Here is a 113376-nt window from a genome sequence, read left to right as displayed (position 1 = left end):
TCCTCGCCCTGCCCGAGCGCGACCGGCTGCAGCTGCTGCTCGAGTTCTCCCGCGAGCTGCCGGGCCTGCCCCCGCGGTACGAGAGCGCGCCCGGCCTGCTCGAGGCGGTCGAGGAGTGCCAGTCCCCCGTGCGCGCGTTCGCGGAGGTCGACGGCGACGTCGTGCACTTCTACGCGACCGCCCCGCAGGAGGCGCCCACCACGCGCGGGTTCGCGTCGATCCTGGCCCAGGGGCTGTCCGGCCTCTCGGCCCAGCAGGTGCTGGACGTGCCCGACGACTTCCCGCTGATGATCGGGCTCACCCGCGCGGTCAGCCCGCTGCGGCTCAACGGCATGGCGGGCATGCTCACCCGCGCCAAGCGGCAGGTGCGCGAGCAGCTCGCCGCCGCCTGACGCACCCGCCGACGCGGGCTTCGGGCCCGTCAGAAGTCGAACAGGTCCCCGAGGAACGAGTCCTTCTTCTTGCGCTTGCGGTAGCGGGGGTCGTACCCGCGGTCGTCGTAGCGCTTGTCGTCGTACCGCTTGTCGTCGTACCTCGCGTCGTCATGGCGACGGTCGTCGTAGCGCTTGTCGTCGTAGCGACGCTCGTCGTACGACGCCGGGTAGGGCGGCCCCGGGGAGGCCGGCGCGGGCGGCACGGGCCCGCGCGCCTCGGCGGCGATCTCCGACTCGAGGGACCGTTCGATGATCTTGTCGAGCTCACCCCGGTCGAGCCACACGCCCCGGCACTGCGGGCAGTAGTCGATCTCGATGCCCTTGCGCTCGGACATCACGAGGACGGACTGGTCGTGGGGGCACTGCATGATGCGCTGCTCCTTCGTCGGCTGGTGGGGTCAACGGGTCGGACCGGCGCGAGGTTCCCTCCGTGTGCGAGAGTGTGCGCATGACGGTGCTCGTGGCCTACAACCCGTCGCCCCACGGTGAGGCGGCCGTCCGGACGGCGATCGCGGAGGCGACCCGCCGCGGGCTGCCGCTGCACGTGGTCCATCTCGCCCGGTCGGACGACCCCGTCGACGGCGACCCCCTCGACGGCATCCTTGCCGAGGCGGGCGAGAGCGTCGAGGTCCTGCCGGTCACCCGCCGGCCCTCCGGCACCGAGCCCGCGGACGCGATCCTCGACGCCGCCGAGGCGTCCGGCGCGACGCTCGTCGTCCTCGGCTCCCGCAAGCGCTCCACCGCGGGCACCTTCCTCGTCGGGACGACGACACAGCGGGTGCTGCTCGACTCCCCCGTCCCGGTGCTCGTCGTCAAGGACGCCTACGACTCCTGACCGGCTGCGACGCGTCGGGCCCTCGCCCGACCGGCGACACGCGCCGTCGTCCCCCGACGGATGACGACGGCAACGGGTTGGTGCGCGGCGTGGTTTCCTTCGCTGACTTCATCGCCGCAGCCAGCTCCTTCGTCTGGGGCCCCTTCCTGCTGATCCCGCTGCTGCTGGGCACGGGCCTGTACCTCACGATCCGGCTCAAGGGGCTGCAGTTCCGCAAGCTCGGACCCGCACTGCGCCTCGGGCTGCTCCAGCGCAAGGAGGCCTCGGCGGGCGACGGCGACGGCGAGGGCGACATCTCGCACTACCAGGCGCTGACCACCGCGCTCGCCGCCACGGTCGGCGTCGGCAACATCGCCGGCGTCGCGACCGCCATCGGCATCGGCGGCCCCGGCGCCCTGTTCTGGATGTGGGTCACCGGCCTCCTGGGCATGGCCTCCAAGTACTCGGAGGCGTTCCTCGGCTCGAAGTTCCGCGTCGTCGACGAGAAGGGCGAGCAGCGCGGCGGGCCCCAGGAGTACCTCAAGCGGGGCATCCGCGGGCCCCTGGGCAAGATCCTCGCCGTCGCGTTCGCCGTCTTCGCTGCGCTCGCCGCGTTCGGCATCGGCAACATGACGCAGACCAACACGATCGCGCAGTCCCTCGACGACACGTTCGGCGTCCCGCCGCTGGCGACGGGCATCGTCATCGTGCTCTTCGTGGGCGTCGTCCTCATCGGCGGCATCAAGCGGATCGGCGCGGTCACCGCGTCGTTCGTGCCGACGATGATCCTCTTCTACATCCTGGCCGGGCTCCTGGTGCTCGGCGCGAACGTCACCGCCATCCCCGACGCCTTCGCACTCGTGTTCACCGACGCGTTCACGGGCACCGCGGCCACGGGCGGCTTCGTCGGCTCGACCGTCGCCCTCGCGCTGCAGTACGGCGTCGCGCGCGGCCTGTTCTCCAACGAGTCGGGCCTGGGCTCGGCCGCGATCGTCGCTGCCGCGGCGAAGACGCACCACCCGGTGCGCCAGGGCCTGGTGTCCATGACGCAGACCTTCATCGACACGATCATCGTCGTGTCGTTCACCGGCCTGGTCATCATCACGTCCGGCGCGTGGACGTCGGGCGAGGAGGGTGCGGCGATGACGTCGACGGCGATGTCGTCCGGCCCGCTCGCGCAGTTCGGCGGCGCCGTGGTCGCGATCGCCGTCGTGTTCTTCGCGCTCTCCACGGTGATCGGGTGGGCGTACTACGGCGAGCGGTGCGCCACCTCGCTCTTCGGCATCAGGGTGTCGCTGCCGTACCGCGCGATCTTCACGCTCGTGTGCCTCGTGGGCGCGGTCTGGGAGCTGGACCTCGTGTGGGGCGTGGCCGACGTCCTCAACGGACTCATGGCGCTGCCGAACCTCGTCGGGCTGCTCCTGCTGTCCGGGCTCATCGCGCGGGAGACGAAGGCCTACCTCGCGAAGGACCCCGACCTCACCGACCCGCCGGCAGCGCTCGAGGACTTCGCACCGGTTCGATGAGGTCGTCGCCCGGCACGACGAACGGGCGCAGGTCGCCGCGGGCGGCGTCGACCCGCTCGACGGGGACGCGCTCCACTCCCCCGGCCTCGGTGATCCACCAGCCGAGGTTGGGGGCGAGGGCGGCGTAGCCGTCGCGCAGGACGTGCCGCAGCACGGTGTCCGCGAGGCGCACGCCGTCGCGCCACGCCCCGACGACCTCCGCCGTCACGACGTCGTGGCCCGTGGCGCCGGCCGTGAGCTCCGCCGGGGACGACGGCACCGGCAGCGCGAGGACCCGCAGGCCGCGGCGGAACACGAGGCGGCCGTCGACCGTCGCGTAGCGCGGCCGCACGCGGGTGGCCACGTTGAGGATGCGGAACGGCCACGGCGGAGCCTGGTCCAGGACCAGGGCGGCGCGCGGGGTGAGCTGACGCGCGAGACGGTGCTCGTCGAACTGCACGCCCACGGCGCGCATCTCGGCGGCCATCCACTGCAGCGCGAGGTCGGACAGGCCGCAGCGCGAGCCGCCGCCGCCGACGTCGCCGTGGGTGCCGGGGAACCACACCTGCTCCACGCGGCCTGGCGGGTCGTCGTCGGGCACGGTCCACAGGCACGGCGCGAAGGTCAGACGACGCTCGTCGATCGCGAGCGCCTGCCGGGCGGTCTGCACGGCGGGCGCGAGGGAGACGTCGTGGAAGCGGTTCTTGCGACGGGAGGGGCCCGGGACCCCGAGCGCGCCGACCGTGTCGAAGACGCCCAGGAAGCGGACCGGGACCTCGATCCCGTGCTCCGCGCGGAACGCCTTCTTCTCCGCCCGGACCTCGTCGACCTGCCGCAGCACGGCCTCCGCCCGCCGGCGGCGCCACGATCCGGGCCTGGTGCGGGCCACGGTGCGTTGCGCCCGCGCGACACGGCGCGCCGTCGGCGGCTTGAGGCGGTAGACGCGCTCCGCCTCGCACAGCAGCCCGGCGTCCTGGGCGTCCACGGTCAGCAGGCCCACCTGCGACAGCATCCCCACGACGCTGCGCGCCGTGTACGCCCCGCGGGAGTAGCCGAGGACGACGATCTCGTCACCGGGCTCGTAGTTCATGGCCAGGAACCGGTAGCCGTCCACCACGTTGCGGGTGAACCCGTAGCCGAACGCGCCGCCCAGCAGCTGGTCGACCAGGTAGCCGCGGGCGCCGACGCCCGCCACGTAGCCGACGATCTGCTCGACGTCCGGATCAGCGCTCCCTCCGGAGCGCAGCACGGACCGCGCGAGCTTCTCGATGTTGGACACCTGCGGGTTCACCGCGTGGCTCCACGTCCCGTCGCAGCACAGCACCAGTCGCTTCATCGTCGTCCCCTCCATGTACCTCGGAGGGTGGCGGGGCGACGCTGATACGCCGAGCGTTCACGTCGTCGTGCGACGTCCGTCCACCGACGGCGTCGTGGGCGGCGTCATGAAAGGGGTCAGACGACGACGCGGATGACGGCGCTGTGGTCCAGCTCGGCGTCGCCGCGCTCGACCATCCGCTGGTACCGGTCGCGGGCGACCGCCGTCAGGGTCGTGTCGACACCGAGCCGCTGCCCGACCGCGAGGCCGAACTCGAGGTCCTTGAGCTGGGTGCGGCACGCTGCGCCGTCCGCGTAGTCGCCCGAGAGGTAGCGCCGCGACTTGTCGGTGAGCACCTGCGAGCCGGCCAGCCCGGCGCCCAGCACCTCGAGGACCGTGGCGAGGTCCAGGCCGCCGGCCTGTGCGATGGCGACCGCCTCGGCCAGGGCGTTGAGCGTGCCGCCCACGACGATCTGGTTGCACGTCTTGGTGAGCGACCCCGCGCCCACCGGACCGAGGTGGCGGACGGTCGAGCCCATCGCCTCCAGCACGGGCCGGACGGCGGCCAGGTCGTGGTCCGCGCCGCCCGCCATGATGCTCAGGCTGCCCGCGACGGCGCCCTCGACGCCGCCGCTCACGGGCGCGTCCACCAGGCGGATGCCGTCCGCCGCGAGCTCCTCCGCCCACGCGGTGACCTCGACCGGGCTCACCGTGCTCATCACGACCAGCACCGGGTCGGTGGTCCCCGCTGCGCGCCAGCCCGCCCGCAGCCCGTCCGGGCGGTCGACGACGTCCCGCACCTGCGGCAGGTCCGGCAGCATCACCACGACCACCGGCCGCGCCGCGTCCGCCGGCGTCGCGGCGACCGTCGCGCGCGGCTCGCCCTCGGCGACCGCCTCCGCCCGCGCGGCGGTCCGGTTCCACAGCGCGACGTCGAACCCCGCCGCCAGCAGGTTCCGCGCCATCGGCGCCCCCATCGGCCCCGTGCCGACGAACCCGATCGACGTGCCCTGCATCCTTGCCCCCTTCGCCACGGTCGCCGGTGGTCACCACGACCCGGCACGCCCCAGGGTAGGTCGAACGAGCGCCGCCGCCCCGAGCTGTCCGGCTCGATTTCGGCTGGACCGAGGTCACTCAGGTGCGGGTATGCACCACGACGACCTCCCGCTCGCCGGCCGCACCGCGCTCGTCACCGGCGTCTCCCGGCGCAAGGGCATCGGCTACGCCGTCGCTCGCGAGCTCGCTGGGCTCGGGGCGAGCGTCTTCATCCACCACTTCGCCCCGCACGATGCTCACCAGCCCTGGGGCGGCGACGACCTCGACGAGGTGCGCGCCGGTGTACGCGGCGCGCTCCGCGGCTCGGCCCTGAGCGGCGATGCCGGCGCAGACCTTCGCGACCCCGAGCAGATCGACGCCCTCGTCGACGCCGCACGGGACCTGACCGGCACTCTCGACGTCCTCGTGTGCAACCACGCGCGTAGTGGCGGCGACGGGTCGGTCCTCGACATGTCTGCCGAGGTCCTCGACGCGTTCCGGGAGACGAACACCCGCTCGACCTTGTTCCTCACCCGACGGTTCGCGGCTGAGCACCGGAAGGACGCTCCCAGGGCTCGACCGGGGGAACGGGTGACCTGGACTGCGCCGTCGGACCCCCGCACCGCGCCCAAGGTCGTCTGGATGACCTCGGGCCAGCAACAGGGCGCGATGCGGGGTGAGGTGGCCTACGCCGCCTCCAAGGCTGCGCTCGCGGGCGTCACCGCTACCGTCGCTGCCGAACTGCAGGACCTGGGCATCGTCCTCAACACGGTCAACCCTGGCCCGGTCAACACCGGGTATCTGGACCCCGAGTCCACGGATCGTCCCCTCGAGGAGCTCGACGCGCTCCGTCGCGCCACGCCGTTCGGCCGCTGGGGCGAACCGACCGACCCTGCGGGCCTCATCGGCTGGCTCGTCTCCGCGCCCGGCTCGTGGGTCGTCGGACAGGTCCTGACGACCGACGGCGGTTTCGGCCTCCAGTAACGGCGCATCGGGCGGCCAGGGCTCAGCCCAGCCGCCGCAGGAACTCCCGGGTGCGCTGCTCCTGCGGGTCCCCGAGCACCTGCTCGGGCGTGCCCCGCTCGTGCACGCGCCCGGCGTGCAGGAAGACGACCTCGTCGGCGACCTCGCGCGCGAAGCCCATCTCGTGCGTGGCGACGAGCATCGTCGTCGGCCGCCCCGCCACGCCCTCGCTACGCAGGGACAGCAGGATTTCGAGCACCTCCCCCACCAGCTCGGGGTCGAGGGCGGACGTCACCTCGTCGAGCAGGAGCAGCTCGGGCCCGTTCACCAGCGCGCGGGCGATGGCGGCGCGCTGCTGCTGCCCGCCCGACAGCTGGTCGGGGTACGCGCGCGCCTTGTCCGCGAGGCCGACGCGCTCGAGCATCGCCAGCGCGGCCGCCTCGGCCTCGGCCCGCGGCACCTTGTGCACGACGCGCGGCGCCAGGGTCACGTTGTCGAGCACTCGCAGGTGCGGGAAGAGGTTGTACTGCTGGAACACCATCGCGAGGCGGGCGCGGACGGCGTCGGCGTCCACCCACGGGTCGGCGACGTCCTCGCCGTCGAGCAGCACCTGGCCGTCGTCGACCTCCTCGAGCAGGTCGACGACGCGCAGCAGCGTGGACTTGCCGGAGCCGGACGACCCGACCACGACGACGCACGACCCCTCGGCCACGTCGAGGTCGACGCCGTCGAGCACGACCTTGCGGTCGGCGCCGGTGCCGAAGGACTTGCGCACGTCGCGCAGCGCCAGGAGCGGCGCGCCCGGGGACGCGGTCATCGGATCGCCCCCGCGCCCGCGACGCCGCGCAGCTCGCCGCGCCAGCCCTGCCTCGCCGACCAGGCGTCGACCAGCCGGGTGAGCGGGATCGAGATCGCGATGAACAGCAGGCCCGCGACGACGTACGGCGTGAAGTTGTAGTCCCCGGTGGTGGCGATCTGGGCGGCGCGGATCGCGTCGACGGCGCCGAGGATGGAGATGAGGCCGGAGTCCTTCTGCAGCGACACGAGCATGCTGGCCACGGGCGCCGTGACGTTGCGGACCGCCTGCGGCAGCACGACGCGCCGCGCCGCCTGCCCGCGGGTCAGCCCCAGCGACCGGGCGGCGGCCACCTGCGACGGGTGCACCGCCTCGATGCCCGCCCGGAAGATCTCCGCGAGGTACGCCGTGTAGCAGACCACGATCGACAGGCCGCCGAGGAAGGCCGCGCTCACCGGCAGCCACGGCAGCCGCAGGGCGGGCAGGCCGAAGCCGACCAGCAGCAGCACGAGCAGCAGCGGCACGCCGCGGAACACGTCCACGTACCCGACGGCGAGGATCCGCAGCGGGAACAGCGCCGGCACCCGCGACGTCCGGACGACCGCGATCAGGAGTCCCACGACCAGCGCGACGACGCTCGCCACCACCCACACCCGCAGGTTGAGCCACAGCCCCGCCGCGACCTCGGGCAGCACCTCCCACGCCCGCTCCGGGGAGAAGAACGCCTCGCGCGCCCGCTCCCAGCCGGGCGCCGTCGTCACGACGTACACGACGGCCGCCACCACCAGCACGGTCGCGACGCCCGCCACCAGCAGGGCCCGGCGGTGCTGCGCCCGCCGGTACGCGGCGCGGGCGCGCGCCCGCTCCGACGGCTGCCAGCCGCCGGTCGGCGTCGTCGCGGGCCCGGTCACCGGTCGTTCACCGCGTCAGGACAGCTCGGTGATGTCGTCCGACTTGAGCCACGTGGTCCGCAGCTCGTCGAGCGTGCCGTTCTCCTCGAGCGTGTCGACGGCGGCCGAGACGCACGCGGTGAGCGACGAGCCCTTGTCGAGCACGAGACCCAGCTGCTCCGGCTGGCCCACGGGCGGCAGGGTGCCGATCACGTGCGTGTCGGGGAAGTAGACGGTCGACGCGGCGACGCCCTGGTCGACGTCCATCACCATGGCGTCGATGGTGCCCGAGCTCAGGGCGGTCATGCCGTCGCCGGCGGCGTTGAACGGTGTCACCTCGACGTCGTCGCCCCACGCGGCGTCGGCGACGGCGAGCGACGTCTGCGAGGCCGTGACGCCGATCTTCGCGCCCTCGAGGTCGGCCAGGCTCGCCGCGTCGGAGAACTCGCCCTCGTCGGCGACGATGACGCCCTGGCGGCTGGTCAGGTAGGGGCTGGAGAAGTCGACGGCGTTCTTGCGCTCGTCGGTGATCGTCGTCTGGTAGGCGGCGACGTCGAAGGTCTTCACGGCCGGGCTGATGATCTGCTCGAAGGTGACCGACGTCCACTCGACGTCGTCCTTCGCGAACCCGAGCTCGTCCGCGACGGCGTACACGAGCGCCGACTCGAAGCCCTCTCCGCTGCTGGGCTCGCCCACGTACCAGGGCTCGAAGGGGTCGCTGGCGCCCACGGTCAGCGTGCCGTCGGCGAGGGTCTGCATCCCCTCGGGCGTGCAGTCGGTCGCGCTGCCGGACGCCGCGGGCGCGCCGTCGCCGTCCTCCGACGACGAGCAGCCGGCGAACGCGAGCGTGGCGGCCGACGCGAGAGCGACCGCGAGGACAGGACGGGAGGTGCGCACGGTGGAGCCTTTCCGACGGGGGGACCGACGAGGACGGAGCGGGTCACGCCGCCGACGAGCCTATGCCGACCGCGGGTCCCTGCGGCATGGCGGTCGTCACAGAGGAACCTCGGCGCGGTTGTCGATCTTCCCCGGGTTGTCGAACTGCACGGTCCTCGCGCGTCATCCAGGTGTACGAGCAGGTGTACGACCCGCCACGAGGAAGGACGATGGGACCATGACCACGTACGTCGTACTGCTGCCCGGCGTCGAGGACGTCTGGGAGCGCGCGAGCGCCGAGGAGCGCGCCGCCGTCTACGCGAAGCACGAGGAGTTCGCCCGGCTGCTCGCCGAGCGCGGGCACCGCGTCACCGGGGGTGCCGAGCTCACGCACTCCCGCACCACCAAGCAGGTGCGCCGCGACGCCGCGGGCCGGGTCGTCGTCACCGACGGTCCGTTCGCCGAGACGGCGGAGCAGCTGTCCGGGTTCTACCTGGTCGAGTCGGACGACCTCGACGACCTGCTCCAGATCAGCGCCACCCTCGTCGGCTCGACCGGCGGCGGCGACGCCGACGGCGTCGTCGAGGTGCGCGCCGCCGTCGACCACGAGGAGGGGGACGCATGAAGGTCGTCGTCCTGCTCACGCAGCCGAACCACTACGAGATCTGGGGCGCCGCCGACGACGCGCACCGCGAGCGCTTCTACGCCCGGCTGGAGGCGTTCGACTCCGCCGTCGCGGAGCGGGGCGAGGTCCTCGCAGGCGAGGGCCTCGGCCACCCCGGCACCGCCCGCACGCTCGGCCCGGGGACGAACGGCGACCGCGCCGTCACCGACGGCCCGTACGCCGAGGCGGCCGAGCAGCTCGGCGGCTTCTACGTCGTCGACGTGCCCGACCTGGGCACGGCCCTCGAGCTCGCGCGGCTGCTCCCGGACGAGCTCACGGTCGAGCTGCGGCCGGCCGTGGCCGGGTAGGGCACCCGTGGAGGGACGCCCGTGACGGTCCTCGAGGACCTCATGCGCGACGAGTGGGGCCGGCTCCTGGCCCTGCTCGTCGCGCGGTACCGCCGCCTCGACCTGGCCGAGGACGGTCTCGCGGACGCGTTCGAGGCGGCGGCGCGCACCTGGCCGCGCGACGGCGTGCCGGCGAACGGCCCGGCCTGGCTCCTCACCGCCGCCCGGCGCCGCGTCCTCGACCGGCTCCGGTCGGAACAGGTGCTGGCGCGGTCGATGCCGCTCCTGGAGGTCGAGGCCGACCTGGCCGCCCGGGCGCAGCGGGTGATGGCGGACGCCGGTGAGCCTCTCACCGACGAGCGGCTCCGGCTGGTGCTGCTGTGCGCCCACCCGCGGCTGTCGCGCGAGGCGGCCGCGGCGCTCTCGCTGCGCCTCGTGCTCGGCGTGCCCACGGCCGACGTGGCCCGCCTGTTCCTCCAGTCCACGCCGACGATGGCGGCGCGGCTCACCCGGGCGCGCAAGAAGCTCGCGGGCGAACGGTTCGCGCTGCCGCCCGCCGACGAGGTCGCCGACCGCCTCGGCGTCGCGGCCGACGTCGCCTACCTCGCGTTCACGGCGGGCTACGCGCCCGCCAGCGGGGACGACGTCGTGCGGGCCGAGCTCGCCGGCGAGGCGGTGCGGCTCGTCCGCGTGCTGCGCGACGTCCGCCCCACCCTGGGCGGCGGGGAGGGTGACGCGGACGACGCCGTGGCGGCGCGCGACCTCGACGCGCTCCTCGCCCTGGTGCTGCTCCAGCACTCGCGCCGCGACGCCCGCGTGGACGACGGCGCCCTGGTGCTGCTGCCGGACCAGGACCGCGCCCGGTGGCACCAGGACGAGATCGCGGAGGCCCTCGAGCTGCTCACCCCGCTCGCCACCGCGCCCCCGACGCCGTACCTGCTGCAGGCCCTCGTGGCGGCCGAGCACGCGATCGCCCGCACCCCGGACGCGACCGCGTGGGACCGCATCCTCGCCCGCTACGACGAGCTCGTGACCCTGACCGACACCCCGGTGGTGCGCCTCAACCGCGCGGTCGCCGTGGCGGAGGTCTCCGGTCCGCGCGCCGGCCTCGACGCCCTCGCCGGGGTCGCGCTGCCCGGGCACCGGCTGCCTGCGCTGCGGGCGGAGCTGCTGCGGCGCGCGGGCGACCCCGACGACGCCCTGCGGGCCTACGACGCGGCGCTCGCCCTGTGCGGGCCGGGGCCCGAGCACGACCATCTGAGCCGCCGACGGGCCGAGCTCGCCTGACCGCCCGGGCGGCGGTCAGGGATGCACGTGCGCCTGGTGCCCCGTCTGCGCGGAGATGTCCTGCTCCGCCTGCTCGAGCAGCGCGTCCGCCAGGCGTCGCAGGGCCCGTGCCGCCGCGACCTCGTCCCCGATGACCGGGACCTGCAGGTCGCCCGGGTCCTTGCGCGCGTGCCCGACCCCGCGCAGCGAGCCCACGTCCGGGCCGGGCGTCAGCATCGCCTCCGCCGTCGTGCTCCCGGACGACTCCACGAGCGAGACCCGCACGTCCCACGTGAGGGCCCGGGCGGGCGACGGTCGCGGCGACCGTGCGTGCTCCGTCCCGCCGCCGTCGTGCTGCACGAGCGTGTCCGCGCCGGGGAAGACCAGCGTCTCCTCCCCCGTGTCCGACCAGCGCACCTGGTAGGGCGGCGACCCGTCCTCGTGCGGGCAGGCGATCACGACGCCGTCGCGCACCGCCCCGCCGACCACCCCGGACGCCACCACGATCCGGTCGCCCACCGTCGCTCTCATCGCCGCCTCCTCGCGTCGTCGGGTGCCCGCCGCCCCGTGCCGGCTCTTTCCATCATGCGCCCGGCGCGGGACGCTGGCACGGCGCGGTCAGTGCGAGCGCAGCGCCTTGACGAGCTCTGCCTTGCGCATCGACGAGCGCCCCTCGATGCCGATCTCCGACGCCCGCTTCCGCAGGTCGGCGACCGTCCAGTCGTCGTAGGAGCCGGACTCCCCGCCCTTGGCGCCGACCTTCTTGCGACCCCGCGCCGCGGCGGCGTTCGCGATCCGCGCGGACTTCTCCTTGCTGTTGCCCTCGTCGCGGAGCTCCTCGTAGAGCTCCTTGTCCTTGACGCTCGGCCCTGCATCTCGACGCGGCATGGTGGCTCCTCCCGATCCGGGCGCGCCCGCGCGCTGGCTTCACGCGGTGCCCACGCTCGAGACCTATCACTCACGGGCGGTGCCGGCACCCCGGCTACGACCCGGACCCGGACATGACGAAGGCCCCGACCGGATCCCGGTCGGGGCCTTCGTGGATGTCGACGACATCCCGTGGTAGCGGGGGCAGGATTTGAACCTGCGACCTCTGGGTTATGAGCCCAGCGAGCTACCGAGCTGCTCCACCCCGCGTCGACTCCCTGAACATTACGGCGTCACCGGACACGAATCAAATCGCATCGGGCGAATGGGACGGAGGTCACACCCACGTCCTCCCCCGACCAGCGCCGACGGCCGCGACGAAGGCCGCGACAAAGGCCCTGCCGACGACCCCGCGGACGACGACGGGGCCGCCGGCCCCGAAGGACCGACGACCCCGCGCCTCGCACCACCGGCCGGTCAGCCGGCGGACTCGATCTCCTTCTCCGCGGCGACGGCGTCCTCGATCGCCTTCTGGAGACGGTCCTGCGCCTCGCCGTACGCGGTGAAGTCGCCGGCCTTCAGCGCCTCGTCGCTGTCGGTCATCGCGTCGTTCGCCTCCTGGAGCGCGGAGTTCAGGCGCGACTGCGCGTCGCCCGACGGCGTGCTGCCGCCGCTCGGCTCCGTCGACGGCTCCGTGCTGGGCTCCGTGGACGGCTCGGTGCTGGGCTCCGTGGACGGCTCGGTCGCCCCGTCCTCGCCGTCGACCGGCGCGGTGGGCACCTCGGTCTCGGTCCCGCCGTCGGCGTCGCCGGCCGTCGCGCCCGAGTCGCCGCCGAAGACCTGATCCAGGGCCTCGTCGAGCGTCTCCGCGTACCCGGTCTGGTCGCCGAACGCGACCAGCACACGGCGCAGCAGCGGGTACGCCGTGCCACCGGCGGACTGGATGTACACCGGCTGCACGTAGAGCAGGCCACCGCCCACGGGCAGGGTCAGCTGGTTGCCGCGCACGACGTTCGACGAGCCGCGCTCGAGGATGTTCAGCTGCTCCGAGATCGTCGGGTTCGAGTCGAAGTTGTTCTGCACCTGGCCGGGGCCCGGCACCGTCGAGTCCCGGGGCAGCTCCAGCATCCGCAGCTTCCCGTAGCCCTCCGCCACCTCTCCCGCGGTGGACCCGGCGTCGCCGTCGGCGGCCAGGTACCCGGTGAGGATCTCGCGGTCGGTGTTACCACCCGGGATGAAGGTGCTGGTCAACGAGAACGCCGAGCTCTGCTGACCCGGCATCTGCAGCGACATGTAGTACGGAGGCTGCTTGGCCGCGTTCGAGCCGGTCGCCCCGCCGCTGGCCACCGGGTCCGCCGGGTTCGCCCAGAAGTCCTGGCCGGAGAAGAACTGTCCCGCGTCCTCGACGTGGTACTGGGTCAGCAGCGTGCGCTGGACCTTGAACATGTCCTCGGGGTAGCGGATGTGGCTCATGAGGTCGCCGGAGATCTCCGACATCGGCTTGACCGACGTCGGGAACACGTCGGACCAGGCCTTGAGGACCGGGTCCTGCGTGTCCCAGGCGTACAGGTCCACCGAGCCGTCGTAGGCGTCGACGGTCGCCTTCACCGAGTTGCGGATGTAGTTGACCTCCGGCGGCATCTCCACGGGCACGCCCTGCGCGGCGAGCGTCAGGGAGTCCGCCGTCGCCTCCTGCATGGGGCGGCTGGTCGAGTACGGGTACGCGTCCGACGTGGTGTACCCGTCGATGATCCACTTGACGCGCCCGTCGACGACCGCCGGGTACATGCCCTGGTCGAGGGTCAGCCACGGGGCGACCTTCTGCACGCGCGTCATCGGGTCACGGTCGTAGAGGATCTGCGACTCCTCGGTCACGCGGTCGGAGAACAGCATCTCCTGCGAGCCGAACTTCAGCGCGTACAGCAGCTTGCTGCCGAACGACCCGACCGACGGACCCGCCTCCACGTCCTGCGTCGGGAACGTCGTGTTGACCTGCTGGCCACCCTGCTCGTCGTCCGCCTGGTAGTCGAGCTCCCACGGCTTCGCGTCCTCCGGCGCGCCCACGATGGAGTACTCCGACGTGGACGGGCTGAAGTAGATGCGGGGCTCGTACCCCTTGTCGGTGAGCGCACCCTGCGTCGGGATGCCGCCCTCGTAGAAGGCGGGCTGTCCGTCCGGTCCGGGCTGGTTGCCGTACGCGGCGACGACGCCGTAGCCGTGGGTGAACACCGTGTGGTCGTTCACCCAGTTGCGCTGGCCGTCGCCCAGGCCGTCGAGGTTCAGCTCGCGCACCGCGATCACGGTGTCGCGGGACTCGCCGTCGATGTCGTAGCGGTCCACCGACAGGTTGTCGGCGAAGTTGTAGTACTGCTTGTTCTGCTGCAGCTGGCGGAACGACGGGCTGACGATCTGCGGGTCGAGCAGCCGCACCGACGCGGTGGTGTCCGCGTCCTCGCGCAGCGCGCCCTGCTCCGCCTCCGTGGTGGCGTCGTACGGCTGGGTCTCGATGTCGTCCAGCCCGTACGCCGCGTGCGTGGCGTCGATGTTGCGCTGGATGTAGTCGGCCTCGAGCTCCTGGGCGTTGGGGTTCACCTGGAACCGCTGCACCACGGCCGGGTAGATGCCGCCGATCGCGATCGCCGACACGACCATGAGACCGACGCCGATGGCCGGCAGGCGCCACGTGCCGCGGACCGCCGCCACGACGAACAGCAGCGCCACGAGCACCGCGACGCCCGTGAGGATCTCCTTCGACGGGATGACGGCGTGCACGTCCGAGTACGAGGCGCCGTTGTAGGTGGCAGCAGTGCTGCCGCCGTTCGTCGCCGTCAGCAGCGAGTACCGGTCGAGCCAGTAGTTGGCGCCGATCACGAGCATGAGCGCGGAACCCAGCACCGCGAGGTGCACACGGGACGCGCGGGTGGTGCGCGGGGTGCCCGCCGGCACGGGGCCGAGCCGCAGCCCGCCGTACAGGTAGTGCGTCACCAGCGCGGCGATGCCGGCGATGATCACGACCGCCATGAGGAAGCTCACGACGAATCGCAGCGCGGGCAGCGAGAAGACGTAGAACCCGAGGTCGATGCCGAACTGCGGGTCCTTCTCACCGAACGAGGAGGGGTTGATCGCCAGGAGCACGCTGCGCCACTGCGCGGACGCCGCGACGCCGGCGAAGAACCCGACGACGACCGGCCCGGCGATGGTCACGACGCGCCGCAGCGGCTCGATGGCCTCGCGGTACTGGTCCAGGGTCGCCTGCTCCGGCGTCGACGGCGCGTAGACGGGACGCACCCGGTACGCGACGGCGAACGACGAGAACACGGCGGCCGCCATCACGAGGAAGCCGATGACGAACAGGACGCCGCGGGTGATCCACTCCGTCCAGATCACGTTGCCGAAGCCGAGCGCGTCGAACCACATGATCTCGGTCCAGAACTGCGCGAGCAGGAGCAGCGCGACGACGACCGCGGCGATCACGACCAGCGTGATCGCCAAGGGGCTGCGGCGGCGCTTGGCGGGCGGGCCGCCTGGTCGTCGACGGGGTGGGGCAGCGAAGGACACGGTGCGGGCACCTCACTCGTGCTCGGGACGGACGGACGTTCTGGTGTGGAACGTCCCTGTCATCCCTCAGGTTCCCACGCTTCGCGCGCGGGTGGGCGACCGGCCCTTCACACGCCGGTCACGAGCACGTCGGAAGGTCCGTGCCCTCCCCCGCACCGATCGCCTCGATCGCGGTCCGCGCGTCGTCGAGGGTGGCCACCCGGACCACCCGCAGCCCGTCGGGGACGTGCCCGACGACCTCGTCACAGTTGTCCGCCGGGGCGAGGAACCAGTCCGCGCCGGCGTCGACCGCTCCGAAGAGCTTCTGCTGGATGCCGCCGATCGGGCCGACGAGCCCGTCGACGCTCATCGTGCCGGTGCCCGCCACGTGCGCGCCGTCCAGCTCGTCCTCGGGCGTCATCTTCGTGATGATCGCCAGCGCGAACATCGTGCCGGCGCTCGGCCCGCCGATGTCGCCCGGCCGGATGGTCACGTCGACCGGGTAGTCGTACGCCGGGTCGAGGAGCACGCCGAGCGCGGCCCGCCCGTCCCCCTCCGACGTCGTCACCGTGAGGTCCGTCGCCTCGCCGTCGCGCTCGACGCCCAGCGTGACGTCGGCGCCCGGCGTCACGTCGTCGAGGGCAGCGAGCAGGTCCTGGTGGGTCGTGACCTCGTGCCCGTCGATGCTGCGCACGACGTCCCCCGCCTCGACGACGCCGTCGGCGCCGGAGTCGGGCACGGTGCCCGCGACGGTGAGGGTGGCGGGCACCTCGTACCCCAGCTCCGTCAGCGCGGCCACGGTCGCGGCCGACTCCGACCCCGCCATCTGCGCCTGGCCGACCTCCTGCTGCTGCTCCCGCGTGGTCTGCTCGGGGAAAATCGACTCGACCGGCTGCACCGAGCGCTCGCGCGAGCCCCAGCCCCACAGCACGTCGCCGAGCAGGACGTCGCCGCCGGGCCCGCCGTAGACGGACACGGTGGTGAGCCGCAGCTCGCCCGTGACGTCGTAGGTCTCGGCGCCCTCGATCTCGACGACCGGCTTCGCCGTCGCGCTCCGGCCTCCGCTCGACGTCTCGTCCGCACCGCTCTGCACGTCCGCGCCCTGCAGCCCGAGCGTGTCCTCCGTCGGCCCCGGGGCCCGGATCGCGTAGGGCGTGGGGAGCACCAGGAGGACGGCCGCGAGGAGCGCCGTCGTCAGCAGGGAGACGCCGAGCGTCACGCTGCGGCGCGACGCGCGCGCGCCAGGGAGCGTGTCCTCGTCGGGCGACGACGGGTCGTCGGGCGCGAGGATGTCGCGGTCGAAGGTCACGGGCACATCATCGCCGACGTTCCTGGACGCTGCGCCCGGTCACAGGCACGGTCGGTAGCCCGGTCGGAGGCACGGCCGGGCCCCCGTGGGTCAGGGGAGTCCGGGAGATCTGCGCCCAGAGCGAACCGCCGGAACCCCACGACCCGGCCGGACGTCGTCGGTGGTTACGGTGAACCAGTCGGAAGACGGCCGCCGTCGCCCGACGTCCCTCCACCGCACAGCCGAGGAGCCCCGCGCATGAGCAACCTTCCCGACGACCCCGAGGGTGCCGAGGAGCGCGAGCGCATGCTGCGCTCGATGCTGGAGGGCTTCTTCGGCGACCGCACCGACGAGGTCCTCGCCCAGATGCGCGCGCAGGGCATCGACCCGGCGGCGCTCGCAGGCATGCCCGGCGCCGGCACGCCGGACCCGGCGACCATGCAGCACGTCCTCGCCCAGGTGCAGCGGCTGCTGTCCGCGTCCGGCGACGGCCCGGTGAACACCGACGTCGCGCACGACATCGCCCGGCAGGTCGCCGTCGCCGAGGGCGACCCGTCGCTCACGGGGGGCCAGGCCAAGGCCGCGACAGACGCCCTCGGCGTGGCGGAGCTGTGGCTCGACGCCGTGACCGACCTGCCGCCCGCCGGGGGGCGCGCGCACGCGTGGAGCCGCTCGGAGTGGGTCGAGGCCACCCTGCCCGCCTGGAACCGGCTGGTGGCACCCGTCGCGACGTCCGTCGCCGACGCCCTCGCCACCGTGCTGCGCGACCAGCTCCCCGGGGAGCTCGGCGACGACGCGCTGGGCATGCCGGGTCTCGCGGGCCTGCCCGCCGGCGCCCTGGGCGGCGGCGCGTTCGACCCCGCCCAGATGATGCGCCGGCTCGGGTCGGCCGTGTTCGGCATGCAGGTGGGGCAGGCCGCGGGCACCCTGTCGCGGGAGGTGTTCGGCGCCACCGACGTCGGCGTCCCGCTCCTGTCCGAGCCCGCCACCGTGCTGCTGCCGTCCAACGTCACGGCGTTCGCCGACGGGCTCGACGCGCCGCTGGAGGAGGTGCGCCACTTCCTCGCGCTGCGCGAGGCCGCGCACGCCCGGCTGTTCACGCACGTCCCCTGGCTCGCGGCGCACCTGCACGGCCTCGTCGAGCAGTACGCGCGCGGCATCACCATCGACCTGGACGTGCTCGAGCAGCAGGTCCGCGACATCGATCCCAGCGACCCCGAGGCGCTGCGCGGCGCGCTGACCGGCGGCGTCTTCGGGCTGCAGCACACCCCCGAGCAGGAGGCGACCCTGCTGCGCCTCGAGACCGCGCTCGCGCTCGTCGAGGGCTGGGTCACGGAGGTCGCCGCCACCGCGGCGCTCCCCCACCTGCCGCACACCTACCCGCTGCGCGAGATGATCCGCCGCCGCCGCGCGGCCGGCGGCCCCGCGGAGCACACCTTCGCCACGCTGGTCGGGCTCGAGCTGCGCCCGCGGCGCTCCCGCGACGCCACCGCGCTCTTCGCGCACGTCCTCGCCGAGGGCGGCCCGCAGGCCCGCGACGCCGTCTGGGAGCACCCGGACCTGCTGCCCGGCACCGCCGACCTCGACGACCCCGCCGGCTACTTCACGCGCCGTCAGGAGCAGGCGGAGGAGCAGTCCGACGTCGACGCAGCGCTGGCGCAGATCCTGGACGCCGCGGACCGGTCGGCGAAGGACGACGACGCCGAGGACGGGGACTCCCCGACCTCCTGACCCGTCGCCGGTCGGCCTGTCGGGGCCCTCGCGCCGGGCTCGTTCCGAACGCTCGTTCCGACAGGCCCGACGTCCGGCAGTCTCAGCCGGCGGCGTCGCCTCCGGGGGGCCCGGGCTGCGCGCCGCCGTCGTCCTGGACGAAGGAGACGCCCTCGAGGAACCCGCGCGCGCGGTCGGTGCGCGGGTAGCCCTCGAGCAGCTGCCAGAAGGCGGGGCCGTGCCCCGCGTGCAGCAGGTGCGCCAGCTCGTGCAGCAGCACGTAGTCGAGCACCCACTCGGGCATCCCCTGCACGCGCGTGGAGATCCGGATCGAGCCGTCGACCAGCGTGCACGACCCCCAGCGCCGGCCCTGGTGGGGCGACCAGGACACGCTGGTCGGGTGGGCGCGACCGTCCAGGTACCGCTCGGAGAGCTCTTTGGCCCGCTCGACGAGCTCGGCGTCGGACGGGCGCCGACGACGCTCCTTGTCCTCGAGCCGCGCGAGCATCTTCGCCACCCACTCGCGCTCCTGGGCACGGGAGAAGCGCGCGGGAATGGCGACGACGGTGCGCTCGCCGTCGCGGTACGCGCTGACCGTGGCGGTCCGCCGGCGGCTGCGCCGGACCTCCACCGACGTCATCATCGTGTCGTGGGCCACGGCACGACGGTACCGGGGAATCGTGAACTCTGTGTGTCAGACCTCACGAACCGGGCGGCCTCGAGGCCCGAACGACGGGCCTGTGGACGACGCCCGGACGACCTCCGACGTGCGTGCCAGGGTGACCGCATGGCAGACGCCGACAGCCCGACCACCTCGGCGGGCACCCTCCTCACGCTGCGCCCGGCGACCCCGGTCCTCGACCACGGCGCCGGCGAGGTCCAGCTCGGGACCGACCCTCGCTGGAGCCTCGTCCTGTCCGGGCTGGACGACCACGAGGCGCGGTGGCTGCGCGACGCCGGCGCGCGGCGGCACCGCTCCCTGGCCCGCGGCGCGCGGCACTGGGGCGTGAGCCCCGAGCGCCAGGAGCAGATCGTGCGCGCGCTGGCCGACGGCGGGTTCCTCGTCCGCGCCACCCCGCACGGGCCGCCCGGGGCCGCGGACGCGGCGCCGGGCTGGACCCCGGACGCCACCGTGCTGGGCGCGCTGCGCCCCGACGGCGCGGGCACGGCCACGCTCGCCGTCCGCGGCGCCGGCGTCGTCGGGGTGCGCGGCCTCGGCCGGACCGGCACCGCGCTGGCCGGCCTCCTCGCGGATGCCGGTGTCGGCACGCTCGTGCTCGACGACCGCGACCCCGTCCAGGTGGGCGACCTGGGGCTCGGGGGCCACGCACCCGGCGACGTCGGTCGCCCGCGGGAGCAGTCCGCCGCCGCTCGGCTCGCGTCCGCGCACCCGCGGCTGCGCGTCGGCAGCGCGCTGCCGGTCACGCCGACCGGCGAGACCCGCCTGCCGGACGCCGTCGTGGTGGTGGAGGGGCACGCCGCGCGCCCGGAGCGCTACGAGCGGCTGCTCGGCGCCGGGGTCCCCCACCTCCCGGTGGTGGTGCGGGAGGCCGACGTCGTCGTCGGCCCGCTCGTGCTGCCGGGACGCTCGCCGTGCGTGGGGTGCTGCGACCGTCACGCCGCCGACGCTGACCGGCGCTGGCCGTTCGTCGCCGCGGACCTCGCGCTCCGCCCGGACGACGACGTCGCCCACGAGACCATGCTGGCGGCGACGGCCGCAGCGCTCGCGGCGGGGCAGGTGCTCGCGCTGCTCGACGGGGCGGCGCCCGCCGCCGTGGGGCGGAGCCTGGAGGTCGCGCTGCCCGAGGCCGTACCGCGGGTACGGGACGTCGCGCCGCACCCGGACTGCGGGTGCACCCGCCTGCCGGTATGAGGACAGGCCCCCGGCGAGACCGCGGAGAGCCGGCCGCACGTGGTGCGGGCGCGCTCCCCGGGGACTCGCCGGAGGCCTGTGATGGTTCCTGCCTGGTCAGCGCGCCGGGGGTCCCGGGCGCACTGCGCGGTCATGCTGCGACGGTCTCCGACTTCCGGGGCCGGCCGCGACCGCGCTTGCGGGCCACGACCTTGCCGTCGACGAAGACCTCACCACCCCAGACGCCCCAGGGCTCCTGCCGCTCGAGGGCACCGGCGAGGCAGCCTGCCTGCAGCGGGCAGCCACGGCACAGCGCCTTGGCCTCCTCGACCTGGGTGGTGTGCTCGGCGAACCAGAGCTCCGGGTCGTTGGTACGGCACGGCAGCAGCGCCGCGAACTGGCGGTCGAGCTCGGCCACCTCGGCCGGGCTCTGGGTGAGGGGTTGATGCGGGGTCCAGGGGCCGTTTCCGCCCTGGGGGATCGTGTCGAGCAGCCGCTCGTCCAACAGCTGTGCGAGACGCACGAGTTCCTCCGTCAGGTCCTGGGTGTTGATGTGAACGTCGGTGTTCAGGACCTGCGGGTGGACCTCTGGAGTCAGAGGTCCGGCTCGAACGACCTGGTGAGGTCTTCTTCCCTGAGCGGAAAGACGAAGGCCGCGGGTCCCGGGGGGACTCCGCGGCCTGGACCCGGTTCTAGACCGGATGTCTCCAGGAGGCGGAGTCGGGTGCGATGTGGAGATCGGCGTTGCCTGCTCCGAGCTTGCGCGCGCGGAACGGACGGACGGCGTCAAGCTCGCCACGGGCAGACGTGTACCCGGGCGCGCCGGCAGACGCGGTCGCCATCACGATCTGAGTCATCGTGTCCATCTTGTGCACCCACCTCCTCACTGCTCTCGGACCTCCGCCTCTCGGCAGACGCCACTCCGTCTGGGACTCTCCGAGCATAGACGGCCCCGCCCAGGCCGCCACATCTTTTTCGAGATTTTCTTCGACGAGTTTTTTCGGGCACCCGTTCGGGCCCCCGAGGACGTCGCCGCCTCCAGCGGGCCGACGACCTTCAGGTCGCCCAGGCAGCCCTCCACGGCGGCCGCGACGCCCGCGTCGTCCAGCCCGTCCGGGACCGCCCGGACCTGCAGCCCGCCGTCCCCGCGGCTGGCGTCGAAGCCCTCGTCGACGAGGCAGTCCACCTGGACCTGCTGCAGGTCCTGCACCTCGGCCTTGGTGATCAGCCCGTCCTCGAGGATCTCGGTCCCCCGGTCGGTCGTGACCCGTTCGAGCGCCTCGGTGAACCCCTCGGGCATCTCGTGCGCGCCATGACCCTCCGAGGTCCCCTGGGATCCGTGGTCGGCGTGGCCGCCGCCACGCGGGCCGCGGCCGTCAGCCGGCTCGCCGCCGCCGGCGGAGCAGGCCGCCAGCAGGACGCCCAGCACGACGCCGGCGCCCCCCGTCAGCGCCGTGCGGGCACGACGGCCGTCGGCACGGGCGCGCCGGGAACGGTGGGGCGGGAACGGTGCCGGGAACATCGGTGCCGGGACCATGGAGGACACCTCTCGTCGGGGACGGACTCCGACAATCTGGCAGCCCCGCGATCCGCCCACAAGACCTTTCGTCAGGTCCGCTCACAAATACGGGTTATGCCGTACGTACTCAGCCGACCTGCTCCGCCACGATGGCGAGGATCGTCTGCCCGTACCGGTCGATCTTCGCCGGGCCCACGCCGTTCACGCGCGCGAGCTGCGCCACCGACGTCGGCCTGAGCTCCGCGATGGCGGCAAGCGTGGAGTCGCCCAGCACCGTGAACGCCGGCTTGTCCGTCTCGCGGGCCACCGACAGCCGCCACTCGCGCAGCGCGTCGAACAGGGCGACGTCGTGCTCCCCCGTGAGCTGCTGGCGCGCCTGGCCGCGCACCGCCCGCCCCCGGCCGCGCCGGTCCGAGGGGTCGTCCGGCCACAGCCCGTCGAGGAAGCGGGTGCGCTTGCGCGTGGCCCGGCCGCCCGGGTTGCGGGACCGCGCGAACGACAGCTCCAGGTGCTCGCGGGCGCGGGTGATCCCCACGTACAGGAGGCGGCGCTCCTCGGCGACCGCCTCGTCCGTCTCGGCGAGCGAGATCGGCATGAGCCCCTCGCTCACCCCCGCGAGGAACACGGCGTCCCACTCGAGCCCCTTCGCCGCGTGCAGCGACGCCAGCGTGACGCCCTCGACGGTGGGCGCGTGCTGCGCCGAGGCCCGCTCCTCCAGCTCGCCGACGAGGGTGGCCATCGTGGCCGGCGCGTCCTGCGGGGCGGCGGCCGCGACGTCGTCGGCCAGCCCCACGAGCGCCTGCATCGCCTCCCACCGCTCGCGGGCGGCGCCCCGCGCGGCGGGCGGCTGCTCCGTCCAGCCGGCGGTGGTGAGCACGTCGCGCACCTGCTCCTGCATCGGCTGGTCCGGGTCGGCGGACCGGGCCGCGCCGCGGAGCAGAACGATCGCGTCGCGCACCTCCTTGCGCTGGAAGAACCGCTCGCCCCCGCGGACGAGATAGCTGATCCCGGCGTCCGCGAGCGCCGACTCGAACGCCGCCGACTGTGCGTTGGTGCGGTAGAGCACGGCGATCTCGCTGGGCCGCACGCCCGACGCGATGAGCCGGCCCGCGCGGGCCGCGATCCCCGTGGCCTCCGCGTCGTCGTCGTCGTAGGCCGTGAAGCTCGCGGGCGGGCCCGCCGGACGCTGCGCCACCAGCTCCAGCGCCCCGGGAACCCGGCCGCGGCGCAGCACCTGGTTCGCGAGGTGCACGACCTGCGGCGTGGAGCGGTAGTCGCGCACCAGCCGCACCACCTGGGCCTCGGAGTAGGTCCGCGTGAAGTCGAGCAGGTAGTGCGGCGTCGCGCCCGTGAAGGAGTAGATGGTCTGCGAGGGGTCGCCCACCACGCAGAGCTCCTTGCGGTCCCCGAGCCACTGGTCGAGCAGGAACTGCTGCAGGGGCGAGACGTCCTGGTACTCGTCGACGACGAAGTGGCGGTACTGCGAGCGCACCTCGTCGGCCACCTGCCGGTGGGAGTTCAGCATGTCGGCGAGCATGAGCAGGACGTCCTCGAAGTCGATGACGCCGCGCTCGGTCTTGACGTCCTCGTACGCCGTGATGAGGCGCGCGACCGTCTGGTGGTCGTAGCCCGACGGCGCGGGGCGGTCGTCGACGTGGGCCGCCTTCACGTAGTCCTCCGCCGTGACGAGCGACACCTTGGCCCACTCGACCTCGGAGGACAGGTCGCGCACGGCGACCCGGTCGACGCTGACGCCGACGCGGCGGGCGGCCTCGGCGACCGCGGGCGCCTTGTGCTCGAGGATCCGCGGCGGCGCGCCGCCCACGACGCGCGGCCAGAAGTAGCCGAGCTGGCGCAGCGCCGCCGCGTGGAACGTGCGCGCCTGCACGCCCACGACGCCCAGGTCGCGGAGCCGGGTGCGCATCTCCCCCGCCGCCCGGGCGGTGAACGTCACCGCGAGCACCGACGTCGGCTTGTAGGTGCCGTTCCGCACGCCGTAGGCGATGCGGTGCGTGATCGCGCGCGTCTTGCCCGTCCCCGCCCCCGCCAGCACGCACACCGGCCCGGTGAGGGCCAGCGCCACGTCGCGCTGCTCGGGGTCGAGGGCGTCGAGGATCGCGTCGGGATGAAGCGGGGCGCTCGGGGAGTTGGTGGTGGTCGACATCGTCTGCGATTCTCGCAGCCGTCGCCGACACCCCGCTCCCGTCGTCCCCAGCCGCCGTCACAGGAGGATCCCGATGACCGTCGTCACCCCGCAGCTCCCCGCCCCGGGCACCGTCACCATGTACTCGACCGCGTGGTGCGGGTACTGCCGACGGCTGCGCACCCAGCTCGACTCCGAGGGCATCGGGTACACGGTGGTCGACATCGAGGAGCAGCCGGGGACGGCGGAGTTCGTGGAGCAGGTCAACGACGGCAACCGCACCGTCCCGACCGTCGTCTTCCCCGACGGCACCGCCGCGACCAATCCGTCGCTGCTCGACGTGAAGGCGCGCCTGACCGCTTGACCCGCCGGCGGAGACCGCCTCAGCCGGGCAGCTCCTCCCCGTACCACTCCTCCACGAGGGCGCGGGCGATCGACGGCCGGCCCGGCAGGCCCACCTCGCCCGCGCGCACGCCCGCGACCAGCTCCTCGCGGGTGAACCAGCGCGCCGCGGTCACCTCCGCGCCGTCCACCTCGACGTCGGTCGCGACGGCCCGCGCCCGGAACCCGAGCATGAGCGACGCGGGGAACGGCCACGGCTGGCTGCCGCGGTAGACGACGTCGCCGGGCGCGTCGCCGATCACGACCGACGTCTCCTCGGCGACCTCCCGGCGCACCGCCTGCTCCAGACCCTCCCCCGGCTCCACGTAGCCGGCGAGCGTCGAGTAGCGACCCTCCGGCCAGTGCGCGGCGTGCCCCAGCAGCAGCCGGTCGGCGTCGTCGACGACCGCCATGATCACCGCCGGGTCGGTGCGGGGGTAGACCTCGACGTCCTGCGCCACGCAGCGGCGCACCCAGCCGGCCTGCTCGACGACGGTCGGCTCGCCGCACCGCGGACAGCGCTCGTGCGACGCGTGCCACGCGGCCAGGGCCACCGCCTCCGCGGCGAGCGCGTCGCCGCGCCGCCCGCCCACCTCGCGCAGCCCGGCCCACGCGTGCTCGCGTGCCAGCCGCGAGGCGGGCGCGGCCGGGGAGACGCCCTCGATCCCCACGGCATCGGCGTCCGCCTCGTCGGGCAGCACGAGGCCCAGCAGCCCCGCGCCGTCCTGCTCGCCGAGGAACAGCCAGCGGTGCCCGGGCACGTGCGCGTCGGGCCGGTCGGCCCGCTCGGGCTCGGCCGGGAGCCCGGTGACCGCCGCCACGTCGACGAGGAGCAGGTCGCCCGCGCCGTCGACGGCCACGCGGCCGCGCAGCACCAGGACGATCCGGGTGGCGGGGTCGTCCAGCAGCCGGGCCAGCAGCCCCGGCTCGGCGCGGCGCTCGGCCGCCCGGTCGTGGGTGGCGTGCGTGTAGGAGAGGTCGGGGATCGCGGAGGGGGCCGTCACGCCTCGACCGTACCTGCGGCGGTGCGCCCCGGGCGCACGGCGTGAGGACGGCGGGACGACGGCGGACACGCGCGCCGCGGTGCTCCCGGCCGGGCCCCGGCAGCGTCTACGGTGGGCGGGTGCCACGCAGTCCGCTCGCCCTCGCCGCCCTCGCGACGGCCGCCGTCCCGGGCCTGGACGCCCGCTCGGTCCGCCCCGAGGAGCTCCCGGGCGACTACGACGTCGCCGTCGTCACGGCCGACGACGGCGTCGACTGGCTCGTGCGCGCGCCCCGCACCACCATGGCCGGCGCCGCCCTCGAGGCCGAGACCGAGCTGCTCGAGGCGCTGCACCTGTACGTGGACGCGGGCGTGCTGCCCTTCACCGTGCCGCAGGTCGCCGGCTTCGCGCTGCTGCCCGAGGGCGGGCGCGCCGTGGTGCACCGACACGTGACGGGCACCGCGCTCGACCTCGAGGCCCTGCGGCCCGGACCCGGCCTCGCCGCCGACCTCGGCCGCACCCTCGCCGCGGTGCACGAACTCCCCGCGTCCGTCGTCGAGTCGTGCGGGCTGCCGTCGTACACCGCGGCCGAGTACCGCGAGCGCCGCCTGGTCGAGCTCGACGAGGCCGCCGCGACCGGCAAGGTGCCGCCCACGCTGCTGCGCCGCTGGGAGGCCGCCCTCGAGGACGTGGCCCTCTGGCGCTTCCAGCCCGTCGTCGTGCACGGGGACCTCGCCACCGACCAGATGCTCGTCACCGGCGGGCGGGTCACCGCCATCAGCGGCTGGTCCGACGCTCGCGTGGCCGACCCGGCCGACGACCTCGCCTGGCTGCTCGTCGCCGCCCCGCCGGACGCGGTCGACTCGATCATGGAGGCCTACCAGCTGCGCCGCACCGAGCTGCACGACGCGCGCCTCGTCGACCGTGCGCTCCTCGTGGGCGAGCTGGCGCTGGCCCGCTGGCTGCTGCACGGCGTCCGCCGCGGTCTGGGCGACGTCGTCGCCGACGCCGAGGCCATGCTGGCCGACCTCGACGAGGCCACCCGCGAGGACGCCCCCGCCTGACCGGCCTCACCGGCCCGCACGCGCCGGTGCGAGGTCGTGGAAACCGCGGCCTCACCACTTCGGGACGGGCCGAAACACGACCTCAACACCACGGCGACGTGGCCACAACCTGCGGCGACGAGACTCGGCGGCACACCAGCGCCTCCACTCCCGCCGAAGGGTCCGCCATGTCGTACGTGATGCCGCAGGACTTCGTCTCGCAGATGATCGCCACCGGCGAGAAGAAGCTGTTCATGTCCACCCGGGACACGCTCATCCGCTCGTTCATGGGCGGGGCCATCCTCGCCCTGGCCGCCGCGATGGCCGTGACCATCTCGACGAACACCGGGAACCCGCTGCTCGGGGCGGCCTTCTTCCCGATCGGCTTCATCATGCTCTACCTGATGGGCTTCGACCTGCTCACCGGCGTCTTCACGCTGGTGCCGTTCGCCGTCATCGCCCGCCGCCCGGGCGCCACCTGGGCCGGCATGTGGCGCAACTGGGGCCTCGTGTTCTGCGGCAACTTCGCCGGGGCGTTCACCGTGGCCGTGCTCATGGCGATCACCTTCACGTACGGGTTCTCCACGCCGCCCAACGAGATCGGGCAGGCTATCGGGCACATCGGCGAGGGGCGCACGGTCGGGTACGCCGACCACGGCGCGGCCGGGATGCTCACGCTGTTCGTGCGCGGCGTGCTGTGCAACTGGATGGTCTCCACCGGCGTCGTCGCGTTCCTCATGTCGAAGGACACGATCAGCAAGGCCGTCGTGATGTGGATGCCCGTGTTCCTGTTCTTCTACATGGGCTTCGAGCACTCCGTGGTGAACATGTTCCTGTTCCCCTCGGGCCTGCTGCTCGGCGGCGACTTCACCGTCATGGACTACCTGGTCTGGAACGAGATCCCGACCGTGCTCGGCAACCTCGTCGGCGGCCTGACGTTCGTCGGCCTGCCCCTGTACCTCACGCACTACCGCACCCGGCCCGAGCGCCGTCGTCCCGCGCCCGTCGAGACCGTCGCCGAGGAGCGCGTGGCCACGCCGGTCGGCTGAGCCGCCGCCCCACGCCGCCGTCAGACAGCACGCACCCGAACGAAGGACACCCGTGGACCCGATCATGACCAAGGCCGCCGCGGCCGAGCAGGTCGTCACCGCCCGCCTCCGCTCAGGCCTCACCTGGCAGGAGATCGCCGACACGGTCGGCGCCCCGGTCGTCTGGACGACGGCCGCCCTGCTCGGCAACCACCCGATGACGGCGGACCAGGCCTCCGCGGCGTGCGCGCTGCTCGGGCTGGGCGAGGACGTCGCCGAGGCGCTGCGGCTGCAGCCCTACCGCGTCCGCGACGAGGCCGTGCTCACCGACCCGACGATCTACCGCTTCACCGAGGCGCTGGCCGTGTACGGGCCGGCGCTCAAGGAGCTCATCCACGAGGAGTTCGGCGACGGGATCATGTCGGCGATCAACTTCCACGTGGACATCGCCCGGCGCGCCCACCCGGACGGCGACCGGGTGGTGGTGACCCTCGACGGGAAGTTCCTCGACTACCGCTGGTGAGCCCTACCGCTGGTGCGGCTCGCCCCGTACCAGCGCCTCCAGCTCGGCCTCGTCGAGCAGGCGCCGGGGGCGGACGGTCGTGCCGCTCGCGACGTAGACGAATGCGGCGGAGACCTTGTCGAGCGGCAGCCCGGTGTAGCGGGACCAGGCGAGCCGGTAGACGGCGAGCTGCACCTCACGGGCGGAGCGCACGCCCGCGTCGCGGGGTTCGTGCCCGGTCTTCCAGTCCACGACGACGACGGCCGGGGGCTCGCCCTCCGCGGGGGGCGGGGCGTCGTCGTCGGGGAAGACGGCGTCGATCCGGCTGCGCAGCATCACGCCGCCCACCGGCGTCTCGACGTCGACCTCGACCGCGAGCGGGGTGCGGGACGCCCACACGGACTCCGTGAAGCGCTGCCGCAGCGTCTCCAGGTCGACGTCGGGGGCGATCTCGCCGTCCTCGGCGCCCGGCAGGTGGTCCACGTCGACCAGGGACGACGACGTGAAGAACCGTTCGACCCACTCGTGGAAGTGCGTGCCGCGGCGGGCGTGCACGGTCGGCTCCTGCGGCACCGGCCGCCGCAGCTGGAGCGCGAAGCCGTCGCGGTCCCCGGCGAGCCGGACCAGTCCCGACGCCGACACGTGCGCCGGCAGCTCGACCTGCCGCGACCCCCGCTCCCCGCGCTCCGCGAGCAGCGTGCGGGCCAGCAGCACCAGGTCGCGCCCGGCCGCGTCGCGCAGCACGCCGGTCGCGGCGCCCTCGCCCTCGGCTCTCGCGAGGTCGGCGCGCGCCGCGTCAACCCGGGCCGCCGACGTCCGCAGGACGTCGCGCGGCGTCGGGCCTTCGGCGTCGCCGGGCCCGGGCGGGGCTCCGGCAGGGTCGGGCTCGGCGTCGTCCGCCGCTCCGTCCCCGGCGGCCTGCTCCGGAGCGGGCCAGGGCGCGGCGTGCTCCACGGCGTCGCGGGGGTTTCCCGTCGCCGGGTCGGGCTGGTCGGCCCAGCCGCCCGCGTCGACCACCCCGGCCTCGACGAGCTCCGCGAGGAACGGCGAGACGCGCCGCGGCGTGCTGCCCGTGCCCCACCAGTGCGCGGTGAGGAACAGCTCGCGGCGGGCACGCGTGAACGCGACGTAGGCGAGCCGCCGTTCCTCGGCGAGCCGGTGCGCGCCGCTGTCCGCGCGGAACTGGTCGCGCCGGGCGGCGAGGTCCTTGGTGTCGGCCGCCTCCGCCCAGGTGAACTCGGGCAGGTCGGGCGCGTCGCCGCGCAGGTGGTACGGCAGCGCGGAGACGTCGGTGAGCCAGCCGCTGTCCAGGCGACCCTGCGCCGACTCCGCCTGGCTCGGGAACACGCCGTCCACCAGCCCGGGCACCGCCACCACGTCCCACTCCAGCCCCTTCGCGGCGTGCGCGGTGATGACCTGCACGGCGTCGGGGTCGGGCTCGCGGACCGGCATGTCGAGCCCGCGCTCCTGGTCGCCGGCGACGCCGAGCCACGCGAGGAACGCGCCGAGCGTCGCGACGTCGGCCGACTGCGCGAAGCTCGCGGCGACGTCGCGGAACGCGTCGAGGTGCTCGCGCCCGCGCAGGCTCACGCCCGCGGCGGCCCCTCCACCCCCGGGGCCGGTCGCCGGGGTGAGCGTCTCCGCGAGCACCTGCGCCGTGGCGACCTCGACGTCGAGCCCGAGCGCGCGCTCGGCCGCCACCACCAGCTCGGGCAGCGAGAGGTAGGTGAGGCCCCGCAGCTCGCGCAGCAGCCGGGCGAGGGCGGCCAGCCGGCCGTGGCCCGCGGCGGACAGGACGCGGCCGTCGCGGGCGGGGCGGCCCGGCGCCGGCAGGTCGTCGAGCGCGTCGACGATCGAGCGGTGGTCCACGACGTCGCCCTCGACGACGACGGGGGCGTCGTCGTCCTCCCCCTCCGGATCCCCGTCCCGTGCCGCGGCGTGGTCGTCCGGCCGTGCGCCGTCGGCGCGGGCCAGGTCCGACGCCCACGAGCCGAGGGCGTGCAGGTCCGCGGCGCCGAGGTTGACCCGCGGCCCGGTGAGGAGCCGCAGCAGCGAGTCGCCCCGCGACGGGTCGTGCACGGCCTCGAGCAGCGCGACGACGTCCACCACCTCCGGCGTGGACAGCAGCCCGCCCAGGCCCACGACCTCGACCGGCAGCCCGCGGCGCCGCAGAGCGACCTCGACCGCCGCGAACTGCGACCGCGCCCGGCACAGCACAGCGGCCGTCACCCGGTCGGAGCCGTCCCGGCGGGTCGCGCGGCGCCAGCGCGCCGCGACGAACTCCGCCGCCGCCTCCGCCTCCTCCTCGCTCGTGGCGGCGACGTGCGCGCGCACGACGCCCGTCCCCGCGCCGGGCCGCAGGTCGAGCGGCGGGACGTCGACGCCCGTGCCGGTGTGCCGCGCGCGCTCGCGCAGCGGCGCCGCGGCGACGTTCGCGGCCGCGAGCACGGCCGCGTCGTTGCGCCACGACGTGCTCAGGTAGCGCACGGCGGCCGGCGCTCCCCCGCGCGTGCGGAACCGCTCGCCGAACCGGGCCAGCCCTGACGCCGAGGCGCCCCGCCAGCCGTAGATCGACTGGTGCGGGTCGCCCACCGCGGTCACGGCGTGCCCGCCGCCGAACAGCCCGGCGAGCAGCTCGACCTGGGCGTACGACGTGTCCTGGTACTCGTCGAGCAGCACCACCGGGAAGCGGGAGCGCTCCGTGGCCCCGACCGCCGGCACCGACCGCGCCAGCTCGGCCGCGAACGCGATCTGGTCGCCGAAGTCCAGCGAGTCCGCGACGCGCTTGCGACGCCGGTACTCCGCGACGAGGTCGAGCAGGCGGGCGCGTTCCGCCACCGAGTCGATCAGCCCCTGGATCTCCTTGGTCCGCTTCTTCTGCCGTGGGCCGAGCGGCAGCGCGTCCAGACGGGCGACGACGTCGGTCAGCGCGTCGCGCACCTCGTCCACGGGCAGCAGGTGCTCGCCGAGCTCGCCCGACAGCGCCAGGACGGCGCCGGTGACGGTGCTCACCGCCTTGTCGGTGCCGAGGTCGTCGGCCCACGACTCCACGACCTGTGCCGCGAGCTGCCACTGGTTCGCCTCGCCCAGCAGGCGCGAGCCCGGCTCGATGCCGAGCCGCAGCCCGTGGTCGGACACCAGCGACGCCGCGTACGCGTTGTAGGTCGCGACGGTCGGCCGCGCGAGCAGGTCGAGCCCCGACGTCGCTCGGCCCTGCGCGCGGGCGAGCTGCGCGAGACGGGACTGCACCCGCTGGGTGAGCTCGGCCGCCGCCTTGCGCGTGAACGTCAGCCCGAGCACCTCCTCGGGCGCCACGAGCTCGTTCGCGATGAGCCACACCACGCGCGCCGCCATCGTCTCCGTCTTGCCCGACCCGGCCCCGGCGACGACGAGCACCGGCTCCAGCGGCGCCTCGATGACGGCGACCTGCTCGTCCGTGGGCGAGGGCCGCCCGAGCAGCTCGGCGATCTCGCGGGCGGACAGCCGCGGCTCCGCGGGGGCGCGGCGCCCGGCCGTCCCGGCGCCGTCGTCGGCCGTCGAGCCGGCGACCAGCGAGCCGCCGAGCAGCGCGGCGTCGTCGAACAGCACCGCGTCCGGCGACGCGGGGCCGACGCCGGCGAGCTCCGGGAACCCGAGGTCGGCCTCGCGGCCCGGCTCGCCCAGCGCGGCCCACGTCTCGTCCGCGAACGCCCCGGCGAGGTCGTCGCGGCCGTCGCGGGGGCGGTCGTCCCGCGGGTCGGACGCGGCAGCGCCGTCGGTGCCGGTGGTGCCGTCGCCGGTCACTCGATCACGTTCCTTCCCTCGGGCTGCACGGGGCACGACCGGCGCACGGGGCACATGGGGCACAGGTCGTTCTCGTGCGCGGTGAAGCGGCCCGCCGCCATCGTGTCGGCGGCGCTCTCCACGAGGGCCCGCGCCCAGCTCGACCCGTCCTCGCCGACCTGGAGCGCGGGCTGGTCGCGCAGCGTCGGCGCCACGGTCGGCGTCCCCACGTACACGAGCCGCGCCCCCGCGCTGGGCGTGCCGGGCGGCAGGTCGAGCGCGCCCTCGGACACCGCGAGCTGGTACGCCCCGAGCTGCGGGTGCTCGGTGGCCTTCGCGCGGGCGGGCGCGCTGCGGCCGGTCTTGAGGTCGGCCACCGTCACGCCGTCGTCGCCCGCGTCCTCGACGCGGTCGATCTTGCCGCGCAGGCGAGCCCGCCCCACGGTGAGCTCGAAGGCCGGCTCCACCAGCAGCGGGTCGCCCGCCTCGCCGTAGTAGGCGGCGAGGCGCTCGATCATCTGCTCGGCGCGGTTCCGCAGCTGGCGCGACGGCCAGCCGTCGGGCAGCGCGAGCTCCGGCCAGCGCCGGTCCAGCTCGGCGCGCAGCTCGCTGAGCGACGCCTTCGGCAGGTCCTCCGCGATCGCGTGGACCAGCGTGCCGAGCGTCTGGTGCGTGGCGTCGGGTGCCGTGGCCCCCGCCGACTCGAACGCCCACTTCAGCGCGCACGTGCTCACCGTCTCCACCTTGGACGGCGAGACCGTCACGACGTCTTCCGGCCCCCACAGCGGCGCGTCGCTGGAGGTCGCGGCCACGCCGTACCAGGTGCGCGGGTCGGCCTCGGCGATCCCCGCGTCCACCAGGTCGGCGAGCAGCGCGGCGGCCACGTCGACCGGTCCGTCGTCGTCGGCGCGGCCGCCCGCACGGACGAGCGTCGCGCGCGCCTCGGCCACCACGCCGCGCAGGTCGAGCGGCGGGCCCACGGTCACGCGGCGCGGGTCGGGCCCCTCGGCGCCCGCCCGGTCGCCGTCGGGCGGCTCGACCAGGTCGAGGAACACCGACGGCGCGTCCTCGGCGTCCTCGACCGCCGTCACGACCAGCCGGCGCCGCGCCCGCGACGTCGCGACCGCGAACGCCCGCAGCTCGTCCGCGAGCACCTGGCGGCGGGCCTCCGGGCCCATGCCGTGCGCGTCGTCGGAGCGCCCGGCGAGCAGCTCCACGAGCGCCTGCGAGCCGAGGAGCGAGTCGCGCAGCCGCAGGTCCGGCCACACGCCGTCCTGCACGCCCACGACCACGACGACGTCCCACTCGCGCCCCGCCGCGCCCGCGGGGGTGAGCGCCTCGACGGCGTGCGCGCCCACCGCGGACGCCGCGAGCGAGTCGGCGGGCAGGTCCTGCGACGCGAGGTAGTCGACGAACGCGGCGACGGGGGCGCCGGGCATGCGGTCCACGTACGTCTCGGCGGCGCGGAACAGGGCCAGGACGGCGTCCAGGTCGCGGTCCGCGCGCGCCCCGGCGGGGCCGCCCGCCAGCGCCTGGTCGCGCCACCGGTCCGCGAGCCCGGTGGCCGCCCACACCGCCCACAGCACGGTCTGCGCGGTGGCGCCCGGCTCGCTCGCCGCCGCCCGGCCCGAGGCCAGCACCCGCGCGACGGCGAGGGGGCCGCGCCGCACCGGCGTCGGCAGCGTCTCCGCGCGCGCCGGGTCGTCCAGCACCTCGACCAGCAGCGCGTCCGACGACCGTCCGCCGCCGCCCGACAGCTCCTCCGCCCGCAGCGCACGCCGCAGGCGGCGCAGCGCCACCGCGTCGAGCCCGCCCACCGGGGACGTCAGCAGCAGCGCCGCCGTCTCGGCGTCGAGGGCGGAGCCCACGCCGGGCTCCCCGAGCTCCTCCGCGAGCAGCCGGTCCACGCCGCCGCCGGCCGCGCACACGCGCAGCGCCGCCAGGAGGGGCGACGCCGCCGGCTCGTCGCGCAGGGGCAGGTCCGAGCCGAGCAGCGCCACCGGCACCGACGCCGCGACCAGGTCGCGCCGCAGCGAGGCCAGCCGGTCGCCGCTGCGCGCCACGACCGCCATCCGCTCCCACGGCGTGCCGTGCAGCAGGTGCTCCGCGCGCAGCTCGCGCGCCACGAACGCGGCCTCCTGCGCCGGCCCGGCCAGCACCGCGACCTGCACGCCCGACGGCCCCTCCGGCGCGGGTCCGTCCCCCGCGCCGGGCGACGCCGCAGCCCCCGACCCGTCCTCGCCGTCCGCCCCCGACCCGTCCTCGCCGTCCGCGCCCGGGCCGCCGTCGTCGTCGCCCACCGGACCGGCGTCGGGCCACGGGACGGCGCCGCGGTGCAGGGCGCCGGAGACGGTCGCGATGCGCGACGTCACGGCCCGCGTCACCGCCCGCAGCCCCTCCGGCTGCCGCCACGCGGTGCCCAGCACCACGGTGCGCGCGTCGAACGCCCCCACGACGCCGACGCGCGCGGGCGCGGCGGCACGCCCCACCAGACCCGGGGACGCGCCGCGGAAGCCCTGCACCGCGGAGTCCGGGTCCGCCAGGAGCACGAGCCGGGCCCCGGCGTCGTGCAGCACGTGCAGCAGCCGCGCCGTGGCGACGGTCGCCTCCTGGTAGTCGTCCACGACGACGAGGTCCCAGGACGGGCGCGGCACGTCCGGCAGCTCGTCGTCCCAGCCCGCGAGGGCGTGCGCCGCCTCGTCGATCACGCCCGCCGGGTCGTACCGGGCGCCCGCGTCAGGGGTGCCGAGGCGCAGCGTCGTGACGTCCAGGTACTCCTCGTAGAGCTGCGCGGCGAGCACCCACTCGGGGCGGTCGTGCCGGCGGCCCAGCTCGTCGAGGTCCACCGGGCCGAGCCCGCGCTCCGCGGCGCGCATGAGCAGGTCGCGCAGCTCCTGCCGCAGCCCGCGCAGGCCGAGCGACTCCTCGGGCAGCCCCGGCGGCAGCGCGAGGTCGGTCCCCTCCCCGGACAGGTGCCCCTCGAGCAGCTCGGCCAGCACCAGGTCCTGCTCCGGCCCGGAGACGAGCGTCGGCGCGGCGTCACCGTGCGCCGCCGCCCGCGACCGCAGCACCGCGAACGCCGCCGACGCGGGCGTGCGCACCATCGGGGCACCGACCGTGCGGCCCGCGCGCGCGGTCACCTCGTCGCGCAGCCGTGCGGCCGACCGGCGCGACGCCGCGAGCACCAGCACGCGCGACGGGTCGACGCCGCGCACTCCGTCGCGGCCCGTCATGGCCCGCACCGCCACCGTCGTCGCGACCGTCGTCCGACCCGTGCCCGGCGCCCCGACCACGAGCGTGACGTCGCCGCCGAGCGCCGTCTCCACGGCCGCCTCCTGCGTGGCGTCCAGCGCGCCGCCGGCGCTCGCGACGGCGGCGGGCTCCGGCGCCACGAGGCGCACGGCGGTGGAGGGGGCTGACGTCACGGGACCGATTCGACCATGCCCCACCGACAGCCCCACCGACCGCCCCACCGACCGCTCGCCCGACCCGACCGCCCCGCCCGCGCGACGAGCAGTTTCACCCTCCGCTGACAAACGCCGTCCGGGCCGGTCGTGGCGCGCGGCCGTGGCTAGGATCGACGAGACGTCCGGGATGACCGGGAACGACGGACGGCCGGAAGACGGCCGACAGACGCGCGCCGGCACGACCGGCGCGGCTCGCGAAGGAGACAACGTGGAGATCACGATCGGTGTGCAGAACCTGGCCCGCGAGCTGGTCGTCGAGACCGACCAGACGGCGGAGGACGTGACCACCGCGGTGCGCAGCGCGATCGCCGACGGGGGGCTCCTGGAGCTCACCGACTCGCGGGGGCGCACCATCCTCGTGCCGACCGCCACGATCGGCTACGTCGAGGTGGGCGCCACCGAGCAGGCCCGGGTGGGCTTCGGCGCCCTCTGACGGCGCGGCGCCGGTCGGCGTCAGGCGGCGAGGCCGAGCCGGTCCATCCTGCGCGTGTGCTCGGCGGTGAGCCGCGAGACGAGCCACGCCTGCGCGGACGCGCCGCCGTCGTCGGCGGCCGCCCACGCGCGAGAGGCCAGCGCGGCCAGCGGCGGGTGCGCCGCGAGCAGCACCGGGACGAGGCCCAGCGCCTCGCCGACGACGCGGCGCCCCCACAGCGCCAGGCGCGAGGCGAGCACACCGTCCGCCGCGGCGGCCCCCGCCAGCACGGCGGTCACGGGGTCGTCGGGGCGGGGCTCGCCGACGGCGGCCACGAAGGCCGCCGCGCCGTCGGGCAGGCCCGCGGCGAGCTCCCGGCACAGGTCCTGCGCGACGCCGAGCCCCACGATGCTCTTGAGCAGGCCCTCGGCCCAGCCCGACGGCGTCGTGCGGGCGTCGAAGTCGGCCAGCGCACCGTCGAACGGGGCCATCGCCGCGGCCGCGCCGCCGCCCCACGAGCCGTCGGGCTCCGGGGCGTCGACGAGATCGAGCAGCCGCTCCTGCCGGCCCAGCGCCTCCCCCGCCGCCGTCGCCAGCGTCTGGCGGGCGGGCAGGTCGGGGGCGTCCACCGACCGGGCCGCGAGCAGCCCGAACGCGGCCAGCTCCGTGTAGGCCGCGAGCCCGACCAGCGTCGTCAGGGCGGGGTCCGGGGTGCTCTGCTGCTCGCTCACGCGCCTCAGGATAGAGGCGACCGGCCACGTCACACCCTGATCCGGCACCCGTCGCGTACCATGGGCATGTACTTCGGTTGCCCGGTCGTCACGCCATGGGTCTCAATCCACTGACTCGACCGCAGCGGCCCGGCGGGATCCCTGCCGAGCCTGAGCGACGTTCTTCCGCGATCGGCTGCCGACCACCTCGGCGCTCCTTGCGACCCGAACACGGCCCGTCGCCGGATCTCCGGCCCGATCGGGAGCCCGGTTCGCGCGCGCCGACGAGCAGACGAAGGTACCCGTGACCACGACCGAACCCGCCGCCACCGCGGCCCCCACGGCGCCCGCCACCGGCGAGCCCGACTACTCCACCCCCGCCGCCATCCAGGCGCAGGACGTCTCCTTCGCGGACTTCGGGGTGCGCCCCGAGATCGTCGAGGCCCTGCGCGAGTCCGGCATCACCCACCCGTTCCCCATCCAGGCGATGACGCTGCCGGTGGCCCTGCAGGGTCACGACATCATCGGCCAGGCCAAGACCGGTACGGGCAAGACCCTCGGCTTCGGCGTGCCCCTGCTGCACCGGGTCGTCGCGCCCGGCGAGGCCGGGTACGACGAGCTGCCCGCCCCCGGCAAGCCGCAGGCGATCGTCGTCGCGCCGACCCGCGAGCTCGCGGTGCAGGTCGCGAACGACCTCGCCACCGCCTCGAAGAAGCGCTCCGTGCGGATCGCGCAGATCTACGGCGGGCGCGCGTACGAGCCGCAGATCGAGATGCTCAACAGCGGCGTGGAGGTCGTCGTCGGCACGCCGGGCCGCATGGTCGACCTGCTCAACCAGGGCCACCTCAACCTCACCCGCGCGGCCACGGTCGTGCTGGACGAGGCCGACGAGATGCTCGACCTGGGCTTCCTGCCCGACGTCGAGAAGATCCTCGCCCGCACGCCCGCGGTGCGGCACACCATGCTGTTCAGCGCGACGATGCCCGGCCCGGTCGTCTCGATGGCCCGCCGCTACATGTCGCAGCCCACGCACATCCGCGCGGCCGAGCCGGACGACGACGGCGCGACCGTGAAGAACACGCGCCAGGTCGTCTACCGCGCGCACGCGCTGGACAAGGTCGAGGTGCTCGCCCGCCTGCTGCAGGCCGAGGGCCGCGGCCGGACCATCGTGTTCGCCCGGACCAAGCGCACCGCGGCGAAGGTGTCCGACGAGCTGCGCGACCGCGGCTTCGCGGCCGGCGCCATCCACGGCGACCTCGGCCAGGGCGCGCGCGAGCAGGCCCTGCGCGCGTTCCGGCACGGCCACATCGACGTCCTCGTCGCGACGGACGTCGCGGCGCGCGGCATCGACGTCGACGACGTCACGCACGTCGTCAACTACCAGTGCCCCGAGGACGAGCGCACCTACCTGCACCGCATCGGCCGCACCGGCCGCGCGGGCAAGCAGGGCACCGCGGTGACGTTCGTCGACTGGGACGACGTGCCCCGGTGGCAGCTCATCGACCGCACGCTGAACCTCGGGTTCCCGGAGCCGGTCGAGACGTACTCGAGCTCGCCGCACCTCTTCTCCGACCTGGGCATCCCCGAGGGCACCAAGGGCCGCCTGCCGAAGAGCAAGCAGCAGCTGGGCGGCCTGGAGGCCGAAGAGCTCGAGGACCTCGGCGAGACGGGCAAGCGCACCAGCTCCTCCGGCGGCCAGCGCGACGGCCACCGCGGCGGCCGTGACGGCGGTCGTGACGGTCGTCGCGACGGCGGCTCGCGCGGCGGTCGTGGCGGCTCCCGCTCCGGCCAGGGCTCGGGCTCGGGCTCGCGCTCCGGGCAGGGCTCGGCGGACGGCGCGGGCGAGCGCTCCGAGGCGGCGGCGTCCGGTGCGGGCGAGCAGCGCGACGGCGAGCAGCGCCGTCGTCGCAGCCGCAACCGCCGTCGCACCCGCGGCGGCCGCCCGGTCGAGGGCGGGTCCTCCGCCCCGCAGGCCCCGTCTGAGGGCTGACCCTCCCGCCACTGCCCCCGGCGCGCGTCGAGCGTGCTGACTTGCTCCTCACACCCGTCGTCGGAGGAGCAAGTCAGCACGCTCGATGCATGTCCGGGGCATGTCCGGGGCGGGTCGTAGCGTGGCCGGCATGCGCCTGACGTTCTCCGCCTCGCTGTGGCAGTGGCAGGTCCGCACGGACTCGTGGTGGTTCGTCACGGTGCCGCCGGAGGAGTCCGACACCCTGGCCGACCTTCCCCTGCCGCCGCGCGGCTTCGGATCGATCAAGGTCACCGTCACCGTCGGCGCCACGACCTGGTCGACGTCGGTGTTCCCCAGTGACGAGCAGCGGGGCTACGTGCTGCCGATGAAGAAGGCGGTACGCGTGGCCGAGGGCCTCGGGCCGGGCGCGACCGTGCGCGTCACGCTCGAGCCCGTGGGCCTCTGAGAGCTCTTGCCTCTGGGAAAGAGAGGTTCAGCGGACGATCTCGTCCCGCCCGGCGAACCAGGCCGCGACGCCCTGGACGAGCGACGCCGCGACGAGCAGCACCAGCGGCGCGGTCCACGAGCCGGTGGCGTCGTGCGCGACGCCGAGGCCGAGCGGGCCGCAGGCGGCCAGCACGTAGCCCGCACTCTGCGCCATGCCCGACAGCTCGGACGTGCGCGCGGCGTTCTCGGTGCGCAGGGCCATGAGGGTCAGCGCCAGGCTGATGCCGCCGCCCTGGCCGAGGCCGAGCAGCACGACCCACAGCACGGCGGCGTCGGGCGCGAGGATCAGGCCGACCAGGCCGGTGGTGATGAGCGCGACGATGACGACGCCGATCCCCCGCTGCCGCCGCATGCGGCCCGCGAGCACGGGCGTGACGAACGAGCCGACGATGCCGAGCAGGTTGGTCAGCGCGAGCAGCCAGCCCCCCACCGCGACGCTCCGGCCCGCGGCGACGAAGATCTCCGGCAGCCACGCGTTCACGGCGTAGAACGACAGCGACTGCGTGCCCATGAGCACGGTGACCGCCCAGGCCAGCGGGCTGCGCCACACCGACCGCACGGCGTCGGCGGGGGTGGCGCCCGGGGGCCGGAGGGTGGCGACCACGCCGGTCGAGCGCAGCGCGTGCGGCGCCCAGACGACGGCGCCGACCACGGCGAGCAGCCCCCACGACGCGAGCGCGGCGCGCCAGTCCATGCCGGTGGCCGTGGCGATCGGCACCGTGAGGCCGGCGGCGAGCGCCGCGCCGCCCGACAGGGCCATGGAGTACAACCCGGTCATCAGGCCGACCCGGTCGGCGAAGTCGCGCTTGATCAGGGCGGGCAGCAGCACGTTGCCGAGCCCGATCGCGGAGCCCACGGCGAGCGTGCCCACCAGCAGCGGGGCGATCCCGGGCACGAGCCGCAGCGCGAAGCCGAGGCACAGCAGCACGAGGCTGCCGAACAGGGCGCGCTCCAGGCCGACCCGGCGCGCCAGCCCGGGCGCCACGGGGGCGAGGAGCCCGAAGCAGAGGACGGGCAGCGTCGTGAGGACGCCGCCGGCGGTGGCGCTGAGCCCTTCCTCCGCGAGGATCTCGCCCAGCAGGGGCGAGACGGCGACGACGCCGGGGCGGAGGTTGAGCGCAGCGAGGACGATGGCGACGACGGCCCCCGCTCCGAGCGGGCGGCGGAGGCTCACGCGTCCACCTCCGCCGTCGTGCCGGACGCCGGCCCCGTCGTGGCGTCCGCCTGGGCGACGAGGTGGGCGTGGACGGCGGCCATCGTGGCCTCGACCGCGCGCTCGGCGGCGTCGGGGTCCCCGGCGGCGACGGCGTCGACGACCTCGCGGTGGCCGGGCACGTCGCGGTGGTGCCGGCCGTGCGCGTCGGTGGCGAGGGTGCGGACGAGCACGTGGTCGATGCCGTCGTAGAGCTCGGCGAGCAGGGTGTTCCCGGCGGAGCGCACCAGCTCGGCGTGGAAGGCGACGTCGGCGACCCGGAAGTCGTCCTCGCCGCCCTCGCGGGCGGCGGCCTCCTGCCGGTCGAGCGCCGTCCGCAGCGCGGCGAGGGCGCCGTCGTCGTGCCCGCCCGCGGCGACCCGGCCGGCGGCGACCCGCGCGGCCCCGCGCTCGAGGACGGCGCGCACCTCGAGCACCTGCAGCGCGTCGGAGGTGCGCGCGCGGCGCCCGATGGCGGCGTCCAGGCCGCTGGCGGCGCGCACGTAGGTGCCGTCGCCGCGCCGCGGCTCGAGGATGCCCGCGTGCTCCAGCGCACGCACGGCCTCGCGCACGGTGTTGCGCCCGACGCCGAGCTGGGTGACGAGCTCGGGCTCGGCGGGGATGCGGGACCCGACGGGCCACTCCCCCCGCTCGACGAGGTCGGTCAGGTGCTCGACGACGAGCTCGGAGACCTTGCGGGGCGGGGAGATCGGCGACGTCATGGGCGCGGCCGGGGGCACGACGGGATCGGACACCGAAAGACCCTAACATCCCATGTTTGTGGTGGCGGGGTCCCGGCAGCCGGCCGTACCCCGGGCGCTACTGCGCCATCTTGACGAACTCGGTGACCGCCGTGGCGATCTGCTGCACCGCGATCGCGGCGAGCAGCAGGCCCGCGATGCGGGTCACCAGCGTGACGCCCGACTCCCGCAGCACCCGGTGGATGACGTTCGCGAACCGCATCGACAGGTACAGGCACACGTGCACCAGCACGATCGCCACCGCGATGGCGATCAGCTGAGGAGCACCGCCGTCGTCCGACACCCGGGTCTGCTGGACGAACACCATCGTCGCGACGATCGCGCCCGGCCCCGCCAGCAGCGGCGTGCCCAACGGCACGAGCGCCACGTTGACGCCCTTGTTGCCCGACGGCGACGGCTCCTCCATCTTGCCCGTGAGCAGCTCCATCGCGATGAGGAGCAGCAGCAGCCCGCCGGAGGCCTGGAGCGCCGGCAGCGTGATGCCCATGTAGTGCAGCACCTGCTGGCCGAACAGGGCGAAGACCACGATGACGCCGAACGCGACGAGGATCGCCTGCCGCGCGGCGCGGTTGCGCTGCTTGGCCCCCATCGCCGACGTCAGGCCCAGGAACACGGGCACCGTGCCGGGCGGGTCCATGATGACGAACAGGGTGACGAACACCTCGGTGAACAGCGCGGTGTCCAGCACCGCGCTCACGGGCGGATCACGTCCAGCAGACCTCTTTCCTCGATCCGAGCGAGCACCTCGGGAGCGGTCGTGCGCTCCCCGATGCGGTTGAGCTTCCCCGTGCCGTGGTAGTCGCTGGAGCCAGTGACGAGCAGCCCCAGCTCCCCCGCCAGGCCGCGCAGCCGGTCGCGGGTGGCCGCGTCGTGGTCGCGGTGGTCCACCTCGAGCCCGGCGAGGCCCGCCGCGGCGAGCGATGCGATCGTCTCCTCGCTCACCGTGCGACCGCGCGCCCCGGCGCCCGGGTGCGCCATCACGGGCACGCCGCCCGCGCCGAGCACCGCCCGCACCGCGGCGTCCGTGTCCGGGGCGTAGTGCGGCACGTAGTAGCGCGCGCCCGGGTGCAGCATCGTGGCGAACGCCTCGTCCCGCGACGCCACGACGCCCGCCGCGACCAGCGCGTCCGCGAGGTGCGGGCGGCCCACCGTCGCGTCGTCGCCCGTCTGCGCGACGACGTCGTCCCACGTCAGCGGGAAGTCCTCCGCGAGGCGCTCGGTCATGCGCCGGGCCCGCGTGAGGCGGTCGTCGCGGGTGCGGTCGCACTCGGCCAGCAGGACGGCGTCCTCCGGGTCGTGCAGGTAGGACAGCAGGTGCACGCTGATGCTGCCGCCCTCGGTCGTGACACGCGTGGAGATCTCGGTGCCCCGCACCAACGCCACGCCGGTCGTCACGACGGCGTCCGCGGCCTCGGCCCAGCCGGCGGTGGTGTCGTGGTCGGTGAGGGCGACGACGTCCAGCCCGGCACCGGCCGCCGCCTCGAGCACGCCGCGCGGAGAGTCCGTGCCGTCGGAGGCCCGCGAGTGGGTGTGGAGGTCGATCCGGGGCGGCGTCACGATCACCGATTCTAGGGAGCGCCGCGGGCCCGCACGCCCGAAACGGCCTCCGCGCGGTGCGACGTCGGACACTCCCGCCGCACCGGCCCCGTGAAGGAATGGGCACAACCTCTCCACCCCGCCCGCCGCCGCCTCCCCCCACACGCCCCGACCGGCAGGGCACCATCGTTCGCGATGAACCTCCTCAGCGCCGACGCCACCCCCGCCCCCGCCGTGCCCGCCGCGCTCGGCACCGCCCTCGGCGCCGACCCCGCACCGCAGCGGGCCGGGATCGTCTTCGTGCACGGGATGCGCACGTCGTCGGCCATCTGGGAGCGGCAGGTGGAGCACGTGCGCGACGCCGGGCACGACGCCGTCGCCGTCGACCTGCCCGCGCACGGCGCCCTGCACCGCGAGCGGTTCTCCATGCCCCGCGCGTTCGAGGTGCTCGACGAGGCGGCCGGGTCGTTCGGCGCCGGCCGGCCCGTCGTGGTGGTGGGGCTCTCGCTCGGGGGGTACACGTCGCTCGCATGGGCAGCACACCAGGCGACGGCCGCCGCCGGGTCGCCGCTCGCCGGCGTCGTCGCGGCGGGCTGCTCGTCCGACCCCAAGGGCAAGCCCGTGGCGCTGTTCCGCGACGTCGCGCACCTCGCCGTCACCGGCACGACGGCGGTGCGCCGCGGCCTGCGCGACGCCGGCGTCGCCTGGCGCTCGGCGATCACCGGCGGACGGTCGCGCGCGGGCGGGCTCGAGGTCGCGGCGCTCCTGGGCGACGCCGTCCCGCGGCCGGGCTGGGACATCGTCACCGACGCGCTCACGCACCTCGCCGGCCGCTCGTCGGTGGCCAGCACGCGGGCCCTGCGCGTGCCCGTGTGGTTCGTCAACGGCGCGCGGGACCGGATGCGGCTCGAGGAGTCGCGGCACGTGGCGGCCGCCGAGCGCGGCGCGCTCGTCGTGGTCCCGGACGCCGGCCACGACGTCAACTCCGACGCCCCCGCCGCCTTCAACCAGGTGCTCACGCGGGCGCTGCACGACTTCGCACGCGCCTGACCGACCCCGTCTGCGACGGCCGGCCCGGGCCCTCCGCGCGGGTGGGACACTGGGGACCATGACCGACACCACCCCCGTCGACGAGACCTCGCCCACCGCCCCCGCGAGCAGCGAGGACCGCGGCAGCAACCGTTCCCAGCGCCCCGTCTCGGAGGCGTTCAAGTCGTTCATCACCTCGCAGTGGGGCGAGCGCGCCGACCTCGGCGTCGAGCCCGGCGAGGCCGTGCCGTACACGGCCGAGCGCCGCGCGACGCTGTCCGCCCGCTTCCCGGGCGCCCGCCTCGTGGTCCCCGCCGGGCCGCTCAAGGTGCGCTCCAACGACACCGACTACCGGTTCCGCCCGCACTCCGCGTTCGCGCACCTCACCGGCCTCGGCACCGACCAGGAGCCCGACGCCGTGCTCGTGCTCCACCCCGTGGCCGACGGCGAGGGCGACCCCGACGGCAGCGGCAACGGCACCCACCACCACGCCGTGCTGTACGTGCGCCCGCTCGCGGCCCGCGACACCGAGGAGTTCTACGCCGACTCCCGCTACGGCGAGTTCTGGGTGGGCGCGCGGCCGTCGCTCGACGACGTCACGACGCTCACCGGCGTCGAGGCCCGCCACGTCGACGAGCTGCGCGACGCGCTGGCCAAGGACGTCGGCGCCGACGGCGTGCGCGTGCTGGTCGTGACCGGTGCGGACGAGAACATCGAGACGCTCGTCGAGGCCATCCGCGAGGAGGCCGGGGTCGAGGCGGGGGCGGACGACGAGTCCCTCGTCGAGGCCACGTCGGAGATCCGCCTGGTGAAGGACGCGCTCGAGCTGGAGCACCTGCGCGAGGCCGTGGCCCGCACCATCGAGGGCTTCGAGCAGGTCGTGCCGGCGCTGCCCAAGGCCGTCGCGCACCGCCGCGGCGAGCGCGTCATCGAGACGACGTTCGACGCGCACGCCCGCCTCGAGGGCAACACCGTCGGCTACGAGACCATCGCCGCCGCCGGCGAGCACGCCACCACGCTGCACTGGATCACCAACGACGGCGTGGTCCGCACCGGCGACCTCGTGCTGCTCGACGCCGGCGTCGAGGTCGACTCCCTCTACACCGCCGACATCACGCGCACCCTGCCCGTGGACGGCGAGTTCACCGACGTGCAGCGCCGCATCTACACCGCGGTGCTCGACGCCGCCGACGCCGCGTTCGCCGTCGCGAAGCCCGGCACGAAGTTCCGCGACATCCACGCCGCCGCGATGGAGGTCATCGCCGCCCGCCTCGAGGAGTGGGGCCTGCTGCCCGACGGCGTCACCGCCGAGGTGTCCCTCTCCGCCGAGGGCCAGCAGCACCGCCGCTGGATGGTGCACGGCACCAGCCACCACCTCGGCCTGGACGTGCACGACTGCGCGCAGGCGCGCCGCGAGCTCTACCTGGACGGCGTGCTCGAGCCCGGCATGGTCTTCACCATCGAGCCGGGGCTGTACTTCAAGGCCGACGACCTCGCCGTGCCCGAGGAGTACCGCGGCATCGGCGTGCGCATCGAGGACGACGTGCTGGTCACCGCCGACGGCAACGAGAACCTGTCCGCCGCCCTCCCCCGCCGTCCCGAGGACGTCGAGGCCTGGATGGCGCGCCTGCGCGGCTGATCCCGCTCGTCCGTTCGGCACTGCGTGGATCTCTTCGGCACGTGAGCATGCCGAAGAGATCCACCTGCTGCCGAACAGACGACGCCCGTCCACAGGCCGCCGCCGGAAGGCGGGACGCTGCGGCACGCTCGTCCGCATGATCGACGACGAGCCGGTGATTCTCGCAGGCGAGCTCCAGCGCCACGTGCTGGATCAGGCGCGGCGCGCCGGTGAGCTCGAGCGGCTGCGTCGCGGCGCATACCGAACGGTCGAGAAGCCCCGCGACGAGCACCGGTTCCAGACGGCACGACGGCGTGCCCGTGCGCTCGCCGCGGCCGCTCACCGCCAGCTCGACGCGGACCACGTCTTCAGCCACGAGACCGCTGCCGTGCTCCACGGTCTCCGGCTGTGGCGCGTCCCCGCCGTGACGCACGTCGTGCAGGCGTACCGCCGATCAGGGGGCGCCGCGGCGGACCTCGAGCGGCACCTCAGCACCGTGCCCTCCGCACACCGCGTGGACCAGGACGGCCTGCCCGTCACGGCCCTCGCGCGCACGGTGGCGGACTGTGCCCGATCGATGCATCCCCTCGAAGGCCTGGTGATCGCCGACCACGCCCTCGCACGGGGCGTCGACCTCGACGAGTGCCGTGCCGCGCTCGGGGTCACGCGCCGGCGCAACGGCACCCGCCGGGCGAGGTGGGTCCTGGACCATGCGGACGCCGGCGCCGACTCCGCCTGGGAGACCTGGCTCCGGTACGTGGCGCTCCGGTCACGGCCTGCCCCGCCCGATCACGCAGGCGCCGATCACCACCGCACGCGGCGTCTTCCACTGCGACCTCGGCTGGCCGGACTGGTCCGTGTACGCGGAGTTCGACGGACTGGTGAAGTACCGCGACGGCGGCGTGCGGCCCGGCCACCACGCCGCCCAGGAGCTCCTGCGGGAGAAGGAGCGCTTCGATGCCATCCGTGCGACCGGCGTCAACCCCGTCCGGGTGACCGCCGTCGGGAGCTCCCGCGTCGGTGAGCTCACGCGAGCACTGACCGCGCGCTTCCCGGAGGCGCTCCGACGGACGCTGCGGCAGCATCCGCTGCTGCCGCCGCCCCCGTGAGCGCGGATCTGTTCGGCACCGCGTTGATCTCTTCGGCAGGCCGACGTGCCGACCAGATCAAGGCGCTGCCGAACAGATCCGGGCAGGGCGTTTCAGGGCTGCGGCGGGCGGTACGGGTCGTCGTGCTCCGGCGCCTTCGGCTGCTCCGGGTCGCCCTCCTGCGGCTGCCGGGGCTCCGGCTGGTGGGTGCCTGGTGGGGGGCCCTGCGGCTCCGGTTCCTGCGGAGCAGGGCTCTGGGGCGCGGGGCTCTGGGGCTCCGGCGAGGGGCCCTGCTCCCCGGCGGGCCGCATCGCGCCGTACCGCGGGGCCCCGCTGGGGGTGGTCCAGCGGGGATCGGGCGTGCGCGGCGCGGCGGGAGCCACGGGCGCGGCCGGCGCGCCGACGGCGGGCGACCCCACCGGCGGGGTGGCGGTGGCCGCACCACGACGCGCCTTGCCGAGCCCGCCGGGGGACTCCCGGAGCATGGACCGGGCCTCGCCGGCCTGCTCGGCGGCGCAGAGGATGGCGTAGGTCGACGCGACGATCTGCGACGACGAGGTGAAGTCGCGACGCCCGCCGGTCAGCGCGTAGGACAGCACCGAGAACAGCAGGCCGAAGCCGGCACCCAGGCCGATGCCGACGAGCAGCACGCCGCCCATGCCGGCGCCGCCGAAGAGGCTGAGCAGCAGGCCGACGAAGAAGCCGAACCACGCACCCGACAGGGCGCCCGCGAGCGCGACCCGACCGTACGAGAGCCGCCCGGTGACGCGCTCGACCATGCGCAGGTCGGTGCCAACGATGGTGACGTGCTCGACGGCGAACTTGTGGTCCGACAGGTAGTCGACGGCCTGCTGGGCCTCGAGGTACGTGTCGTACGCGGCGACCTCGTCGCCCGCCGGGAGGGTCGGGACGCGGGGCACGGCGTTCGGGCGGCTGAAGCTCATTCGCCCAGTCTGGCCCAGTCGCGGGCCCTGCACCACCACACCACCCGCGCCGCACGCCCGCTACCAGGACCGACGGGCCCGCCCCGCGTAGGCTGACCGACGTGAGCGCGGCAACCAGGGTCTTCATGGCACGCCTCGCCGGCACCCAGGTCTTCGACCCGATCGGTGACGAGGTGGGGCGCGTGCGCGACGCCGTCGTGCTGGTCCGCGCCAAGGGCGCGCCCCGCGCGGTGGGGCTGGTCGTCGAGGTCCCCGGCCGGCGACGCGTCTTCCTCCCGCTGACGCGGGTCACCGCGATCGACGCGGGCCAGGTGATCTCCACCGGCCTGCTCAACATGCGCCGGTTCGAGCAGCGCGCCATGGAGTCGCTGGTGCTGGGCGAGCTGCTGGACCGCACCGTGCGTTTCACGGACGGCTCCGGCGAGGCCACGGTCGAGGACCTGTCCATCACGCGCCAGCGCACGGGCGACTGGCTGGTGGACCAGCTCTTCGTGCGCCGCAAGCAGCCCGCCCGCGGGCTGTCGCTGCGCCGGCGCGGGGAGACGCTCGTCGTCCCGGTGGGCGCCGTCACCGGGCTGGCCGGCTCCACCGAGGAGCAGGGGGCCACGAAGCTGCTGGAGGCGTACGAGGACCTCCGCCCGGCGGACCTGGCGGACGTGCTGCACGAGCTGGGCGACACCCGGCGCCTCGAGGTGGCGAGCGCGCTCGACGACGAGCGTCTGGCCGACGTGCTCGAGGAGCTGCCGGAGGACGACCAGGTCGCCATCGTGTCCCGCCTGGACTCCGACCGAGCCGCGGACGTCCTCGAGGCCATGCAGCCCGACGACGCCGCCGACCTGCTCAACGAGCTGCCCGACGAGCAGGCCGCCCGCCTCCTGGAGCTCATGGAGCCGGAGGAGGCGAAGGACGTGCGTCGCCTGCTGTCCTACGACGAGGACACGGCCGGCGGCCTCATGACCACCGAGCCGGTGATCCTCGGCCCGGAGACGTCGATCGCGACCGCGCTGGCGCAGATCCGCAAGCAGGACCTGCCGCCGGCGCTGGCGTCGATGGTGTTCGTGGTGCGGCCGCCGCTGGAGACGCCCACGGGACGCTTCCTCGGCGTCGCGCACTTCCAGCGGCTCCTGCGCGAGCCCCCGCACGCGTCGGTCGGGTCGGTGCTGGACACGGACACGGAGTGGCTCACGCCGGACGCCCCGGTGGGCCGGGTGACCCGCCTGCTCGCGGCCTACGACCTGCTCGCGCTGCCCGTCCTCGACAGCGAGAAGCGGCTGCTGGGCGCGGTCTCCGTGGACGACGTGCTCGACCACATCCTCCCGGACGACTGGCGCGAGCACGTCGACGAGAACCTCGAGGAGGTGCCGCGTGGCTGACCGCCTCGACCAGCCGAAGGAGGCCCGCCGCACCCTCATCCCCCGGCCGCAGATGGACCAGGACGCGGTGGGCCGCGCCACGGAGGGCATCGCCCGCTTCCTGGGCACGCCGCGCTTCCTCATCTATCTGACGGTGTTCTGCGCGCTGTGGCTGGCGTGGAACTCCTGGGGCCCGGAGTCGCTGCGGTTCGACTCCGCGTCGAACGGCTTCACCGCGCTGACCCTCATGCTGTCGCTGCAGGCGAGCTACGCCGCGCCGCTCATCCTGCTCGCGCAGAACCGGCAGGACGACCGCGACCGCGTCACCGCGGAGCAGGACCGGCAGCGCGCGGAGCGCAACCTCGCCGACACGGAGTACCTGGCCCGGGAGATGGCGGCGCTGCGGATCGCGCTGGGCGAGGTCGCGACACGCGACTTCGTCCGCTCCGAGATCCGGAACCTGCTCGAGGAGCTCGACGAGAAGGAGCCGGGACGCGGCAGGGACGCCTCGTCCTGACGCGGGGCGACGCCCTCACTGCATGGCGTCGACGGCGGCGGCGCGGAGCGCCTCGACGGCCGCGGCGTCGCCGGTGACCCGGAGCGACTCGGCCGTGCCTCGCCCCCACAGCCACAGGTCGAGGTCGGCGGCGGTGCCCGCGACGACGGCCGCGGGCTCGCCGTCCGGGTGGACCAGGCGCCCGCCGGGCACGTCGTACTCCCGCCCGGACTCCGGCCCGGTCCCCCGCACGCGCCCGAGCTCCACGTCCCAGCGACGGGGTGCCTCGCCCGGGGCGTCCACGACGACGGCGACGACGCCGCCCGCCGGCGTGAACGTCGTCCAGTCCGGATGGCCGCCGAGCAGGACGTCGAGCACCTCGTCCACGCCGTCGGCCGCGATCTCGGGATCGAGCGGCGTGACCCCGCGGCCCGCCGCCTGCTCGGCGTCGACGCGGTGCACGAGAGCCTCGTGCAGCTGGCGGCGGGTCACCCACCCGACGGTGTGACCGTCGGGGTGCCAGGACCAGCACGGCTCGCGCGGGTCGCGGCCCGCGAGCGCCGCGACGAGGTGTGCCGCCGCGTCGTGCAGCAGCGCGGCGAGGGCGGCGTCGCCGGCGGGCCGCTCGGGCGGGACGACGTCGCCGGCCGGCAGGCCGGTCCCCGGTTCGCGGCCCACCACGGACGCCCAGAAGGACTGCACCGACGCGACATGGAAGCCGAGGTCGTCGGCGGTCCACCCCGGACAGGCCGGCACCTCGGCGTCGGCGGGGGCGGCATGCACGGCCGCCACGAGCAGAACCGAGTCCCGGGCCAGGGAGGCGATCGCATCCATGCAGGTCAACGTAGCCCCGGGCACCCCGCGCCGCGCGGCGCCGTGCCGTCCGCACGGCCCGGTATCCTCCCGTTCGCGGGGCTCGGACAGCGGCCGGAGGAGGCGACGGGGTGGCGCGACAGGTGGTGCTGGTCAACGGGCTGCCCGGGTCGGGCAAGACGGCGCTGGCGGGCCCGCTCGCCGCGCGCCTCGGCGCGCCGTGGCTGAGCAAGGACGCCGTCAAGGAGGCCCTGGCCGACGCGGTGGGGCCGGGCGCGCGGTCCCTGGCCGGGGCCTCCTCCGTCGTCGGGGCATCCGTCGTCGGGGCGGCGGCGATGGAGGCGGTGTGGCGCCTGGCCGCGGCGCCGCTGCCGCGCGTCGTCGTCGAGTCGTGGTGGTTCCGGCCGCGCGACCTGGACCACGCGCTGCGCGGGCTCGCGACCGCGGGCGCGGACGCCGTCGTCGAGGTGTGGTGCGACGTGCCGCCCGGCGTCGCGCGCGGACGCTACGAGTCCCGCCCGGACCGCCACCCGGTGCACGCCGACGACCGGGACCTGACGGCCGAGTGGGCGGCCTGGTCCGCCGGGGCCGCGCCCCTCGCGCTCGGCCCGGTGGTGCGGCAGGACACGACCCGCCCGGTGGACGTCGGCGCGCTGGCCCTCCGGGTCACGACGGCGCTGTCCGGCCGTGACCGACGACGCACCGGCGCCGCCGCCCGCCACGCCTAGGATCGAGGCATGACCACCGGCTCCCCCGACGGCCTCGCACCGCTGACCGACCGCGTCCGCACCGCCCTGACGTCGGTGGTCGACCCGGAGATCCGCCGGCCCATCACGGACCTGGGCATGGTCCGCTCGGTGGACGTGCACGACGACGGCCGCGTCACGGTGGGCGTGGACCTCACGGTGGCCGGCTGCCCCATGAAGGGCACGCTGGTGCGCGACGTCACCGCCGCGGTCGAGGCGCTCGAGGACGTGACCGGCGTGGACGTGCAGCTCGGCGTCATGACCCCGGAGCAGCGGCAGTCGCTGCGCTCGCAGCTGCGCGGAGGCGCGGGCGACCCCGTGATCCCGTTCGCCCAGCCCGGCTCGCTCACCAAGGTGTACGCGATCGCGTCCGGCAAGGGCGGCGTGGGCAAGTCGAGCGTGACGGCGAACCTCGCGGCCGCGATGGCGGCCGACGGGCTGAACGTCGGCGTCGTGGACGCCGACATCTACGGCTTCTCGATCCCCCGCATGCTCGGCGTGGACCGCCAGCCCACCCGCGTGGACTCGATGCTGCTGCCCCCGATCGAGCACGGCGTGAAGGTCGTGTCGATCGGCATGTTCGTGCCGGAGGGGCAGCCGGTCGTGTGGCGCGGGCCGATGCTGCACCGCGCGCTGGAGCAGTTCCTCGCGGACGTGTTCTGGGGCGACTTGGACGTGCTGCTGCTCGACCTGCCGCCCGGCACCGGCGACATCGCCATCTCGGTGGCGCAGCTGCTGCCCGGCAGCGAGATCGTCGTCGTGACGACGCCGCAGGCCGCTGCGGCGGAGGTCGCGGAGCGCGCCGGGTCGATCGCCACCCAGACGTCGCAGGGCGTCGTCGGCGTGGTGGAGAACATGTCGTGGCTCGAGCAGCCGGACGGGTCGCGGCTCGAGGTGTTCGGCTCCGGCGGCGGCCAGCGGGTCGCGGACCGGCTGGGCGCCACGCTCGGCACGCCGGTGCCGCTGCTGGGCCAGGTGCCGCTCGACGTCGCGGTCCGCGCGGCCGGCGACGAGGGCACGCCCGTGGTGCTCAGCGACCCGGACTCCGCCGGGGCGCGCGTGCTGCGCGACGTCGCCCGCTCCCTGGCCGCCAGGTCCCGCGGCCTCGCGGGCATGCGGCTGAACCTCAGCCCCGTCCAGGGCTGACGCACGGTAGCCTCGCCCGGGCGCCCCGCCGGCGCCACCCCCGGCCCACCCCTGCGAAGGAGCTGTCCCCCGCCATGAGCACGCCCGAGTGGCTCGAGTCCTGGTCCGACGACGAGGGGGCCCGCCGCGTCCGCGACCTGTTCGCCCGGGTCTTCGGCAACGACGGCGCGCCCGACGGCGTCTGGTCCGCCCCGGGCCGGGTCAACCTCATCGGCGAGCACACCGACTACAACGGCGGCCTCGCGCTGCCGACCGCGCTGCCGCACCGCACGTACGTCGCGCTGCGGCACCGGGACGACGACGTCGTGCGCCTCGGCTCGGCGCAGGCGCCCGGCGAGCTCTGGACGACGCGGCTGGCCGACGTCGCGCCGGGCGCGGTGACGGGCTGGGGCGCGTACGTCGCGGGCGTCGCGTGGGCGCTCGCGCAGGACGGCCACCTGGTGCGCGGCTTCGACGCCGTCGTCGACTCGTGCGTGCCGTTCGGCGCGGGGCTGTCGTCGTCGGCCGCGCTGGAGTGCGCCGTCGCCGTGGCCCTCGACGAGACGGGCGAGCTCGGGCTCACGGCGGACGACGCGGGCCGCGCGGCCCTCGTCACGGCCTGCGTGCGCGCGGAGAACGAGATCGCCGGCGCCCCGACGGGCGGCATGGACCAGGCCGCGTCGCTGCGCGCCACCGCGGGGCACGCGCTGCTCGTCGACTCGCGGCCCGGCCTGTCCGCGCTGAAGTCCGGCACGCCCGTGCCGTTCGACCTGGCGGCCGCGGGCCTCACGCTGCTCGTCGTGGACACCCGCGCGGAGCACGCGCTCGTCGACGGCCAGTACGCCGAGCGTCGGGCGACCTGCGAGCGCGCGGCCGTGCTGCTCGGCGTCGGGACGCTGCGTGACGTCGACCCGGCCCGTCTGGACGAGACGCTCGCCGCGCTCGCGCCGCACGACCCCGACGGCGTCCTGGCGCGCCGGGTGCGGCACGTGGTCACCGAGATCGACCGCACGGCGCGGTTCCGCGACCTCGTCGCGGCGGGGCGTGCGGACGAGGTCGGGCCGCTGATGGTCGCGTCCCACGCGTCGCTGCGGGACGACTACGAGGTCTCCGCCCGCGAGCTGGACCTCGTCGTCGACGCCGCGCTGGCCGCGGGCGCGCTCGGCGCGCGCATGACGGGCGGCGGCTTCGGCGGCTCGGCGATCGCGCTGGTGCGCGCGGACGCCGTCGACACGGTCGCCGCGGCCGTGCAGGACGCGTTCGACGCCGCCGGGCTGCGGGAGCCGGGATTCCTCCTCGCGCCGCCGTCGGCGCCGGCGGGCCGCACCGCCTGACCGGGCCGCCTGACCGCGCGCGACCTGCGGCTCCTCCCCCCGGATGCCGGTGACGCGGGCGCCTGCCTACGGTGCGGGGGCGCGGCGGCACGACGTCGCCGGGCTCGATCGTTCGAGGAGGAGCGATGGCAGCACGCACCACGATGCGCCGCGTCGGAGCGGCGGCGCTCACGGCAGTGGTCGCCGCAGGGACGGCCGTCGGCGCGACGGCCGGCGCTGACGACCGCGGGCGCGGCGGGCACGACGGACGGCACGACAGGGACCGGGCGCGGAACGTCATCGTGCTCCAGGGCGACGGCATGGGCCTGGCGGCCCGGGAGCTGATCCGCCTGGCGACCATGGGCAAGGACGGCCACCTCGTCATGGACTCGCTCGACGAGGCCGGCTGGACCGCGACCGACTCCGCCGACCCCGAGGACGCGGTGACCGACTCGGCCGCCGGCGCGACCGCCTTCGCCACCGGGGTGCGGACGTTCAACGGCGCCGTGGGCGTCGACGTCGACGGCAACCCGGTCCCCACCCTGCTCGAGGACGCGAGGCGCGCCGGCAAGGCCACCGGCCTCGTCTCGACGGCGCAGGTCACCGACGCCAGCCCCGCAGCGTTCGGGGCGCACGTCACCGACAGGTACGACCAGAGCGAGATCGCGCGGCAGTACCTGGAGGAGTCCCGCCCCGACGTCCTGCTGGGCGGGGGCGAGGACTTCTGGTACCCCGAGGGCGAGCCCGGGGCGTGGCCCGACAACCCCGCCGAGGACCCGGAGGAGCAGAGCAAGGGCACGAAGGGCAACCTCGTCGAGCGGGCGCAGGAGCTCGGGTACACGTACGTGAGCGACGCCGACGGCCTCGCCGACGCGGACGGCCGCAAGCTGCTCGGACTGTTCGCGAACGAGGAGATGTTCCAGCAGGCGAACGAGGGCGAGGGCGACGTCTACTCCCCCGAGGTGCCGCTGGTCGACATGGCCGCCAAGGCGCTCGACGTGCTCCAGCGCGACCGCGACGGCTTCTTCCTGTTCCTCGAGGAGGAGGCGATCGACGAGTTCGCGCACCAGAGCAACGCGACGCGCACCATCGAGGCGGGCCGGTCCCTCGACGAGACCGTCGCGCTCGCCCTCGACTTCCAGAAGAAGCACCGCGACACGCTGGTGCTCGTCGTCGGCGACCATGCCACGGGCGGTCTCGCGATCGAGAACGTCGACCCCGAGGACGAGTCGGGCGAGGGCGCGACCGCCGAGGACGGCCCCTTCCCGATCCCCGGCACCGACCTGGAGTTCACCGTCGACTGGACCACCGGCGGGCACACCGGCGAGGCCACGCCGATCACGGCGCAGGGGCCGGGCGCCGAGCTCCTGTCCGGGCCGCAGCTCAACACCGACGTGCACGACGCCGTGCAGCGGGCGATGTTCCCCCGCGGCCACCGCTGACCCGTTGTGGGTGGGATCGTGGCCCCCCTCCGGCGTCGAGACGGGCCACCATCCCACCCACGACGACAGGGGTCGGTCGGAGGTCGGTCAGAGGTCGTAGGTGGCGACGACGGCGGCGTGGTCGGACCAGCGCTCCTCGTAGGTCGGGGCGCGGTCGACCTCGACCTTGACGGCGCGCGGGGCCAGCGCGGCGTTGGCGAGCTGGTAGTCGATGCGCCACCCGCGGTCGTTGACGTACGACTGCCCGCGCCACGACCACCAGGTGTAGGGCCCGGGGCCCTCACCCCCGTGCGCGCGGCCGAGGTCGGCCCAGCCGAGCTCGTCGAGCCACCGGTCGACGTACGCCCGCTCCTGCGGCAGGAAGCCCGCGTTCTTGAGGTTGCCCTTCCAGTTCGCGATGTCGACGTTCCGGTGGGCGATGTTGAGGTCGCCGGCGACGACCGCGGGGCGCTCGGCCGCGGCGAGCTCTGCGAGGCGCGCCGTGACCTTGTCGAGGTGCGCGTACTTGGCCGTCATCGTGTGCTCCTTGCCCGGGGTGTTCGTCCCCGAGTGCAGGTAGGCGGAGACGACGGTGAGCAGCCCGCTGTGGGGCAGCTCGACGTCCGCCTCGACCCAGCGGCCCGTGTCCACGGGAGGCTCGGGCTCGCCGTCCGGGCCGTGGGCGGCGAGGCCCATGCGAACCGCGTGCAGCGGCAGCCGGGACGCGACGGCCACGCCCGCGCGGCCCTTGAGGTCGCTCGGCAGGTGCGCGACGTGCCAGCCCTCGAGGTACTCGTGGACGAGCTCGTCGGGGGCCCGCACCTCCTGCAGCAGCAGGATGTCGGGGGTGCGGGCGGCGATCCAGGCGTCCATGTTGCGGCGGAAGGCGGCACGGATGCCGTTGACGTTGGCGGTGGCGACGGTCAGCACGCGGCAATTTGATCACACGACGCCATCGACCTCAGGTCGCGTCCGCAACCTCATCACACCGCGCCGACACCCCCGTGGCCCGCAGGGGTCGGGTGCGTCACTCCCCGCGGTAGGCGGCCTCCAGCCCGGCGACGTCGATCTTGCCCATCTTCAGCATCGCGTTCATGGTGCGCAGGTTCGCCTCCGTCGAGTAGTCGCCGGACAGCTCCTCGAGCTGCTTCGGGATCACCTGCCAGGAGATGCCGAACCTGTCCTTGCACCAGCCGCAGGGCCCGGGCTCGCCGCCGTCGGACGTGAGCACCTCCCAGTACCGGTCCACCTCCTCCTGCGAGTCCACGCGCAGGTAGAAGCTGAACGCCTCGTTCAACGTGAACTCCGGGCCGGCGTTCAGGCCCGTCACAGGAAGCCCGGCTACCGTGAACTCGACGACGAACGGTTCGCCGGCCGCCGCCCCCGGCACCCCCTCGGGCGACGTGAGGACCGACTCCACCGACGACCCCGGGATGTGCTCGGCGTAGAAGGCCGCCGCCTCGTGCGCGCGGTTGTTCCCGAACCACAGGTGCGTGCGTGCGGTCACCATGGCCGCTCCCTCCTGACGGGCACCGTCCCCTCGCGGCCGGTGCAGCACCCTTCCGACCCGCGGGCGATCCGGAACTCATCGGTGCCGGCGCGTACCCGGCATCCCGCTCGACGAAGGTAGAGACATGCCGCTTCCCGTCAGCCCCGAGATCCTGGTCGTGCTGGGCACCCGCCCGGAGGCCATCAAGCTGTTCCCGCTGATCCAGCGCCTGCGGGACCACCCGCGCCTGCGCCCGGTCGTCGTCACGACCGGGCAGCACAAGGAGCTCGTGGACTACGTGCTGCAGGAGGCCCGGTGCGAGATCGCGGGGGACCTCGGCGTGGGCCGCCCGGGGCTGACGCTGAACCAGCTCTCGTCGTCGGTGATCGCCGGGCTGGACGAGTTCGTCGCCGACCGGTACGGACCGCCGCCCGAGCGGATGACCGGGCGCATCCGCGAGGACCACTACCCTGCGGCCTGCATCGTGCACGGCGACACCTCCAGCGCTGCGGCGGCCGCCGTCGCCGCGTTCCACCTGCGCATCCCGGTGGTCCACGTCGAGGCCGGGCTGCGGACCGGCACGACGCTCTCGCCCTTCCCCGAGGAGCTCAACCGCCAGCTCGTCGCACGGATCGCCTCCTTCCACGCTGCCCCCACGCGCAGCAACGTGCAGAACCTCGTGCGCGAGGGCGTCGACATCGGGCGCACGTTCGTCACCGGCAACACCGGGATCGACGCGCTGCAGTGGGCCGCCGCGCGCGAGGTGCCCTACGCGCGGCCCGAGCTGGCGTGGCTGGAGGACGACGCGACGTCGCGCGTCGTCACCGTCACCGCGCACCGCCGCGAGAACTGGGGCGAGGGCATCCGGAGCATCGCGCGGGCGGTGCACCGGCTGGCCGACGCGCACCCGGACGTCCGCTTCGTCGTGCCGGTGCACCCGAACCCCAGGGTCGCGCAGACCGTGCGCGACGAGCTCGGCGACGTCGACGCCGTGACGCTCACCGCGCCGATGGAGTACCACACGTTCGCCCGTCTGCTGGCGCGCTCGACCCTGGTGATCACCGACTCCGGGGGCATCCAGGAGGAGGCGCCGGCGCTCGGCGTCCCGGTGCTCGTCGCCCGCACCACCACCGAACGCACCGAGGGCGTCGAGGCGGGCACCCTCGAGCTCGTCGGCACCGACGCCGACACGATCGTCGACGCCGCCACCCGGGTGCTCACCGACCCCGCGGCGCACGCCGCGTTCTCCCGGCAGCCCAACCCGTACGGGGACGGGCGCGCCGCCGAGCGCATCGTCGACGCCCTGGAGCACCTGGTCTTCAACTCTCCCGTGCCCCACACGTCCGGCCCCGGCTTCGTGCGCGCCCAGGTGCTGGAGTGGGCCGGGTTCCACCGCAGCGACGCCGTCGACGGTCCGGAGTTCGTGCGAGAGCCCAGCCCCGTGGACCGCGTGCCGCAGGACCTCGAGGACGTCGTCATCGCCCCGAGGTCGACGGTCGACCCGTACGACGCACCGCCGCGCACGTCGTCCGGCTCCTCCTCGCCCCACAGGGCCGCCGAGTGACCGGCCTGGCGACGACGGCCGCGACGACCGTGGCCACGACGGCGCCGTGGTGGGACCCGTACCGCGGCATGCCGGTGGGCGTGCAGGTGCTCATGTGGTTCCTGCTCGGCCTGACGCTGGTCACGTTCTGCGTGATCGTCTGGCTCGTCGTCCGCGCGTGGTTCGAGCGCCGGCGCCAGCGCGAGGCCGTCGAGTCCGCGCACGAGGAGGACTACCTGTGGGTCTTCGTCGTGCCCGCGCTCAACGAGGAGGTGACGATCGCCGACAGCGTGGGCCGGCTCGTCGCCGTCGAGGCGACCCACAAGGCGATCGTCGTCATCGACGACGGGTCGGACGACCGCACGCCCGAGGTCCTCGCCGGGCTGCGGGCCCGGGTGCCCGAGCTCCAGGTGCTGCGCCGCGAGCTGCCGGACGCCCGCGTGGGCAAGTCCGCGGGCCTCGACGACGCCTGGGAGTTCGTCCACGACGAGGTCCTCACCGGGCGGTACGCCCGCTGGCCGACGACGCGCGTCGTCGTCGGCGTCGTGGACGCCGACGGGCGCATCCCCGCCGACGCGCCGCGGGCGCTGGCCGGCGCGTTCACCGACGAACGGGTGGGCGGCGTGCAGGCGCTGGTGCGCATCTACAACCGTCGACACTACCTCACCTGGGGCCAGGACGTGGAGTTCGGCGTCATGGCGTACGTCTACCAGCTCGGGCGGTCGACGTGGGGCACGGCGAACATGGGCGGCAACGGGCAGTACGTGCGGCTCGCGGCGCTGGACGACGTCGTCGTCACGGAGAAGCTGCCGCCGGGGATCGAGCGCGGCCCGTGGCGCGACCGCCTCACCGAGGACCAGGACATCGGCGTGCGGCTGATCCGTGCCGGCTGGCGCGGCCGCCAGACGGTCCTGACCACCGTCGACCAGCAGGGCGTGACGAGCATGCGCCGCCTGTTCAAGCAGCGCGTGCGCTGGGCGCAGGGGAACTGGCAGGCGTTCGGCCTGCTGCGGGGCGCGCTGCGGGCGCCGGTGTCGGTCGGGGCCCGCGTCGACCACCTCGCCTACCTGCTGATGCCGCTGCTGCAGCTCCTCATGGGGCTCGGCCTGGTGCTGTCGCTGGTGTTCTGGCTGTTCGGCGACGTCCCGTTCCACTCCGGGTGGTGGCCGTCGCTGGTGTTCTTCGCGACGATCGCCCTGGTGCCGAGCTTCCTGTCCCTGCTCATGACCGACGAGCCGGGGCGCCACCCGTTGCTGCGGGCGGTGTTCGGGCTGATCCCGTACATGCTCTACACGTGGCTGCTGTGGCCGGTCGTCACGGTGGCGCTGGTCCGCGAGCTCGCCGGGCGGCGCACGTGGACCAAGACCGACCGCGAGCCGCTCGACGCCAACCTGCCCGACGACGTCGAGCAGGCGGCCGGGCCGGCCACGGCGGGCTGAGTGTCGGGCTGAGCGTCACGACGCCGCGAGGCGCGCCTTCTCGTGCTCGACGTCGAACGTCGCGGCGGGCCACTGCGGGTCGATGTCCTCGAGCGCGCCCAGCAGCAGCGCCTGCACGGCGAGGCGGGCGTACCACTTGGCGTTCGCGGGGACGACGTACCAGGGCGCGTGGTCGGTGGAGGTGCGCTCGAAGACGGTCTGGAAGGCCTCCATGTAGCGGGGCCACTGCAGGCGCTCGTCGACGTCGCCGGGGTTGTACTTCCAGTGCTTGTCGGGGCGCTCCAGGCGCTCGCCGAGCCGCGCCTTCTGCTCCTCGGGCGAGATGTGCAGCATCACCTTGACGATGCGGGTGCCGCGCGCCGCGAGCTCGGACTCGAACGCGTTGATCGCGCCGTACCGCCGCTCGATCTCCTCCGGGGGCGCGAGCTCGCGCACCCTCCCGATGAGCACGTCCTCGTAGTGCGAGCGGTCGAAGACGCCGATGTAGCCAGCCTCGGGGACCTCCTTCTCGACGCGCCAGAGGAAGTCGTGCGCCAGCTCCTGCGGCGTCGGCTTCTTGAACGCCACGAGGTGCACGCCCTGCGGGTCCGTGGCGCCGATGACGTGCCGCACGATGCCGCCCTTGCCCGCGGAATCCATCGCCTGCAGGACGAGCAGCACCGCTGGCGCGGACGGGTCCTCGCGGCTCTGGGCGTACAGGCGCTCCTGCAGCTCGTCGAGCTCGTGCTCGCCGGCGAGCAGGTCGGCCGCGCCGTCCTTCTTCTTCCCGTCGTACCCGGGCTTCGCGCCCGGGTCGACGTCCGCGAGGCGGAACCCCGGACCTACCCTCAGGAGCTCGCCCGGCTCGCCCGACCACCCACGCTGGCTTCTCGCGACCATGCGCACATCATGGCGGACGCGGCCGGGCCCGTCGCCCCAGAGGGACGACGGGCCCGGGCGTCCGTGCGGAGGTGCGGGTCAGCCCACCTGGCGCTCCGCGGTGTCCACGACGTTCGCCAGCAGCATGGCGCGCGTCATCGGCCCGACGCCGCCCGGGTTCGGCGAGTACCAGGACGCGACCTCGCGCGCGGCCGGGTCGATGTCGCCCACCACGCGCGACTTTCCTGTCTCCGGGTCGGTCTCCCGCGAGACGCCGACGTCGACGAGCACCGCGCCCGGCTTGACCATGTCCGCCGTGACGATCCCCTTGACGCCGGCCGCCGCCACGACGACGTCGGCCCGCTTGACGAGTGCTGGCAGGTCGGTGGTGCCCGTGTGGGTGAGTGTGACCGTCGCGTTGACGGCGCGCCGCGTGAGCAGCAGGCCGATCGAGCGGCCGACGGTCACGCCGCGGCCCACCACGACGACCTCCTTGCCCTGGAGGTCGACGTCGTGCCGCAGCAGCAGGTCGATGATGCCGCGGGGCGTGCAGGGCAGCGGGGAGGTGACCTCCTCGTTGACGCGCAGCACGAGGCGCCCGAGGTTGGTCGGGTGCAGGCCGTCGGCGTCCTTGTCCGGGTCGATCAGCTCGAGCACGCGGTTGGTGTCGACACCCTTCGGCAGCGGGAGCTGCACGATGAACCCGGTGCACGCCGGGTCCTCGTTGAGCCGCCGCACGGCCGCCTCGATCTCGTCCTGCGTGGCGGTGGCGGGAAGGTCCTCGCGGATCGACTCGATGCCGACCTCTGCGCAGTCCCGGTGCTTGCCGGCGACGTACCACTGCGAGCCCGGGTCCTCGCCCACGAGCAGAGTGCCGAGCCCCGGCACGACGCCGCGCTCGCGCAGAGCGGTCACCCGCTCGCGCAGCTCGGCCTTGATCGTGGCCGCGGTGGCCTTGCCGTCCAGGACCTGCGCGGTCACTGGGCCAGCCCGGGGTAGAGCGGGAAGTCGGCCGTGAGCTTCGCGACGCGCGCCGCGAGCGCGTCGACGTCGGCCGAGGCGCCGTCCCGCAGGGCGACGGCGATGATGTCGGCGACCTCGGTGAACTCGGCGTCGCCGAACCCGCGGGTGGCGAGCGCCGGCGTGCCGATGCGCAGGCCGGAGGTGACGCGCGGCGGGCGCGGGTCGAACGGCACGGCGTTGCGGTTCACGGTGATGCCGGCGTCGTGCAGGAGGTCCTCGGCCTGCTGGCCGTCGAGCGAGGAGTTCCGCAGGTCGACGAGCACCAGGTGCACGTCGGTGCCGCCGGTGAGGACGGACACGCCCTGCTCGGCGACGTCCGCCTGCGACAGCCGCTCGGCGATGATCTGCGCGCCGCGCAGCGTGCGCTCCTGGCGGTCCTTGAACTCGTCGGTGCCGGCGACCTTGAACGCCACGGCCTTGGCCGCGATCACGTGCATGAGCGGGCCGCCCTGCTGGCCCGGGAACACCGCCGAGTTGATCTTCTTGGCGTGCTCCTCCTTGCTCAGGATGAAGCCGGACCGGGGCCCGCCGATGGTCTTGTGCACCGTGGAGGACACGACGTCGGCGTGCGGCACGGGGCTCGGGTGCAGGCCCGCGGCCACGAGGCCGGCGAAGTGCGCCATGTCGACCCAGAGCTTGGCGCCGACCTCGTCCGCGACGTCGCGGAACGCCGCGAAGTCGAGGTGGCGGGGGTAGGCGGACCAGCCGGCGATGATGACGTCCGGGCGGTGCTCGAGGGCGCGCTTGCGGACCTCGTCCATCTCGATCCGGTACGACTGCGGGTCCACGCCGTAGGCGCCGACGTCGTAGAGCTTGCCGGAGAAGTTGATCTTCATGCCGTGCGTGAGGTGGCCGCCGTGGGCCAGCTCGAGGCCGAGGATCTTGTCGCCCGCGTTGATGAGGGCGTGCAGCACGGCCGCGTTGGCCTGCGCGCCGGAGTGCGGCTGCACGTTGGCGGCCTCGGCGCCGAACAGGTCCTTGGCTCGGGCGATCGCGAGGTTCTCCGCGATGTCGACCTGCTCGCAGCCGCCGTAGTAGCGGCGGCCCGGGTAGCCCTCGGCGTACTTGTTGGTCAGGACGCTGCCCTGCGCCTGCAGGACGGCGCGCGGCACGAAGTTCTCGCTCGCGATCATCTCGAGGGTGTCGCGCTGACGGGTCAGCTCGCCCTCGAGGACGGCGGCGATCTCGGGGTCGAGCTCCGCCAGGGGGGCGTTGAACGTGGGATCGGGAGTGCTCATCAGGCGTTCTCCAGCTGTGTCGGACGGACGTGTCGGACGACGACCGGGCCCAGGCGAACGACCCGTCGTCTGCACAGCGCGTCGCTCCCCGGTGGTGATCCACCTGTACGCCAGTCGCGACCCTCGCGATCCTAGCCGATCGACCCGCCCCGGGTCCCGGGCGACCACGGCGTCGCGCCTCCCTCGCCGAGCCCGTGCTCGCCCGCGACCCCGAGGATTCTCGCGACTCCGTCTTCATCGTTGCAGAGGCGTGACCTGGGCCACTTGACCACGCCGCCCGAGCCGTGCCACATTGGGCGCCGTCGATGGTTCTTCATCGATGTAAACCGCATCGGGGCGACGCCGCGCCGGAGCGGCCCGGATCTCCCCGAGAGGACCCCGTGATGAGGAAGTCACGACTGATCGCCGGCATCGCCACCGCCCTGGTGGCCGCCAGCACCCTCGCCGCCTGCGGCTCCGGCGGCGGGAGCGGCACCGACGACGGCACGCTCACGTTCATGTTCCGCGGTGGCGACGACGAGAAGAAGGCCTACCAGGAGGCCATCGACCGCTTCACCGAGGACACCGGTGTGAAGGTCAAGATGATCGTCACCTCGGCGGACCAGTACGCCCAGAAGCTCCAGGCCGCCGTCGCGGGCAACAAGGTGCCCGACGTCTTCTACATCGAGCAGGCCAGCCTGCAGTCCTACGTGAGCTCGGGCGTCCTCATGGACATCACGGACCAGGTCGCCGAGCAGGGGGTCGACCTCGACAACATCTGGCCGTACGGCGTCGACTCCTACCGGTTCGACGGCACGACCCAGGGCACCCCCGAGGGCAAGCTCTACGGGCTGCCGAAGGACATCGGCCCGTTCGCGTTCGGCTACAACGCCGACCTGCTCGAGAAGGCCGGCGTCGAACGGCCCGACCCGGACGAGCCCCTCACCTGGGACGAGTGGCTGAAGATCTGCGAGAAGCTCACCCAGGACACCGACGGCGACGGCGAGACCGACCAGTGGGGCACCGGCCTCAACGTGCAGTGGAACTCGCAGGCCTTCGTGTGGAGCAACGGCGGAGACTGGACCAACGAGGACCACACGCAGGTCACCGTCGACACCCCGGAGTTCGCCGAGGCGATCCAGTTCATCGCCGACCTCACCGCCGACGGCGTCACCCCCAACCCCGAGCAGGCCCAGACGCTCGACACCTACCAGCGCTTCATGGCCGGCGAGATCGGCTTCTTCCCCGTCGGCCCGTGGGACATGAGCGCCTACAACGACCTCGACTTCGAGTACGACCTCATGCCCTGGCCCGTCGGCAAGACCGGCGAGCCTGCCACCTGGGTCGGCTCGCTCGGCATCGGCGTCTCGAACACCACGGACCTGCCCGAGGACGCGGTGAAGCTGGCCACCTACCTGTCCACCGACGAGGCCGCGCAGCAGACGCTCGTCGACGCCAACGTCCAGATCCCGAACCGGATCGACACGGCCAAGGAGTGGGCGGCCGAGGCCGAGAAGGACGACGCGGTCGAGCCGAAGAACCGCCAGGAGTTCCTCGACATCGCCGAGGACTACGGGCGCGAGATGCCGGCGTCGTTCACCTACGGCGCCGAGTGGTACGACGAGCTCTGGGTCGGCATCCAGCCGGTGCTGGACGGCAAGCAGAAGGCCGCCGACTACCTCGCCGAGGTGCAGCCGCGCATGCAGGAGCTGCTCGACCAGTCGAACGCCCAGGCGGAGCAGGCGGCGGCAGCAGGCTCCGCGCCCTGATCCGGCCCTGACCTGGTCCCGGGGGGGGGGGGGGGGCCCCCCCCCCCCCCCCCCCCCCCCCCCCCCCCCCCCCCCCCCCCCCCCCCCCCGCCGCCCCCCCCCCCCCCCCGCGGCTCGGTACGACTTCTCAGCGCCGTGCGCCGGTGCTCAGTCGGCGTCCTTCTCGAAGGCGGCGGGGCGCACCTGGACGGCACGGACCCGGTCGACGTCGAGCTTCTCGGACCGGTCGAACCGGTAGATGCCGTTCTGCTCCTGGAACACGTCGGTGAGCTGGGTGTAGCAGTAGCCGAACATCAGCGGGTCGTCGAGCAGCGCGTCCGTCAGGCCGGCGAAGCGCACGTGGAACTCTTCCTCGTCCGCCACGCGCTGGCCGTACCCCCACGACTCGCTGCGGTCGTCGCCCGCGGCGCGCGCGGCCTCCTCCGGGTTCCACCAGATGCCGCCGTACTCGCTGCAGAAGTACGGCTGGCCCTTGTAGGGCAGCGAGATGGGCTCCCCGTCGTAGCTGTTCGCCCACGGCTCGTCGGTCGTCAGCCCCGCCATGTCGCGGGCGAACCTCTCCGGGTCCTGCTCGTAGTGGTGGGAGTCCCAGACGTCGGTCTCGAGCACCCGGTGCGAGTAGCCGCTCGCGTCGAGCACGGGGCGCGACGGGTCGGCGAGCTTGGTCGCGAGGAACATCGCGCGCGTGACGTCGTCGAGCTGGGTGATCCGGTCGTGCAGCAGCTGGTGGGTCTCGTTCAGCGGGCACCAGCCGATGATCGACGGGTGCGAGAAGTCCCGCTCGAGGGCCTCCAGCCACTCGGCGACGTACGACGTCGTCGGCTTCTGGTGGTCGTCACGACGGCCGAAGTCGCCGGAGCCCCAGTCGCCGAACTCGCCCCACACCAGGTAGCCGAGGCGGTCGGCGTGGAACAGGTAGCGCTCCTCGAAGACCTTCTGGTGCAGGCGCGCGCCGTTGAATCCGGCCTCGAGGCCGAGCTCGACGTCGCGCAGGAGCGCGGCGTCGCTCGGGGCGGTCATGAGCGACTCGGGCCAGTAGCCCTGGTCGAGCACGAGGCGCTGGAACACGGGCTCCCCGTTGATGCGGACCGCCTTGCCCTCGATCGCCACGGACCGCAGGCCCGCGTACGAGCGGACGGCGTCGACGACGTCGCCCGCGGCGTCGTGCAGCTCGACCTCGACGCCGTACAGGTGCGGGTCCTGCGTGGACCACGGCCGCACGCGGTCGGCGGGGACCACGACGCGCACCGACGGCGCGAGGTCGAGGTCCGCGCGCGTCGTCTCGGTCGCGACGACGCCGTCGGCGTCGCTCACGGTGACGACCACGTGGTGGCCGCGGCGGTTCTGCGTGAGCGGCACGCGCACGTCCAGCGCTCCGGCGGCGAGGTCGGGCGTGATGCGCGGGCGGCGCAGGCTGGCGCCCGGCACCGGCTCCATCCACACCGTCTGCCAGATACCCGTGGTGCGCGTGTAGTGGCAGTCCTTGTTGGCGTACAGGCCGGACTGCTTGCCGCGGGCCTGCGGGATGCCGCGGTGGTCGCGGGCGCGCACGACGACGGTCACCGTCTCGCCCGGCGCCGCGACGCCGAACAGGTCAGCGGTGAACGGCGTGAACCCGCCGCGGTGGCGGGCCACCTCGACGTCGTCCACCCAGACCGTCGCGTCCTGGTCGACGGCGCCGAAGTGCAGCAGCACGTGCGTGTCGTCGCCGGCGACCTCGGTCCAGTCCGCCGGGACGGTCACCTCGCGGCGGTACCAGACCGCCTCCAGGAAGTCGGTGTTCTCGACGCCGGAGAGCTCGGACTCCGGGGCGAACGGGACGGTGATCGAGCCGGTCAGCGGCCGTTCGCGCAGGCCGCGCTCCAGGCCGGAGTCGCCGGGGTCGATCTCGAACCCCCACTCCCCGTTGAGGTTCAACCAGCGGTCACGCACCACCTGCGGGCGCGGATACTCCGGCCGCGGCACGGCCGCGCCGACGGGGGCGGAGGGAGGGTCGAGGCGATCGAGGACGGACATCGTGGTGCTCCGTTGCATGGACGACAGTTCCGCGAGAGATTCAACCTTCCCGGCAGCCAGAATGCAACGTTGAATCAGAAATTTCCTCCTGGCCGAGGACGGTCAGGCGCTCCGACTGCTCTCCCGCACCAGCAGCCGGTGCGCCACGACGACGTCGACGTCCCGTTCGCCGTCGCTGCCGGCAGCCCCCTCCACCTGCGCGATCACCCGGTCCACGGCGGTCTCGGCGATGGCCTGCAGGTCCGGCGCGACCGTGGTCAGCGACGGGTTCGAGTACCGGCCGTCCTCGGTGTTGTCCCAGCCCGTGACGGCCACGTCCTCGGGCACCCGCACCCCGTTGAGCCGGAGCGCGTAGAGCGCACCCAGCGCCAGCTCGTCGTTGGCGCACACGAGACCGTCCACCTGGTCGATGCGCGGCAGCAGCGACTCGACCGCCCGCATGCCGTCGGGGCGCGAGAACTGCGCCACGGGCACGATCCACCTCGGGTCCACCTCCAGCTCCCGCGCGGCGTGGGCCTCCTGGAAGCCCTGGAGCCGCGGGGTGCCCGAACGGTCCGCCACGGACTCCGCACCGACGAAGGCGAGGCGGTTCCGGCCCGTCGCGAGCAGGTGCTCGGTGACCTCCCGCGCGGCGCGGACGTTGTCGATGCTCACGTGGTCGGTGCGCCAGCGGCGGTCATGACCAGGGTCGTCGCGCTCGCCGAGCAGCACCATCGGCGTCTCCCCGCGCACCTCGGCGATCTCCGCCGGGCCGAGGGCGAGGGGCGAGAAGATGATCCCGTCGATCGCCTGGACCCGGAACCCGCGCGCCACCTGGAGCTCCGCGTCCCGGTCGGTGCGCGTCTCCTCGATGAGCACCCGGTACCCCCGAGCGCCGGCCACGTCGATGACGATGTGCGCCAGGAGCGAGAAGTAGGGCGAGTGGGCCCACGGGACCGCGAGCGCCAGCGTGTTCGTGCGCCCCTGCCGCAGCTGTCGGCCCGCGAGGTTCGGGCGGTACCCGAGCTCGACGATCATGGCCTCGACCTTGGCGCGCGTCTCCTCGCCGACCCGGCCGGTGCCGTTGACGACGTTCGAGACCGTCTTCCAGGAGACGCCGACGGCCGCCGCCACGTCCTTGATCCCGACCCGGCCGGACCCGCGGCCCGCCCCCGGGCGCCCGGGCGCGCCCGAGGACACCGTCGCCCCGGGCACCGTCGTCGTGTCGCGCTCGTCCTGTGCTGCCATCCACCGACCCTTTCTCGCCCGACAAGGGGGCGTCGTCGCCACCGTGTCAGCGGACCTCTTGACGGTCCGCGCCGCCTAGTCCATCGTGGTCCCACGTTGGAGCGCAACGTTGCACTCAGGAGGGTCGATGAAGACCAAGCTGCGTACGTCCGGGGGTATGTCAGGGCCGTGGCCCAGCCGCGCCCAGGGCCGGTTCCCCCGTCGGTCGGGTTCGAGCGGCACGGGGGACGACGTCGGGCTGAGCAGGCGCGGCCTGCTCCAGGCGGCCCTCGTCGGCGCGGGCGGTATCGCCCTGGGCGGTGCGCTGTCCGGGTGCGCGACCCCGTCGGCGTCCGGGTCGGGCCGCACGTCCGTCATGATCTGGGACCTGTTCTCGGGCGGTGACGGCGCCCTGATGCAGGAGATGGTGGGCGCGGTGGCCCAGGCCAACGGCGACATCTCCGTGGACTCCACGACGCTCGCGTGGGGCGCGCCGTACTACACGAAGCTCGCCATGGCGTCGTCCGGCGGACGCCCGCCGGAGGCCGCGGTGATGCACATGTCCCGGCTGGCGGGCTACGCGCCCGGCGGCCTGCTCGAGCCCTTCGATCTCGACGCGCTGGCCGAGCTCGGCATCACCCAGGACGACTTCGCGCCCGCCGTGTGGGAGAAGGCGCAGTTCGACGGCCAGCTGTACGCGCTGCCGCTCGACACGCACCCCTACATCACGTTCAACAACCCGGCGATCGCCGGGGACGCGGGCCTGCTCGACGGCGACGGCCTGCTGTCGATCGCACCCGGCCCGGACGCCTTCCTCGACGCCGGCCGTGCGATGGCGGAGGTCACCGGCGAGACCGGCGTCTCGTGGGGCTACCTCCGCGACCCGGCAGGCTGCTGGCGCATGTTCTGGGGGCTGTACAGCCAGAACGGCGGCGAGTACGACCTCACGCCGGGCAAGCCGGCCGAGATCGACGAGCGGGCGGCGACGGAGGTCTTCGAGTTCCTCCAGTCGATGGTCGACGGCACGGTGGCGGCCACGAACCAGGACGGCGGCGCCGCGTCCGGGCGGTTCATGTCGAAGCGCACGGGGCTGATGTTCGCCGGCGAGTGGGACCTGCCGATGTTCCGCGACGCCATCCCCGACGTCGGCGGCACGCCGTTCCCGACGATCTTCGGCCAGCCGGCCAACTACGCCGACTCGCACTCCTTCGTCCTGCCGAGGCAGGCGCACGCGGACCCCGCCAAGCGGGAGGCCACGTACCGCGTGCTGGCCGGACTCCTCAAGGAGGGGCTCACCTGGGCGTCCGCCGGGCACATCCCGGCGTACCAGCCGGTCGTGCAGACGGCGGAGTATCAGGAGCTCACCCCGCAGCGCGACTACGCGCCCGCGGCCGAGATCGCCGTCTTCGACCCCGACGCCTGGTTCACGGGCGGCGGCAGCGACTTCCAGACCCGGATGGGCGACTCGATGACCGACACCCTGTCCGGCAAGGCGTCCCCGAAGACCGCCGTCGACCGCATGCTCAGCGAGATGAACCGCTTCCTCGCGCAGCCGAGCCCCGCCTGAGAAGAGAGAGGACGACGATGACCGCCTCCAGCACGTCACTGAGCGCCCCGGTCGCGCGCCCCTCCCGGCGCAGCGCAGGGCCCCGCACCGCCGGCACGACCCGGTCCACGCGCACGTCGTTGCGCGCCCGCGACCGGTCCGGCTACCTGTTCGTCGCGCCGTTCGCGGCGGCGACCGGGCTCTTCCTCCTGTGGCCGACGATCTACGGCCTGTGGATGAGCTTCACCGACCAGAGCCTCACCGCCACGGGGAGCTCCTTCATCGGCTTCGACAACTACGTCGAGGCGTTCAGCGACCCGCAGGTGTGGACGACCCTGTGGCACACCGTGTGGTTCACGGTGCTCAGCACCGTGCCGCTCATCGTGGTCGCGCTTGTCATGGCCCTGCTGGTGCACACCGGCCTGCCCGGCCAGTGGGTGTGGCGGATGTCGTTCTTCGCCCCGTTCCTGCTGACCAGCGCCGTCGTGTCGTCCCTGGCGAGCTGGCTCTTCCAGCCGGAGATCGGCCTGCTCGACGTGTGGCTCGCCAAGCTCGGCCTCGGGCCGATCGGCTGGCTCACCGACGAGAACGTCGCCATGTTCTCCATCGCGCTCGTCACCGTGTGGTGGACCGTCGGGTTCAACTTCCTCCTCTACCTGGCCGCGCTGCAGGGCATCCCCCAGCAGCAGTACGAGGCGGCGACGATCGACGGCGCCGGTGGCTGGCGACGCCTCTTCGCCATCACCCTGCCGCAGCTGAAGACCATCACCGGGGTGATCGTCGTGCTGCAGCTGCTCGCGTCGCTCAAGGTGTTCGACCAGATCTACCTGCTCACCGCGGGCGGTCCGAACGGCAGCACGCGGCCCATCCTCGAGTACGTCTACGACACGGGCTTCACGAACTATCGGCTCGGGTACGCCTCGGCCATCTCCTACGTGTTCTTCGCCCTGATCCTCGTGTTCACGCTGGTCCGGCTCCTGCCGACGAAGAAGGAGGTCTGACATGGCCGTCACCGAGCACGCCCCGGGGTCCGTCTCCACGCTGGTCGCCGCACGCCGGTCGGCCGCGCAGCAGGCGAGGGCCGAGAACCGCACCCTCACCAAGCTCACGATCGGGCCGTCCCCGTGGGTGCGGGCCGCCGCGCTCGCCGCGCTCGTCGTCATGGCGGTGTTGTGGCTGCTCCCGCTCGCGTGGGGCGCCGTCACCAGCTTCAAGCACGAGGCCGAGGCCGCGCTGCCCGCGTCGTGGTGGCCCACGCAGGGCTGGACCCTCGACGCCTACCGGCAGGTGCTCGGCAACAGCGAGCTGCTGGGCTGGATGTGGAACAGCCTGGTCGTCGCCGTCCTCGTGACCGCGCTGACCGTCCTGATCTCGGCGATGGCGGCGTTCGCCTTCTCGCAGACGCTCTTCAAGGGCCGTGGCCTGCTGCAGTTCCTCACGGTCGCGTCGATCATGATGCCCGGCCAGATCCTCATCGTGCCGCTCTTCAAGCAGATGCAGGCGATGGGCCTGGTCGACACCTTCGCCGGCATCGTGCTGCCGCAGGTGGTGGCCCCGGTGATGGTGTTCATCCTCAAGCGCTTCTTCGACGCCATCCCCGCCGAGCTCCTCGATGCCGCGCGCATCGACGGCGCCGGGACGTGGCGACTCTTCTGGACGATCGTGCTGCCGCTGTCGAAGTCGATCCTCGTGGCCGTCGCGATCTTCGTGTTCATCGGCGCGTGGAACAACTTCCTGTGGCCGTTCATCGTCACGACCGACCCGCAGTTCATGACCCTGCCGGTGGGGCTGTCGACCGTGAAGAACGCCTACGGCGTCCAGTACGCGCAGAACATGGCGTCGGCGATGATCGCCGCCCTGCCGCTGCTCGTCGTGTTCATGCTCTTCCAGCGCCGCATCGTGCAGGGCGTGGCGACGACGGGCATGGGAGGCCAGTAGCAGGGACGATCGGGACATGCCCGACGCGCACGCCCCCGCCACGCAGCACCCCGTCGACAGGCCGACGCAGCGACCGCACGTCGCCGCGGTGGTCGAGGACTGGTGGTGCACCGTGGCGGGGGCGTTCCTGCGCCGTCACGGCTGGGTGCCACGCCTGGTCCCGTTCACCGGGTACGGCTCGCCACGACGGGTCCGCGTGCTGGCCCGCGTGCTGCTGGTGCCGCCGTCACACGCCTCGGGGCCCCTGGCGGCGCTGCGGCACGCCCAACGCCGCGGCGCGTGGGCCTATCTGACGCTGCCGGCCCCTCGGGAGGCGGTGCGGGTCACGCTGGGCGGCGTGTCCGTCGACGTGACGACCGACCGGGCCGGGTACGTGGACGTCGAGGTGACGCTGCCGGACGACGCGCTCCTGGCACCCGGGCGGCACGAGGCGACGCTCACGGCCGTCCGCACGGCGGCCACCTCGGCCGCCGCCGTGGACGTCGTGGGCGACGCCACGACGTTCGGCGTCGTGAGCGACATCGACGACACGACGATGATCACCGCGGTCCCCCGCCCCCTCCTCGCGGCCTGGAACACCTTCGTCCGCCGCCCGAGCGCCCGCCGCCCCGTGCCGGGGATGCCCGAGCTGTACCGGCGGATCGCCGCGGACCACCCGGACGCGCCGTTCGTCTATCTCTCCAACGGCGCGTGGAACACCGCCGACACGCTGGCCGGGTTCCTCGACCGGCACGGCTTCCCGCCCGGCCCGCTGCTGCTCACCGACTGGGGGCCGACACAGACGGGCTGGTTCCGCAGCGGCCCGCAGCACAAGGGCGACAGCCTCGACCGGCTCATGGCCACGTTCCCCCGGGTGCGCTGGCTGCTGGTGGGCGACGCCGGCCAGCTCGACGAGGACGTGTACGTCCGCGCGTCCGCTCGCTGGCCCGGACGGGTCGTCGCGATCGCCATCCGACGGGTGGAGCGCGCCCGGCTCCGGCCCACGCACGGCCGGCCCGACCCCGGCACCAAGCTGGTGCACGGTGCCGACGGCACGGAGCTCGGCGCCCACCTGGCCGACGTGCTCCGCTGAGGTGCCCTGCCCGGTGCTCATGGACGCGGTCCCGCGGGCGACGCGAGCACGGGAAGACTGGGGCCTGTGATCTCGACCGTCCTCGTCGCCCACCCGTGGCTGTCCCCGGCGGCGCTGGTCGTCCTGGCGGTCGCGGGATGGCTCGCCGGGCCGTGGCTCGCGGACCGACCACGGCTGGCCGCCGTCCTGGCCGCGTTGTCCCTCGTACCGGTCGCGCTGCTGACGTTGGCACCCGTCGATCGGGAGCTGTTCGCGCGGTGCACCGTGGGCTGGGCGCTGCCGACGCCGGGCCGGGTCGAGCTGATGGCGAACGTCGTCCTGTTCGTCCCGCCGGCCTACCTGGCGGCCGTCGCGCTCCGCCGGCCTGCGCTCGCGCTGCTCGCGGGGTCGGCCATGTCCGCGACGATCGAGGTGGTCCAGGCGCTGGTCCCGGCGATCGGCCGGTCCTGCGACACGAACGACTGGCTGTCGAACACGATCGGGGCCGCGGGCGGCGCGCTCCTCGCCGCGGTCGCGCTCCGCCGGTGGCGACGACGGCCTCAGGCCCGACCGATCGGCACGAACCCCGACTCGTAGGCGCGGACGACCGCCTGGGTGCGGTCGCGCACGGCGAGCTTGGCGAGCACGTTGCCCACGTGCGTGCGCACGGTCTCGACCCCGAGGTACAGCTCGCGGGCGATCTCCGCGTTCGACAGCCCGGCGGCGACGAGGCGCAGCACCTCCGCCTCGCGCTCGGTGAGACCGACGGACTGGAGCCGGTCGGCCTGGGAGGTGTCCGGTCCATGGGCGGCGACGAGGCGCCTGATGGCGTCCGGGAACAGCAGGGAGTCCCCCCGGGCCACGACGCGCACCGCGTGCACCACCTCCTCCGGGCGGGCCCGCTTGAGCAGGAAGCCCTGGGCGCCGGCGTGCAGCGCGTCGAGCACGTAGTCGTCGTTCTCGAACGTGGTCAGCACCAGCACACGCGGCGCCGGGGCGTCCGGCCGCCCCGACGCGACGACGGCGCGCGTGGCCGCGATCCCGTCCACCTTCGGCATCCGCACGTCCATGAGCACGACGTCGGGCCGGGCCTGGGCCACCACCTGCGGCACCTCGGACCCGTCGCCCGCCTCCCCCACGACCTCCAGGCCGGGCTCCGCGTCGAGGATCACGCGCAGACCCGCACGCACCAGCGGCTCGTCGTCGACGAGGACGACACGGACGACAGCGCCGACGCTCTCGGGTGGGGTCACCCGCACGATCCTGCCGCATCCTGCCGGCGGCGCCCGGGCAAGCGGCTCACCCGAGGGGGAACCGGGCCCGGACGACCCACACGCCGCTGACACCTGGTCCCGCCTCGAGCTCGCCGCGCAGCAGGCGGACGCGCTCGGCCATGCCGTGCAGACCACGGCCCCCGCCGGACGACGGCGGGGCGGACGACGGCACGTCGGGCAGCGGGTTCGTCACCTCGACGTCGAGGGCGGCGTCGACGACGGACACCCGGACGGTCACGGGCCGGCCCGGGGCGTGCCGGACGGCGTTGGTCAGCGCCTCCTGCACGACGCGGTAGGCCTCGTGCGACGTCGCGCGAGGCAGCGTGGCCGCCGCGCCGTCGGCGACGTCGAGCCGTACGTCCGCCCCCGCGTGCCGCGCGTCGTCGACCAGGGCGGGCAGGTCGTCCAGCGACCGGGCGGGGGCGCGCCGCGCGGCGTCGGAGGAGGTCGACGCCGCGTCGTCGCCCGCGCGCAGCAGGCCCAGCACGTGGTCGAGGTCCGCCATCGCGGTCCGGCCGGCCTCCTCGATGGCGGCGAGCGACCGGCGGGCGGCGTCCGGGTCCGTCTCGACCTGGCGGGCGGCGGCTGCCGCCTGGAGCGTGGTGACCGTCAGCGCGTGCCCCACGGAGTCGTGCAGCTCACGGGCGAGGCGGCCCCGCTCGGCGAGCCGGTCCGCACGCGCCTCGAGCTCCGCGATCCGCGCGGTCGGGTCCGGGCCGAGCAGAGGCTCGGCCGACTGCCGCAGCAGCCGTCGGGCGAGCGCCGTGCCGTACGGGAGCGCGACGAGCGCGAGCAGGGCGAGCACCAGCCAGCCGACGGGGTTGCCGGCGAGCGCGGGTCCCATCTGCACGAGGAACGCCCGGTCGATGCCGAACGCGGACAGCACCAGCTGCGTCGCGAGAGGCACCGCGACCAGCAGCCCCACGGTGACGAGCGCGCCGAGCGCGAGGTGCAGCGCGAACCAGGCGGCACCCCGCCAGCGCGTCGCGACGGTGGGCGCCCCGACCGGGTCGGGCAGGGTGCGCGCGTCGACGTCGAGGAACGTGCGCACGGCGGCGATCTCGAGCGCCCGCACGGGCGCGAGGAACGGCGGCGAGCCGACGATGACCGCGGTGACCAGCGCCAGCACGCCGACGGCGACCCGCGGCGTCGCCGGGTCGGCGAACATCTGCACGAACCCCGCGGCGAGCGCGAAGTACGCCCCCGCCAGCACGCCGCCGATGACGAGGTACACGCCCGCCCGCACCGTGGACGCGCTGGTCAGGGGCGTCAGCGCCCAGCGCAGCGTGCGCCGTCCGCTCCCCGTCGTCGCCGTCATGCCCGCCAGTCTGCCCACCGGCCCAGCCCTGCGCCTCCCCCGGCCGGGGGACCCACGACGACCGGCGAGGTCACGGCAGGGAGCAGCCTCGACGACGCCGAAGGCACGACGCACCTGCCACGCTCGCACGGCAGGCACCACGAGGCCGGCGTCCCGTGGTCGTGGCTCAGCGGGGCGGTCCGTCGTGATCGTCCATCTGGACGATCACTCGCGGACGGCTGGGGCGCAGGATCCGGACGATCGCGACGACGCCGCGCCAACCGAGCATCGTCACGGCGAGGAACCCGAACGACACGATCTGGAACGTGGGGAACACGCCGCGGTCGGCGAGGACGCGAAGGACGACACCGAGCGCCCAGGTGCATCCCCACACCACGACGCCCGTCGGCCAGAGGCGCCACGGGGACCGCCAGGCGCGAGACACGCACCATCCGACTGCCGCGGCGACGAGGAACGGCCATGTCGCGGACAGCGGGCCCACGGGATCTGCGCGAGGAGCAGGACCCGCGACACCGCCCACCGCGAGCCCCAGCACGCAGACGGCGTCGGCGAACGCTGCGAGCGCGATCGTCCCGGTGCGCGCCCCGCGCACCGCCCGGCCTCCAGTCGGTCGTGCTGAGCGACGGGCGTCACCGTCGGGCGCGGAGCGCATCCTTCGACGGTACCGCGCGACGTCGCTACGGCTTGCGGGCGCTCACGATCATGTGGGTGCCGAGGAACCGGCGGCGCCAGGTGACGTCGTCGAACCCGAGGCGCCAGAGGATCGACGCGACCTGCTCGGGGGACATGAACCCGAGGGTGGTCTCCTCGAGGTAGGTGTACGACGTCTTGTCGCGCGCCACGAGCTGCCCGAGCAGCGGGATCACGACCTTCACCCCGAGCGCCACCGGGTACTTCAGCAGGCCGCGCGGCGGGCAGGTCTCCAGCAGCGCGAGACGGCCGCCGGGCCGGAGCACCCGCAGCTGCTCGGCGAGCACGCGCTCGGCGTCCTCGACGTTGCGCAGCAGGTAGCCGTGCGTGACGGCGTCGAACGACTCGTCGTCGTAGGGCAGGGCGTTGGCGTCGGCGAACTGCCAGCTCACGGCGTCGGCGCCAGGCTTGGCGCGGGCGCCCTCCAGCATCCCCTCGGAGAAGTCGACGCCGTGGATCGTCGCGCCGGGGTACTGGCGTGCCGCCTCGAGGGCGATGACGCCGGTGCCGGTCGCGATGTCGAGCAGCGAGCCGCCGGCGGGCAGCTGCGCCCGGCGTGTGACGTCGCGGCACCAGGCCGCGTGCCGCCCCAGCGTCATGAGGCGGTTCATCCGGTCGTAGTAGCCGGGGACCGTGTCGAAGAGGCGCTGCACCTCCTCGCCGTGCGGCGAGGGAGAGGTCACGCGGCGAGCTCCTGGCCGCTCATCTTGTGGATGGACGACATCACGTGGTCGGTCAGCTCACGACGCACCTGGGCCGGGCGGGCACCGGCCGTGAGCTGGCGCGACGGGTCGATCGGGGCGCCGAAGTGCACCTGGATGCCGCGCGTCGGGCGCGGGAGCCGCTTACCGACGGGCTGCACCTTGTCGGTGCCGCGCAGGGCCACGGGGACGACGGGCGCCGAGCCGGCGAGCGCCAGCCAGGCGACGCCGGTGTGCCCCTGGTGCAGCTTGCCGTCGCGGGAGCGCGTGCCTTCGGGGTAGATGCCGAAGGCGCCGCCGCGCTTGAGCACGACGAGCGCGTCGTCGAGCGACCGCTGCCCGGCGCGCGGGTCCTCGCGGTCGACCGGGATGTGGCCCATCGTGGTGAAGAACCAGCGCGAGACCCGGCCCTTGAGGCCCCGGCCCGTCCAGTACTCCGCCTTGGCGATGAAGGTGACGTGCCGGGGCACGACGAGCGGGATGATGATCGAGTCGATGAACGACAGGTGGTTGCTCGCGAGGATCACCGGGCCGCGCCGCGGGATGTTGTGCAGTCCCGTCACCTGGGGGCGCAGGAGCACGTACACCAGGAGCGACAGGACGAGGCGCAGGAACCGATAGGTCACCGCACCATTGTGCCCCCTGCTCCGCCGGCCCCGGCCGAGGCCACCCCCGCGGGCGTGTGATCAGGGCGTTCGCGCCGCCTCGGCGGCGAGGAGCGACGCGGCGGCGCGGCGCGCCTCGCGCGCGACGGCGGCGTCGTGCGTGATGGCGGCCGTGGTCTGGGCGCCCTCGGCGAGCAGCACGACCTGCAGCGCGACGGCGTCGGGCAGGCCGGCCTCGCGCACGAGGCCCAGCACGTGCTCCCGGAAGGCCTCCTTGTGCCCGCGCACGGCCTCCGCGATGCGGGGCGACGTCGCGCCGAGCTCGCCGAACGAGTTGATGAACGCGCACCCCCGGAACCCGTCCTCCCGGAACCACGCGTCGAGGAAGTCGAAGACGCTGAGGATCCGGTCGCGCGGCGTGGCCGCGCCGGCGGCCGCGCGCTCCACGCCCTCCGTCCACTGCCTGGTCCGCAGCGCGAGGACGGCGACCACCAGGTCCTCCTTCGACTGGAAGAGCCCGTAGATCCGCTTGAGCGACACCCCTGCCTCGGCGCGCACGGCGTCCATGCCCACGGCCTGCACGCCGCGCGCGTAGAACAGCCGGTCGGCGGCGGCGACCACGGAGTCCCGCGCTGCCTGCTCGTCGAGCATCGTTCACCCTCTCGTCGCCGTCCCTCCCCTTGCGGAGAGAACCATCGTTCTCTACTGTAGCGAACAGCGGGAGAACGATCGTTCTCCCCTCCTTCGGAAGGGGCATCACCATGGGCTACATCACCGTCGGGCAGGAGAACAGCACGGACGTCGAGCTCTACTACGAGGACCAGGGCTCCGGGCAGCCGGTCGTCCTCGTGCACGGGTACCCGCTCGACGGGCACAGCTGGGAGCTGCAGACCCGCGAGCTCCTCGCCGCCGGGTACCGCGTGATCACCTACGACCGCCGCGGGTTCGGCGCGTCCAGCAAGGTCGGCTCGGGGTACGACTACGACACGTTCGCGAAGGACCTCGACACCGTCCTGACGACGCTCGACCTACGCGACGTCATCCTCGTCGGCTTCTCGATGGGCACCGGCGAGCTCGCCCGGTACGTGCGCAACCACGGCCACGAGCGCGTCGCCAAGCTCGCGTTCCTCGCCTCGCTGGAGCCGTTCCTCGTGCAGCGCGACGACAACCCCGAGGGCGTGCCGCAGTCCGTCTTCGACGGCATCGTCGACGCGGCCCGCGGTGACCGCTACGCCTGGTTCACCCAGTTCTACAAGGACTTCTACAACCTCGACGAGAACCTCGGCACGCGGATCTCCGAGGAGGTCGTGCGGGCGAACTGGAGCACGGCCGTGGGCTCGGCGCCCGTCGCCGCGTACGCCGTCGTCCCCACGTGGATCGAGGACTTCCGGCCCGACGTCGAGGCGGTCCGCGCCGCGGGCCTGCCCACGCTGATCCTGCACGGCACGAAGGACAACATCCTGCCGATCGACGCCTCCGGCCGGCGCTTCCACGCCGCCGTGCCGGACGCCGAGTACGTCGAGGTCGAGGGCGCGCCGCACGGCCTGCTGTGGACGCACGCGGACGAGGTCAACGCGGCGCTGCTCGCGTTCGTCCAGCGCTGAGCCCGACCCCGCGAGCGCTCAGCTCGCGGTGAGCAGGTAGTCGTCGGCGTCGTCGTCCCACGCGAGGGCGACGGCGCCGGCGGCCGCGGCGCCCTTCGCGAACTGCAGGAACCCGCGGTAGCCGAGCGCCTTCTCCGAGAAGTCGGGGCGGCGCTTGCGCACCTCGTTCTTCAGCCCGGACAGCGGCGCGCTGCCGCCGGCGTCGCGCACCACCTGGCGCAGCAGCTCGAACGCGCCCTCGGTGTCCTGCTGCGCGGGCAGCGCCACCTCCGGGTCGCCGGCCGACGGGCCGTCCGACAGCACGACGAAGTCGCGGTCGGCCAGGAAGCGCAGGAACTCGCCGAACGTGCGGAAGCCGTAGTCCGACTCGCTGAACGTGGGGTCCTTGCGCACCAGCGTGCGCTTGAGCATCGACGCCGTGACGGAGCCGCTGGTGGAGGCCTGCAGGTCGGCGAGCGTCTGCGCCACCCGGACCTCCATCGTCGCGTCCTCGCCCGCGGGCGCCGCGTCCTCCTGCTCGAGGTCCGTCTCGACCACGGACTCGACGGGCTCGGCCGCGGGCTCGACGGCGGCCTCGGCCGCGGGCGCCTTCTTGCGACGGCGGGTCCCCGACGTCGCGCCGGACGTCGCGGGCGCGGGCTCCTCGGCGGGAGCGGGGGTCTCCGCCGCCTCCGCCGGGGCCTCGACCGGGGCGGGGGTCTTGGCCCGGCCACCGCGGCCGCCGCCGGACCGGCCGGTCCCCTTGCCGCCGCGCCCGGACCGCTTGGGCGCGGACGCCTCGGACTCGTCGGGCACGTCGACGCCCTCGAGCCGGTCGTAGAAGAGGAACTCGTCGCACGCGGGCGGCAGCAGGCGGGACGTGGAGTTCTCCACGCCGACGCCGATGACCTTCTTGTCGAGCTCGCGCAACTTGTGGACGAGGGGGGAGAAGTCGGAGTCGCCCGTGCACATGACGAACGTGGTGATGTACTCGCGCTCGAACGCCATCTCGATGGCGTCCACCACCATCTTGATGTCGGCGGCGTTCTTGCGGGACGCGCCCATGCGCTGCGTCATCTCGATGAGCTCGACCTGGTGGCGGGTCAGCATCCGCCGGTCCTCGTCGAAGTACGACCAGTCCGCGTAGGCGCGGCGCACCACGACCCGGCCGCGCACCGCGAGCGCGTCCGCGATCGGCTTGAAGTCGAACTGCATGCCGCCCAGGTGGTCGCGGGCGCCGAGCGCCAGGTTCTCGTAGTCGAGGAAGACGGCGAGGCGCTCTTCGGTGTCCATGCACGTCAGGCTACGGCGTCGCGTGCTCCACCGCGGGCCCGGGGGCCGGTTACCACGGCCGTCACCGCACCGTCCAGGTTCCGGGCGTTCCGTCACCCTTTCTTCACCCCCTATCCTGTGTCGGGTCCCGACGACGCGACGCCTTGGAGGCTCACCTTGTCAGCAGATCCCGGAGCCACCACGGCGACGGACGACATCGTCCCCGACCCTGCGCTCCCCCCGACGGCCGTCCCGGCCGAGGACCTCAAGCCCCGCTGGACGCCCGCGAAGATCGCGCTCTGGGCGGCGATCGCGCTGCTCGGCGGCGTCGCGTGGGTGATGATCGCGCTGGTCCGCGGCGAGACGATCAACGCGATCTGGTTCGTCTTCGCGTCGGTGTGCACGTACCTCATCGGGTACCGCTTCTACTCGAAGGTCATCGAGCGGTACATCACGCGCCCCGACGACCGGCGCGCCACCCCCGCCGAGACGCAGGAGGACGGCAAGGACTTCGTCCCCACCGACCGCCGCGTGCTGTTCGGCCACCACTTCGCCGCCATCGCCGGCGCCGGCCCGCTGGTGGGCCCGGTCCTCGCCGCGCAGATGGGGTACCTGCCCGGCACCATCTGGATCATCGTCGGCGTGGTGCTCGCGGGCGCCGTGCAGGACTACACGGTGCTGTTCTTCTCCATGCGCCGCGGCGGCCGCACCATCGGCCAGATGGCGCGCGAGGAGCTCGGGCGGATCGGCGGCGTCGCCGCGATCGTCGCGTCCCTGCTCATCATGATCATCATCGTGGCGATCCTGGCCCTCGTGGTCGTCAACGCCCTCGGCGAGAGCCCGTGGGGCGTGTTCAGCGTCTCGATGACGATCCCGATCGCGCTGTTCATGGGCGTCTACCTGCGGTTCCTGCGCCCGGGCAAGATCACCGAGGTCTCCCTCATCGGCTTCGTCCTGCTGCTCGCCGCGATCATCGGCGGCGGCATGGTCGCCGACACGGCGTGGGGCGCGGACGTGTTCACCCTCGACCGCACCACGATCGCCGTCGGCGTCATCGTCTACGGCTTCGTGGCCGCCGTCCTGCCGGTGTGGCTGCTGCTCGCCCCGCGCGACTACCTGTCCACCTTCATGAAGGTGGGCGTCATCGTGGTCCTCGCGGGCGCCGTCGTCATCGTGCGCCCCGAGATCTCGGTGCCCGCGATCAGCGAGTTCGCCGGCTCCGAGACCGGCCCGGTCGTGGCCGGCAACCTGTGGCCGTTCCTCTTCGTGACGATCGCGTGCGGCGCCCTGTCCGGCTTCCACGCGCTCATCTCGTCGGGCACGACGCCGAAGCTCGTGGAGAAGGAGCGCCAGACGCGCTTCATCGGCTACGGCGGCATGCTCATGGAGTCGTTCGTCGCGATCATGGCGCTGGTCGCCGCGATCTCGATCGACCGGGGCGTGTACTTCGCGATGAACTCGTCGGCCGCGGCCACGGGCGGCACCATCGAGGGCGCGGTCGCGTTCGTGAACTCGCTCGGCCTCGCCGGCGTCAACCTCACGCCCGACACCCTGAGCACCCTGGCCAGCCAGGTGGGCGAGCCGTCGATCGTGTCCCGCACCGGCGGCGCGCCGACGCTCGCGCTCGGCCTGGCGACGATCATGCACCAGCTCGTCGGCGGCACCGCGATGATGGGCTTCTGGTACCACTTCGCGATCATGTTCGAGGCGCTGTTCATCCTCACCGCCGTCGACGCCGGCACCCGCGTGGCCCGCTTCATGCTGCAGGACACCATCGGGAACATGGCCCCGCGGTTCAAGGACGTGAGCTGGCGACCAGGGGTCTGGGTCTGCACCGCGATCATGGTCGCGGGCTGGGGCACGATCCTCTATCTCGGCGTCACCGACCCGCTCGGCGGCATCAACACGTTCTTCCCGCTGTTCGGCATCGCGAACCAGCTGCTCGCGGCGATCGCCCTCGCCGTCGTGCTCGCCATCGTCGCCAAGCGCGGCCGCGCCTACTGGGCGTGGCTGTGGATCGTGGCCGTGCCGCTCGCCTTCACGGCGCTCATCACCATCTGGGCGTCGTTCGAGAAGATCTTCTCGGACGTGCCCCAGGTCGGGTACTGGGCGCAGCACCGGGCGTTCCAGGACGCGCTCGCCGCCGGGGAGACGTCGTTCGGCACCGCCCCCGACGTCGCGGCGATGGAGGCCGTGGTCCGCAACACCTTCGTGCAGGGCACCCTGTCGATCGTGTTCGTGGTGCTGTCGATCGTCGTGATCCTCGCGTCGGTGGTCGTGACGATCAAGGCGTTCCGCGACGGCGGCGGCGAGAACCACGAGGACGCGCCCGTCGCGTCCCGGCGGTTCGCCCCGGCGAACCTCTTCGCGACGGCCGAGGAGAAGCGGATCGAGAAGGAGTGGGTCGACGCCGGACTGCGGGAGACCAGCGGTGCCGGGCACCACTGACGCCCGCACCGTCGGCGCCACCGCGCGCGACGCCGCCCGGGCACTGGCCCGGGCGGCGTCGGCGGGGTGGACGAACCTGCGCTGGTACGTGCGGCAGGTGATGGGCGAGGGCGCCTACGCGACGTACGTGGCGCACGAGCGGGCGGCCCACCCCGACCGGGAGCCGATGGGCGAGCGCGAGTTCTGGCGCGAGCACTACGCGGCCCAGGACCGCAACCCCGGCTCGCGCTGCTGCTGAGCGGGCGGGCGCGACGGCGCCCGCCGCGCCAGGATGGGCGCGTGCGCGCGATCGTGTTCGAATCCCACGGCGGCCCCGAGGTGCTGCATCTCGCCGACGCCCCCGACCCTCAGGCCGGGCCCGGCCAGGTGCGCGTGCGCGTCGAGGCCGCGGCCGTCAACGGCTGGGACGTGAAGTCCCGCGCCGGCACGACCGGCGGCCCGCCGCCGACGTCGCCCGTCGTGCCGGGCCTGGAGGTGGCGGGGGTCGTCGACCAGGTCGGCCCACCCGCCGGGGAGGGCCTGACCGGCGTCGCGCCCGGCGACCGCGTGGTCGGGTTCGCCGTCGGCGGCGGGTACGCGGAGCTCGCCCTCACGTCGGTCTTCGCGCGCGTGCCCGACGGGCTCGCCGCGACCGACGCCGTCACGGTCCCCGTCGCGGCCGAGACCGCGACCCGCGTGCTGCGCCTCCTCGACGTCCGGCCGGGCGAGACGCTGCTCGTGCACGGGGCGTCCGGGTCGGTGGGCGCGCTGGTCGTCCAGCTCGCCGTCCGCCGCGGCGCCCGCGTGATCGGCACGGCGTCGCCGCGGAACCAGGACAGGGTCGCCGCGCTCGGCGCGACGCCCACCACCTACGGCGCCGGGCTCGTGGAACGGGTGCGCGCCCTCGCCCCCGACGGCGTGGACGCCGTCCTCGACACCACCGGCGCGGGCGTGCTCCCCGACTCGATCGCGCTGCGCGGCGGCACGGACCGGATCGTCACCATCGCCGACGACGCCGCGGCGGACCTCGGGGTCCAGGCCAGCTGGCGGTCCGAGCGCGACGCCGGCGAGCTCGCCGAGGCCGTCGACGCCCTGGCCCGCGGCGAGCTGGCGACCACCGTCGGCGCCGTGCTGCCCCTGGCCGACGCCCCGCGGGCGCACGAGCTGGTCGAGAGCGGGCGCGCGGGCGGCAAGGTCGTCCTGGTGCCCTGAGCAGGGCGTTCCCGCCCGATCCGCATCGGCGATCGTCTCAGCAGGCGGTCTCATCCTCGCCCGTATCGCGGATGCTGCGTACGATCGCGTGACAAGCCATCCAGAGCGGCCGAGAGTCCTGGCTCGACGACGCCGCAGCAACCCGTTCTCCGACGGAAGCCTCCCGAGGACGAAGGTGCTCACGCCAGGATCGATGGAGTGACGCATGGTCGCAGAGGCATCCCTTTCGCCCACCCCGGCAGCTCAGCCGGCAGTTCACCCGGCGCTGCCGGCACGCCCGACGGTCTCGTTCGAGCTCATGCCGCCGCGCCGGCCGGACGCCGCCCCCAAGTTCTGGGAGACGGCGCGCCGGCTGGTGGCCGCGCGCCCGGACTTCGTGTCCGTGACCTACGGCGCGGGCGGCGGTGACCGGGCGACCGCACGCCAGGTCGTGTCCACCCTGCTCGCGGGCACGCCCGTCCTGCCCGTGGCCCACCTGACCTGCGTGGGCGCGCACCGGGAGGACGTCTCCGCCGTCATCGACGACTTCCTCGACGCCGGCACCCGCGCGTTCCTCGCCCTGCGGGGCGACCCGCCGAAGGACCAGCCGGACTGGGCGCCGCCCGCCGACGGCGTCGCGTCGTCGATCGAGCTCGTGCACCTGCTGCGCGAGGTCGAGGCCCGGCGCTGCGCGACCGACCCCGGGGCCGCGCTGCGCGGCGCCGCCCGCCCGATGACGATCGCCGTCGCGACGTTCGTCGACGGCAACGTGCAGGCGGGCACCACCCGGGCCCAGGAGGTCCGGCGCCTCAAGGAGAAGCAGGACGCGGGGGCGAGCTTCGCCATCACGCAGCTCTTCTACGAGGCCGGCTCCTACACCGACTTCGTCGCCGAGGCCCGCGCGGCCGGAGTGACGATCCCGATCCTCGCCGGGCAGCTGCCCACGACCGAGCCGCGCCGGCTCCGTCGCGTCGAGGAGCTCACCGGCGTCCGCGCGCCCCGGCACCTGCTGGACGCGCTCGACGCCCTGCCGGACCCGGAGGCCCAGCACGCCTACGGGACCGCGCGCGCCGTGGAGCTCGCACAGCGCGTGCTCGACGCGGGCGCACCCGGCATCCACGTGTACACGTTCAACAAGTACCGTCCCGCTCTGGACCTGCTCGAGGGTGTCCACCTCGGCGGACCGGCGCCGGCCGACGCCATGTCGGACGGCGCGGACCTGGCCAGAAGGCCGTGGGTACCGAGCATCCCGACCCAGGCTCCCGCCGTCTGACGCGCGGAGCCCGAACTCTGGAGTGCTCATGTCCACCACACCGACAAGCCCCACCCCCGCCACGGCATTTCCCGGTGGCACGATCCTCGGCTACCCGCGCATCGGGCGCCGCCGCGAGCTCAAGAAGGCCGTGGAGTCGTTCTGGGCCGGGCGCACCGACGCCGTCGACCTGGAGGTCGCGGCCGGCACGCTGCGCCGCGAGACGGCCCGCCGTCTCGTCGACCTCGGCCTGAACCCCGACGACGGCTCCGTGCCCGGGTCGTTCTCCTACTACGACCAGGTGCTCGACGTCGTCGCGCTGCTGGGCGCCGTTCCCGAGCGGTTCCGCGACCTGCTCGACGACGAGGACGGCTCGCTCGAGCTCGACGGCTACTTCACCGTGGCCCGGGGCCGCGGCGAGGACGCCCCGCTCGAGATGACCAAGTGGTTCGACACGAACTACCACTACCTCGTGCCGGAGATCAGCGAGACGACGCCGGTCTCGTTCGCCGACCACCGCATCGTGCGCGAGTACGCCGAGGCCAAGGAGGCCGGCGTCACGACGCGCCCGGTGCTCGTGGGCCCGGTGACGTTCCTCGCCCTGTCGAAGGCGGCCGACGAGGCGGGCGACGGGTTCCACCCGCTCGACCGGCTCGACGACGTCGTCGCCGCGTACGCCGACCTGCTGCGCGCGCTGGCCGCCGTCGGCGTGCCGTGGGTGCAGCTCGACGAGCCCGCGCTCGTCACGGACTCCCTCGACGTGCCCGCGGAGCGCCTGCACGCGGCGATCGCCTCGGCGTACCGCACCCTGGCGACCGACCTCGCGACGGCCACCGACGACACCGCCTCTGAGGACGCGGCGGGCGAGAGGCCCGCGATCCTCGTGACGGCGCCGTTCGGCGGCCTGCACGAGGACGCCCTCGCGCTCCTCGCCGCGACCGACGTCGACGCGATCGCGATCGACCTGGTCAAGGGCGCCGTGCCGGCCGGCCTGGTGCCGGGCCTCGAGGGCAAGACCCTCGTCGCGGGCGTGATCGACGGGCACAACGTCTGGCGGGCCGACCTGGCCGCCAAGCTCGACGTCGTCGAGTCGCTGCGGGGCCTCGGCGCCGGGGCCCTCACCGTCGGCACGTCGACGTCGCTGCTGCACGTGCCGCACGACGTCGAGGACGAGGTCTTCGACGTCACGGCCGCGGGCACCACGCTCGACCCGCGCCTGCGCGACTGGCTCGCGTTCGCCGACCAGAAGGTGGGCGAGGTCGCGACCCTGGCCGTGGCCCTCGCGGACGGCCGGCAGTCCGTCGCGGACGCGCTCGACGCGTCCTCCGCGGCCGTGGCCTCGCGCGCGACGGCGGCGGGCGTCGTCGTGCCCGCGGTGCGCGACCGGGCCGCGGCACTCACCGACGCCGACTTCGCCCGCGGCCCGTACGCGGAGCGGGCGGCCGCGCAGGCCGCGCGGCTCGACCTGCCCCCGCTGCCCACGACGACGATCGGCTCGTTCCCGCAGACCCCGGAGATCCGCAAGGCCCGGGCCGCGTGGACCCAGGGCGAGCTGTCCGACGCCGACTACTCCGCCGCGATGCGGGAGGAGATCGGGCGCGTCGTGACGCTGCAGGAGGAGCTGGGCCTCGACGTGCTGGTGCACGGCGAGCCCGAGCGCAACGACATGGTGCAGTACTTCGCCGAGCAGCTCGACGGCTTCGCGGTGACGGCGAACGGCTGGGTGCAGTCGTACGGGTCGCGCTGCGTGCGCCCGCCGATCCTCTGGGGTGACGTGCAGCGCCCGGCGCCGATCACGGTCGAGTGGTCCGCGTACACGGCGTCGCTCACCGAGAAGCCGGTCAAGGGCATGCTCACCGGCCCGTTGACGATCCTCGCGTGGTCGTTCGTCCGCGACGACCAGCCGCTCGGCGACACCGCCAACCAGGTGGGCCTGGCGCTGCGCGACGAGATCGCGGACCTCGAGGCGGCGGGGATCGGCATCGTGCAGGTGGACGAGCCCGCCCTGCGCGAGCTGCTGCCGCTGCGCCGCGCGGACCAGGACGAGTACCTGCGCTGGTCGGTCGGCTCGTTCCGGCTCGCGACGTCGGGCGTCGCGCCGGCCACGCAGGTGCACACCCACCTGTGCTACTCGGAGTTCGGCGAGGTGATCGGCGCGATCGACGGCCTCGACGCGGACGTCACCTCCGTGGAGGCCGCCCGCTCGCGGATGGAGATCGTGCCGGAGCTCGCCGACGCCGGGTACTCCCGCGGCATCGGGCCGGGCGTCTACGACATCCACTCCCCGCGCGTGCCGTCGTCCGACGAGGTCACCGAGCTGCTGGCGCTCGCCGTCAAGGCGATCGACCCCGCGCTGGTGTGGGTCAACCCGGACTGCGGGCTCAAGACCCGCCGGTACGCGGAGGTCGAGCCGGCACTGGCGCACCTGGTCGCCGCCGCCCGCGAGGTCCGCTCGACCCTCTGACCGGCGCCGTCGCCCGGGTGACGCAATAGACGTCGACCCGGGCGACGGTCCCGTGCCACCATGGAAGGGCCGGTCGTGCCCTCGGGGCGCGAGCGGACCACGACTTTTCCACGAGCGAGGAGACAGCGATGCCGGGCGTCGCAGGGAGCGGGGTGGGCCACCAGGCCTGCTCGGGCGGTCCCGCCTGCCCCGGCACCGCCTCCGTCTGAGCCCCGAGGGGGCCGGCAGGTGAGGCGGTGCGGGGCTTCGTCCTGCCCACCCCCGCTCACCTGAAAGCCGATCCCCCATGACCCCGCTCACCGAGCAGCAGCTCCGCGCCTCCCTCGTCAACGCCACCCGCAGCGAGCGCCAGCGCATGATCGTCCCCGACCTCGCCGAGGTCGACTGGGACCGCCTCGACTACCTGGGCTGGCGCGACCGCAAGCAGCCCCTCTCCGCGTACGTCGTCATGACGCTCGACGACGAGCCGGACGCCGAGCCCGTCGGCGTCCTCCTGCGTGCCGCCGAGCGCACCGGCCCGCGCCGCGCCGCCATGTGCGCGTGGTGCGAGGACGTCGTCGAGACCCGCGACGTGCAGCTCTTCGTCGCCAAGCGCGGCGGCGCCGCCGGCCGCAAGGGCGACACCATCGGCACGCTCGTCTGCGGCGACTTCCGCTGCTCCCGCAACGCGCGCCGTCGTCCCACCCTCGCCGAAGCGGGGCGCGACGACCCCGGCGTCCGCGAGGCGATCGTCGAGCGGCGCGTCGCCGCCCTGCGCGAGCACACCCGCAAGTTCCTCGACGAGGTGCGCCGCACCGTCTGACCGGTGCGGGCCCCGGCGTTCGCCGACGGCGATCACCAGGATCTGGCACTCTCCTTCGGCGAGTGCTAAAACACCAGGTGTAGCCACGGCGGACGCCGGAGGGCCCGGCCCGCCGTCTCGCGACCGAGGCCGCGGGCGCGGCCTCATGACGAGGAGGTGATGCGCGATGGCTACCTACCGAGACCCGTTCCAGGAGATGGACCGGCTGTTCGGCTCGCTCGCCCTGAACGGTCGGAGCGCTCCAGGCATGCCGATGGACCTGTTCCGCGAGGGCGACCACTTCGTCCTGGCGGTCGACCTGCCCGGGATCGACCCCGGCAGCATCGACGTCTCCTGCGAGGACCGGACGCTGACGATCCGGGCAGAGCGCACGCCGCGCTCCGCCGAAGGGCAGTGGCTGCTGCGGGAGCGCGCCACCGGTACCGTCGCCCGGCAGCTCACGCTCGGTCGCGGGCTGGCGCTGGACCAGATCTCGGCGTCCTATGCCGACGGAGTGCTCACGCTGACCATCCCCGTCGCCGAGGACGCCAAGCCCCGCCGCATCGAGGTGACCCACTCCGCCGCCCCCACGGCGATCGAGGCCGGCTCCTGACCACGCGCGGCGGGCCCGGCGCCCGGCGCACCGGGCCCGCCGCGCGTCAGCGGTAGAAGCCCTCGCGGAGGTTGATGTCGTGCTCGACCCACGCCTTGAGCGCGGCGAGCATGCCGGTCCAGCCCTCGCAGTTGCCGAACGCGCTCGTGGCGCCGCCGGCCGTGAGGGCCCAGGACGACTCGGTGATGGTGACGAGGGTGCGGGTGTCGTCGTCGAGCGGCTCGAGCTCGAACGTGGTCGTGGTCGACCCCGACCCGTCGGCGGTGTCCTTGCCCTCCCACCGGATGACGATCCGGCGGGGCGGCGCGGCCTCCACCACCGTGACGGGGAAGCGGCCGGGGAAGTCGGCGAAGTCCCAGGACACGTCGGCCCCGGGCTCCAGGCGCCCGCGGGCGCCGCCGGTCGTGAAGTACTGCGACAGCTGTGCGGGGTCCGCGATGGCCTCGTAGACGTCACGGCAGGGTCGCGAGACGCGGCCCGAGACCGTGAAGGTGAGCTCGGAGAGTGCCTGCTTCTCGTTCATGTTGTATTTTTATCACATGAACTCTTCGGCGCCCAGGGATGACGACGACCCCGCCGACGACGACGCCGTGTTCAAGGCCCTCGCGGCACCGGTGCGCCGGCGCATGCTGGACGCGCTCAAGGAGTCCACCCGCACCACCGGCGAGCTGTGCGCGCTGTTCCCCCGGCTCGACCGCACCACCGTGCTGCAGCACCTGCGCGTGCTCGAGCGGGCGGAGCTCGTCACCGGCCGGAAGGTCGGGCGCGAGCGCCACCTCGCGCTCGCGCCGCTGCCCATCAAGCGCCTCCACGACCGGTGGATCGGCGAGTACGCGCGCGCCGCCGTCGACCTGCTCGGGCGGCTGGACGACGACGCCTGACCGGCGCGTGACCCCCGCGAGCTCGCGTCAGGTCGCGGCGGGCAGCACCAGCGTCGCGGCGCTCACGACGCCCACGACGGCCGCGGCGACCGCCCCGGCCGCCTCCCGGACCGCGCTCCCGCGCCACCACGTGGCCGCCAGCTCGCGCATCCGGGCGTCGGCCTCGCGGCGGCGGTCGCGCGGGACGCGGGGCCGGAGCCAGCCGGAGCCCTCGGCGAGCGTGAGGAGCGCAGCGGTGCGGTCGCCGGGTGCGGCGCCGTCGAGCAGGACGCCGTGCACGCGACGGCGCAGTGCGGCGACGGCCGGCCCGTCCACCGTGCGCCACCGGGTGCTCCGGAGCACGCCCCAGACGGCCCGGTCCTCGCGCCGGAGCAGGCCCTGGGCGACGAGCCCGTCCAGCAGCGGCCGCTCGACGCGGCGCGCCAGCACGTCGACGAGCTCCGTCGCGCGCCGGGGCGTCGAGGCCGCGACGTCGAGGACGTCGTCGAGCTCCCGGCGCCCGGTCGGCGCGCGGTCGAGGACCAGGACCGGTCCGTCGTCGCCCGGCGCCGGGGGCAGCGCGACCCGGCCCGCGATCACCAGCTCGACGAGGAGCGCGCCGGCGAGCCGGTAGGGGGCGTCGTCGAACACGGACGGCCCGGTGCGCAGGTCGTCGTGGGCCAGGAGCAGCAGCTCTTCGGCGATGAGCACGTGGTCGGACCTCCCGTGAAGCGCCTGGTCGTGGCCTCGCTGCCTACCAGTGCGCCGACTCTGCCACACCCGACCGCGCCTGCGGCACCCCCCACGGGTTACCGTCCTGCAACGGCGCGGGCAGCGCGTCCTGGGGGGCGTCCTGGAACGTGACGCCGCGCAGGAACCGGCCGATGGCCGCGGTGCCGACGGACGTCGCGTCGCTCGTCGTGGCCGGCCACGGGCCGCCGTGCTGCATCGCCGGCGTGACGGCGACGCCGGTGGGCCAGCCGTCGACGAGCACCCGCCCCGCGTGCCGGCCCAGGGTGGCCAGCAGCCCGGCCACCTCGGCCCCCTCGCCCGGCCCGCGGTGCACGGTCGCGGTGAGCTCGCCGGGGAAGAGCTCCGCCACGACCGCCCCCAGGTCGGTGCCCTCGGGGTAGGTGACGAGCACGCCGAACGGCCCGAACACCTCCTCCAGCACGGTGTCACGGTGCTCGCGCAGCGTGGCGAGGTCGGTCTGGACGAGCGTCGGCGTCGCGCGCACGACGCCGTCCTCCCCCGTCCGCGCGTGTCCCTCGGCCAGGACGACGACGCCGGGGGTGCCCAGGACGGCGGCGCGCCCGGCGACGTACCCCGCGCCCACGCGGGGGTTGAGGAGGGCGTGCTCGGGCACCGCGGCGGCCGCCTCGGCGACGACGTGCCCGAGGTCGTGCCCCTCGGGGACGAGCAGGAAGCCGGGCTTGGTGCAGAGCTGGCCGGCCGAGCCGCTCACCGACCCGACCCACCCCCGGGCGATCTCCGCGCCGCGGTCGGCGAGGGCGGCGGGACGCACGAGCACCGGGTTGAGCGAGCCGAGCTCGCCGTAGAACGGGATCGGGTCGGGGCGCGACGCCGCGGCGTCGGCGAGCAGCCGGCCCACGCGCGTGGAGCCGGTGAACGCGGCAGCCCGGACCGCGGGGTGCGCCAGCAGGTCGCGACCGGCGTCGTCGCCCTCGACCAGGGCGAACGTGCCGTCCGGCAGCCCGGCGCCCGCGAGGGCCTCGGCCATGAGGTCGGCGACCCGGCGGGACAGCTCGACGTGCCCGGGGTGCGCCTTGACGATCACGGGGCAGCCGGCGGCGAGCGCGGCCGCGGTGTCGCCGCCGGGCACGGAGAACGCGAACGGGAAGTTGCTCGCCGCGAAGACGAGCACGGGCCCGACCGGCCACAGGGTGCGGCGCAGGTCGGGGCGCGGGCCGAGCACGAAGTCGGGGTCGGCGGCGTCGAGCCGGACGTCGAGGTAGGCGCCGGACTCGACCACCCGGGCGAACAGGCGCAGCTGCACGCGGGTGCGTTTGAGCTCGCCGCGCAGCCGGGCCTCGACCAGCCGGGTCTCGGCCGCGGCGAGCGCGACCAGCTCGTCCTCGTGCGCGCCGAGCACCTCGGCGACGGCGCGCAGCGCGTCGGCCCGCGTCGACGGCGGGAGGTCCGCGAGGAGGGGTGCGGCCGCCGCGGCGGCGCGGGCCGCCTCGTGAGCCTGCGCGGGCGTCGTCGGGGCGCCTGTCGGGGTCGTCATCGTCTGCACCTCAGAACTGGAAGCCGGTGGGGAACGGGTCGCTCGGGTCGAGCAGGTAGGTGCCCAGGCCGGTGACCCAGGCGCGGCCGGTGATGGTGGGCACGACGGCGGGGGTCCCGGCGACCTCGGTCTCCCCGACCAGCCGGCCCACGAAGCGGGAGCCGATGAAGGACTCGTTGACGAAGTCCGTGTCGAGCGCGAGCTCGCCCCGCGCCCACAGCTCCGCCATCCGGGCGGACGTGCCGGTGCCGCAGGGCGAGCGGTCGAACCACCCGGGGTGGATCGCCATCGCGTGGCGGGAGTGCTCCGCGGTGGAGCCCGGCGCGATGAACTCGACGTGGTGGCAGTGGTCCACGCCCGCGATCGTGGGGTGCGACGGCGGCGCCGTCGTGTTGATCGCGTCCATGATCGCGAGCCCCGCGGCGAGGATCTCCTGCTGCCGGGTGCGGTCGAACGGCAGCTTCACGTCGTCGAGGTCGACCATGGCGTAGAAGTTGCCGCCGAACGCGAGCGAGTACGGGACGGTGCCGAGCCCGGGCACGTCGACCTCGTCGTCGAGCCGCACGACGAAGCTGGGCACGTTCTCGATCGTCACCGACTCGGCGTGCCCGTCGCGCACCTCCACCCGGGCGACGACCACCCCGGCCGGGGTGTCCAGCCGGATGGTGGTCGTCGGCTCGGTGACCGTCACCATGCCCGTCTCCACCAGCACGGTGGCGACGCCGATCGTGCCGTGCCCGCACATCGGCAGGCAGCCGGAGACCTCGATGTACACGACGCCCCAGTCGCAGTCGTCGCGCGTCGAGGGCTGCAGGATGGCGCCGCTCATCGCGGCGTGCCCCCGCGGCTCGTTGACGAGCAGCTTCCGCACGTCGTCGAGGTGCTCGATGAAGTGCAGCCGCTTGTCGTTCATCGTGGCGCCGGGGATCACCCCGAGGCCCGACGTGACGACGCGGGTGGGCATCCCCTCGGTGTGCGAGTCGACGGCGGTGAAGGTGCGGGACGATCGCATGGTCGGCCTCTCCGGGACGGTCAGGTGACGGGCTCAGGGTGGTGTACAGGCTCAGCGCTGGGCGATGTACGCGAGGGCCTTCTCGGTGTCCGCACGCACGGTGGCCTCCTGCTCCGGGGACAGCGGGCCGCGCGGCGGGCGGGTCTCGATGCCGAACGGGCGCCCCGCGATCTGCGTGGACAGCTTGATGGCCTGCACGAACTCGGTGCGCGAGTCCCAGCGGAACATGGCGACCACGTTCTCGTACAGGTCCCGCGCGTCGGTGATCTTCCCGGCCCGCACCAGCTCGTACAGCTCGACGGCGACCTCGGGGATCGCGTTCGGGTAGCCGGCGAACCAGCCCGTCGCGCCCATGACGAGCGACTCGAACAGCAGGTCGTCGGCGCCGGCGATGACGTCGATGTCGGCCACCTCGCGCAGCTCGGAGATCCGGCGCACGTCGCCGGAGAACTCCTTGATGGCCACCACGTTCTCGAGCTGCGCGAGCTCGGCGACGAGGTCGGGCGTGAGGTCCACCTTGGTGTCGAACGGGTTGTTGTAGACCATGATCGGCAGGCCGACCTCGTTGACGCGGGCGTAGTGCTCGACGATCTCGCGCCGGTTGGCCCGGTAGATCGTCGGCGGCAGCAGCAGGACGGCGTCGGCGCCGTCCTCCTGGGCGAGCTCGGCCCAGTGCTGGGCCTGGTGCCACCCCACGCCGTGCACGCCCGCGATGACGATGCCGCGGCCGGCGACGGCCTCGACGGCGGTCTGCACCACCGTGCGGCGCTCCTCGTCCGTGAGGGACGAGTACTCGCCGAGCGAGCCGTTGGGCCCCACGCCCCGGCAGCCGGCGTTCATGAGGTGGTCGACGTGCGCGGCGTAGCCCGCGTAGTCGACGGCGAGCCCGGCGGGCGCCGCGGGGTCGGGGGTGAACGGCAGCGTCGTCGCGACGACGACGCCGCCGAGGTCGATCTTCTGGGAGCTCATGCGGTGTCCTCTCGGTTCACGCGCCTCCGGGCTCGGGGCGCGAGGGGTCTGTGTCGATGAAGGTCGGTGTCGGATGCGGGTCTGGGTCGGGTGAAGGGCCGGGGTCAGGCGGTGTCGGCCGCCGGGTCGTCGGGCAGGGTGGCGAGGTCGCCGAGCCGGACGGGCACGACGAGGGGCCGCCGGTCGGGCACCGCGGGCGTCGCCCCCGTGCCCTCGCCGGGCGCAGGCCCCGCGGCCCCGACGAGCTCCGCGACCGTGCGGCCGCAGACCCTCGCCTGGCAGGGGCCGAGCCCGGCGCGGCTGGTGAGGCGTACGGAGCGCAGGTCGGTCGACGCGGTGGCGCACGCGGCCGCGCGCAGGGTGCCGGCGTCGATCTCCTCGCAGCGGCAGACGAGGGTGTCGTCGCGCAGCCACGACGTCCAGCCGGCGCGGATGCCGTGCGCCGCCTCGAGCCGCCGCGCGAAGTCCGCGGACCGGCCGCGGCGGCGCACCGCGCGGGCGAGCGCGGCGTCGTCGGGCGCGCCGGCCGCCGCGTGGTGCCCGGCCACCCAGCCCTCGGCGAGCGCGGCCTCGGCCCCGCCGATGCCGGTCAGCTCGCCGGCGGCCCACACACCGGGCGCGGTGGTGCGCTGGCGGTCGTCGACGACGACGAAGCGGTCCGGCGAGATCGCGCACGCCGCCGCCACGGCGAGCTCGAGGCGCGGCGTGAACCCGTGCGAGACGTGCACCGCGTCGGCCGCGACTGTCCGCTCGGTGCCCGGCACGGGCGACCACCGCGCGTCGACGCGCGCGACCGTCACCTCCTCGACCCGGCCGTCGCCGCGCGCGGCGACCACGGCCTCGCCGACCCGGTACGCGACCCGGTGCCGGGCGAGCGCGGCGGCGTACCCGCCGAGCTCGCCGGCCTTGTGCGCCGCGCCCAGCAGCCCGGCCGGCCGCGCGCCCCAGCCACGGACCAGCGCCGCCGGGGTCGCGGCCTCGTGCACCGACAGCACGCGTGCGCCGGTGCGCAGCAGCGACGTGGCGACCGGCAGCAGGAACGGGCCGGCGCCGGCGACGACGACGCGGTCGCCGACGGCCACGCGCTCCGCCTTGGCGAGGGCCTGGGCCGCGCCGGCGGTCGTGACGCCGGGCAGCTGCCAGCCGGGGAACGGGAGCGTCCGGTCGTGGGCCCCCGTGGCGAGCACGAGCGCGTCGGGGGTGAGGGTGAGGTGCTCGCGCCCCCCGGCGTCGGCGGGTCCGACCAGCACGCGCAGCCGCACGCCGTCGTCGAGCCGCTCGAGCGCCCACACCTGCGCGGACGTCAGCAGCGTGACGCGGGGGTGCCCGGCGACGACGTCGCGCAGCGCCGTGAACGTGCCCCAGCCGTGGTGGAAGGAGGCCTCGTCGGGCGAGGTCCCGCCGCCCGGGAGCACCCGGTGCCGCCAGAACTGCCCGCCCACCTGGTCGGACGCGTCGAGCAGCGTCACGTCGGCGCCCGCGCGGGCCGCGGCGCGCGCGGCGGAGAGGCCCGCGGGCCCGGCCCCGACCACGACCACGGTGCGGCGGCTCATGAGACCGCCCCCGGCAGCGGGTCGTGCTGCGTCTCGACGACGTCCCCGTCGGCGGCGCGCCGCAGGCAGGCCCGCACGTCGCGGACGCCGTTGACGGTGACGAGGCAGTCGAAGCACACGCCGATGCCGCAGAACACGCCGCGGGGGGCGCCGTCGACGCTGGTGGTGCGCCACGACCGCCGCCTGGCGGACAGCAGCATCCCCGCGATCGTCTGGCCCTCGGTGCCCGGGAAAGGCTCGCCGTCGAGCGTGATGGTCAGCGGGCGTGGCCCGGCGTCCTGCCGGTGCGTGGTCATGAGGCCTCCCCTGTCTTCTCGGACGGCACGGCGCTCTCGGAGGGCGAGCCGGCGGCGAGCACCGCCGGGCGGTCGACGCGGAACGGCGCGGGGTCGACCTCGGGCTCCGCGCCGGTGAACAGGTCGGCGAGCAGCTCGCCGCTGACCGGCCCCAGCCCGATGCCGGCGCCCTCGTGCCCGGTCGCGACCCACAGGCCGGGGGTGCGGGGGTCGGGGCCGACGATCGGCAGGTGGTCGGGCACGTAGGGGCGGAAGCCGAGGTAGGTGCGCATGACGCTCGCGTCGGCGAGGAACGGGAACAGCCGCACCGCGCGGGCGGCCATCTCGCGCAGCACGACGCCGCGCAGCCGGTCGTCGAAGCCGACCTGCTCGCGGCTGGACCCGATCAGCACGGTGCCGGCCGCGGTGGACTCGACCACGCTCGACGTCTGCAGCGCGGCGTCGCCGGACTGCGTGGCACCGACGTAGTCGCCGTCGTAGACCTTGTGCCGCACGACGTGCGGCATCCGGGTCGTCACCAGCACCATCCCGCGGCGCGGGCGCACGGGCAGCGCGACCCCGAGCCGCGCGGCGACGACGCCCGACCACGGTCCCGCGGCCAGGACGACGGCACCGGCGGGCACGTCGCCGGCGCTGGTGCGGACGCCGACGACCCGGTCGCCGTCGCGCAGCGCGCCGGTCACCTCGACGCCGGTGCGCACCCGCGCCCCCGCGCGGCGGGCGGACGCGAGCAGCGCCTCCGCCGCGGCGACGGGCTGCACCTGCGCGTCCTCGGGGTACCAGACCGCGGCGGTCAGGTCGGGGTTGAGGGCGGGCTCGAGCTCGAGGGCGCGGGCGACGTCGATCTCCCGCGCGTCGACCCCGGCGCCGCGCTGCCGTGCGGCGAAGTCGCGCAGCGGCTGGGCCCCCTCGGCCGTGGTGGCCGCGACGAGGCCGCCCTTGGGGTCGTACTCGACGGCCGGGAAGCGCGGGCCCAGCTCGTCGGCCAGCTCCTCGACGAGGGTCGACCAGCGGCGCGCCGCGTGCTGCGCGAGCACCAGCTCGGGGCCGGGCTCCTTGTCGGAGACGAGGAGGTTGCCCTCCCCGTGGGCGGTGGTGCCCGACGCCGCGCCGCCGCGATCGAGGACGGTCACGGCGAGCCCGCGGCGCGCGAGCGCGCGGGCGCACGCGGCGCCCACGATGCCCGCCCCCACGACCACGACGTCGTCGGTCATCGGCTGCTCCTTCGATCGGTGCTCGGTAATATGTCACATACCAGGAGGGTTGAGGGGTCGGCCACGTCGCCGACCGCCCCCGGGGTCAGTCGTCCTCGGGCCGCCCCGCCCACCAGCCGGTGGTGTGGCCGATGTGGCGGCGCATGAGGTCCCGCGCCCCGGCGGCGTCACCGGCGGCGAGCAGGTCGAGCAGCTCGTGGTGCTCGGCCGCCGACTGCTCCAGGTGGTCGGTGGCGACCATCTGGGAGAGGCCGAGCAGCCGCGCGCGGCTGCGCAGGTCGGCCACCACGTCCACCAGCAGGGGGTTGCCCGCCAGGGTCGTGAGCCGCAGGTGGAAGTCGCGGTCCGCCTCGAGATAGGTCACCAGGTCGCCCGAGCGGGCGCCCGTGACGATGGCGTCGGCCTGCTCGCGCAGGGCCGGCAGCGCACCCTGCGGGAAGCGGCCCGCCAGCTTCTCCATCGCCGGCGGCTCGAGCAGCTGGCGCACCTCGGCGATGTGGCTCAGCATCTCCGGCGACACCTCGGTCACCCGGAAGCCCTTGTTGCGCACCGCGGTGACGAACCCGCGCTTCTCGAGGTCCAGCATCGCCTCGCGCACCGGCGTCGCGGACACGGCGAAGCGCGCGGTGAGCGACGGCACCGAGACCAGCGTGCCCGGGGCGAGATCGCCCGAGACGATCGCCGCGGTGAGCGCCCGCGACACGGTCTCGCGCAGGCTGACCGGCGCCTCGATGCGGCGGAACGACGCGACGGCTTCCGACATGAGCACTTCCTCACGGGGCTGATCCGGGGGTGGTGGACATCACAGTAGTGCATGATATGTTACCGCCCACATCGGCTGGCAGGTCAAGGCGACCCGCCCGGCGACGGGCACAGGGACCGCGACCCGGCACCCGGCCCACCTGCAGGAACGGCGCGGTTCCGGGCATCTTCCCGGGGTGCGGACGACCCGGCGGACGCGAGGACGCGGACGGCGGCAGCAGTACCGGACGACGACGTCACGCCGGCCCGCCCTGGGCGACGTGGCCGTGCATGTGCAATGTGATATACCACTGAGGAGATTTCGTGGCCATCACCCCGAACCTGGCTCCCGTCCCGACCCGCGCCCCCGCCGTCGCGACGACCGGCCGTGCCGGCACCCCGCTCGGCACGGACCGCGTGCGCCTCACCGGCGGCCTGCTCCATGACTGGCAGCGGCGCAACCGCGTCGTCACCGTCCCGCACGTCGTCCGCGAGGTGCGGCAGGCCGGGAACCTCGACAACTTCCGGCGGCTCCACGACCCGGCGGTCGGCGACTACCGCGGGCGCTACCCGTTCCTCGACACCGACGTCTACAAGACGCTCGAGGGGATCGCCTACGAGCTCGGCCGGGAGCCGGCCGACGACGGCGAGGCCGCGGCGCTGGAGACGGCCCGCGACTTCTTCGAGGAGTCCGTGGCGCTGATCGAGCGGGCCCAGCGCGCCGACGGCTACCTCGGCACCTTCTACCAGTCGCCGCAGAGCCCCAAGGAACCCTGGCAGGACCTCTCCTGGGGCCACGAGATGTACAACCTCGGCCACCTCGCCCAGGCCGCCGTCGCGGCGTCCCGCCAGCTCGGCGACCGCCGCCTGCTCGACGTCGCCGCCCGGTTCGCGGACCTCGTCGTCGAGCGCTACGGCCCCGACGGCGAGCCGGCGTACTGCGGCCACCCCGAGGTGGAGATGGCCCTCGTGGAGCTCGCCCGCGAGACGGGCGACCGCCGCTACCTGGAGCAGGCCCGGCTGTTCGTCGAGCGCCGCGGCGCCGGGACCCTCGAGCACACGATCTTCGCGGCGGACTACTTCCAGGACGCCGTGCCGCTGCGCGAGCTGGGGTCCGTCACCGGGCACGCCGTGCGCATGGTCTACCTCGCCGCCGGGGCCACCGACGTCGCGCTCGAGACGGACGACGACGCGCTCCTCGCCCACCTCGAGCACCTGTGGGACGACATGGTGGCCCGCAAGTCCTACCTCACCGGCGGCATCGGCTCCCGGCACTCCGACGAGGCCTTCGGCGACCGGTTCGAGCTGCCCGCCGAGCGCGCGTACGCCGAGACGTGCGCCGCGATCGGCACGGCGCAGTGGGGCTGGCGGCTCTTCCTCGCCACCGGCCGCGCCGACGTCCTCGACCACGTCGAGCGGGTGCTGCACAACGCATACGCCGTCGGGCTGTCGGAGGACGGCGCCGCCTTCTTCTACGACAACCCGCTGCAGCGCCGCCCCGACCACGAGCAGCGCAGCGGCGCCGAGAAGGACGGCGAGCTGCTGCGCCGGGCCTGGTTCGGCTGCCCCTGCTGCCCGCCCAACGTCGTGCGCTGGACGTCGGAGCTCCAGGACCACCTGGCCGTGGCCGACGACGACTCCCTGACCCTCGCGCTGTACGCGAGCGCCGCGATCGACTCCCCCGCGCTCGACGTGGACGTGACGACCGACCTGCCGTGGGACGGCCGGGTCACCGTGCGCGTGCGCCGCGCGGCGGAGGGCCCCACGACCCTCGCGCTGCGCGTGCCCGCCTGGGCCGACGGCGCCACCGCCACGGTGGACGGCGAGGCCGTGGCCGAGCTCCCGGCCGACGGCTGGCTCCGGCTGACCCGCGCCTGGGCACCGGGCGCGACGGTCGTGCTCGACCTGCCCATGCCGGTCCGCGCCGTCACCGCGCACCCCCACCTGGACGCCGCGCGCGGCAGCGCCGCCGTCCTGCGCGGGCCGCTCGTGTACTGCGTCGAGCAGCAGGACTCCCCCGCCCCGGTGGACGACCTGCTCCTCGCCGCCGAGGACGTGCCCCGGCTCGTGGTCGACGAGGACCACCCGTGGCGCGTGCTGCGCGGCGACCTCGCCGTCGCGCCGCCGACGGGCGACGACCCGTACCCCCCGCTGGGCGCCATGGCGCCCACCACGCACCGCGCGCCGGTGGCCCTCGTGCCCTACGCGCTCTGGGGCAACCGCGAGGTGGGCGCCATGCGCGTCTTCCTCCGGACGTCCTGACCCGCACCACCGCACCACCGCACTCCCCGACCGACCCGTCGCACCATCCCCACCCTGGGAGGTTTTCCATGACACGACGAGTGACCAGACCAGCCCTCCGTGCCGCAGCGTTCGGCGTCGCGGCCCTCCTCGCGCTCGGCGCGTGCTCCTCCGGCGGCGGAGGCGGGGGCTCGACGGCGAGCACCGCCGGCGGCCTCGAGGGCGAGCCCGCCGAGGGCGGCGTCGTGCAGGTGCTGCAGAACGCCGACTTCTCCTACCTCGACCCGGCCAAGGGCTGGGACGGCGGCGTGAACAACTTCTACCGGCTCGTGTACCGCACGCTCACGACGCCGGCGTCGGGCAGCGCGGAGGACCCGAACGAGATCGTGCCGGACCTCGCCACGGACACGGGCACCGTGTCGGACGACGGCCTCACCTGGACGTTCACGCTCAAGGACGGGCTCAAGTTCGACAACGGGGACCCGATCACGTCCGCCGAGGTGAAGTTCGGCGTCTCCCGCGCCTGGGACCCGGAGATCGGCATCGGCTCCCCGTACGCCAAGCAGGTCATCGACGCCCCGAAGGACTACGAGGGGCCGTACAAGTCCGGCGACCTGAAGACCATCGAGACGCCCGACGACACCACGATCGTCTTCCACCTCAAGGCGCCGTTCCCCGACTTCCCCGCCGTCGCGTCGCAGCCGAACTTCGCGCCGTTCCCCGTGGGCTCCGGCGCCGGCGACGAGTTCCTCAACGACATCGTCGCGTCCGGCCCGTACACGCTCGACGAGTACACCCCGGGCAGCGTCATCAAGCTCGTGCGCAACGAGAACTGGGACGCGGCCACCGACGAGGTGCGCACCGCCAAGCCGGACGGCTGGAACTTCCAGCTCGGCCTCGACCCGGCCACCATCGACGAGCGCCTGCTCGCCGGCCAGGGCACCGACGTCAACGCGATCGGCGGCAACCTGCAGCCCGCCACCCTCGCCCGCCTCCAGGACCCGAAGCTCAAGGACCGGCTGGTCGACTGGCCGGGCGTCTGCACCACGTACATGGGACTGAACACGACCAAGAAGCCGCTCGACGACGTCAAGGTGCGCCAGGCGATCTCGTACGCGGTGGACAAGGCGGCCGTGCAGAACGGCACCGGCGGCACGATGCTCGCCGACATCGCCAGCACGACGATCCCGGAGTCGGTCGCCGGGTTCAAGGACTTCGACCTGTACCCCAGCGAGGGGAACGCCGGCGACGTCGACAAGGCCAAGGAGCTGCTCGCCGAGGCGGGCTACCCCGACGGGTTCGAGATGACGCTCGACATGCGCACGCAGCCCAAGCTGCAGGCGCAGGCCGAGGCCGTGCAGCAGTCGCTGTCCCGCGTGGGCATCAAGGTCACGTTCAACCCGATCGACACCTCGAAGTTCTACGAGACGATCGGCACGCCCAAGCTGCAGAACGACGCCGCGATCACGGGCTGGTGCCCGGACTGGGCGTCGTCGGCGAGCACCGTGATCCCGCCGCTGTTCGACGGGCGCCGCATCACCGACAAGGGCAACTCGAACCTCGCCCAGATCGACGACCCGGCGATCAACTCCGCCATCGACGACGCGCTCGCCATCACCGACCCCGCGGCGGCGAACGAGGCGTGGGGCAACCTCGACGAGCAGGTCCTCACCGAGGCGCCGATCGTGCCGCTGCTGGTGGAGAAGGTCGTGCTGCTGCCCGGCGAGAACGTCACCGGGGTGTACTCCAGCCCCGGCGTCGCGACCGGCGGGCTCGACTACACCGGCGTCGGGCTCAAGGACCCGAGCAAGGGCTGAGCCATGACCATCAGCATGACCACGCTCGAGGCAGAGACCGGGGGCGCGCCGTCCGTCGGCGTCGCGCCCCCGGCGCCCCGGCAGGGTGTCTGGCACCACCTGCTCCGCAACCGCGGGGCGGTGCTGGCCCTGTCGTACATCGCGCTCGTCGCGCTCCTGGCCGTCGCCGCGCCGCTCGTCGTCAAGCTCTCCGGCTGGGGGCCGTACGAGTTCGACCAGACCGCCATCGACCCGAACCTCGGCGGCCTGCCGATCGGCCCGCTCGGCGGGATCAGCGCCGAGCACTGGTTCGGCGTCGAGCCCGGCACCGGCCGCGACCTGTTCGCGCGCATCGTCTACGGCGCGCGCACCTCCATGCTCATCGCGCTCGCCGCCACCACGCTCACCACGCTGCTGGGGGTCCTCTTCGGGCTCCTCGCCGGGTACCACGGCGGCAAGGTCGACCAGGTCGTGTCGCGCGTCATGGACTTCCTCATGGCGTTCCCCGCCCTGATCTTCATGATCGCGATCCTGTCGGCGCTCCCCGCGAGCAACCGCGCGCCGCTGCTCGTGCTCGTCATCTCGGTGTTCGGGTGGCCGTACCTCGCCCGCGTCGTGCGCGGCCAGACGATGACGATCACGCAGCGCGAGTTCGTCGAGGCGGCCCGGGCGTCCGGGGCGTCGGGCTGGCGGATCGTGCTGCTGGAGATCCTGCCGAACCTGCGCTCCACGATCATCGTCATGACGACGCTGGCGGTGCCCGGCTACATCGGCACCGAGGCGGGGCTGAGCTTCCTCGGCGTGGGCGTCGTCCCGCCGACCCCGTCCTGGGGGCAGATGATCGCGCAGTCGATGAGCTGGTACGCCGTCGACCCGATGTACTTCCTGATCCCCGGAACCTTCCTGTTCCTGCTCGTGCTGTCCTTCACGGTCCTCGGCGACCGGCTCAAGGACGTCGTCGACGCGGGGGAGAGGCGCTGATGGTCCGCTTTCTCGTGACGAGGCTCGCCGGCATGGTGGGCGTGCTGTTCCTCGTCGTCCTGTTCACGTACGCGATCTTCTTCGCGCTCTCCCCCGACCCCGCGGTGCAGATCTGCGGCAAGAACTGCACGCCCGAGCTGATCGACCAGATCCGCACCAACCTGGGCCTGGACCGGCCGTTCTACGAGCAGTTCCTCGGCTTCCTGTCCGGGCTGTTCGTCGGGACGACGTACGGCACGGGCGCCAACGCGATCGACTGCGCGGCGCCCTGCCTGGGCTACTCCTTCCAGACCGGGCAGCCCGTGCTCGAGATGTTCGAGCAGCGCTTCGGCGTCTCGGCCACGCTCGCGGTGGGCGCGGCCGTGCTGTGGCTGCTCATGGGCGTCTCGGGCGGCATGATCGCCGCGATCAAGAAGGGCACGTGGTTCGACCGGGCCGCGACCGGCGCCGCGCTGGGCGGCGTCTCCATCCCCAACTACGTGCTCGCCCTCGTGCTGCAGTACGTGCTGGTGGTGCGGCTCGGGTGGCTGCCGTTCCCCCAGGCGGTGCCGTTCGCCGCCGACCCCGGGCAGTGGTTCCTCAACTTCGTCATGCCGTGGCTGGTGCTCGCGTTCACCTACGCGTCGATGTACCAGCGGCTCACCCGGGCGAACGTGCTCGACACGCTCGACGAGAACTTCGTCCGCACGGCGCGCGCCAAGGGCCTCGCCCCACGGCTGGTGTGGCGGCGGCACGCGCTGCGGCCCGCGCTCACGCCGGTCGTGACGCTGTTCGGCATGGACTTCGCCGGCCTGCTGGGCGGCGCGATCATCATCGAGACCGTCTTCGGCCTCAACGGCATCGGCAAGATGGCGTCCGACTCCATCACCAAGAACGACCAGCCGGTCATCATGGGCGTCACGCTCGTCGCGGCCTTCCTGGTCATCGTCGGGAACGTGATCGTGGACATCGTCTACACGACGATCGACCCGCGCGTCCGGATCGGAGCGAGGGCATGAGGGGGCAGGCATGAGCACGCTGCTCGAGGTCGAGGACCTCACCATCACGTTCCGGACGGCCCACGGGCCGGTCGACGTCGTGGACGGGCTCTCGTTCACGCTGGAGCAGGGCGCGTCGCTGGGGATCGTCGGCGAGTCGGGCTCCGGCAAGTCGATGACGTCGCTGGCCGTCATGGGCCTGCTGCCGCCCACGGCGAGCCTGCGCGGCCGGGTGTCCCTGGACGGCGCCGAGCTCACGGCGCTGCCCGAGTCGAAGGTGCGGCGCCTGCGCGGCGACCGCATGTCGATGATCTTCCAGGACCCGCTGTCGTCGCTGAACCCGTACTACACCGTGGGGATGCAGATCGAGGAGGCCTACCGGGCGCACCGGCCCGGGGTCACCCGGCGGCAGGCGCACAGGGTCGCGGTCGAGGCGATGGAGCGCGTGCACATCGCCGACGCCGCTCGGCGCGTGGACCACTACCCGCACCAGTTCTCCGGCGGGATGCGCCAGCGCGTGATGATCGCGATGGCGCTCTCCACCGAGCCGGACCTGCTCATCGCCGACGAGCCGACCACCGCGCTCGACGTCACCGTGCAGGCCCAGATCCTCGACCTGCTCCAGGAGGTGCGGCGCGAGACCGGGACGGCGCTGATCCTCATCTCGCACGACCTCGCCGTCGTGTCGGAGATCGCCGAGGACGTCGTCGTCATGCGCCACGGCGTGGCCGTGGAGCAGGCCCCCGCCGAACGGCTGTTCTCCGACCCGCAGCACCCGTACACGCGGGCGCTGCTGGACGCCGTCCCCCGGATCGACGACGAGATCGGCGAGCTGCGCGGAATCGACGCCGCCGCCGGCGTGGGAGGGAAGCCATGAGCACCACCAGCACCGGGCCGAGCACCGGGAACGACGTCGTCGCCCCCGCGAGCGCACCGGCGGCCTCGACGTCGCAGGCGTCCGAGCCGCTGCTGCGCGCCACCGACCTGGTCAAGGAGTTCGCGGTGCCCGGCACCGGCGGGCTGCTGGGCCGGGCGGACACGTTCCGGGCGGTCGACGGCGTGAGCCTCGACGTCCGCGCCCGCGAGACGCTGGCGCTGGTCGGCGAGTCCGGGTCGGGCAAGTCGACGACGGCGCGGATCGTCGCGCGGCTGACGGACGCGACGTCGGGCGAGGTCGTCTTCGACGGCGAGCCCGTGACGCGCGCGAAGGGCGACCGGCTGCGGCGGTTCCGCAGCGACGTGCAGGTGGTGTTCCAGGACCCGTACTCGTCGCTCAACCCGCGGCACACGGTGGAGCGCATCGTCACCGCGCCGCTGGTCTACCAGGGGCGCGAGGTGCCGGGCGGCACGCGGGCGTTCACGCAGCAGCTCATGGAGCGCGTGGGGCTGGACCCCGACCACCACCGCCGCTACCCGTCGCAGTTCTCCGGCGGCCAGGCGCAGCGCATCGGCATCGCCCGCGCGCTCGCCGTCTCGCCGCGGCTGGTGGTCTGCGACGAGGCGGTCTCCGCGCTCGACGTGTCCGTGCAGGCGCAGATCATCAACCTGCTGCGCCGCCTGCAGCGCGAGGAGGGGTTCAGCTACCTCTTCATCGCGCACGACCTCGCCGTGGTGCGGCAGATCGCCGACCGCGTGGCGGTGATGTCGAAGGGCCGCATCGTCGAGCAGGGGGAGCGCGACGCCGTCTTCGACGACCCGCAGCACGAGTACACCCGGACCCTGCTGGCCGCCGTGCCGCGCATCCGCCCCGAGTGGGAGCGGGCGCGGCGCGAGGCGGCGGAGGCGAGGGCCGCGACGGCCACGCCCGACCGCGAGGCGAAGACCGCCGCCACCGAGGAGGAGACGACCGCGTGACCACCTATCACCTGCCGGGGCTGCACGTCACGGAGCGCACGACGGCGGTCCCCCTCGACCACGCCCGGCCCGACGGCGAGCAGATCGCCGTCTTCTGGCGCGAGCTGGTCGACCCCGGGCGCCGCGGCGACGACCTGCCCCTCCTGGTCTACCTGCAGGGCGGGCCGGGCGGCGCGTCGCCCCGCCCCCTGAAGCGCGACGGCTGGCTCGACGAGGCCTTGACGACGTACCGCGTGATCCTGCCGGACCAGCGCGGCACCGGCCGCAGCACGCCGCTCGACGGCGAGTCGGTCGCGGCGCGCGGGGACGCCGTCGCGGGCGCCGACTACCTGGCGTGCTTCCGGGCCGACTCGATCGTGGCCGACCTGGAGCACGTGCGCCGCACCCACTACGACGGACGCCGGTGGGCGAGCCTGGGCCAGTCGTTCGGCGGCTGGATCACGCTCGCCTACCTCTCGACCGCGCCGGAGGGGCTGGCGGCCTGCTACGTGACCGGCGGCATCCCGGGCACGCCCGCGAGCGCCGACGAGGTCTACCGGCGCACCTTCGCGCGCGCCGAGTCCAAGACACGCCGCTACTACGACCTGTACCCGCAGGACGTCGACGCCGTGGCCGCGATCGCCGACCGGCTCGCGGAGGGCGACGTGCGCCTGCCCGACGGCGACGCGCTCACCGTGCACCGGTTCCAGTCCCTGGGGATCGACCTGGGGATGAAGCCCGGGTCCGAGCGCCTGCACTGGCTGGTCGACGAGGCGTTCGTGCGCCCGGGCCGACTGTCGCACGCGTTCCTGGAGCAGGTGCTGGTGCGCTCGTCGTCGGCGTCGAACCCCCTGTTCTGGACGCTCCAGGAGTCCATCTACGGCGACGGCGCGAACGGCCCGACGGCGTGGGCGGCGCAGCGCGCCCGCGACGAGCGGCCGCAGTTCGGGCCCGACGAGCGACCGCTGCTGCTCACGGGCGAGATGGCGTTCCCGTGGATGTTCGACGAGGTGCGGCTGCTGAAGCCGTTCGCGCCGGCGGTGCACGAGCTCGCCGCGCGGCGGGAGTGGAGCCCGCTGTACGACGTCGAGCGCCTCGCCGCGAACGACGTGCCGCTCGCCGCGGCGGTCTACTTCGACGACATGTACGTGGACTCGGGGCTGCAGCTCGACACCCTGTCCAGGCTGGGGAGCTCGCACGCCTGGGTGACCAACGAGTACGAGCACGACGGGATCGGCGACCCTCGGGTGCTGGGGCGCCTGCGGGAGCTGGTCCGGGACGCAGGAGGAGAACGACGATGACGCAGCAGGCCCACGACCACCGGCCCCCGCACTCGGGGAACCGCACCCCGCGCCTCACGGAGGTGCCGGCCTTCACCGAGATGATCGCCCAGGGCTGGTCCACCGACGTCGTGCCCGCCCGGGTGCCCGACGGCGCGGCCGAGGCCGCCGCGGCGCACCGCGCCCGGCTGGCGGAGCGGCTCGGCGGGCGGACCGTCGTGGTCGGCGCGGGCCGCGCGCCCGTGCGCAGCAACGACACGTCGTACGACTTCCGGGCCGACAGCGACTTCGTGTGGCTGACGGGCTGCCAGCTCGAGGACGCCGTCGTCGTGCTGCACGGGGCGGACGCCGTGCTCTACGCGCCACCGCCCGCGCGGCCGGGCGACCCGGCCTTCTTCTCCGACGCCATGCACGGCGAGCTGTGGGTGGGCGCCTCCCCCGGGCTCGGCGAGTGGGCGCGGGCGCTCGGCGTCCCGGTGCGCCCGCTCGCGGAGCTGGACGACGCGCTGGCGCACGGGTCCGGCTGGTGGGCCGGGCGCGCCGTGCCGGCCGACGTCGTGGCGCGGCACGGCCTGGAGCCGTCGGCCGAGCTCGCCCGGGCGTGCGCGGACCTGCGCATGGTCAAGGACGCCTGGGAGGTGGCGCAGCTGCGCGCCGCCGTCGACCACACGGTGACGGGCTTCGAGGCCGTGGCCCGGGAGATCCCCGCGGCGGTGCGGTCCGGCGGCGAGCGCTGGCTGCAGGGCACGTTCGACCGGCACGCCCGCACCACCGGCAACGGGCCGGGCTACGCCAGCATCGTCGGCAGCGGCCCGCACGCCCCCACCCTGCACTGGGTGCGCTGCGACGGGCCCGTGCTCCCCGACGCGGCCCTGCTGCTCGACATGGGCGTCGAGACGACCACCCTCTACACCGCCGACGTCACGCGCACCGTGCCGGCGTCGGGCCGGTTCAGCCCCGAGCAGCGCGCCGTGCACGACCTGGTGGAGAAGAGCCACCGCGCCGGCATGGCGCACATCCGCCCCGGCGTGAACTATCTCGACTTCCACTACGCGGCCATGGAGGTGATCGCGCAGGGCCTGCACGACTGGGGCCTGCTGCCCGTCTCCGTCGACGAGGCTCTGTCCCCGCAGGGCCAGCACCACCGCCGCTGGCTCGTGTGCGGCATCGGGCACCACCTGGGCCTCGACGTGCACGACTGCGCGCACAGCGACTGGGAGCAGTACATGGGCGCCGACCTGGAGCCGGGCGTCGTCATGACCGTCGAGCCGGGCCTGTACTTCCACGCCCACGACCTCACCGTGCCGCCGGAGCTGCGCGGCATCGGCGTGCGCCTGGAGGACGACCTGCTCGTCACCCCCGACGGCCACGAGGTGCTCTCCGACGCCCTGCCCATCGACGCCGCCGGCGTCGAGGCCTGGACGTCGGCGCTGCTGCCCGCCGGCGCCTGAGACGTCCTCGCCCCGGCGCAGGCCGGGGCGGGGCGAGCAACACCCGCGTCACCCCCGTCAGGCAGGACCTCGCAGACGAAGGGAACTGGTGTGAAGAACGGACGAGAACGGGGCGGGCTGCCCGCCCTGACGGCAGCAGCGGCGGCAGCGGCACTGGGAGCGTCGCTGCTCGCGGGGGCGGGCACGGCGACCGCCGCCGACGCCCCGCCCGAGATCCCCGTGGCGGCGGACGGGTCCGTCGCCGCCGACCCGGCGTACGAGGGCCCGCAGGTCACCGAGGTCCGCGTGATCAACGAGGGCAAGTTCCTCGAGATCTCGTGGGACCGGTACGTCGACGAGACGGCGGCGGTAAGCCCCGAGAACGTCACGCTCACCCAGGGCGGCACGACCGTCGCCCTCACCGCGAAGCCCGCGGCCGGGCCCACCGACACGATCTTCTTCGACAAGGACAACCAGCAGATCGCGGCGTCGGACGCGAACAGCATGGCGCGCCTGCCCGACGACCTGCACCTGGCGAGCATCGCGTACACCGGCACGCTCGACCCCGACGAGCCGCTCACCGTCACGGTGGACGGGTCGCAGATCGAGGACGCGGAGGGTCGGCCCGCCCGGGACGCGACGTACACCGGCGTCCCGCGGCTGGACTACTACACGCAGTCCGTGACGACGGCGTCCGGGATCGTCGTCAAGGCGAACCCGCGCGTCGACCCGGCCACGCTGGACCTCGCCGCCGCGCAGGTGGACGTGCAGCTCGGCAAGGCCGACAACGGCATCGCGGCACGGATGGCCGACTTCGGCTGCTCGCTCGCCGTGTACGCGGCGCGGGAGAACGCCTACCTCGTGCCCGAGCACCGGGGCGGCTACGACCCCGAGATGTACGACGTCGAGGGCTACGGCGGCAGCGAGTGGAACGGCTGTGTGTCGTCGATCTCCGAGCGCAACGTGCTGCGCACCCGCGGGGACGAGAACGCGTTCCTCAACACCGGCTACCCGAACGAGAACATCCTGGTGCACGAGTTCGGCCACGCCGTGCGCCTCGTGGGCATCGAGACGCTGGCGGACAAGGGCCTCTCCGACGAGCTGTATGCCGCCTACGAGAACTCGTGGACCACCGGCCGGTGGCCGAACACGTACGCGATCGGCAACATCGACGAGTACTTCGCGACGCTGTCGGCGATCTGGTTCGACGTCATGGCGGAGAAGCCCGACTGGACCGACGGGGTGCGGAGCCCGATCAACACCCGGGCCGAGCTGAAGGCGTACGACCCGCAGGCCTACGCGCTGTTCGCCAAGGTCTACCCCGCGGACCTCACGCTCCCCGCCCCGTGGGACGAGCCGGCGCCCGACGTCTACCACGGCGACTTCACGCAGGTGCCCGACGCGCCCGAGCGCGTCACCGCCGAGGACGTCGACTTCGCGACGGACGCGTTCCGGATCGTCACCGACGGGATCGGCACCGAGTACCAGGTCGACCGGTACGCGGGCGACGCCGACCACCCCGAGCGCGACGTGGTGGTCTGGTCGCGGTGGGGCGACGGCGTGTGGTCGCTCGCCCCGGTGGGCGGTGGCGCGTACACGATCGCCGCGTCCGACGGCTCCGGCGCGCTCGCCGCGGTCTCGGACACCGAGGTCCGGTACGCCGGCGTCGAGGCGGACGCGGACGACCCGCGGCAGCGGTGGACGTTCGAGCCGGACGCCACCACCGAGGCCGAGCCGTACGACGGGCATCTGGTCAACGCGGCCACCGGCGGCGCCCTCGACGTCGACGGCCGCACCACGTCGGGCGTCTCGCTCACCCTCACCGACCCGGCCGACGCGACCCGGTGGCTGCTGGAGGACACCACCCGCACGTCGGCCCAGGGCGTCGGCGCCTACCTGCTGCCGGACGTCACGGCGCCGGAGGTCACGTCGGCGTGGGCGCACCCGAACCGGAAGTCCCTGACCCTCGACGCGACGGACGACGCGTCCGGCGTCGCGCTCGTGGAGTACCGGGTCGGCCGCAGCACGTGGGCCACCTACCGCGGAGCGATCAGCATCGGTCCGCGCGACCGCGTCGAGGCCCGCGCCACGGACCGCGCGGGGAACGTCTCGGAGGTCCTCGTCGTCACGCGGCGCTGACCGGACGACGTCACGACACAGTTCGTGGGCGCTCGAAGGGCGCTGTCCCGCACGGGAACAGCACCCATCGAGCGCCCACAGCTCTGGGGTGCGGGTCAGCCCCGCTCGTGCGCGCCGATCATCGGGAGGCCGAAGGCCAGCCCGACGGCGAGGATGCCGCCGACGACCATGTAGGGGTCCAGGGTCGGGTTCCCGCCGGAGGCGCCGGAGCCGAGCAGCACCAGACCGCCCAGGAAGAGCACGAGCGCGCCGAGGAAACGGCCGAGGACGGCACCGGTGGGCTCGGACTTGACGCGCGGGTTGACCTGGAAGTCGCTCATGGTCCGAGGATAGGCCGACCGCGGCGGGCGGGGCGAACGCCCGCCGCGGTCGGTGCCGCGGCGCTCAGCGGCGCACGCGGACGGCCAGCTCCTTGCTGCGGGTCTCGCCGGCGTCGTTGGTGAGGACGGCGACGTACCGGTACGTGCCGGGCTCCCGGCCCGTGAGCACGGTGGCGGCGGACTGCGCCTCTCCCCCGGTCCCCGGGACGAGCTCCTGCCGGTCCACCTCGACGCCGTCCTCGTACAGGACGTAGCCGGTGGCCTGCGTGCCCCACCACTTGTCCATCGCGACGACGAAGTCCCCGTCCCCGTCGCCGTTGTCGTGCGACAACGTGGGCGTGCCCGGGTTCGCGTCGGTCACCCGCACCGTGTGGGGGCCGGCGCACGGCGTCGTCCCCGCCGCGTTGACGAGCTCGCAGGTGTACTCGTACGCGCCGTTCTTCTTCCCGGCGACGGGGACGGCGATCCGCTGGGCGTCCGTGCCGCCGTACGTGAGCTTCTCGGTGTGGATCAGCGCGCCGTCCTCGTACAGCCGCAGGCTGGTGGCGTTCTCGCCCCACCACAGGTCGACGAGCACGCGGTAGTCGCCGTCGCGCAGGCCGGTGTCCCAGCCGTTGTCGTCGCTGATCCGGGCGGTGCCCGGCGCCCCGGCGGGCACCAGCACCTCGAGCGCGCCGACGACGCCGTTCACCTCGACCTCGACGGTCGCGCGGCCGGGCGCGACAGCGGTCGCCTCGTGCGTCGCCGGGTCGAGGGCGAGCACGGCGCCGGACGGCGCGTCGTCGGGCGAGCCGACGAACACCTTGTCCCCGCCCCAACGGGAGGACACCGGCCACGCGACCGGCACCTGGCGGGTGCCGTCCTGTGCGATCAGCGCGCTGACCTGGCCGGACGTGCCCTCGGCGAGCTCCTCCGGCCCGCTCACGGTGACGCTCTCGGCGCGCGCCTCGACCTCCCAGGAGAACCAGCCGCCGTCGCCGGTGCCCTGCTCCGCCGGGTCGACGCCGATCATCGACCAGCCGGTGAACCCGCCGTCGTCGGGCGTGCTGGCCGGGCTCTTGCCCGAGTTGCCGTTGACGACGTACGGGATACCGTCCGCGGTGGCCGCGTGGAAGACGCCCACGTGCGACCCGACGGAGGCGAGCTGCTTGCCCGACGTCTCGCGGAAGTCCTCGAACCAGCCACGCAGCGTCTCCGCCTCGACCCGGTCGACGAGCTGGCTCGCCTTCGTGGGCAGCGGGTCGTCGAGCGGGTGGTGGAAGAAGGTCACGACGCCCGTCACGGCGTCGTCCGCGGCCGCGTCGTCGAGCGCGTCGCGCAGGGCGCGGAGCTGGGCGAAGTCGCTGCCCAGGCGACCGCTGGACGAGTCCAGCATGACGAGGCGCGTGGTGCCGCCGTCGCCGCGCGGGTCGGGCACGTCGACGACGTGCGTCCGCTCGCCGAACTCGTCCTCGAAGTTCTCGATGGACCCGCCCATCACCTCGTGGTTGCCCGGCAGGTAGTACCAGGGGAAGTCGGCGTCGGCGAGGCCCTCGTCGAGCACCTCGCGGGCCAGGTCGAAGTCGGCGGGCGACGCCTCGTCCACCAGGTCGCCGTTGATGACGAGCAGGTCCGGGTCGGCCGCGACGATCTCCGCCAGGGCCTGCTTCGCGCCCTGCACCGCCCCCGACCCCGGGTCCCGGGCGACGAACTGCGCGTCCGACAGCACCGCGACGCGCAGCGGCGCGTCGTCCGTCGCGCCGTCGGCCACGACCGCCGGGTCCTCGACCCGCTCCGCCACCGGCGCCTCGACGTCCGGCGGCACCTGCGCGCGCAGGTCCGAGACGACGACCTCGCCCGTGTACTGCTCTGCGGCCCGCGTCTCGAGGAGGCGCAGGCGCTGCAGCGTGAGCGGGAACGCGACGCCCTCGGGCACGGCGACCTGCACCTGGCGCCAGCCCTCCCACGACACGGTCGGGCCGTCGAGGTTGGTCACGACCCCGTCGCCCTGGCGCACCTGGAGCCGCAGCCACGCGCCGTTCCCGTCGCCGTGCACCCACGCCGTGAGGGTGCGAGGCTGCCCGGGCACCACGATCCCGCCGTCCGGCGCGACGGCGTACTGGCCGCGGGTCGCGGTGGACTGCGTGAAGTCGTAGGTCAGCCTCAGGCCCGCCGAGCCCTCGTGACCCTCGCCGGGGGCGACCGAGCCGCCGGGAGCCCGGTCGTGCGCCGCGGTCCAGCGGTCGGCATCCGCCAGGTCCGCCACGACCACGTCCTCCAGCGAGACCGCCACGGCGACCTCGACCTGCTCGTCCCCCACCGCGAGCGTGAAGGTCGCGGCGCCCGAGCCCCGCAGCGCCCGCACCGTGAACGACCCGTCGGCCGCCGGCTCCAGCGCGGCGACGCCGTCGCCGCCCGTGACCTCGACGTCGCGCGCCTCGACCGGCGCCGCGTACCCGTCGGCGTCGTGCCCGACGACGGTGAGGGACGCCGTCGCGTCCGCGTCCGGGAGCGTCACGACCGGCTCGGGCACGGTGAGGCGCTCGAGGCCCCCGAGCACCGTGAGCTCCGCGGGGCCCGTCGCCACGCCGTCCGCCGCGGGGGTCGCGGCGCGGACGGTCGCGGTGCCGGCCGCGACGCCGGTGACGACCCCCGCGCCGTCGTCGGCGCGGGCGACGGTCGCGACCGCCGCGTCGGTGGTCGTCCAGTCGTCGGGACGGGTGTCGACGGGGGCGCGGGACTCGTCGTACCCCGCCGCGGTCAGGGTGCGGTGCAGGCCGGGGAAGACGCGCAGCGCGTCGCCGGCCGGGGCGTCGCCCGTGGGCACGGCCGCGCGCACATCGAAGGCGTGCACCTCGCCCGAGCCCTCGGGGGTGAACAGCCCGAGGCCGTTCGCGTCCAGGCGCTCGCCGCCGTCCGACGGGCTGTTCAGCACGCTGGTCCCCGCGTCCCCGGGCAGCCGCGCGACCATCGTCGTCGAGCCGCCGCCGTCGAGGTTGATCGCGTCGTCCGCGCCGAGCTGACCGAGGAACCGGCCCAGCTCGGGCAGGGAGGCACCGATGCTCTGCGCCTGCCGCCCGTCGACGACCACGAGGTACGCCGTCCTGCCGTCCTCGCTGAGGCCCACCGCCGTGCGGGGGTGCCGGAGCGTCGCAAAGTCGCTGGTGGACGACGTGACCTCGCCGTCCTCGAGCAGCCAGTCGTCGGGGTCTCCGCCGATGGCGGTGCGGAGCTCGCCGAGGTCGTCGCGCAGGCCGTAGGCGAGCGTCACCGCGTCGCCGGGCGCGAGGGCCGCCAGCGCGTCGGCCGCGGCCCCGGGCCGGGCGACGACGGCGCGGACGTCGGCCGGCAGGCGGCCGGAGCCCGGAGCGCCCACGGAGACGACGGTCCCGGCCGCGCCCTCGTCGCTCCCGGGTGCGGTGCGGACCTGCACCTCGACGCCCTGCTCCCCCGCGCCGAGCGGGCGGGTGCGCGCCGCGTCGCCCCAGGCGGCGTCGAAGACGGCGACGCCGCCCGCCGGCACGGCGGTGACGTTGAGCCCAGCGACGGGCAGCTCGCGCGCGTCGTCTCCCGTCCCGAGGGTGACCGTGCCCTCCAGGAACAGCTCGGCGAGCCGCGCGACGCCCGACGAGTCGACCGTCAGAGCCTTCTCGCGGCCGGGGGCGGCGGACTTGAGCAGCCTGCCGTCGTCCACGGCCGCGCCGAGCGCGGCACCGGAGTTGTTGATGTCGAAGAAGTCGCCGTTGATCGCGGCGACGGCGCCCCGGTCGGCGGCCATCGCGCTCACGGTCGCGTTGCCGGCGACCGCGTCGGGGCCGAGGTAGCCGAGGCGCGGCCCGCCGTCCCGGCCGAGGTGCGCGACGAGCACCTCGCCGCTCAGCCAGCCCTCCGCGGAGACGCGCGCGAACTCCGTGAGCTCCAGGCCCGGGGCGATCAGCCGCTCCGCGCGCTCGGTGACGATCGCCGCACCCGCGTCGTCCAGCGGCAGGTCGGCGACGTCGTCGGAGACGGTGCCCGCCGCGGCGGGCGAGACGCCGGCGGTCGCGACCGGCAGGTCGGGATCGGGCGTCGCGGCCGCGGCGGCGCCCGCGGGCACCGCCATCGCCAGGCCGAGCAGGAGACCGACCCCGAGGGGCACGGTACGTCGGGCAGGGGGCAGTGCTCGGCTCTGTGCTCGGCTCATGGGGGGGATCCTCCGCTGGTCGGGCCGGGACGTGCGCCGTCGCAGCGTCCCGCGACCAGGTTGCCACCAACTTTCACGATGTCAACCGCCAGGGAAACTCTTCTACCTCGTGCGGCC

General features: G+C 74.4%; 100 protein-coding genes, 1 tRNA gene and 2 riboswitches (1 of these 103 running past the window's edge). Of the genes, 51 read left to right on the top strand and 50 right to left on the bottom strand.

Translation table 11 applies throughout. The annotated features are described in order from the left end of the window. Window positions 1-392, top strand: the 3' portion of a protein-coding gene (locus ACFQ8T_RS02645) for a SufE family protein (RefSeq protein WP_429762611.1). It extends 52 nt beyond the left edge of the window; only the last 392 of its 444 coding nucleotides appear in the window; the start codon falls outside the window, past its left edge; it ends in the stop codon at window positions 390-392. 29 nt (window positions 393-421) lie between these two features. On the opposite strand, the gene ACFQ8T_RS02640 is transcribed toward ACFQ8T_RS02645, so the two are convergent. Then, the gene (locus ACFQ8T_RS02640; protein WP_430544999.1) at window positions 422-802 is read right to left on the bottom strand and encodes a zf-TFIIB domain-containing protein; all 381 of its coding nucleotides are present in this window, start codon (window positions 800-802) and stop codon (window positions 422-424) included. An 80-nt stretch (window positions 803-882) separates the two neighbouring features. On the opposite strand from ACFQ8T_RS02640, the gene ACFQ8T_RS02635 reads away from it, so the two are divergent. Further along, complete coding sequence (locus ACFQ8T_RS02635) at window positions 883-1269, top strand: universal stress protein (protein ID WP_430544998.1); 387 nt, start codon at window positions 883-885, stop codon at window positions 1267-1269. Window positions 1270-1358: 89 nt separating this feature from the next. Beyond that, window positions 1359-2774, top strand: coding sequence for an alanine/glycine:cation symporter family protein (locus ACFQ8T_RS02630; RefSeq protein ID WP_430544997.1), 1416 nt, complete (start codon window positions 1359-1361; stop codon window positions 2772-2774). Here the strand turns inward: ACFQ8T_RS02630 and ACFQ8T_RS02625 are convergent. Both ACFQ8T_RS02625 and ACFQ8T_RS02620 read right to left on the bottom strand, forming a co-directional pair. Further along, window positions 2728-4089 (bottom strand): DUF2235 domain-containing protein, encoded by a 1362-nt coding sequence (locus tag ACFQ8T_RS02625; protein ID WP_430544996.1) that lies wholly within the window; start codon window positions 4087-4089, stop codon window positions 2728-2730. The two genes, ACFQ8T_RS02630 and ACFQ8T_RS02625, sit on opposite strands and share 47 nt — an antisense overlap. A 116-nt stretch (window positions 4090-4205) precedes the next feature. After that, window positions 4206-5084: an NAD(P)-dependent oxidoreductase gene (locus ACFQ8T_RS02620; protein ID WP_430544995.1), complete on the bottom strand. Its 879-nt coding sequence runs from the start codon at window positions 5082-5084 to the stop codon at window positions 4206-4208. Between ACFQ8T_RS02620 and ACFQ8T_RS02615 the strand changes: the two genes are divergently transcribed. Then, window positions 5053-6087 carry an SDR family oxidoreductase gene (locus tag ACFQ8T_RS02615; RefSeq protein ID WP_430544994.1) on the top strand — a complete coding sequence of 345 codons (1035 nt, stop codon included), beginning with the start codon at window positions 5053-5055 and terminating at the stop codon, window positions 6085-6087. The genes ACFQ8T_RS02620 and ACFQ8T_RS02615 overlap by 32 nt on opposite strands. 22 nt (window positions 6088-6109) lie before the next feature. Here the strand turns inward: ACFQ8T_RS02615 and ACFQ8T_RS02610 are convergent, their stop codons facing one another. Genes ACFQ8T_RS02610 through ACFQ8T_RS02600 form a run of 3 tightly spaced genes read right to left on the bottom strand, consistent with a single transcriptional unit; the run spans window position 6110 to window position 8649 of the window. Next, window positions 6110-6883, bottom strand: coding sequence for an amino acid ABC transporter ATP-binding protein (locus ACFQ8T_RS02610; protein WP_430544993.1), 774 nt, complete (start codon window positions 6881-6883; stop codon window positions 6110-6112). Then, window positions 6880-7773, bottom strand: coding sequence for an amino acid ABC transporter permease (locus ACFQ8T_RS02605; protein WP_430544992.1), 894 nt, complete (start codon window positions 7771-7773; stop codon window positions 6880-6882). Before ACFQ8T_RS02605 ends, ACFQ8T_RS02610 begins: the two co-directional genes overlap by 4 nt. A 15-nt stretch (window positions 7774-7788) precedes the next feature. Then, window positions 7789-8649 (bottom strand): ABC transporter substrate-binding protein, encoded by an 861-nt coding sequence (locus ACFQ8T_RS02600; RefSeq protein ID WP_430544991.1) that lies wholly within the window; start codon window positions 8647-8649, stop codon window positions 7789-7791. A 217-nt stretch (window positions 8650-8866) separates the two neighbouring features. On the opposite strand from ACFQ8T_RS02600, the gene ACFQ8T_RS02595 reads away from it, so the two are divergent. From ACFQ8T_RS02595 to ACFQ8T_RS02585, 3 genes are read left to right on the top strand one after another with little or no spacing between them, the layout of a single operon-like run. Further along, window positions 8867-9253, top strand: a complete 387-nt coding sequence (locus tag ACFQ8T_RS02595; RefSeq protein ID WP_430544990.1) for a YciI family protein — start codon at window positions 8867-8869, stop codon at window positions 9251-9253. Then, window positions 9250-9600 carry a YciI family protein gene (locus tag ACFQ8T_RS02590; RefSeq protein ID WP_430544989.1) on the top strand — a complete coding sequence of 117 codons (351 nt, stop codon included), beginning with the start codon at window positions 9250-9252 and terminating at the stop codon, window positions 9598-9600. Before ACFQ8T_RS02595 ends, ACFQ8T_RS02590 begins: the two co-directional genes overlap by 4 nt. A gap of 21 nt (window positions 9601-9621) precedes the next feature. Beyond that, window positions 9622-10866 carry an RNA polymerase sigma factor gene (locus ACFQ8T_RS02585; protein WP_430544988.1) on the top strand — a complete coding sequence of 415 codons (1245 nt, stop codon included), beginning with the start codon at window positions 9622-9624 and terminating at the stop codon, window positions 10864-10866. Window positions 10867-10881: 15 nt separating this feature from the next. Here the strand turns inward: ACFQ8T_RS02585 and ACFQ8T_RS02580 are convergent, their stop codons facing one another. The 5 genes from ACFQ8T_RS02580 to ACFQ8T_RS02560 all read right to left on the bottom strand — a co-directional run bounded on the left by ACFQ8T_RS02580 (window position 10882) and on the right by ACFQ8T_RS02560 (window position 16558). Next, window positions 10882-11376: a dsRBD fold-containing protein gene (locus tag ACFQ8T_RS02580; protein ID WP_430544987.1), complete on the bottom strand. Its 495-nt coding sequence runs from the start codon at window positions 11374-11376 to the stop codon at window positions 10882-10884. 87 nt (window positions 11377-11463) lie between these two features. Then, window positions 11464-11733 (bottom strand): Rho termination factor N-terminal domain-containing protein, encoded by a 270-nt coding sequence (locus ACFQ8T_RS02575; protein ID WP_430544986.1) that lies wholly within the window; start codon window positions 11731-11733, stop codon window positions 11464-11466. Window positions 11734-11905: 172 nt separating this feature from the next. Further along, window positions 11906-11982: transfer RNA gene (locus tag ACFQ8T_RS02570), tRNA-Met, on the bottom strand. Window positions 11983-12189: 207 nt separating this feature from the next. Further along, on the bottom strand, window positions 12190-15270 hold the full coding sequence (locus tag ACFQ8T_RS02565; protein ID WP_430544985.1) for a UPF0182 family protein: 3081 nt from the start codon (window positions 15268-15270) through the stop codon (window positions 12190-12192). A 118-nt stretch (window positions 15271-15388) separates the two neighbouring features. Further along, a complete protein-coding gene (locus tag ACFQ8T_RS02560) occupies window positions 15389-16558 on the bottom strand; it encodes a PDZ domain-containing protein (protein WP_430544984.1) in 1170 nt (389 codons plus the stop codon). A gap of 237 nt (window positions 16559-16795) precedes the next feature. Here ACFQ8T_RS02560 and ACFQ8T_RS02555 point away from each other — a divergent pair, with 237 nt between their 5' ends. After that, entirely contained in the window at window positions 16796-18268 is a 1473-nt protein-coding gene (locus ACFQ8T_RS02555) for a zinc-dependent metalloprotease (RefSeq protein ID WP_430544983.1), read from the top strand. Window positions 18269-18350: 82 nt separating this feature from the next. On the opposite strand, the gene ACFQ8T_RS02550 is transcribed toward ACFQ8T_RS02555, so the two are convergent. Continuing rightward, complete coding sequence (locus ACFQ8T_RS02550) at window positions 18351-18890, bottom strand: SprT-like domain-containing protein (protein WP_430545089.1); 540 nt, start codon at window positions 18888-18890, stop codon at window positions 18351-18353. 144 nt (window positions 18891-19034) lie between these two features. On the opposite strand from ACFQ8T_RS02550, the gene ACFQ8T_RS02545 reads away from it, so the two are divergent. Beyond that, entirely contained in the window at window positions 19035-20120 is a 1086-nt protein-coding gene (locus ACFQ8T_RS02545) for a ThiF family adenylyltransferase (protein WP_430544982.1), read from the top strand. A 130-nt stretch (window positions 20121-20250) separates the two neighbouring features. On the opposite strand, the gene ACFQ8T_RS02540 is transcribed toward ACFQ8T_RS02545, so the two are convergent. The 3 genes from ACFQ8T_RS02540 to ACFQ8T_RS02530 form a co-directional block, all read right to left on the bottom strand. Then, window positions 20251-20622, bottom strand: a complete 372-nt coding sequence (locus ACFQ8T_RS02540; RefSeq protein WP_429762635.1) for a WhiB family transcriptional regulator — start codon at window positions 20620-20622, stop codon at window positions 20251-20253. A gap of 360 nt (window positions 20623-20982) precedes the next feature. Continuing rightward, the gene (locus ACFQ8T_RS02535) at window positions 20983-21636 is read right to left on the bottom strand and encodes a hypothetical protein (protein WP_430544981.1); all 654 of its coding nucleotides are present in this window, start codon (window positions 21634-21636) and stop codon (window positions 20983-20985) included. 109 nt (window positions 21637-21745) lie between these two features. Continuing rightward, the gene (locus ACFQ8T_RS02530; RefSeq protein WP_430544980.1) at window positions 21746-23782 is read right to left on the bottom strand and encodes an ATP-dependent DNA helicase UvrD2; all 2037 of its coding nucleotides are present in this window, start codon (window positions 23780-23782) and stop codon (window positions 21746-21748) included. Window positions 23783-23855: 73 nt separating this feature from the next. Here ACFQ8T_RS02530 and ACFQ8T_RS02525 point away from each other — a divergent pair, with 73 nt between their 5' ends. Next, on the top strand, window positions 23856-24125 hold the full coding sequence (locus tag ACFQ8T_RS02525) for a mycoredoxin (protein WP_429762638.1): 270 nt from the start codon (window positions 23856-23858) through the stop codon (window positions 24123-24125). 19 nt (window positions 24126-24144) lie between these two features. On the opposite strand, the gene nudC is transcribed toward ACFQ8T_RS02525, so the two are convergent. Then, window positions 24145-25146, bottom strand: coding sequence for an NAD(+) diphosphatase (gene nudC, locus ACFQ8T_RS02520; protein ID WP_430544979.1), 1002 nt, complete (start codon window positions 25144-25146; stop codon window positions 24145-24147). Between the two features lie 119 nt (window positions 25147-25265). On the opposite strand from nudC, the gene ACFQ8T_RS02515 reads away from it, so the two are divergent. The 3 genes from ACFQ8T_RS02515 to cynS all read left to right on the top strand — a co-directional run bounded on the left by ACFQ8T_RS02515 (window position 25266) and on the right by cynS (window position 27719). Continuing rightward, a complete protein-coding gene (locus ACFQ8T_RS02515) occupies window positions 25266-26189 on the top strand; it encodes a macrolide 2'-phosphotransferase (RefSeq protein ID WP_429762640.1) in 924 nt (307 codons plus the stop codon). 167 nt (window positions 26190-26356) lie between these two features. Continuing rightward, a complete protein-coding gene (locus ACFQ8T_RS02510; RefSeq protein WP_429762641.1) occupies window positions 26357-27217 on the top strand; it encodes a formate/nitrite transporter family protein in 861 nt (286 codons plus the stop codon). Between the two features lie 52 nt (window positions 27218-27269). After that, window positions 27270-27719, top strand: coding sequence for a cyanase (gene cynS, locus ACFQ8T_RS02505; RefSeq protein WP_430544978.1), 450 nt, complete (start codon window positions 27270-27272; stop codon window positions 27717-27719). 3 nt (window positions 27720-27722) lie between these two features. On the opposite strand, the gene ACFQ8T_RS02500 is transcribed toward cynS, so the two are convergent. Next, window positions 27723-31481, bottom strand: a complete 3759-nt coding sequence (locus tag ACFQ8T_RS02500; protein WP_430544977.1) for a UvrD-helicase domain-containing protein — start codon at window positions 31479-31481, stop codon at window positions 27723-27725. Next, the gene (locus ACFQ8T_RS02495; protein ID WP_430544976.1) at window positions 31478-34885 is read right to left on the bottom strand and encodes a PD-(D/E)XK nuclease family protein; all 3408 of its coding nucleotides are present in this window, start codon (window positions 34883-34885) and stop codon (window positions 31478-31480) included. The genes ACFQ8T_RS02500 and ACFQ8T_RS02495 overlap by 4 nt, the downstream gene beginning before the upstream one ends. Window positions 34886-35135: 250 nt before the next feature. Between ACFQ8T_RS02495 and ACFQ8T_RS02490 the strand changes: the two genes are divergently transcribed. Beyond that, a complete protein-coding gene (locus ACFQ8T_RS02490; RefSeq protein ID WP_430544975.1) occupies window positions 35136-35360 on the top strand; it encodes a DUF3107 domain-containing protein in 225 nt (74 codons plus the stop codon). Between the two features lie 20 nt (window positions 35361-35380). On the opposite strand, the gene ACFQ8T_RS02485 is transcribed toward ACFQ8T_RS02490, so the two are convergent. Beyond that, entirely contained in the window at window positions 35381-36070 is a 690-nt protein-coding gene (locus ACFQ8T_RS02485) for a ferritin-like fold-containing protein (RefSeq protein ID WP_430544974.1), read from the bottom strand. Between the two features lie 283 nt (window positions 36071-36353). Here ACFQ8T_RS02485 and ACFQ8T_RS02480 point away from each other — a divergent pair, with 283 nt between their 5' ends. Together ACFQ8T_RS02480 and ACFQ8T_RS02475 are read left to right on the top strand one after the other, a co-directional pair. Next, on the top strand, window positions 36354-38039 hold the full coding sequence (locus ACFQ8T_RS02480; RefSeq protein WP_430544973.1) for a DEAD/DEAH box helicase: 1686 nt from the start codon (window positions 36354-36356) through the stop codon (window positions 38037-38039). A gap of 130 nt (window positions 38040-38169) precedes the next feature. Next, window positions 38170-38466 (top strand): DUF1905 domain-containing protein, encoded by a 297-nt coding sequence (locus tag ACFQ8T_RS02475; protein WP_430544972.1) that lies wholly within the window; start codon window positions 38170-38172, stop codon window positions 38464-38466. Between the two features lie 27 nt (window positions 38467-38493). On the opposite strand, the gene ACFQ8T_RS02470 is transcribed toward ACFQ8T_RS02475, so the two are convergent. The 4 genes from ACFQ8T_RS02470 to ACFQ8T_RS02455 form a co-directional block, all read right to left on the bottom strand. After that, the gene (locus ACFQ8T_RS02470; protein WP_430544971.1) at window positions 38494-39681 is read right to left on the bottom strand and encodes a CynX/NimT family MFS transporter; all 1188 of its coding nucleotides are present in this window, start codon (window positions 39679-39681) and stop codon (window positions 38494-38496) included. Then, window positions 39678-40454 (bottom strand): FadR/GntR family transcriptional regulator, encoded by a 777-nt coding sequence (locus tag ACFQ8T_RS02465; protein WP_430544970.1) that lies wholly within the window; start codon window positions 40452-40454, stop codon window positions 39678-39680. Before ACFQ8T_RS02465 ends, ACFQ8T_RS02470 begins: the two co-directional genes overlap by 4 nt. Window positions 40455-40518: 64 nt before the next feature. Further along, a complete protein-coding gene (locus tag ACFQ8T_RS02460; RefSeq protein ID WP_429728043.1) occupies window positions 40519-41157 on the bottom strand; it encodes a MarC family protein in 639 nt (212 codons plus the stop codon). Further along, window positions 41154-42017: a PHP domain-containing protein gene (locus ACFQ8T_RS02455; RefSeq protein WP_430544969.1), complete on the bottom strand. Its 864-nt coding sequence runs from the start codon at window positions 42015-42017 to the stop codon at window positions 41154-41156. Before ACFQ8T_RS02455 ends, ACFQ8T_RS02460 begins: the two co-directional genes overlap by 4 nt. A 174-nt stretch (window positions 42018-42191) precedes the next feature. Here ACFQ8T_RS02455 and ACFQ8T_RS02450 point away from each other — a divergent pair, with 174 nt between their 5' ends. From ACFQ8T_RS02450 to ACFQ8T_RS02440, 3 genes are all read left to right on the top strand, one after another. Then, window positions 42192-43046 carry an alpha/beta fold hydrolase gene (locus tag ACFQ8T_RS02450; protein ID WP_430544968.1) on the top strand — a complete coding sequence of 285 codons (855 nt, stop codon included), beginning with the start codon at window positions 42192-42194 and terminating at the stop codon, window positions 43044-43046. Window positions 43047-43104: 58 nt separating this feature from the next. Continuing rightward, window positions 43105-44664: an aminopeptidase P family protein gene (locus tag ACFQ8T_RS02445; RefSeq protein WP_430544967.1), complete on the top strand. Its 1560-nt coding sequence runs from the start codon at window positions 43105-43107 to the stop codon at window positions 44662-44664. Between the two features lie 689 nt (window positions 44665-45353). Next, a complete protein-coding gene (locus tag ACFQ8T_RS02440) occupies window positions 45354-45752 on the top strand; it encodes a hypothetical protein (RefSeq protein ID WP_430544966.1) in 399 nt (132 codons plus the stop codon). Between the two features lie 92 nt (window positions 45753-45844). Here ACFQ8T_RS02440 and ACFQ8T_RS02435 read toward each other — a convergent pair whose 3' ends face one another. Beyond that, window positions 45845-46675: a general stress protein gene (locus ACFQ8T_RS02435; RefSeq protein ID WP_430544965.1), complete on the bottom strand. Its 831-nt coding sequence runs from the start codon at window positions 46673-46675 to the stop codon at window positions 45845-45847. 101 nt (window positions 46676-46776) lie between these two features. Between ACFQ8T_RS02435 and ACFQ8T_RS02430 the strand changes: the two genes are divergently transcribed. Then, window positions 46777-48048, top strand: coding sequence for a magnesium transporter MgtE N-terminal domain-containing protein (locus ACFQ8T_RS02430; RefSeq protein ID WP_430544964.1), 1272 nt, complete (start codon window positions 46777-46779; stop codon window positions 48046-48048). Beyond that, window positions 48041-48544 (top strand): DUF1003 domain-containing protein, encoded by a 504-nt coding sequence (locus ACFQ8T_RS02425; protein WP_430544963.1) that lies wholly within the window; start codon window positions 48041-48043, stop codon window positions 48542-48544. The genes ACFQ8T_RS02430 and ACFQ8T_RS02425 overlap by 8 nt, the downstream gene beginning before the upstream one ends. 15 nt (window positions 48545-48559) lie before the next feature. Here ACFQ8T_RS02425 and ACFQ8T_RS02420 read toward each other — a convergent pair whose 3' ends face one another. Next, a complete protein-coding gene (locus tag ACFQ8T_RS02420; RefSeq protein WP_430544962.1) occupies window positions 48560-49357 on the bottom strand; it encodes a maleylpyruvate isomerase family mycothiol-dependent enzyme in 798 nt (265 codons plus the stop codon). Between the two features lie 110 nt (window positions 49358-49467). Here ACFQ8T_RS02420 and ACFQ8T_RS02415 point away from each other — a divergent pair, with 110 nt between their 5' ends. The 4 genes from ACFQ8T_RS02415 (at window position 49468) to ACFQ8T_RS02400 (ending at window position 53962) form a co-directional block, all read left to right on the top strand. Further along, complete coding sequence (locus ACFQ8T_RS02415) at window positions 49468-50064, top strand: AAA family ATPase (RefSeq protein ID WP_430544961.1); 597 nt, start codon at window positions 49468-49470, stop codon at window positions 50062-50064. A 9-nt stretch (window positions 50065-50073) separates the two neighbouring features. Then, window positions 50074-51228, top strand: coding sequence for a P-loop NTPase (locus ACFQ8T_RS02410; protein WP_430544960.1), 1155 nt, complete (start codon window positions 50074-50076; stop codon window positions 51226-51228). 74 nt (window positions 51229-51302) lie between these two features. Beyond that, complete coding sequence (gene galK / locus ACFQ8T_RS02405; protein ID WP_430544959.1) at window positions 51303-52541, top strand: galactokinase; 1239 nt, start codon at window positions 51303-51305, stop codon at window positions 52539-52541. Between the two features lie 125 nt (window positions 52542-52666). Beyond that, window positions 52667-53962, top strand: coding sequence for an alkaline phosphatase (locus tag ACFQ8T_RS02400; RefSeq protein WP_430544958.1), 1296 nt, complete (start codon window positions 52667-52669; stop codon window positions 53960-53962). An 87-nt stretch (window positions 53963-54049) separates the two neighbouring features. Here ACFQ8T_RS02400 and ACFQ8T_RS02395 read toward each other — a convergent pair whose 3' ends face one another. Beyond that, on the bottom strand, window positions 54050-54871 hold the full coding sequence (locus tag ACFQ8T_RS02395) for an exodeoxyribonuclease III (RefSeq protein WP_430544957.1): 822 nt from the start codon (window positions 54869-54871) through the stop codon (window positions 54050-54052). Between the two features lie 97 nt (window positions 54872-54968). After that, window positions 54969-55451, bottom strand: a complete 483-nt coding sequence (locus ACFQ8T_RS02390) for a VOC family protein (protein WP_430544956.1) — start codon at window positions 55449-55451, stop codon at window positions 54969-54971. Window positions 55452-55575: 124 nt separating this feature from the next. Here ACFQ8T_RS02390 and wecB point away from each other — a divergent pair, with 124 nt between their 5' ends. Further along, window positions 55576-56994 carry a non-hydrolyzing UDP-N-acetylglucosamine 2-epimerase gene (gene wecB, locus ACFQ8T_RS02385; protein ID WP_430544955.1) on the top strand — a complete coding sequence of 473 codons (1419 nt, stop codon included), beginning with the start codon at window positions 55576-55578 and terminating at the stop codon, window positions 56992-56994. Next, window positions 56991-58412, top strand: a complete 1422-nt coding sequence (locus ACFQ8T_RS02380; protein ID WP_430544954.1) for a glycosyltransferase family 2 protein — start codon at window positions 56991-56993, stop codon at window positions 58410-58412. Before wecB ends, ACFQ8T_RS02380 begins: the two co-directional genes overlap by 4 nt. 15 nt (window positions 58413-58427) lie before the next feature. On the opposite strand, the gene ACFQ8T_RS02375 is transcribed toward ACFQ8T_RS02380, so the two are convergent. The 3 genes from ACFQ8T_RS02375 to glyA all read right to left on the bottom strand — a co-directional run bounded on the left by ACFQ8T_RS02375 (window position 58428) and on the right by glyA (window position 61531). Continuing rightward, on the bottom strand, window positions 58428-59291 hold the full coding sequence (locus ACFQ8T_RS02375; RefSeq protein WP_430544953.1) for a polyphosphate kinase 2 family protein: 864 nt from the start codon (window positions 59289-59291) through the stop codon (window positions 58428-58430). A 78-nt stretch (window positions 59292-59369) separates the two neighbouring features. After that, window positions 59370-60251, bottom strand: a complete 882-nt coding sequence (locus ACFQ8T_RS02370; protein ID WP_430544952.1) for a bifunctional methylenetetrahydrofolate dehydrogenase/methenyltetrahydrofolate cyclohydrolase — start codon at window positions 60249-60251, stop codon at window positions 59370-59372. Next, on the bottom strand, window positions 60248-61531 hold the full coding sequence (gene glyA / locus ACFQ8T_RS02365; RefSeq protein WP_430544951.1) for a serine hydroxymethyltransferase: 1284 nt from the start codon (window positions 61529-61531) through the stop codon (window positions 60248-60250). Before glyA ends, ACFQ8T_RS02370 begins: the two co-directional genes overlap by 4 nt. Before the next feature lie 40 nt (window positions 61532-61571). Next, a riboswitch (ZMP/ZTP riboswitch) is annotated at window positions 61572-61659 on the bottom strand. A 255-nt stretch (window positions 61660-61914) separates the two neighbouring features. Between glyA and ACFQ8T_RS02360 the strand changes: the two genes are divergently transcribed. Further along, window positions 61915-63279: an ABC transporter substrate-binding protein gene (locus ACFQ8T_RS02360; RefSeq protein WP_430544950.1), complete on the top strand. Its 1365-nt coding sequence runs from the start codon at window positions 61915-61917 to the stop codon at window positions 63277-63279. A gap of 147 nt (window positions 63280-63426) precedes the next feature. Here the strand turns inward: ACFQ8T_RS02360 and ACFQ8T_RS02355 are convergent, their stop codons facing one another. Further along, window positions 63427-65295: a glycoside hydrolase family 2 protein gene (locus ACFQ8T_RS02355; RefSeq protein ID WP_430544949.1), complete on the bottom strand. Its 1869-nt coding sequence runs from the start codon at window positions 65293-65295 to the stop codon at window positions 63427-63429. Window positions 65296-65397: 102 nt separating this feature from the next. Beyond that, a complete protein-coding gene (locus ACFQ8T_RS02350; RefSeq protein WP_430544948.1) occupies window positions 65398-66522 on the bottom strand; it encodes a LacI family DNA-binding transcriptional regulator in 1125 nt (374 codons plus the stop codon). A 127-nt stretch (window positions 66523-66649) separates the two neighbouring features. Between ACFQ8T_RS02350 and ACFQ8T_RS02345 the strand changes: the two genes are divergently transcribed. The 5 genes from ACFQ8T_RS02345 (at window position 66650) to ACFQ8T_RS02325 (ending at window position 71633) form a co-directional block, all read left to right on the top strand. Then, window positions 66650-68068 carry an extracellular solute-binding protein gene (locus tag ACFQ8T_RS02345; RefSeq protein ID WP_430544947.1) on the top strand — a complete coding sequence of 473 codons (1419 nt, stop codon included), beginning with the start codon at window positions 66650-66652 and terminating at the stop codon, window positions 68066-68068. A 17-nt stretch (window positions 68069-68085) separates the two neighbouring features. Next, window positions 68086-69048: a carbohydrate ABC transporter permease gene (locus ACFQ8T_RS02340; RefSeq protein WP_430544946.1), complete on the top strand. Its 963-nt coding sequence runs from the start codon at window positions 68086-68088 to the stop codon at window positions 69046-69048. A gap of 1 nt (window position 69049) precedes the next feature. After that, window positions 69050-69985, top strand: a complete 936-nt coding sequence (locus ACFQ8T_RS02335; protein ID WP_430544945.1) for a carbohydrate ABC transporter permease — start codon at window positions 69050-69052, stop codon at window positions 69983-69985. 16 nt (window positions 69986-70001) lie between these two features. Continuing rightward, window positions 70002-71057 (top strand): App1 family protein, encoded by a 1056-nt coding sequence (locus ACFQ8T_RS02330; RefSeq protein WP_430544944.1) that lies wholly within the window; start codon window positions 70002-70004, stop codon window positions 71055-71057. 66 nt (window positions 71058-71123) lie between these two features. After that, window positions 71124-71633, top strand: a complete 510-nt coding sequence (locus ACFQ8T_RS02325; RefSeq protein ID WP_430544943.1) for a VanZ family protein — start codon at window positions 71124-71126, stop codon at window positions 71631-71633. On the opposite strand, the gene ACFQ8T_RS02320 is transcribed toward ACFQ8T_RS02325, so the two are convergent. The 6 genes from ACFQ8T_RS02320 to ACFQ8T_RS02295 form a co-directional block, all read right to left on the bottom strand. Further along, entirely contained in the window at window positions 71597-72289 is a 693-nt protein-coding gene (locus tag ACFQ8T_RS02320; RefSeq protein ID WP_430544942.1) for a response regulator, read from the bottom strand. The genes ACFQ8T_RS02325 and ACFQ8T_RS02320 overlap by 37 nt on opposite strands. A 46-nt stretch (window positions 72290-72335) precedes the next feature. Then, window positions 72336-73628: a sensor histidine kinase gene (locus ACFQ8T_RS02315; RefSeq protein ID WP_430544941.1), complete on the bottom strand. Its 1293-nt coding sequence runs from the start codon at window positions 73626-73628 to the stop codon at window positions 72336-72338. 166 nt (window positions 73629-73794) lie between these two features. Beyond that, window positions 73795-74280, bottom strand: a complete 486-nt coding sequence (locus ACFQ8T_RS02310; protein WP_430544940.1) for a DUF3054 domain-containing protein — start codon at window positions 74278-74280, stop codon at window positions 73795-73797. A gap of 25 nt (window positions 74281-74305) precedes the next feature. Next, window positions 74306-75001, bottom strand: coding sequence for a ubiquinone/menaquinone biosynthesis methyltransferase (locus tag ACFQ8T_RS02305; protein ID WP_430544939.1), 696 nt, complete (start codon window positions 74999-75001; stop codon window positions 74306-74308). Further along, window positions 74998-75645: a lysophospholipid acyltransferase family protein gene (locus tag ACFQ8T_RS02300; protein WP_429762715.1), complete on the bottom strand. Its 648-nt coding sequence runs from the start codon at window positions 75643-75645 to the stop codon at window positions 74998-75000. The genes ACFQ8T_RS02305 and ACFQ8T_RS02300 overlap by 4 nt, the downstream gene beginning before the upstream one ends. A 60-nt stretch (window positions 75646-75705) precedes the next feature. Beyond that, complete coding sequence (locus ACFQ8T_RS02295; RefSeq protein ID WP_430544938.1) at window positions 75706-76275, bottom strand: TetR/AcrR family transcriptional regulator; 570 nt, start codon at window positions 76273-76275, stop codon at window positions 75706-75708. 110 nt (window positions 76276-76385) lie between these two features. Here ACFQ8T_RS02295 and ACFQ8T_RS02290 point away from each other — a divergent pair, with 110 nt between their 5' ends. Further along, window positions 76386-77228, top strand: coding sequence for an alpha/beta fold hydrolase (locus tag ACFQ8T_RS02290; protein ID WP_429762717.1), 843 nt, complete (start codon window positions 76386-76388; stop codon window positions 77226-77228). A gap of 18 nt (window positions 77229-77246) precedes the next feature. On the opposite strand, the gene ACFQ8T_RS02285 is transcribed toward ACFQ8T_RS02290, so the two are convergent. Beyond that, complete coding sequence (locus tag ACFQ8T_RS02285) at window positions 77247-78500, bottom strand: NYN domain-containing protein (RefSeq protein ID WP_430544937.1); 1254 nt, start codon at window positions 78498-78500, stop codon at window positions 77247-77249. A 156-nt stretch (window positions 78501-78656) separates the two neighbouring features. On the opposite strand from ACFQ8T_RS02285, the gene ACFQ8T_RS02280 reads away from it, so the two are divergent. The 7 genes from ACFQ8T_RS02280 to ACFQ8T_RS02250 all read left to right on the top strand — a co-directional run bounded on the left by ACFQ8T_RS02280 (window position 78657) and on the right by ACFQ8T_RS02250 (window position 87207). After that, window positions 78657-80927, top strand: coding sequence for a carbon starvation CstA family protein (locus tag ACFQ8T_RS02280; protein ID WP_430544936.1), 2271 nt, complete (start codon window positions 78657-78659; stop codon window positions 80925-80927). Continuing rightward, window positions 80911-81165, top strand: coding sequence for a YbdD/YjiX family protein (locus tag ACFQ8T_RS02275; protein ID WP_430544935.1), 255 nt, complete (start codon window positions 80911-80913; stop codon window positions 81163-81165). The genes ACFQ8T_RS02280 and ACFQ8T_RS02275 overlap by 17 nt, the downstream gene beginning before the upstream one ends. Before the next feature lie 41 nt (window positions 81166-81206). Further along, window positions 81207-82118, top strand: a complete 912-nt coding sequence (locus ACFQ8T_RS02270; protein ID WP_430544934.1) for an NADP-dependent oxidoreductase — start codon at window positions 81207-81209, stop codon at window positions 82116-82118. 93 nt (window positions 82119-82211) lie between these two features. Continuing rightward, window positions 82212-82318: riboswitch (SAM riboswitch) on the top strand. Between the two features lie 5 nt (window positions 82319-82323). Beyond that, entirely contained in the window at window positions 82324-83370 is a 1047-nt protein-coding gene (locus ACFQ8T_RS02265; RefSeq protein ID WP_430544933.1) for a methylenetetrahydrofolate reductase, read from the top strand. Window positions 83371-83398: 28 nt separating this feature from the next. After that, complete coding sequence (gene metE / locus ACFQ8T_RS02260; RefSeq protein ID WP_430544932.1) at window positions 83399-85813, top strand: 5-methyltetrahydropteroyltriglutamate--homocysteine S-methyltransferase; 2415 nt, start codon at window positions 83399-83401, stop codon at window positions 85811-85813. A gap of 286 nt (window positions 85814-86099) precedes the next feature. Then, window positions 86100-86615: an FBP domain-containing protein gene (locus tag ACFQ8T_RS02255; RefSeq protein WP_430544931.1), complete on the top strand. Its 516-nt coding sequence runs from the start codon at window positions 86100-86102 to the stop codon at window positions 86613-86615. Between the two features lie 166 nt (window positions 86616-86781). Beyond that, window positions 86782-87207 carry an Hsp20/alpha crystallin family protein gene (locus tag ACFQ8T_RS02250; RefSeq protein ID WP_430544930.1) on the top strand — a complete coding sequence of 142 codons (426 nt, stop codon included), beginning with the start codon at window positions 86782-86784 and terminating at the stop codon, window positions 87205-87207. A 46-nt stretch (window positions 87208-87253) separates the two neighbouring features. Here the strand turns inward: ACFQ8T_RS02250 and ACFQ8T_RS02245 are convergent, their stop codons facing one another. Further along, on the bottom strand, window positions 87254-87730 hold the full coding sequence (locus ACFQ8T_RS02245; RefSeq protein ID WP_430544929.1) for an SRPBCC domain-containing protein: 477 nt from the start codon (window positions 87728-87730) through the stop codon (window positions 87254-87256). Window positions 87731-87746: 16 nt separating this feature from the next. Between ACFQ8T_RS02245 and ACFQ8T_RS02240 the strand changes: the two genes are divergently transcribed. Then, on the top strand, window positions 87747-88088 hold the full coding sequence (locus tag ACFQ8T_RS02240; RefSeq protein WP_430544928.1) for an ArsR/SmtB family transcription factor: 342 nt from the start codon (window positions 87747-87749) through the stop codon (window positions 88086-88088). Window positions 88089-88115: 27 nt separating this feature from the next. On the opposite strand, the gene ACFQ8T_RS02235 is transcribed toward ACFQ8T_RS02240, so the two are convergent. The 8 genes from ACFQ8T_RS02235 to ACFQ8T_RS02200 form a co-directional block, all read right to left on the bottom strand. Beyond that, the gene (locus ACFQ8T_RS02235; protein ID WP_430544927.1) at window positions 88116-88778 is read right to left on the bottom strand and encodes a GPP34 family phosphoprotein; all 663 of its coding nucleotides are present in this window, start codon (window positions 88776-88778) and stop codon (window positions 88116-88118) included. A gap of 43 nt (window positions 88779-88821) precedes the next feature. Then, window positions 88822-90315 carry an aldehyde dehydrogenase (NADP(+)) gene (locus ACFQ8T_RS02230; protein WP_430544926.1) on the bottom strand — a complete coding sequence of 498 codons (1494 nt, stop codon included), beginning with the start codon at window positions 90313-90315 and terminating at the stop codon, window positions 88822-88824. A gap of 10 nt (window positions 90316-90325) precedes the next feature. Further along, window positions 90326-91327: a proline racemase family protein gene (locus tag ACFQ8T_RS02225; RefSeq protein WP_430544925.1), complete on the bottom strand. Its 1002-nt coding sequence runs from the start codon at window positions 91325-91327 to the stop codon at window positions 90326-90328. A 51-nt stretch (window positions 91328-91378) separates the two neighbouring features. Continuing rightward, the gene (locus tag ACFQ8T_RS02220) at window positions 91379-92296 is read right to left on the bottom strand and encodes a dihydrodipicolinate synthase family protein (protein WP_430544924.1); all 918 of its coding nucleotides are present in this window, start codon (window positions 92294-92296) and stop codon (window positions 91379-91381) included. A gap of 104 nt (window positions 92297-92400) precedes the next feature. Further along, complete coding sequence (locus tag ACFQ8T_RS02215; protein WP_430544923.1) at window positions 92401-93849, bottom strand: NAD(P)/FAD-dependent oxidoreductase; 1449 nt, start codon at window positions 93847-93849, stop codon at window positions 92401-92403. Next, the gene (locus ACFQ8T_RS02210) at window positions 93846-94145 is read right to left on the bottom strand and encodes a (2Fe-2S)-binding protein (RefSeq protein ID WP_430544922.1); all 300 of its coding nucleotides are present in this window, start codon (window positions 94143-94145) and stop codon (window positions 93846-93848) included. Before ACFQ8T_RS02210 ends, ACFQ8T_RS02215 begins: the two co-directional genes overlap by 4 nt. Continuing rightward, the gene (locus tag ACFQ8T_RS02205; protein WP_430544921.1) at window positions 94142-95359 is read right to left on the bottom strand and encodes an NAD(P)/FAD-dependent oxidoreductase; all 1218 of its coding nucleotides are present in this window, start codon (window positions 95357-95359) and stop codon (window positions 94142-94144) included. The genes ACFQ8T_RS02210 and ACFQ8T_RS02205 overlap by 4 nt, the downstream gene beginning before the upstream one ends. A gap of 85 nt (window positions 95360-95444) precedes the next feature. Next, window positions 95445-96122: a GntR family transcriptional regulator gene (locus tag ACFQ8T_RS02200; protein ID WP_430544920.1), complete on the bottom strand. Its 678-nt coding sequence runs from the start codon at window positions 96120-96122 to the stop codon at window positions 95445-95447. Between the two features lie 302 nt (window positions 96123-96424). Here ACFQ8T_RS02200 and ACFQ8T_RS02195 point away from each other — a divergent pair, with 302 nt between their 5' ends. From ACFQ8T_RS02195 to ACFQ8T_RS02155, 9 genes are all read left to right on the top strand, one after another. Continuing rightward, entirely contained in the window at window positions 96425-98362 is a 1938-nt protein-coding gene (locus tag ACFQ8T_RS02195) for a glycoside hydrolase family 127 protein (protein ID WP_430544919.1), read from the top strand. An 80-nt stretch (window positions 98363-98442) separates the two neighbouring features. Next, window positions 98443-100158, top strand: a complete 1716-nt coding sequence (locus ACFQ8T_RS02190) for an ABC transporter substrate-binding protein (RefSeq protein ID WP_430544918.1) — start codon at window positions 98443-98445, stop codon at window positions 100156-100158. A 3-nt stretch (window positions 100159-100161) separates the two neighbouring features. Beyond that, window positions 100162-101118 carry an ABC transporter permease gene (locus ACFQ8T_RS02185; protein WP_430544917.1) on the top strand — a complete coding sequence of 319 codons (957 nt, stop codon included), beginning with the start codon at window positions 100162-100164 and terminating at the stop codon, window positions 101116-101118. Continuing rightward, window positions 101118-102116, top strand: a complete 999-nt coding sequence (locus ACFQ8T_RS02180) for an ABC transporter permease (RefSeq protein WP_429762744.1) — start codon at window positions 101118-101120, stop codon at window positions 102114-102116. Before ACFQ8T_RS02185 ends, ACFQ8T_RS02180 begins: the two co-directional genes overlap by 1 nt. A gap of 10 nt (window positions 102117-102126) precedes the next feature. Continuing rightward, window positions 102127-102972 carry an ABC transporter ATP-binding protein gene (locus ACFQ8T_RS02175; RefSeq protein WP_430544916.1) on the top strand — a complete coding sequence of 282 codons (846 nt, stop codon included), beginning with the start codon at window positions 102127-102129 and terminating at the stop codon, window positions 102970-102972. Then, the gene (locus tag ACFQ8T_RS02170; protein ID WP_430544915.1) at window positions 102969-103949 is read left to right on the top strand and encodes an ATP-binding cassette domain-containing protein; all 981 of its coding nucleotides are present in this window, start codon (window positions 102969-102971) and stop codon (window positions 103947-103949) included. Before ACFQ8T_RS02175 ends, ACFQ8T_RS02170 begins: the two co-directional genes overlap by 4 nt. After that, window positions 103946-105229, top strand: coding sequence for an alpha/beta hydrolase family protein (locus ACFQ8T_RS02165; RefSeq protein ID WP_430544914.1), 1284 nt, complete (start codon window positions 103946-103948; stop codon window positions 105227-105229). Before ACFQ8T_RS02170 ends, ACFQ8T_RS02165 begins: the two co-directional genes overlap by 4 nt. Further along, window positions 105226-106659: an aminopeptidase P family protein gene (locus ACFQ8T_RS02160; protein WP_430544913.1), complete on the top strand. Its 1434-nt coding sequence runs from the start codon at window positions 105226-105228 to the stop codon at window positions 106657-106659. Before ACFQ8T_RS02165 ends, ACFQ8T_RS02160 begins: the two co-directional genes overlap by 4 nt. Window positions 106660-106749: 90 nt before the next feature. Then, entirely contained in the window at window positions 106750-108777 is a 2028-nt protein-coding gene (locus ACFQ8T_RS02155; RefSeq protein WP_430544912.1) for an RICIN domain-containing protein, read from the top strand. Between the two features lie 95 nt (window positions 108778-108872). On the opposite strand, the gene ACFQ8T_RS02150 is transcribed toward ACFQ8T_RS02155, so the two are convergent. Together ACFQ8T_RS02150 and ACFQ8T_RS02145 are read right to left on the bottom strand one after the other, a co-directional pair. Continuing rightward, window positions 108873-109097: a hypothetical protein gene (locus ACFQ8T_RS02150; RefSeq protein ID WP_429762751.1), complete on the bottom strand. Its 225-nt coding sequence runs from the start codon at window positions 109095-109097 to the stop codon at window positions 108873-108875. Window positions 109098-109161: 64 nt separating this feature from the next. Further along, window positions 109162-113259, bottom strand: coding sequence for a phosphodiester glycosidase family protein (locus ACFQ8T_RS02145; protein WP_430544911.1), 4098 nt, complete (start codon window positions 113257-113259; stop codon window positions 109162-109164). Between the last annotated feature and the right edge of the window lie 117 nt (window positions 113260-113376).

The organism is Isoptericola sp. NPDC056618 (genome assembly GCF_042792715.1).
GTDB lineage: Bacteria > Actinomycetota > Actinomycetes > Actinomycetales > Cellulomonadaceae > Isoptericola > Isoptericola nanjingensis.
Note: the sequence above shows the minus strand (reverse complement) of the source record. Positions and strands in the feature narration are given on the sequence as shown.

Coding starts and splice junctions, on each gene's coding strand:
- ACFQ8T_RS02640 (WP_430544999.1), bottom strand. CDS start 802: ATGCAGTGCCCCCACGACCAGTCCGTCCTCGTGATGTCCGAGCGCAAG.
- ACFQ8T_RS02635 (WP_430544998.1), top strand. CDS start 883: ATGACGGTGCTCGTGGCCTACAACCCGTCGCCCCACGGTGAGGCGGCC.
- ACFQ8T_RS02625 (WP_430544996.1), bottom strand. CDS start 4,089: ATGAAGCGACTGGTGCTGTGCTGCGACGGGACGTGGAGCCACGCGGTG.
- ACFQ8T_RS02620 (WP_430544995.1), bottom strand. CDS start 5,084: ATGCAGGGCACGTCGATCGGGTTCGTCGGCACGGGGCCGATGGGGGCG.
- ACFQ8T_RS02610 (WP_430544993.1), bottom strand. CDS start 6,883: ATGACCGCGTCCCCGGGCGCGCCGCTCCTGGCGCTGCGCGACGTGCGC.
- ACFQ8T_RS02595 (WP_430544990.1), top strand. CDS start 8,867: ATGACCACGTACGTCGTACTGCTGCCCGGCGTCGAGGACGTCTGGGAG.
- ACFQ8T_RS02590 (WP_430544989.1), top strand. CDS start 9,250: ATGAAGGTCGTCGTCCTGCTCACGCAGCCGAACCACTACGAGATCTGG.
- ACFQ8T_RS02580 (WP_430544987.1), bottom strand. CDS start 11,376: ATGAGAGCGACGGTGGGCGACCGGATCGTGGTGGCGTCCGGGGTGGTC.
- ACFQ8T_RS02575 (WP_430544986.1), bottom strand. CDS start 11,733: ATGCCGCGTCGAGATGCAGGGCCGAGCGTCAAGGACAAGGAGCTCTAC.
- ACFQ8T_RS02555 (WP_430544983.1), top strand. CDS start 16,796: ATGAGCAACCTTCCCGACGACCCCGAGGGTGCCGAGGAGCGCGAGCGC.
- ACFQ8T_RS02550 (WP_430545089.1), bottom strand. CDS start 18,890: ATGATGACGTCGGTGGAGGTCCGGCGCAGCCGCCGGCGGACCGCCACG.
- ACFQ8T_RS02545 (WP_430544982.1), top strand. CDS start 19,035: ATGGCAGACGCCGACAGCCCGACCACCTCGGCGGGCACCCTCCTCACG.
- ACFQ8T_RS02535 (WP_430544981.1), bottom strand. CDS start 21,636: ATGGTCCCGGCACCGATGTTCCCGGCACCGTTCCCGCCCCACCGTTCC.
- ACFQ8T_RS02530 (WP_430544980.1), bottom strand. CDS start 23,782: ATGTCGACCACCACCAACTCCCCGAGCGCCCCGCTTCATCCCGACGCG.
- ACFQ8T_RS02525 (WP_429762638.1), top strand. CDS start 23,856: ATGACCGTCGTCACCCCGCAGCTCCCCGCCCCGGGCACCGTCACCATG.
- ACFQ8T_RS02510 (WP_429762641.1), top strand. CDS start 26,357: ATGTCGTACGTGATGCCGCAGGACTTCGTCTCGCAGATGATCGCCACC.
- ACFQ8T_RS02475 (WP_430544972.1), top strand. CDS start 38,170: ATGCGCCTGACGTTCTCCGCCTCGCTGTGGCAGTGGCAGGTCCGCACG.
- ACFQ8T_RS02450 (WP_430544968.1), top strand. CDS start 42,192: ATGAACCTCCTCAGCGCCGACGCCACCCCCGCCCCCGCCGTGCCCGCC.
- ACFQ8T_RS02445 (WP_430544967.1), top strand. CDS start 43,105: ATGACCGACACCACCCCCGTCGACGAGACCTCGCCCACCGCCCCCGCG.
- ACFQ8T_RS02440 (WP_430544966.1), top strand. CDS start 45,354: ATGCGGACGCCGGCGCCGACTCCGCCTGGGAGACCTGGCTCCGGTACG.
- ACFQ8T_RS02435 (WP_430544965.1), bottom strand. CDS start 46,675: ATGAGCTTCAGCCGCCCGAACGCCGTGCCCCGCGTCCCGACCCTCCCG.
- ACFQ8T_RS02420 (WP_430544962.1), bottom strand. CDS start 49,357: ATGGATGCGATCGCCTCCCTGGCCCGGGACTCGGTTCTGCTCGTGGCG.
- ACFQ8T_RS02410 (WP_430544960.1), top strand. CDS start 50,074: ATGACCACCGGCTCCCCCGACGGCCTCGCACCGCTGACCGACCGCGTC.
- galK (WP_430544959.1), top strand. CDS start 51,303: ATGAGCACGCCCGAGTGGCTCGAGTCCTGGTCCGACGACGAGGGGGCC.
- ACFQ8T_RS02400 (WP_430544958.1), top strand. CDS start 52,667: ATGGCAGCACGCACCACGATGCGCCGCGTCGGAGCGGCGGCGCTCACG.
- ACFQ8T_RS02390 (WP_430544956.1), bottom strand. CDS start 55,451: ATGGTGACCGCACGCACGCACCTGTGGTTCGGGAACAACCGCGCGCAC.
- wecB (WP_430544955.1), top strand. CDS start 55,576: ATGCCGCTTCCCGTCAGCCCCGAGATCCTGGTCGTGCTGGGCACCCGC.
- ACFQ8T_RS02375 (WP_430544953.1), bottom strand. CDS start 59,291: ATGGTCGCGAGAAGCCAGCGTGGGTGGTCGGGCGAGCCGGGCGAGCTC.
- glyA (WP_430544951.1), bottom strand. CDS start 61,531: ATGAGCACTCCCGATCCCACGTTCAACGCCCCCCTGGCGGAGCTCGAC.
- ACFQ8T_RS02360 (WP_430544950.1), top strand. CDS start 61,915: ATGAGGAAGTCACGACTGATCGCCGGCATCGCCACCGCCCTGGTGGCC.
- ACFQ8T_RS02355 (WP_430544949.1), bottom strand. CDS start 65,295: ATGTCCGTCCTCGATCGCCTCGACCCTCCCTCCGCCCCCGTCGGCGCG.
- ACFQ8T_RS02350 (WP_430544948.1), bottom strand. CDS start 66,522: ATGGCAGCACAGGACGAGCGCGACACGACGACGGTGCCCGGGGCGACG.
- ACFQ8T_RS02345 (WP_430544947.1), top strand. CDS start 66,650: ATGAAGACCAAGCTGCGTACGTCCGGGGGTATGTCAGGGCCGTGGCCC.
- ACFQ8T_RS02340 (WP_430544946.1), top strand. CDS start 68,086: ATGACCGCCTCCAGCACGTCACTGAGCGCCCCGGTCGCGCGCCCCTCC.
- ACFQ8T_RS02335 (WP_430544945.1), top strand. CDS start 69,050: ATGGCCGTCACCGAGCACGCCCCGGGGTCCGTCTCCACGCTGGTCGCC.
- ACFQ8T_RS02330 (WP_430544944.1), top strand. CDS start 70,002: ATGCCCGACGCGCACGCCCCCGCCACGCAGCACCCCGTCGACAGGCCG.
- ACFQ8T_RS02315 (WP_430544941.1), bottom strand. CDS start 73,628: ATGACGGCGACGACGGGGAGCGGACGGCGCACGCTGCGCTGGGCGCTG.
- ACFQ8T_RS02310 (WP_430544940.1), bottom strand. CDS start 74,280: ATGCGCTCCGCGCCCGACGGTGACGCCCGTCGCTCAGCACGACCGACT.
- ACFQ8T_RS02295 (WP_430544938.1), bottom strand. CDS start 76,275: ATGCTCGACGAGCAGGCAGCGCGGGACTCCGTGGTCGCCGCCGCCGAC.
- ACFQ8T_RS02290 (WP_429762717.1), top strand. CDS start 76,386: ATGGGCTACATCACCGTCGGGCAGGAGAACAGCACGGACGTCGAGCTC.
- ACFQ8T_RS02285 (WP_430544937.1), bottom strand. CDS start 78,500: ATGGACACCGAAGAGCGCCTCGCCGTCTTCCTCGACTACGAGAACCTG.
- ACFQ8T_RS02265 (WP_430544933.1), top strand. CDS start 82,324: ATGGTCGCAGAGGCATCCCTTTCGCCCACCCCGGCAGCTCAGCCGGCA.
- metE (WP_430544932.1), top strand. CDS start 83,399: ATGTCCACCACACCGACAAGCCCCACCCCCGCCACGGCATTTCCCGGT.
- ACFQ8T_RS02255 (WP_430544931.1), top strand. CDS start 86,100: ATGACCCCGCTCACCGAGCAGCAGCTCCGCGCCTCCCTCGTCAACGCC.
- ACFQ8T_RS02250 (WP_430544930.1), top strand. CDS start 86,782: ATGGCTACCTACCGAGACCCGTTCCAGGAGATGGACCGGCTGTTCGGC.
- ACFQ8T_RS02245 (WP_430544929.1), bottom strand. CDS start 87,730: ATGAACGAGAAGCAGGCACTCTCCGAGCTCACCTTCACGGTCTCGGGC.
- ACFQ8T_RS02240 (WP_430544928.1), top strand. CDS start 87,747: ATGAACTCTTCGGCGCCCAGGGATGACGACGACCCCGCCGACGACGAC.
- ACFQ8T_RS02230 (WP_430544926.1), bottom strand. CDS start 90,315: ATGACGACCCCGACAGGCGCCCCGACGACGCCCGCGCAGGCTCACGAG.
- ACFQ8T_RS02225 (WP_430544925.1), bottom strand. CDS start 91,327: ATGCGATCGTCCCGCACCTTCACCGCCGTCGACTCGCACACCGAGGGG.
- ACFQ8T_RS02220 (WP_430544924.1), bottom strand. CDS start 92,296: ATGAGCTCCCAGAAGATCGACCTCGGCGGCGTCGTCGTCGCGACGACG.
- ACFQ8T_RS02215 (WP_430544923.1), bottom strand. CDS start 93,849: ATGAGCCGCCGCACCGTGGTCGTGGTCGGGGCCGGGCCCGCGGGCCTC.
- ACFQ8T_RS02210 (WP_430544922.1), bottom strand. CDS start 94,145: ATGACCACGCACCGGCAGGACGCCGGGCCACGCCCGCTGACCATCACG.
- ACFQ8T_RS02205 (WP_430544921.1), bottom strand. CDS start 95,359: ATGACCGACGACGTCGTGGTCGTGGGGGCGGGCATCGTGGGCGCCGCG.
- ACFQ8T_RS02200 (WP_430544920.1), bottom strand. CDS start 96,122: ATGTCGGAAGCCGTCGCGTCGTTCCGCCGCATCGAGGCGCCGGTCAGC.
- ACFQ8T_RS02185 (WP_430544917.1), top strand. CDS start 100,162: ATGACCATCAGCATGACCACGCTCGAGGCAGAGACCGGGGGCGCGCCG.
- ACFQ8T_RS02180 (WP_429762744.1), top strand. CDS start 101,118: ATGGTCCGCTTTCTCGTGACGAGGCTCGCCGGCATGGTGGGCGTGCTG.
- ACFQ8T_RS02175 (WP_430544916.1), top strand. CDS start 102,127: ATGAGCACGCTGCTCGAGGTCGAGGACCTCACCATCACGTTCCGGACG.
- ACFQ8T_RS02170 (WP_430544915.1), top strand. CDS start 102,969: ATGAGCACCACCAGCACCGGGCCGAGCACCGGGAACGACGTCGTCGCC.
- ACFQ8T_RS02160 (WP_430544913.1), top strand. CDS start 105,226: ATGACGCAGCAGGCCCACGACCACCGGCCCCCGCACTCGGGGAACCGC.
- ACFQ8T_RS02150 (WP_429762751.1), bottom strand. CDS start 109,097: ATGAGCGACTTCCAGGTCAACCCGCGCGTCAAGTCCGAGCCCACCGGT.
- ACFQ8T_RS02145 (WP_430544911.1), bottom strand. CDS start 113,259: ATGAGCCGAGCACAGAGCCGAGCACTGCCCCCTGCCCGACGTACCGTG.